This window comes from Alicyclobacillus shizuokensis NBRC 103103 (assembly GCF_001552255.1).
Classification (GTDB): Bacteria; Bacillota; Bacilli; order Alicyclobacillales; family Alicyclobacillaceae; genus Alicyclobacillus_G; species Alicyclobacillus_G shizuokensis.
In genome coordinates this window covers 1-114264 of sequence record NZ_BCQV01000005.1, presented here as the reverse complement: position 1 = coordinate 114264, position 114264 = coordinate 1, and the positions used below count along the sequence as shown (strand labels likewise).

Annotated in this window: 112 protein-coding genes and 1 other RNA gene (1 of these 113 only partly in view); 92 read left to right on the top strand and 21 right to left on the bottom strand. The window is 63.4% G+C overall.

The features are described from left to right. The 3 genes in view from hemG to hemE are tightly spaced (each overlapping or abutting the next) and all read right to left on the bottom strand, a layout consistent with a single transcriptional unit that may run on beyond the window. Nucleotides 1-770, bottom strand: partial view of a protoporphyrinogen oxidase gene (gene hemG, locus ASH01S_RS03020; RefSeq protein WP_067923209.1) — the 5' portion only. It extends 703 nt beyond the left edge of the window; the window shows 770 of its 1473 coding nt (coding positions 1-770); its start codon is at nucleotides 768-770; its stop codon lies off the left edge, out of view. Continuing rightward, nucleotides 767-1699, bottom strand: coding sequence for a ferrochelatase (hemH, locus tag ASH01S_RS03015; RefSeq protein WP_067923206.1), 933 nt, complete (start codon nucleotides 1697-1699; stop codon nucleotides 767-769). The genes hemG and hemH overlap by 4 nt, the downstream gene beginning before the upstream one ends. Continuing rightward, a complete protein-coding gene (gene hemE, locus ASH01S_RS03010) occupies nucleotides 1696-2751 on the bottom strand; it encodes a uroporphyrinogen decarboxylase (RefSeq protein ID WP_067923203.1) in 1056 nt (351 codons plus the stop codon). Before hemE ends, hemH begins: the two co-directional genes overlap by 4 nt. Before the next feature lie 287 nt (nucleotides 2752-3038). Between hemE and ASH01S_RS03005 the strand changes: the two genes are divergently transcribed. The 5 genes from ASH01S_RS03005 to dusB all read left to right on the top strand — a co-directional run bounded on the left by ASH01S_RS03005 (nucleotide 3039) and on the right by dusB (nucleotide 6898). Then, nucleotides 3039-3470: a BrxA/BrxB family bacilliredoxin gene (locus ASH01S_RS03005; RefSeq protein WP_067923200.1), complete on the top strand. Its 432-nt coding sequence runs from the start codon at nucleotides 3039-3041 to the stop codon at nucleotides 3468-3470. A gap of 160 nt (nucleotides 3471-3630) precedes the next feature. After that, a complete protein-coding gene (locus ASH01S_RS03000; protein ID WP_067923196.1) occupies nucleotides 3631-4293 on the top strand; it encodes a metal-dependent transcriptional regulator in 663 nt (220 codons plus the stop codon). Between the two features lie 154 nt (nucleotides 4294-4447). Further along, nucleotides 4448-5308 (top strand): D-alanyl-D-alanine carboxypeptidase family protein, encoded by an 861-nt coding sequence (locus ASH01S_RS02995; protein ID WP_067923193.1) that lies wholly within the window; start codon nucleotides 4448-4450, stop codon nucleotides 5306-5308. A gap of 258 nt (nucleotides 5309-5566) precedes the next feature. After that, nucleotides 5567-5800 (top strand): TM2 domain-containing protein, encoded by a 234-nt coding sequence (locus tag ASH01S_RS02990; RefSeq protein ID WP_067923190.1) that lies wholly within the window; start codon nucleotides 5567-5569, stop codon nucleotides 5798-5800. Between the two features lie 111 nt (nucleotides 5801-5911). After that, the gene (gene dusB, locus ASH01S_RS02985; protein ID WP_067923187.1) at nucleotides 5912-6898 is read left to right on the top strand and encodes a tRNA dihydrouridine synthase DusB; all 987 of its coding nucleotides are present in this window, start codon (nucleotides 5912-5914) and stop codon (nucleotides 6896-6898) included. Between the two features lie 105 nt (nucleotides 6899-7003). Here dusB and ASH01S_RS02980 read toward each other — a convergent pair whose 3' ends face one another. Continuing rightward, the gene (locus ASH01S_RS02980) at nucleotides 7004-8245 is read right to left on the bottom strand and encodes an MFS transporter (RefSeq protein ID WP_067923184.1); all 1242 of its coding nucleotides are present in this window, start codon (nucleotides 8243-8245) and stop codon (nucleotides 7004-7006) included. Nucleotides 8246-8396: 151 nt separating this feature from the next. Here ASH01S_RS02980 and ASH01S_RS02975 point away from each other — a divergent pair, with 151 nt between their 5' ends. The 9 genes from ASH01S_RS02975 (at nucleotide 8397) to paaD (ending at nucleotide 23603) form a co-directional block, all read left to right on the top strand. Continuing rightward, nucleotides 8397-9677, top strand: a complete 1281-nt coding sequence (locus ASH01S_RS02975) for a metallophosphoesterase family protein (RefSeq protein ID WP_067923180.1) — start codon at nucleotides 8397-8399, stop codon at nucleotides 9675-9677. After that, nucleotides 9674-12664, top strand: a complete 2991-nt coding sequence (locus ASH01S_RS02970; protein WP_067923177.1) for an AAA family ATPase — start codon at nucleotides 9674-9676, stop codon at nucleotides 12662-12664. The genes ASH01S_RS02975 and ASH01S_RS02970 overlap by 4 nt, the downstream gene beginning before the upstream one ends. A 106-nt stretch (nucleotides 12665-12770) precedes the next feature. Beyond that, nucleotides 12771-16340, top strand: coding sequence for a PD-(D/E)XK nuclease family protein (locus ASH01S_RS02965; RefSeq protein ID WP_067923174.1), 3570 nt, complete (start codon nucleotides 12771-12773; stop codon nucleotides 16338-16340). Next, nucleotides 16324-20262: a helicase-exonuclease AddAB subunit AddA gene (addA, locus tag ASH01S_RS02960; protein ID WP_067923171.1), complete on the top strand. Its 3939-nt coding sequence runs from the start codon at nucleotides 16324-16326 to the stop codon at nucleotides 20260-20262. The genes ASH01S_RS02965 and addA overlap by 17 nt, the downstream gene beginning before the upstream one ends. A gap of 41 nt (nucleotides 20263-20303) precedes the next feature. Further along, nucleotides 20304-20885 (top strand): TetR/AcrR family transcriptional regulator, encoded by a 582-nt coding sequence (locus ASH01S_RS02955; protein WP_067923168.1) that lies wholly within the window; start codon nucleotides 20304-20306, stop codon nucleotides 20883-20885. Further along, entirely contained in the window at nucleotides 20885-21841 is a 957-nt protein-coding gene (paaA, locus tag ASH01S_RS02950; RefSeq protein WP_067923165.1) for a 1,2-phenylacetyl-CoA epoxidase subunit PaaA, read from the top strand. Before ASH01S_RS02955 ends, paaA begins: the two co-directional genes overlap by 1 nt. Nucleotides 21842-21888: 47 nt before the next feature. After that, nucleotides 21889-22230 (top strand): phenylacetic acid degradation protein, encoded by a 342-nt coding sequence (locus ASH01S_RS02945; protein ID WP_067923162.1) that lies wholly within the window; start codon nucleotides 21889-21891, stop codon nucleotides 22228-22230. Nucleotides 22231-22237: 7 nt separating this feature from the next. Beyond that, a complete protein-coding gene (gene paaC, locus ASH01S_RS02940) occupies nucleotides 22238-23038 on the top strand; it encodes a 1,2-phenylacetyl-CoA epoxidase subunit PaaC (protein ID WP_067923255.1) in 801 nt (266 codons plus the stop codon). Between the two features lie 49 nt (nucleotides 23039-23087). Continuing rightward, complete coding sequence (gene paaD / locus ASH01S_RS02935; protein ID WP_245628908.1) at nucleotides 23088-23603, top strand: 1,2-phenylacetyl-CoA epoxidase subunit PaaD; 516 nt, start codon at nucleotides 23088-23090, stop codon at nucleotides 23601-23603. Nucleotides 23604-23752: 149 nt separating this feature from the next. Here paaD and ASH01S_RS02930 read toward each other — a convergent pair whose 3' ends face one another. The 3 genes from ASH01S_RS02930 to ASH01S_RS02920 all read right to left on the bottom strand — a co-directional run bounded on the left by ASH01S_RS02930 (nucleotide 23753) and on the right by ASH01S_RS02920 (nucleotide 26298). Continuing rightward, nucleotides 23753-24817 (bottom strand): mannose-1-phosphate guanylyltransferase, encoded by a 1065-nt coding sequence (locus ASH01S_RS02930; protein ID WP_067923159.1) that lies wholly within the window; start codon nucleotides 24815-24817, stop codon nucleotides 23753-23755. 49 nt (nucleotides 24818-24866) lie between these two features. Then, nucleotides 24867-25760 carry a UTP--glucose-1-phosphate uridylyltransferase GalU gene (gene galU / locus ASH01S_RS02925; RefSeq protein WP_067923156.1) on the bottom strand — a complete coding sequence of 298 codons (894 nt, stop codon included), beginning with the start codon at nucleotides 25758-25760 and terminating at the stop codon, nucleotides 24867-24869. Nucleotides 25761-25878: 118 nt separating this feature from the next. Further along, nucleotides 25879-26298: a DUF309 domain-containing protein gene (locus ASH01S_RS02920; protein WP_067923153.1), complete on the bottom strand. Its 420-nt coding sequence runs from the start codon at nucleotides 26296-26298 to the stop codon at nucleotides 25879-25881. Between the two features lie 75 nt (nucleotides 26299-26373). Here ASH01S_RS02920 and ASH01S_RS02915 point away from each other — a divergent pair, with 75 nt between their 5' ends. The 7 genes from ASH01S_RS02915 to ASH01S_RS02885 all read left to right on the top strand — a co-directional run bounded on the left by ASH01S_RS02915 (nucleotide 26374) and on the right by ASH01S_RS02885 (nucleotide 32461). Then, nucleotides 26374-27327 (top strand): nucleoside hydrolase, encoded by a 954-nt coding sequence (locus tag ASH01S_RS02915; protein WP_245628907.1) that lies wholly within the window; start codon nucleotides 26374-26376, stop codon nucleotides 27325-27327. A gap of 135 nt (nucleotides 27328-27462) precedes the next feature. Next, nucleotides 27463-27768, top strand: a complete 306-nt coding sequence (locus ASH01S_RS02910) for a hypothetical protein (RefSeq protein WP_067923150.1) — start codon at nucleotides 27463-27465, stop codon at nucleotides 27766-27768. A 122-nt stretch (nucleotides 27769-27890) separates the two neighbouring features. Continuing rightward, nucleotides 27891-28289, top strand: a complete 399-nt coding sequence (locus ASH01S_RS02905; protein WP_067923147.1) for a GntR family transcriptional regulator — start codon at nucleotides 27891-27893, stop codon at nucleotides 28287-28289. Continuing rightward, entirely contained in the window at nucleotides 28286-29239 is a 954-nt protein-coding gene (locus tag ASH01S_RS02900) for an ABC transporter ATP-binding protein (protein ID WP_067923144.1), read from the top strand. Before ASH01S_RS02905 ends, ASH01S_RS02900 begins: the two co-directional genes overlap by 4 nt. Then, nucleotides 29205-30209, top strand: coding sequence for a hypothetical protein (locus ASH01S_RS02895; protein WP_067923141.1), 1005 nt, complete (start codon nucleotides 29205-29207; stop codon nucleotides 30207-30209). The genes ASH01S_RS02900 and ASH01S_RS02895 overlap by 35 nt, the downstream gene beginning before the upstream one ends. 34 nt (nucleotides 30210-30243) lie before the next feature. After that, on the top strand, nucleotides 30244-31200 hold the full coding sequence (locus ASH01S_RS02890; protein ID WP_067923138.1) for an ABC transporter ATP-binding protein: 957 nt from the start codon (nucleotides 30244-30246) through the stop codon (nucleotides 31198-31200). Then, nucleotides 31193-32461 carry a DUF2705 family protein gene (locus ASH01S_RS02885; RefSeq protein ID WP_067923135.1) on the top strand — a complete coding sequence of 423 codons (1269 nt, stop codon included), beginning with the start codon at nucleotides 31193-31195 and terminating at the stop codon, nucleotides 32459-32461. Before ASH01S_RS02890 ends, ASH01S_RS02885 begins: the two co-directional genes overlap by 8 nt. A gap of 132 nt (nucleotides 32462-32593) precedes the next feature. On the opposite strand, the gene ASH01S_RS02880 is transcribed toward ASH01S_RS02885, so the two are convergent. Together ASH01S_RS02880 and ASH01S_RS02875 are read right to left on the bottom strand one after the other, a co-directional pair. After that, nucleotides 32594-33118, bottom strand: coding sequence for a hypothetical protein (locus tag ASH01S_RS02880; RefSeq protein ID WP_157066956.1), 525 nt, complete (start codon nucleotides 33116-33118; stop codon nucleotides 32594-32596). Nucleotides 33119-33373: 255 nt separating this feature from the next. Continuing rightward, nucleotides 33374-33721 carry a hypothetical protein gene (locus tag ASH01S_RS02875; RefSeq protein WP_067923129.1) on the bottom strand — a complete coding sequence of 116 codons (348 nt, stop codon included), beginning with the start codon at nucleotides 33719-33721 and terminating at the stop codon, nucleotides 33374-33376. A gap of 214 nt (nucleotides 33722-33935) precedes the next feature. Here ASH01S_RS02875 and ASH01S_RS02870 point away from each other — a divergent pair, with 214 nt between their 5' ends. The 3 genes from ASH01S_RS02870 (at nucleotide 33936) to ASH01S_RS02860 (ending at nucleotide 37590) form a co-directional block, all read left to right on the top strand. After that, nucleotides 33936-35408 carry a class I SAM-dependent methyltransferase gene (locus ASH01S_RS02870; protein ID WP_169794171.1) on the top strand — a complete coding sequence of 491 codons (1473 nt, stop codon included), beginning with the start codon at nucleotides 33936-33938 and terminating at the stop codon, nucleotides 35406-35408. A 63-nt stretch (nucleotides 35409-35471) separates the two neighbouring features. Next, the gene (locus tag ASH01S_RS02865) at nucleotides 35472-36443 is read left to right on the top strand and encodes an SDR family oxidoreductase (RefSeq protein WP_083516773.1); all 972 of its coding nucleotides are present in this window, start codon (nucleotides 35472-35474) and stop codon (nucleotides 36441-36443) included. Further along, complete coding sequence (locus ASH01S_RS02860; RefSeq protein WP_067923123.1) at nucleotides 36427-37590, top strand: aminotransferase class V-fold PLP-dependent enzyme; 1164 nt, start codon at nucleotides 36427-36429, stop codon at nucleotides 37588-37590. The genes ASH01S_RS02865 and ASH01S_RS02860 overlap by 17 nt, the downstream gene beginning before the upstream one ends. Before the next feature lie 45 nt (nucleotides 37591-37635). On the opposite strand, the gene ASH01S_RS18305 is transcribed toward ASH01S_RS02860, so the two are convergent. The 4 genes from ASH01S_RS18305 to ASH01S_RS02845 form a co-directional block, all read right to left on the bottom strand. Next, nucleotides 37636-37773 carry a hypothetical protein gene (locus tag ASH01S_RS18305; RefSeq protein WP_157066955.1) on the bottom strand — a complete coding sequence of 46 codons (138 nt, stop codon included), beginning with the start codon at nucleotides 37771-37773 and terminating at the stop codon, nucleotides 37636-37638. Nucleotides 37774-37820: 47 nt separating this feature from the next. After that, the gene (locus ASH01S_RS02855; protein WP_067923120.1) at nucleotides 37821-38816 is read right to left on the bottom strand and encodes an SHOCT-like domain-containing protein; all 996 of its coding nucleotides are present in this window, start codon (nucleotides 38814-38816) and stop codon (nucleotides 37821-37823) included. Next, on the bottom strand, nucleotides 38809-39189 hold the full coding sequence (locus ASH01S_RS02850) for a DUF2089 domain-containing protein (RefSeq protein WP_067923117.1): 381 nt from the start codon (nucleotides 39187-39189) through the stop codon (nucleotides 38809-38811). Before ASH01S_RS02850 ends, ASH01S_RS02855 begins: the two co-directional genes overlap by 8 nt. Nucleotides 39190-39269: 80 nt before the next feature. Beyond that, on the bottom strand, nucleotides 39270-40754 hold the full coding sequence (locus ASH01S_RS02845) for an RsmF rRNA methyltransferase first C-terminal domain-containing protein (protein ID WP_067923115.1): 1485 nt from the start codon (nucleotides 40752-40754) through the stop codon (nucleotides 39270-39272). A gap of 175 nt (nucleotides 40755-40929) precedes the next feature. Between ASH01S_RS02845 and queF the strand changes: the two genes are divergently transcribed. From queF to trxA, 6 genes are all read left to right on the top strand, one after another. Beyond that, a complete protein-coding gene (gene queF / locus ASH01S_RS02840) occupies nucleotides 40930-41313 on the top strand; it encodes a preQ(1) synthase (protein ID WP_067923112.1) in 384 nt (127 codons plus the stop codon). 226 nt (nucleotides 41314-41539) lie between these two features. Next, nucleotides 41540-43519 (top strand): DUF8725 domain-containing protein, encoded by a 1980-nt coding sequence (locus ASH01S_RS02835; RefSeq protein WP_067923109.1) that lies wholly within the window; start codon nucleotides 41540-41542, stop codon nucleotides 43517-43519. Then, nucleotides 43516-44448, top strand: a complete 933-nt coding sequence (locus tag ASH01S_RS02830; protein ID WP_067923106.1) for an ABC transporter ATP-binding protein — start codon at nucleotides 43516-43518, stop codon at nucleotides 44446-44448. The genes ASH01S_RS02835 and ASH01S_RS02830 overlap by 4 nt, the downstream gene beginning before the upstream one ends. Continuing rightward, nucleotides 44448-45272 (top strand): ABC transporter permease, encoded by an 825-nt coding sequence (locus ASH01S_RS02825; RefSeq protein WP_067923103.1) that lies wholly within the window; start codon nucleotides 44448-44450, stop codon nucleotides 45270-45272. The genes ASH01S_RS02830 and ASH01S_RS02825 overlap by 1 nt, the downstream gene beginning before the upstream one ends. A gap of 104 nt (nucleotides 45273-45376) precedes the next feature. Next, a complete protein-coding gene (locus ASH01S_RS02820) occupies nucleotides 45377-46468 on the top strand; it encodes a sodium:calcium antiporter (protein WP_067923100.1) in 1092 nt (363 codons plus the stop codon). A gap of 157 nt (nucleotides 46469-46625) precedes the next feature. Continuing rightward, on the top strand, nucleotides 46626-46940 hold the full coding sequence (gene trxA, locus ASH01S_RS02815; RefSeq protein ID WP_067923097.1) for a thioredoxin: 315 nt from the start codon (nucleotides 46626-46628) through the stop codon (nucleotides 46938-46940). A 111-nt stretch (nucleotides 46941-47051) separates the two neighbouring features. Here trxA and ASH01S_RS02810 read toward each other — a convergent pair whose 3' ends face one another. Both ASH01S_RS02810 and ASH01S_RS02805 read right to left on the bottom strand, forming a co-directional pair. After that, nucleotides 47052-48212, bottom strand: coding sequence for a radical SAM protein (locus ASH01S_RS02810; RefSeq protein WP_067923094.1), 1161 nt, complete (start codon nucleotides 48210-48212; stop codon nucleotides 47052-47054). Nucleotides 48213-48438: 226 nt separating this feature from the next. After that, entirely contained in the window at nucleotides 48439-49761 is a 1323-nt protein-coding gene (locus ASH01S_RS02805) for a glutamate-1-semialdehyde 2,1-aminomutase (RefSeq protein WP_067923091.1), read from the bottom strand. Nucleotides 49762-49880: 119 nt separating this feature from the next. On the opposite strand from ASH01S_RS02805, the gene ASH01S_RS18300 reads away from it, so the two are divergent. The 9 genes from ASH01S_RS18300 (at nucleotide 49881) to ASH01S_RS02765 (ending at nucleotide 58021) form a co-directional block, all read left to right on the top strand. Further along, complete coding sequence (locus ASH01S_RS18300) at nucleotides 49881-50054, top strand: hypothetical protein (RefSeq protein WP_157066954.1); 174 nt, start codon at nucleotides 49881-49883, stop codon at nucleotides 50052-50054. 88 nt (nucleotides 50055-50142) lie between these two features. Beyond that, a complete protein-coding gene (gene hisS / locus ASH01S_RS02800; RefSeq protein ID WP_306302852.1) occupies nucleotides 50143-51777 on the top strand; it encodes a histidine--tRNA ligase in 1635 nt (544 codons plus the stop codon). Continuing rightward, nucleotides 51774-53579, top strand: a complete 1806-nt coding sequence (gene aspS, locus ASH01S_RS02795; protein WP_067923088.1) for an aspartate--tRNA ligase — start codon at nucleotides 51774-51776, stop codon at nucleotides 53577-53579. Before hisS ends, aspS begins: the two co-directional genes overlap by 4 nt. An 84-nt stretch (nucleotides 53580-53663) precedes the next feature. Continuing rightward, a non-coding RNA gene (ssrS, locus tag ASH01S_RS02790) (6S RNA) lies at nucleotides 53664-53844 on the top strand. A gap of 39 nt (nucleotides 53845-53883) precedes the next feature. Beyond that, on the top strand, nucleotides 53884-54366 hold the full coding sequence (locus ASH01S_RS18935; protein ID WP_174520712.1) for a DUF5654 family protein: 483 nt from the start codon (nucleotides 53884-53886) through the stop codon (nucleotides 54364-54366). A gap of 206 nt (nucleotides 54367-54572) precedes the next feature. Beyond that, nucleotides 54573-55916, top strand: a complete 1344-nt coding sequence (locus tag ASH01S_RS02780; RefSeq protein ID WP_083516770.1) for a replication-associated recombination protein A — start codon at nucleotides 54573-54575, stop codon at nucleotides 55914-55916. Then, nucleotides 55913-56323, top strand: a complete 411-nt coding sequence (locus ASH01S_RS02775) for an RrF2 family transcriptional regulator (protein WP_067923082.1) — start codon at nucleotides 55913-55915, stop codon at nucleotides 56321-56323. The genes ASH01S_RS02780 and ASH01S_RS02775 overlap by 4 nt, the downstream gene beginning before the upstream one ends. A 109-nt stretch (nucleotides 56324-56432) precedes the next feature. Then, complete coding sequence (locus ASH01S_RS02770) at nucleotides 56433-57569, top strand: cysteine desulfurase family protein (protein ID WP_067923077.1); 1137 nt, start codon at nucleotides 56433-56435, stop codon at nucleotides 57567-57569. A 257-nt stretch (nucleotides 57570-57826) separates the two neighbouring features. Beyond that, a complete protein-coding gene (locus ASH01S_RS02765) occupies nucleotides 57827-58021 on the top strand; it encodes a YrzR-like zinc ribbon domain (RefSeq protein WP_067923074.1) in 195 nt (64 codons plus the stop codon). A 55-nt stretch (nucleotides 58022-58076) separates the two neighbouring features. On the opposite strand, the gene crcB (ASH01S_RS02760) is transcribed toward ASH01S_RS02765, so the two are convergent. Together crcB (ASH01S_RS02760) and crcB (ASH01S_RS02755) are read right to left on the bottom strand one after the other, a co-directional pair. Then, nucleotides 58077-58469, bottom strand: coding sequence for a fluoride efflux transporter CrcB (gene crcB / locus ASH01S_RS02760; RefSeq protein ID WP_067923071.1), 393 nt, complete (start codon nucleotides 58467-58469; stop codon nucleotides 58077-58079). A 2-nt stretch (nucleotides 58470-58471) separates the two neighbouring features. Continuing rightward, nucleotides 58472-58876: a fluoride efflux transporter CrcB gene (gene crcB, locus ASH01S_RS02755; RefSeq protein ID WP_067923068.1), complete on the bottom strand. Its 405-nt coding sequence runs from the start codon at nucleotides 58874-58876 to the stop codon at nucleotides 58472-58474. A 195-nt stretch (nucleotides 58877-59071) separates the two neighbouring features. On the opposite strand from crcB (ASH01S_RS02755), the gene ASH01S_RS02750 reads away from it, so the two are divergent. From ASH01S_RS02750 to ASH01S_RS02675, 16 genes are all read left to right on the top strand, one after another. Further along, entirely contained in the window at nucleotides 59072-60133 is a 1062-nt protein-coding gene (locus ASH01S_RS02750) for an AI-2E family transporter (protein WP_067923065.1), read from the top strand. Nucleotides 60134-60250: 117 nt separating this feature from the next. After that, nucleotides 60251-60556: a hypothetical protein gene (locus ASH01S_RS02745; protein ID WP_067923063.1), complete on the top strand. Its 306-nt coding sequence runs from the start codon at nucleotides 60251-60253 to the stop codon at nucleotides 60554-60556. Nucleotides 60557-60900: 344 nt separating this feature from the next. After that, a complete protein-coding gene (gene alaS, locus ASH01S_RS02740; RefSeq protein WP_067923060.1) occupies nucleotides 60901-63540 on the top strand; it encodes an alanine--tRNA ligase in 2640 nt (879 codons plus the stop codon). 91 nt (nucleotides 63541-63631) lie between these two features. Beyond that, complete coding sequence (locus tag ASH01S_RS02735) at nucleotides 63632-63907, top strand: IreB family regulatory phosphoprotein (RefSeq protein ID WP_067923057.1); 276 nt, start codon at nucleotides 63632-63634, stop codon at nucleotides 63905-63907. After that, nucleotides 63879-64328 carry a Holliday junction resolvase RuvX gene (ruvX, locus tag ASH01S_RS02730; RefSeq protein ID WP_306302851.1) on the top strand — a complete coding sequence of 150 codons (450 nt, stop codon included), beginning with the start codon at nucleotides 63879-63881 and terminating at the stop codon, nucleotides 64326-64328. The genes ASH01S_RS02735 and ruvX overlap by 29 nt, the downstream gene beginning before the upstream one ends. Continuing rightward, nucleotides 64329-65420: an endolytic transglycosylase MltG gene (gene mltG, locus ASH01S_RS02725; RefSeq protein WP_067923052.1), complete on the top strand. Its 1092-nt coding sequence runs from the start codon at nucleotides 64329-64331 to the stop codon at nucleotides 65418-65420. 67 nt (nucleotides 65421-65487) lie between these two features. Beyond that, complete coding sequence (locus ASH01S_RS02720; protein ID WP_067923049.1) at nucleotides 65488-67014, top strand: penicillin-binding transpeptidase domain-containing protein; 1527 nt, start codon at nucleotides 65488-65490, stop codon at nucleotides 67012-67014. A gap of 43 nt (nucleotides 67015-67057) precedes the next feature. Next, nucleotides 67058-67759 carry an RNA polymerase sporulation sigma factor SigK gene (gene sigK, locus ASH01S_RS02715; protein ID WP_067923046.1) on the top strand — a complete coding sequence of 234 codons (702 nt, stop codon included), beginning with the start codon at nucleotides 67058-67060 and terminating at the stop codon, nucleotides 67757-67759. Between the two features lie 69 nt (nucleotides 67760-67828). Next, nucleotides 67829-68368: a YqeG family HAD IIIA-type phosphatase gene (locus tag ASH01S_RS02710; protein WP_067923043.1), complete on the top strand. Its 540-nt coding sequence runs from the start codon at nucleotides 67829-67831 to the stop codon at nucleotides 68366-68368. After that, on the top strand, nucleotides 68365-69540 hold the full coding sequence (locus ASH01S_RS02705; RefSeq protein ID WP_067923040.1) for a GTPase: 1176 nt from the start codon (nucleotides 68365-68367) through the stop codon (nucleotides 69538-69540). The genes ASH01S_RS02710 and ASH01S_RS02705 overlap by 4 nt, the downstream gene beginning before the upstream one ends. 118 nt (nucleotides 69541-69658) lie before the next feature. Beyond that, entirely contained in the window at nucleotides 69659-69871 is a 213-nt protein-coding gene (locus ASH01S_RS02700; RefSeq protein WP_067923037.1) for a hypothetical protein, read from the top strand. A gap of 47 nt (nucleotides 69872-69918) precedes the next feature. Next, nucleotides 69919-70779, top strand: coding sequence for a shikimate dehydrogenase (gene aroE, locus ASH01S_RS02695; protein ID WP_067923034.1), 861 nt, complete (start codon nucleotides 69919-69921; stop codon nucleotides 70777-70779). Nucleotides 70780-70816: 37 nt separating this feature from the next. Then, entirely contained in the window at nucleotides 70817-71398 is a 582-nt protein-coding gene (gene nadD, locus ASH01S_RS02690) for a nicotinate (nicotinamide) nucleotide adenylyltransferase (protein ID WP_083516768.1), read from the top strand. Nucleotides 71399-71456: 58 nt separating this feature from the next. Continuing rightward, on the top strand, nucleotides 71457-72059 hold the full coding sequence (yqeK, locus tag ASH01S_RS02685; protein ID WP_067923027.1) for a bis(5'-nucleosyl)-tetraphosphatase (symmetrical) YqeK: 603 nt from the start codon (nucleotides 71457-71459) through the stop codon (nucleotides 72057-72059). A 16-nt stretch (nucleotides 72060-72075) separates the two neighbouring features. After that, entirely contained in the window at nucleotides 72076-72423 is a 348-nt protein-coding gene (gene rsfS / locus ASH01S_RS02680; RefSeq protein WP_067923024.1) for a ribosome silencing factor, read from the top strand. Continuing rightward, entirely contained in the window at nucleotides 72420-73157 is a 738-nt protein-coding gene (locus ASH01S_RS02675; protein WP_067923021.1) for a class I SAM-dependent DNA methyltransferase, read from the top strand. The genes rsfS and ASH01S_RS02675 overlap by 4 nt, the downstream gene beginning before the upstream one ends. Before the next feature lie 42 nt (nucleotides 73158-73199). On the opposite strand, the gene mntR is transcribed toward ASH01S_RS02675, so the two are convergent. Then, on the bottom strand, nucleotides 73200-73628 hold the full coding sequence (gene mntR / locus ASH01S_RS02670) for a transcriptional regulator MntR (RefSeq protein WP_083516785.1): 429 nt from the start codon (nucleotides 73626-73628) through the stop codon (nucleotides 73200-73202). 199 nt (nucleotides 73629-73827) lie between these two features. On the opposite strand from mntR, the gene ASH01S_RS18995 reads away from it, so the two are divergent. The 6 genes from ASH01S_RS18995 to ASH01S_RS02640 all read left to right on the top strand — a co-directional run bounded on the left by ASH01S_RS18995 (nucleotide 73828) and on the right by ASH01S_RS02640 (nucleotide 80493). After that, nucleotides 73828-74883, top strand: a complete 1056-nt coding sequence (locus tag ASH01S_RS18995; protein WP_067923016.1) for a ComEA family DNA-binding protein — start codon at nucleotides 73828-73830, stop codon at nucleotides 74881-74883. 52 nt (nucleotides 74884-74935) lie between these two features. Beyond that, a complete protein-coding gene (locus tag ASH01S_RS02660; RefSeq protein ID WP_067923013.1) occupies nucleotides 74936-76051 on the top strand; it encodes a transglutaminase domain-containing protein in 1116 nt (371 codons plus the stop codon). Next, nucleotides 76048-77571, top strand: coding sequence for a ComEC/Rec2 family competence protein (locus tag ASH01S_RS02655; RefSeq protein WP_067923011.1), 1524 nt, complete (start codon nucleotides 76048-76050; stop codon nucleotides 77569-77571). Before ASH01S_RS02660 ends, ASH01S_RS02655 begins: the two co-directional genes overlap by 4 nt. A gap of 149 nt (nucleotides 77572-77720) precedes the next feature. After that, a complete protein-coding gene (locus ASH01S_RS02650) occupies nucleotides 77721-78905 on the top strand; it encodes an NAD(P)/FAD-dependent oxidoreductase (RefSeq protein ID WP_067923009.1) in 1185 nt (394 codons plus the stop codon). A gap of 158 nt (nucleotides 78906-79063) precedes the next feature. Next, on the top strand, nucleotides 79064-80092 hold the full coding sequence (holA, locus tag ASH01S_RS02645; RefSeq protein ID WP_067923007.1) for a DNA polymerase III subunit delta: 1029 nt from the start codon (nucleotides 79064-79066) through the stop codon (nucleotides 80090-80092). Nucleotides 80093-80157: 65 nt separating this feature from the next. Next, nucleotides 80158-80493: an alpha/beta-type small acid-soluble spore protein gene (locus ASH01S_RS02640; RefSeq protein ID WP_067923004.1), complete on the top strand. Its 336-nt coding sequence runs from the start codon at nucleotides 80158-80160 to the stop codon at nucleotides 80491-80493. A 122-nt stretch (nucleotides 80494-80615) separates the two neighbouring features. Here ASH01S_RS02640 and rpsT read toward each other — a convergent pair whose 3' ends face one another. Beyond that, complete coding sequence (gene rpsT, locus ASH01S_RS02635) at nucleotides 80616-80897, bottom strand: 30S ribosomal protein S20 (RefSeq protein ID WP_067922999.1); 282 nt, start codon at nucleotides 80895-80897, stop codon at nucleotides 80616-80618. 93 nt (nucleotides 80898-80990) lie between these two features. Between rpsT and gpr the strand changes: the two genes are divergently transcribed. Next, nucleotides 80991-82034, top strand: a complete 1044-nt coding sequence (gene gpr / locus ASH01S_RS02630) for a GPR endopeptidase (protein WP_245628905.1) — start codon at nucleotides 80991-80993, stop codon at nucleotides 82032-82034. Nucleotides 82035-82106: 72 nt separating this feature from the next. Here gpr and ASH01S_RS19455 read toward each other — a convergent pair whose 3' ends face one another. Continuing rightward, nucleotides 82107-83009: a lytic transglycosylase domain-containing protein gene (locus ASH01S_RS19455; RefSeq protein WP_067922996.1), complete on the bottom strand. Its 903-nt coding sequence runs from the start codon at nucleotides 83007-83009 to the stop codon at nucleotides 82107-82109. Between the two features lie 192 nt (nucleotides 83010-83201). Between ASH01S_RS19455 and ASH01S_RS02620 the strand changes: the two genes are divergently transcribed. The 11 genes from ASH01S_RS02620 (at nucleotide 83202) to deoC (ending at nucleotide 96595) form a co-directional block, all read left to right on the top strand. Beyond that, complete coding sequence (locus ASH01S_RS02620) at nucleotides 83202-83786, top strand: hypothetical protein (RefSeq protein WP_067922993.1); 585 nt, start codon at nucleotides 83202-83204, stop codon at nucleotides 83784-83786. A gap of 206 nt (nucleotides 83787-83992) precedes the next feature. Beyond that, nucleotides 83993-85807: a translation elongation factor 4 gene (gene lepA, locus ASH01S_RS02615; protein ID WP_245628904.1), complete on the top strand. Its 1815-nt coding sequence runs from the start codon at nucleotides 83993-83995 to the stop codon at nucleotides 85805-85807. 6 nt (nucleotides 85808-85813) lie between these two features. After that, nucleotides 85814-87007: a radical SAM family heme chaperone HemW gene (hemW, locus tag ASH01S_RS02610; protein WP_067922988.1), complete on the top strand. Its 1194-nt coding sequence runs from the start codon at nucleotides 85814-85816 to the stop codon at nucleotides 87005-87007. A 143-nt stretch (nucleotides 87008-87150) separates the two neighbouring features. After that, on the top strand, nucleotides 87151-88188 hold the full coding sequence (gene hrcA / locus ASH01S_RS02605; RefSeq protein ID WP_444541717.1) for a heat-inducible transcriptional repressor HrcA: 1038 nt from the start codon (nucleotides 87151-87153) through the stop codon (nucleotides 88186-88188). A 27-nt stretch (nucleotides 88189-88215) separates the two neighbouring features. Then, entirely contained in the window at nucleotides 88216-88875 is a 660-nt protein-coding gene (grpE, locus tag ASH01S_RS02600; protein ID WP_083516765.1) for a nucleotide exchange factor GrpE, read from the top strand. A gap of 123 nt (nucleotides 88876-88998) precedes the next feature. Further along, nucleotides 88999-90837, top strand: a complete 1839-nt coding sequence (gene dnaK, locus ASH01S_RS02595; RefSeq protein WP_067922986.1) for a molecular chaperone DnaK — start codon at nucleotides 88999-89001, stop codon at nucleotides 90835-90837. 114 nt (nucleotides 90838-90951) lie between these two features. After that, nucleotides 90952-92064 (top strand): molecular chaperone DnaJ, encoded by a 1113-nt coding sequence (dnaJ, locus tag ASH01S_RS02590; RefSeq protein WP_067922983.1) that lies wholly within the window; start codon nucleotides 90952-90954, stop codon nucleotides 92062-92064. A 39-nt stretch (nucleotides 92065-92103) separates the two neighbouring features. Continuing rightward, nucleotides 92104-93066: a 50S ribosomal protein L11 methyltransferase gene (prmA, locus tag ASH01S_RS02585; protein WP_067922982.1), complete on the top strand. Its 963-nt coding sequence runs from the start codon at nucleotides 92104-92106 to the stop codon at nucleotides 93064-93066. Continuing rightward, complete coding sequence (locus tag ASH01S_RS02580) at nucleotides 93066-93827, top strand: RsmE family RNA methyltransferase (protein WP_067922980.1); 762 nt, start codon at nucleotides 93066-93068, stop codon at nucleotides 93825-93827. The genes prmA and ASH01S_RS02580 overlap by 1 nt, the downstream gene beginning before the upstream one ends. Nucleotides 93828-93835: 8 nt before the next feature. Continuing rightward, nucleotides 93836-95266: a tRNA (N(6)-L-threonylcarbamoyladenosine(37)-C(2))-methylthiotransferase MtaB gene (gene mtaB, locus ASH01S_RS02575; protein ID WP_067922978.1), complete on the top strand. Its 1431-nt coding sequence runs from the start codon at nucleotides 93836-93838 to the stop codon at nucleotides 95264-95266. An 18-nt stretch (nucleotides 95267-95284) separates the two neighbouring features. Beyond that, nucleotides 95285-96595, top strand: coding sequence for a deoxyribose-phosphate aldolase (gene deoC / locus ASH01S_RS02570; RefSeq protein WP_281178179.1), 1311 nt, complete (start codon nucleotides 95285-95287; stop codon nucleotides 96593-96595). Here deoC and ASH01S_RS02565 read toward each other — a convergent pair. After that, nucleotides 96569-97504 carry a Na/Pi cotransporter family protein gene (locus ASH01S_RS02565; RefSeq protein ID WP_067922975.1) on the bottom strand — a complete coding sequence of 312 codons (936 nt, stop codon included), beginning with the start codon at nucleotides 97502-97504 and terminating at the stop codon, nucleotides 96569-96571. The genes deoC and ASH01S_RS02565 overlap by 27 nt on opposite strands. Before the next feature lie 144 nt (nucleotides 97505-97648). Between ASH01S_RS02565 and rpsU the strand changes: the two genes are divergently transcribed. From rpsU to ASH01S_RS02475, 19 genes are all read left to right on the top strand, one after another. Then, nucleotides 97649-97828, top strand: coding sequence for a 30S ribosomal protein S21 (gene rpsU, locus ASH01S_RS02560; protein WP_026960926.1), 180 nt, complete (start codon nucleotides 97649-97651; stop codon nucleotides 97826-97828). 42 nt (nucleotides 97829-97870) lie between these two features. Then, on the top strand, nucleotides 97871-98314 hold the full coding sequence (locus ASH01S_RS02555) for a GatB/YqeY domain-containing protein (protein WP_067922972.1): 444 nt from the start codon (nucleotides 97871-97873) through the stop codon (nucleotides 98312-98314). A 256-nt stretch (nucleotides 98315-98570) separates the two neighbouring features. Beyond that, complete coding sequence (locus ASH01S_RS02550) at nucleotides 98571-98867, top strand: YabP/YqfC family sporulation protein (RefSeq protein WP_067922969.1); 297 nt, start codon at nucleotides 98571-98573, stop codon at nucleotides 98865-98867. Then, complete coding sequence (gene yqfD, locus ASH01S_RS02545) at nucleotides 98864-100075, top strand: sporulation protein YqfD (RefSeq protein ID WP_067922967.1); 1212 nt, start codon at nucleotides 98864-98866, stop codon at nucleotides 100073-100075. Before ASH01S_RS02550 ends, yqfD begins: the two co-directional genes overlap by 4 nt. Before the next feature lie 104 nt (nucleotides 100076-100179). Then, a complete protein-coding gene (locus ASH01S_RS02540) occupies nucleotides 100180-101130 on the top strand; it encodes a PhoH family protein (protein WP_067923230.1) in 951 nt (316 codons plus the stop codon). Nucleotides 101131-101168: 38 nt separating this feature from the next. After that, nucleotides 101169-103289 carry an HD family phosphohydrolase gene (locus ASH01S_RS02535; protein ID WP_067922965.1) on the top strand — a complete coding sequence of 707 codons (2121 nt, stop codon included), beginning with the start codon at nucleotides 101169-101171 and terminating at the stop codon, nucleotides 103287-103289. 41 nt (nucleotides 103290-103330) lie between these two features. Then, nucleotides 103331-103768, top strand: a complete 438-nt coding sequence (ybeY, locus tag ASH01S_RS02530) for an rRNA maturation RNase YbeY (protein WP_067923227.1) — start codon at nucleotides 103331-103333, stop codon at nucleotides 103766-103768. Further along, nucleotides 103755-104279, top strand: coding sequence for a diacylglycerol kinase family protein (locus tag ASH01S_RS02525; protein WP_067922962.1), 525 nt, complete (start codon nucleotides 103755-103757; stop codon nucleotides 104277-104279). Before ybeY ends, ASH01S_RS02525 begins: the two co-directional genes overlap by 14 nt. Next, nucleotides 104269-105177, top strand: coding sequence for a GTPase Era (gene era / locus ASH01S_RS02520; protein WP_067922960.1), 909 nt, complete (start codon nucleotides 104269-104271; stop codon nucleotides 105175-105177). Before ASH01S_RS02525 ends, era begins: the two co-directional genes overlap by 11 nt. A gap of 159 nt (nucleotides 105178-105336) precedes the next feature. Continuing rightward, nucleotides 105337-105492, top strand: a complete 156-nt coding sequence (locus ASH01S_RS18290; RefSeq protein ID WP_157066952.1) for a YqzL family protein — start codon at nucleotides 105337-105339, stop codon at nucleotides 105490-105492. Nucleotides 105493-105523: 31 nt separating this feature from the next. Next, nucleotides 105524-106297: a DNA repair protein RecO gene (recO, locus tag ASH01S_RS02515; RefSeq protein WP_067922955.1), complete on the top strand. Its 774-nt coding sequence runs from the start codon at nucleotides 105524-105526 to the stop codon at nucleotides 106295-106297. 102 nt (nucleotides 106298-106399) lie between these two features. Further along, a complete protein-coding gene (gene ccpN, locus ASH01S_RS02510; protein WP_157066951.1) occupies nucleotides 106400-107062 on the top strand; it encodes a transcriptional regulator CcpN in 663 nt (220 codons plus the stop codon). Nucleotides 107063-107094: 32 nt separating this feature from the next. Then, nucleotides 107095-107919, top strand: a complete 825-nt coding sequence (locus ASH01S_RS02505; RefSeq protein WP_174520714.1) for a pyruvate, water dikinase regulatory protein — start codon at nucleotides 107095-107097, stop codon at nucleotides 107917-107919. 324 nt (nucleotides 107920-108243) lie between these two features. Further along, nucleotides 108244-110061 carry a DNA primase gene (gene dnaG, locus ASH01S_RS02500; RefSeq protein ID WP_067922950.1) on the top strand — a complete coding sequence of 606 codons (1818 nt, stop codon included), beginning with the start codon at nucleotides 108244-108246 and terminating at the stop codon, nucleotides 110059-110061. Between the two features lie 31 nt (nucleotides 110062-110092). Continuing rightward, entirely contained in the window at nucleotides 110093-111268 is a 1176-nt protein-coding gene (gene rpoD / locus ASH01S_RS02495) for an RNA polymerase sigma factor RpoD (RefSeq protein ID WP_067922947.1), read from the top strand. Nucleotides 111269-111416: 148 nt separating this feature from the next. Beyond that, nucleotides 111417-112037 (top strand): YdcF family protein, encoded by a 621-nt coding sequence (locus ASH01S_RS02490; protein WP_245628903.1) that lies wholly within the window; start codon nucleotides 111417-111419, stop codon nucleotides 112035-112037. 29 nt (nucleotides 112038-112066) lie between these two features. Beyond that, a complete protein-coding gene (locus ASH01S_RS02485) occupies nucleotides 112067-112816 on the top strand; it encodes a tRNA (adenine(22)-N(1))-methyltransferase (RefSeq protein ID WP_067922945.1) in 750 nt (249 codons plus the stop codon). Next, nucleotides 112813-113925 carry a Nif3-like dinuclear metal center hexameric protein gene (locus ASH01S_RS02480; protein ID WP_067922943.1) on the top strand — a complete coding sequence of 371 codons (1113 nt, stop codon included), beginning with the start codon at nucleotides 112813-112815 and terminating at the stop codon, nucleotides 113923-113925. The genes ASH01S_RS02485 and ASH01S_RS02480 overlap by 4 nt, the downstream gene beginning before the upstream one ends. A 120-nt stretch (nucleotides 113926-114045) precedes the next feature. Then, nucleotides 114046-114231 carry a heavy-metal-associated domain-containing protein gene (locus ASH01S_RS02475; RefSeq protein WP_067922937.1) on the top strand — a complete coding sequence of 62 codons (186 nt, stop codon included), beginning with the start codon at nucleotides 114046-114048 and terminating at the stop codon, nucleotides 114229-114231. Nucleotides 114232-114264 lie beyond the last annotated feature (33 nt).

Genomic DNA, 114264 nt, shown 5'->3' with positions numbered 1-114264 from the left:
GCTTGAGTGAGCAGCTGGGCCCACGTGTGCAGTTCGTCGTACAGGCGTTCAACCAGTGTCGCAAAGCCACCACGCAGGGCGACAAAGACGCTGCGGCTGTTCTGCGTTGCAGCGGACTCAGCCTGCTGTCTACGCAGCGCGGCCGCCGCCAGGATGAGGCTGCCGTGTTGCTGTTCCATGCAGCGGAAGTGCGGGAACGTGGCGTCCAGGCTGAGCGCATCCGCCTGCCCCGCGTATATACCAGCCAGGAGCGGTTCGCAGAGCCGGTCCACCCACTCATCACCCAGCCGCCGGCGGAGAAAGGCGCCGACCGATACGTCGCCGTGTTCCGCCAGCGGCGGCAGGGTCAAATCACGAAGCGCGCGCCACTTGCCGCGCGCGGAGATGACGTCATTGCCCCACAGGGCTTCCCAACGATGGGGGATGCCCATGTACGTACCTGCTGGCAGCAGCGCCAATCGTCCGTGCGAGACCACGTAGGTGCGCTGCACGGATGATCCGGACGGCACAAGCTCGGATTCAATTCCCAGGGCCCGTACCAGCGCCATACCCGCCGGCTTGCGCGCCAGCATGGAGTCCGGCCCGCCTTCCAAGACAAACCCGTCCTCACGGTACGTGAGCAGCTTTCCGCCCAGACGGCTGTCGGATTCCACTAGGACGCACTCCACTTCAGGTGCGGACCCCGCTTGGCTGGCCTGTTTCAGGTAAAACGCGCTGGCTAAGCCACTGATGCCACCGCCGACAATGACCACGCGTCGACGCCCGTTCATTTCTCAGCCCTCCCCGATTCGGACCCTCGCCTGTACACCAGGTCTGCCAGCACGCGGATGAATGCCGGGTCGTCGTTGAGGGCGGCCGTTCGTACCAGACGGATTCCCAGCTCATCGGCGAGTTGCTGGCATTCGATGTCGATGTCGTACAGAATCTCCAGGTGTTCGGACACAAACCCAGCCGGGCAGATGACCACCTCGCGCGCACCGGCTCGCGCCAACTGGCGGAGCACCTCAAGGATGTCCGGACCCAGCCACTCGTCCTGGGTGCGCCCTGCGCTTTGCCACGCGTATACCGGCTGCTTCAGGTGCAGCCGTTGCGCCACCGCTTCTCCCGTCTGGCGCAGCTGCTCTGGGTATGGGTCGCCCCATTCCAGGATCTTTTTCGGCAGGCTATGGGCGCTGAAGATGACCACGGCGGATTCTGGGTGTACTGTCTTGGCCAACGCCTCGCTCACACGCGCGCTCAAAAGCTGGATGAAGCCCGGATGCAGGTGCCAAGAGCGGATGGCATGGACGGTGAGCGGCGTGTCCGCGGCGGCCTGCTTGACATCTTGCAGATAGGTTTCGATGCTGAGACGGGAGTAGTGGGGAGCCAAGACGATGGCGACGGCATCGCGGATTCCGTCTTCGACCATGCGGCCCGTAACGTTGGCGAGAAAAGGCTGGGTGTGCTTATAGCCGAGGTACACCTGCGCTTCCACCTTGCCGTCGGCATCCAGTTGCCGCTGCAGGGCTTGCGCTTGCGCTTGGGTGATCTCGTTGAGCGGCGAGACGCCGCCGATGGCCTGGTAGCGGCGCAGCAAATCGGCCAACAATTCGGGTGTGGGCTTGCGTCCGTGGCGGATATGCGTATAGTACGCCTCGACTTCGTCCAGGCTGCGCGGCGTGCCGTAGGCCATGAGCAGGACACCGATGCGCGCGTTCATGCTCTCACCCCCACCTCGGCCAGCTTTTGCCGACTGTATTCGTGGACGAAAGCCGCCAGACGCTGCAGCTTGCTGCCATCGGTCAGGCGGTGCACGCCGTGTCCCAGGTTGAAAATGAATCCGGGATGGGACAGTCCGGCATCGAGGATGGACCGGGCGCGCGCTTCGATGACCTCCCAGGGAGCGAAGAGCAGGGTTGGATCGAGATTGCCCTGTAAGGCAATTCCATCCCCCACCCGGCGCGCCGCGTCCGCCATGTCCACGCGCCAATCGACGCCGATGACGGTGGCCCCGGTCTCGCGCCAGATGGGCAGCAGTTCTCCCGTCGTCACGCCGAAGTAGATCAAGGGCACCGCCAACGGCCGCAGGTCTTCCATGATGCGCCGCATCGTCGGCAGCACAAAGCTCCGGTAATCCTCCGGCGCCAAACTCCCGACCCAAGAATCGAACACCTGGACTGCGTCGGCTCCGGCCTCAATCTGCGCCCTCAGATAGCGAACGGTGACGTCCGCCAAGGTGTCCATCAGGTCCTGCCACAGATCAGGCTGGGCCCACATCATCTGCTTGGTCAGGCGGTAGTCCCGCGATGGACCGCCTTCAATGAGGTAACTCGCCAGGGTGAATGGCGCCCCCGCAAAGCCGATGAGCGGAACGGTCAGCGTTCGCTTCAATTCTCGGATGGTCTCGAACACATATGGCAGTGCCTCCTCGGGTTCAAACCGATGCAGGGACTCCACATCGTGGCGGTCCCGCAGCGGTTGGGCCAGCACCGGGCCGATGTGTTCCTGAATCTCGAACTGCCTTCCCATCGCCCCGATGGGCAGCGAGATGTCAGAAAAGAGGATAGCCGCATCCACACCCAGCTGCTCCACCGGAAGGCGTGTGACCCGGGCGCACAATTCCGGCTCCTGGCAGATCTGCAGCAGCGAATACCGTTCCCGCAGTTGCCGGTATTCCGGCTGGTAGCGCCCCGCTTGACGCATGAACCAGACGGGCGCGGCGTCCACCGGTTCGCGCCAACAGGCCCTTAGAAATCGACTTGACCTCGACATGAGCACCCTCTTTTCTTCTGTGCAAGCCCACTAACAAGCCCACCGCCAACGCGTCCACGGCCGCTTGAGATGGTTGCAAAAGGCGCGGCGGTGCGCGCAGCTTGGTATCCGTTCCATCCCAGTTATACTCATTCCCCGGACAGGCTTGCAACCAATACCAGGCGCACATAGGACGCCCGCGTGCAACTGTCGCTTAACGGTCACAACCATGATGAGCTATAATAAGGAAGACGACCCTTTCGGTCTCCTCATTGCATTTGGGAACAATTTCCCAAGGAGGTATGGAGATGGCGATGGAACTGGATTTCTATGCGATGATGGTCCAGCCGATGCGCGACGAGTTGACGCAAATTGGCTTTCGTGAACTGCGTACACCCGAAGAGGTGGACGAAGCTCTGCAGAAACAGGAGGGCACCACGCTGGTGTTTGTCAACTCGGTGTGCGGTTGTGCCGGCGGCATTGCCCGTCCCGCCGCGGGACAGGCGCTGCAGCACGACAAACGACCGGACAACTTGGTGACGGTGTTCGCCGGTCAGGACAAAGAGGCGACGGCGCGGGCCCGCGAATATTTCGAGGGACTGCCGCCTTCCTCGCCGTCGATGTTCCTGTTCAAGGACGGCAAGTTGGTCGGGGCCCTGCACCGGCACGACATCGAGGGTTCCGATGCCGAGACCGTGGCGGGCAAGTTGAAATCCCTGTTTGACGAATTCTGTGCCTGACCGGCTGTACGGGACGGCTGGGCTCGCGGTCGGTCCGCGTCCGGGGTGCCGACCACCCGACTCTCGGGTGGTCGGTTTCCTTCTTACTTACTTAAAATAGAATCGGGCCGCGAGTCCCACTCACGCTCGTGGAGCGGATGTCGCACCTGAGGAGGCGTCTATGGCTCGAAAACACGGAATGGAAGAGTATTTAGAAGCCATCTATGTCCTGGAAGGAGAAGGGGAAACGGTCATCCCCTCCCGGTTGGCCGACTACCTGGGCGTGGCTCGGCCAACCGTGACGCAGACCGTCCAGCGTCTGACCCAGTCTGGCTACGTGCACACGGGCGAGGGTAAGGAAATTCAATTGACCGAGACCGGACGCCAGCGGGCCGAACAGGTGGTGCGGCGGCATCGCCTCCTGGAGCGTTGGTTGACGGACGAACTCGGACTCGATTGGGCTGACGCCCACGTGGAGGCCGGGCGGCTTGAACACAGCATCTCTCCCCTGGTGGAGCGCCAGTTGTTTGAGCGGCTGGGGCACCCGACCACCTGCCCGCACGGCAACGTCATTCCCGGGTCCGGCGCTTCGCAGCCGGCGGGGCAGCCGTTGTCCGAGGTCGCGGCGCCCGCGGACGTGAAGGTCATCCGCATTGTGGAGATCGCGGAGGAAGATCTCGACCTGCTGCGCTTCTTGCACAAGGCCGGCATCATCCCCGGCAACCGGCTGCATTTGGCGCGCGGGATCAATCCGTACGAGGCCGGCATTGAAGTGGTGGTCGGCGGGACCACCTACGCCTTGGACGAGACTGTGGCCCGCCGTGTGTTGGTGCAGCCCGCCTAACCTGGGCATAACCAGCAAACCTTTCGTCCACCTTAACGAGGGTATCCGATTCTGGAGCCTATGCGCGTGGCAGGGCGCGAGCAGAGAGCTGGCTCTGTTCCCCGGAGCAAGCTGCACCGGCACTGCGACCTGCAAGGTGGAGGAGTGTTTGCCCGTGAGTTTTGCTGGGAAACGTACATTCTGGGGCTGGTTGCGCTGCCTGACGGCGTGTTTGACGACTGTGGCGTGGACGGCAAGCGTGGCCTTGGCGCGAGAGGAGGCTACGCAGCGTGTCTTCATCAACGCCCGCGCCGCCGTCGTTCTTGATGCCGAGAGTGGGCGGGTTCTGTACGCCAAAAACGCCGACGAGCCCCGTTACCCGGCCAGCACCACCAAATTGATGACGGCGATTTTGCTGGTGGAGTATTTGCATCTGAACGATCCCGTGTACATCAGCGAGGCGGCTGCCCACCAGCCGCGGGTACGGCTCGGATTGCGTCCCGACACGTACATCACAGCCGAACAGGCGCTCCACGCCCTCATCATGAAGAGCGCCAATGACGTCGCCTACGCTGTTGCCGAGACTGTGGGCGGATCGCAGTTGGGGTTTGCCCGCATGATGAACGTGAAGGCACGGCTGTTGGGCTGCACGCACACCAACTTTGTCACCCCCAACGGTCTGCACGAGGATGAACACCAGGCTTCGGCCCGCGATATCGCGCTGATTCTTCGCGAGGCGGTCCGCCATCCCGAGATTGTCCAAGCCATGCAGACGCAGCAGTACACCATAGGCGACAAGACCATTCGCAACGGCAACCGCCTGATCTATCTGCGCGATACCCCGTTTGGCGAGGTGGTGGGCGGCAAGACCGGTTACACCACCAAAGCCATGTACTGTTTGGCGTTTGCCGTGCGCCAACATGGACGCCTGCGGATTTCGGTCGTGCTCGGGGCGCCGCGCAAGAGCGCGATGTACCGGGAGACGCAGCGTTTGCTGGGCTTTGCGGCGGATAACCGAGCTGTCCAACTTGTGTAGGGACCCGCGCATCGGGTCGAACGGCTGATGCACAAGCAGGCAGCCAGGGTCAACACCCCCGGTCTGCGGCCACCGTTTCATACGCTCGCCTCTCCCACCCCCTTGCTCATTCACCGTCTGCCAACCGATTGCGGTGTGTGCCACATCGAAACAAGCCGTCCCCGAATATGTTGGGGTGACGACGCTGCGCGGGGGCGGAGGACGGATTTCGCGCCTTGCGAAAGGAAGCTGCTTGAGCGGAGCGATGGGGGTGACACCATGCGGCGGTCGGTTGCCTTGGCGTATGTGCTGTGGTTTTTCTTGGGGTACCTCGGGATCCACCGGATGTACTGCGGGCGGGTGGTGAGCGGCGTGGCCATGTTGACCCTGACCATCCTCGGCGGCGTCACGTTCCCTATCCTGATTGGCCACCTGCTGATGTTCATTGTCGGCGTGTGGTGGTTGGTGGATCTGTTCTTGACGGCTGGGATGGCGCAGGAGTCTCGGCGCTGACGATGGTGCGGCCGTCACCTTGCTCGTCCCGGTGCCGGTCTGCTATGCTTTGGGGATAGATGTATGACCGCGCATATTGGAACGATGATGCAGCCATGGGGGGATGCGTGTATGCGCGAGCTGACGATTGGTGGCGTGCGCATCGAGGACCCGGTCATTTTGTCGCCCATGGCCGGGGTGTGCAATCCGCCCTTCCGCCGTCTGGCCAAGGAGCTTGGGGCCGGCATGGTCTGTGCCGAGATGGTCAGCGACAAGGCGCTGGTACACGGAAACAAAAAGTCGCACAAGATGCTGACCATCCTGCCGGACGAGCACCCGGTCAGTCTGCAATTGGTGGGGTATGATCGGGAGTCGATGATTCGCGCCGCCGAGATGGTTGGCGAAACCAATGCGGACCTGATTGACATCAATATGGGCTGTCCTGTGTTGAAGATTTACAAGAACGGATCGGGCGCGGCGTTGGCGCGCAATCCCGACTACGCCGCCTCGATTGTGCGGGCTGTGGTCGACCGCGTGGACAAGCCGGTCACTGTCAAATTCCGCAAGGGGTGGGACGACGACCACGTGAATGCGGTGGAGGTGGCGCAGGCGGTGGAGGCGGCCGGGGCCAGCGCAGTCGCCGTGCACGGTCGCACCGCCAAGCAGATGTATAGCGGCCGCGCCGACTGGTCCATCATCCGGGCAGTCAAAGAGGCGGTGCGCATCCCGGTCATCGGCAACGGGGACGTCGCCAGTCCCGAGGACGCCGAGCGCATGTTCGACGAGACAGGCTGCGATGCAGTGATGATTGGGCGTGCTGCGCTGGGCTATCCTTGGATTTTCCGCGAGGTCGTCCACTACTTGCGCACGGGTGAAAAACTGGCGCCTCCCAGTGTAGAGGAGCGCATCCAGACTGCCATCCGTCACCTGGAGCTGCTGGTCGAATACAAGGGCGAAGACATCGGGGTCAAGGAGATGCGCAAGCACGCGGCCTGGTACCTCAAGGGACTTCCCGGATGCGCGGAGATGCGCGGCGTCATCAACCAGCAGACCACCCTGGTGGGTATGCGGGGCTGTCTTGAGTCGTTTTTGGACGACATGCTCTCGAAGGCGTCTTGACGCGCTGGGCGGCAGGCCATAGGCCCGCCGCTGGTGTGGCCGGTGAAGCACCAGCGCTGGTCGGACCGGCAAGCATCAGCGGTCTGAACCCTCCACGCGTGCGGTTCACTCTCCGCCTTGCACCGCGTCCAGGGACCGTCCCAGCGTTTCCCGGCCGAAGATGAGCACCACCAAGAAACCCACAATGACCGCGGCGAAGAAGATCGTGAATACGGCCGTGATGCTGACGCCGCTGCCCAACAGCGCACCGACCAAGAACGGGGCGATGATGCCGCCGATGCGGCCAAAACCGGCGGCCCAGCCGATCCCGGAGGCGCGAGCGAAGGTGGGAAATTGCTCTACTGTAAATATATAGGTACTTGCGAACGCGGCCAGCATGAAGTAGTTGAGACACAGGCCAAACAGGATCAGCCAGAATGTATTCGGCGCGTACCCAAATCCAAGGGCGGACAGGGCTGTGAGCAGCATGGCCTGCACCAGGATGCGCTTGCGGCCCCACTTCTCCACCAACCAGGCGGCCGTTAGATAGCCGGGGATCTGGGCGATGGTCATGATGAGCACGTAGCCGATGCTGTGCACCAGGTTGTAGCCTTTCATCGTCATCACCGACGGCAGCCACACCGACATGCCGTAATACGCGAAGTTCATCACCAGCCACAGCACCCACGTGACCAGCGTCCCGCGCAGAATCCCGGGGCGCCACAGGGTCGCGATGGAGTGGGCCATCGACCTGCGCTGCAGAGCTTGAAACTTGGGTGTCTCCGGCAGCGATTGTCTCAGGACGAGCGTGAACAAGGCGGGAATCGCGCCGATTAAGAACACGACGCGCCAACTGGTCCAGGGGACGACAAAGAACGAAATCAGCGCCGCTAACAGCGATCCGCCCGCCCAAAACGATTCTAAGAGCACAACCCTGCGGCCGCGGACCGGCTCGGGCGAGGATTCCAGAACGTAGGTGGTCGCCACCGGCAGTTCACCGCCCAGGCCGAGTCCGACGAGAAAGCGCAGGACGATGAACACGGCCAGGCCGCCAGCAAACGCCGTTAACCCCGTGGCCAGGCTGTAGATGAGGATGGTCCACATAAATACAGTGCGACGCCCAAAGCGGTCGGCCAGGGACCCAGCAAATGCCGATCCAATCGCCATACCGATGAAGCTGACACTCCCGAGTACGCCCATGACGCTGGGGCCCAGGTGCCACAGGGCGGCAATGGACGTGAGCACGAACGACAGCAGGGCGTTGTCCATCGAATCGAACAACAGGCCGATTCCGGATACGGACAGAAGGCGCGCTGCCGAAGGCTGCCGCTCACCGGCCACAGGGGACGACACGGTGACGTCGTTCATCGCGGTCACTCCTTTCTCATCAAGTTTTTTGGCGCCCGCCCAAGGGGCGAGATTGGTACCGACATATGCCGCTATGGGCACGGTTGTGCATCCGACGGATGGGGCGGTGGCCCAGACCCGGTGCCGCAGGAAACGGGGGGGGGGGACAAGCGTGCGTTCATTTCGCATTCTGCACACGGCCGACGTGCACCTGGGTTCACCCATGGCCGGCTGGACGCAGCAACTGCCTGAGGCTTGGCGCCAGCGCATCCGCAAAGCCGCAGACGGTGTCTGGCAGCGGATTGTTGATCTGGCGCTGGCCGAGCAGGTCGACGTGGTGACCATCGCAGGTGATCTGTTCGACCGTTCGGACGCACCGATGGCCGTCCATTTCGAGTGGCTGCGCGGTTTCGAGCGGCTGGCCGCGGCCAACATCCCGGTCGTGCTCTGCCACGGCAATCACGATCCGCTCGTCTCACCGCCCCCTGTCCCCTGGCCGGATCTGGTGCACGTATTGCCGGCCGCCCCCGTTCTTCCCGACGCATCGTACGTGGCTCCCTCGGTGTATCTGTCGCTGGCGCCCGACACGAGGATCCAGGTGAGTGGTTTTTCCTATCCCGCCCGCGCCCTGACACCGTCTCTGGCCTATGCCTTCGTGCGCGACCCGGACGCGGATTTTGCCGTGGCGTTGTACCACGGCGCGGTCGGTTCGGCGCACGGGCACGCGGCTTACTGCGCGACCAGCGAGGCGGAACTGGCGCAGCGTGGGTTCGACGTCTGGGCGCTCGGCCACATCCATCAGCCCCAGGTGCTGCGCGGGCAGCGACCGCTCATCGTCTACCCAGGCAATCCCCAGGGGCGCGGCCTGCAGGAGACCGGGCCGCGCGGCTGCATCTTGCTGGACGTGTCTGCGCAGGGGGCGGTACAAACCCGCTTCTGTCCAACTGCCGACCTGGTCTGGATGGAGTGCGAGGTCAGGATAGAAGAAGACTCGCTGGCCAGCCTGCGCCGGTCTGTCCTGGAGCAGCTGGGCGCATTGTGCAAACGCTGCCCAGGTCACTGGCTGCTGGTGCGGGTGCGGCTGGTTGGAGAGGGCCGGGTGGCCGCGGCGCTCGCTGATCCGGCCGAGGTGTTGGAGGCGTTGCGTCAGGAGGTCGCGGCGCGTGCATGGCCGCTGTGGGTGGTCGCGCTGGAATCTCAGGTCGCTCCCCCATTGGACCTGGAGACGCTCGCCCACAGCCCGGAGCTGTTGGGGGAATTGGTCCGGGTATACCGCCGCTATCGGGAGCAGCCGGAAGCGGCGAGAGATTTGCTGCGGCAAGAGTTGGCGGACGTGTTTCACCACGGCAACGAGCTGTCTGTGGACAGTCTGTCTGACGCCGAGGTCGCGGAACTGCTGGCGGCGGCCTTCCGTTTGCTGGCGACATGGGCTGTGCAGGAGGGTGCGGGATGAAGCTGCGGCGTCTGGAACTGTATCAGGTCGGGCCGCACAACGGGTTGGTGCTGGAGAACGTAGGCGATGGCTTGACGGTGGTGTGCGGACCGAATGAAGCAGGCAAGAGCAGCTTGCTGGCCGGGCTGCGTGGGGTCTTGTTCGGCCTCGTGGTCAGCGCCGAGCCGAAGCCCGCCTGGCGGCAGGGGGCGCACGGGGTGGCCGTGGTGGTTCGCGATGGCGAGATTTGGCGCATCGAGCGCAGTCTGGACCGCCGGCGGCGGCCACTCGTCCAGGGCCCGGACGGCCGCAGGCTGAGCGGCGAGGACGCCCTGCGTCGGGCCCTGCCCGAGCTGGGATTGGTGGAAGATGTAGCCTACCAATCGGTGTTCACCTTCCAATTGGCAGACTTGGTGGCGCTGGCCCCGGATCAGGGCCAGATTCGCGATCAACTGTTCACGGTCGGCCGGCTTGGCCTGCGCTCCGCGGCGGCCGTGGAGGACGAACTGGCTCGGCGGACAAAGGCGCTGTTCAATCCGGATCCACGTGCGCGCCGGCCCCGGTTGACTCAGTGCTTGCAGGAGTGGCGGGAGCTTATGGAGGCCAGGAGCCGGGCGGACGACTCCGCGTCGGCGTACCAGGCCGTGCAGGCCGAATTGGAGCGGCGGCGGGCCGCGCTGGCGGAAGTGGCGGAAAAACGGGCGGTGGAGACCGAGCGCTGCCAGCGCCAACGGTGGCTGCTCGGACTCTATCCTCTGTTCCTGGCCAACGTTCGCGCCGCGGCTCGACTGCAGGCCGTGTTGAGCGGCATCCAGCCGAGGCCCGAAGGGCTGGGGAGCCCGGCGGATGGGACTCAGACTGGCGGACACCCGACGTCCGCCAACGGAGTCGCCGCTCCGGACGGCGCTGACCTGGGGACGGTTGCCCAAGCCGCCCTGGAGCGGTTGCGCGCGTGGGCCGCCGCTGCCGCCGAGTGGTCTTGGCGCCTGCAACAGCTCGAAGATCTGCTCGCCCGCGTGTCGGAGGAGACGGCGGCAGCGGCCGCCACGGCCACCACCTTCACCTGGTTTCAGGAGCCCGCCTTGGCCGGACTGCCCGTTCCCACACACGACCTGGTCGCGCTGGAGGCGCTGGTGCAGGAGGAGGACCGCTTGCTGCAGCAGCTGGAGGCGAACCAGCGGGCGTGGCAAGAAGCGCAGGTTGTCCAGGCGGATCGGCGCAAACAGCTGTTGGAGCGGGGATTCGTCGAGGCGGACGCGGTCCAGGAGCTGGCGCGGCGCCAGGCGGAGGCGCAGCGCCGCCTGGCCGAGTTGACGGCTGACGCCGAGCGTGTGCAGGTGATGTTGGCGAAGGTGCGCGAGCGGACGGCGCTGGAGCGCGAACGGGCTGCGTTGGCGCAAGCGCCGCGGCGGAGAAGGCCGGTGGCCAGGCGGGGGGTGCTGTGGTTGGCCGGCGGTTTAGCCTTGGCGGCCGCCGTGGCGGTTGGGCTGCGACAGGAGTGGACACCGGCCGGCAGCGCCCTCTTGGCCGCCCTGTTGGCGCTGTGGGTAGCGGCCCGGGCTGGTGCCGGACGGGCGCCCGCCGACCGGGAACAAGCCGAGCCGGGCGCGCGGCTGGCTGAGCTGGACGAACGCCTGGCTCGCGTGGAGGCCGACCTGGAGCCATTGGCGGCCAGGCTCGTGCATGTGGATGTGGAGCGGCTGGAGGAACCACTGCTGCTCGATGCGGGCGCAGCGGTTGCGGCAAAGCTGCGGCAACAGGAACAGGTGATGCAGCAGGCGGCGAGCAATGAACAGTTGGTGCGGGCCTGGCAGGCGGCCTGCGCGCAAGTGCAGCGGATGGACGAGGCGCGCCGGGCGGCCCGGGCCGCGCTTGTCGCCCATAGGCGGGCCTTGGCAGATTGGTGCCGGGAGCACGGCGGGGCTGGGGACCCGCCGCCGCAGCGCGCGCGCCAGGTGTTGGAGGAGTTCCGGCGCTGGGCAGAACTGTGGGAGCGCCGCCAGGCGTCCGCCCGAAACCTGGACGAAGCGCGGAAAACGCTGGCAGAGCTGGCGGCGTGGTGGTCGGCGCGCGGCCTGGCGGACCCACCACCGGTCCACGCGGAAGACGCGTCTTCGCTGCGGTCGCATGTAAACCGGGCCCAGGCGCGGCTTAACGCCTGGCGCCGCCAACAGGAAGACAAGCTGCGCGAACTGGAGGAGGCGCTCCTCAACTGGCGGCGCGCGCACGCGGAAGCGGTGGGACGCGCCGGGGGTGAGGAGGATTGGGTGGCCGCCAGCGCGCAGCTTCGCGGGGAGACAGAGGAGTCCATCCGAGCCCGCTTGGACGACGCCCTGGAGACCGTGGGCAGGTTGACGGAGCGGCACGACGACTTGGTCAAACAGATGGGCGAGCTGGAGGCGCGTCTGCGCGACTGGCCGAGCGGCACCGATTTGGAGTGGCAGGTTGCGGCTCTGTCTGAGCAAAAAGACCTGCTGGCCAAACAGTGGGCGGTGTACAGGCTGGCGCAGGCGCTGTTCAAGGAGGCGGCAGCCCGTCACGAGGCTCTCCGGCAGCCGCGTGCCCTGCGCTGGGCTGGGGAGATTCTCGCGCGCGCCACCGACGGGCGATACCCGCAGCTGCGGGTGGAGGAATCCGCTGACGGCCAACGTCGTCTGTTCGTGGTGGACGCACAGGGACAGAGGTGGGATCCGGTGGCCCTGTCGCGGGGCACGCGGGAACTGACCGCGTTCGCCATTCGGCTGGCGCTGATTGCCGACTATCGAGAGCGCGGCGTTCACCTGCCTGTCGTCTGGGACGATCCGTTGGTCAATCTGGATCCTCTGCGCCGCTCGCGTCTGCTCCGCCTGATCCTGGAGGTTTCCGAACAGCAACAGATTCTCTATTTGACATGCCATCCTTCGGTCGTAGAGTGGGCTCGCCAGCAGGGTGTGGACGTGCGGATGATGTCGTCCCTTCCGTTGCCGGCGGCCCCTAGACCGGCTGTGGCTGCGGGCCCGGACCGGTGACGACTCGGCGAGGGTGCGGCAAGATGGGGTGTGCCGTTGTGGGCAGGACGAAAGCATAAAGTCCCATCGCAGAACGGGATGTGTGCCATGGAAAGGAGCTGGGCAAATGGCGAGTTTGGAGATTTGGGCGGGACCGGCTGGCAGCGGCAAGAGCTGGCGTGTGGCCGACGCCATCCGGAGTCGGATTGAGCAGGACCCGTTGGGACCACGCCTGTTTTGGTTAGTGCCGGAAGCCGGCTCCTATGCCGCCGAGCGCGCCTTGCTCGGCGCCGTGCCGGCGTCGCTGCGGGCCGAGGTGTTGAGTCTGCGGCGCCTGGCCAAACGGCTGCTCGAAGACGTGGATCCGGAAATGGTGCCGATCAACCGCACAGGCAAGCGGTTGTTGTTGGCTGCTGTCTATCAACAGTCGGTGCAGGAGCTGCAGGTGCTGCACCGGGTGGAGCCGTCGGTGCCGTTTCTGGATGCGATTCTCGACACGTTTCGAGAGCTGACCGAACACCTCGCCTCTCCTGGCGAGATTGCCGCCCGTCTGGAGGAGGCGGCAGGCCGTGCCGGCGTCCTGGATCATCCTACGCACCCTGCGCCGCCGACGGACGAGTTGGCCGCCAGCCGCTCGCTGTTCGGCAAACTGCGCGACCTTTGCTTATTGTACGTGCGCTACCGTCAGGAGCTGGACGTGCGGGGACTGGCGGACGACGATGAACTGTTGCTGCGGGCGGCCGCGGCATTGCCGCAGTGGACGCACCTTGCTGGCGCGGAAGTCTTCGTCGACGGGTTTACCGACCTGACGCCGGCGGAGCGGGAATTCGTCCTGGCGTTGGCGGAGCGCTCGCAGCGGGCCGTGCTCACGCTGCCGCTAGACGGGGAAAATCCGCAGCGGGCCATCTGTGCGTCCGCCGAACGGGTGCTGCAGGAGCTGTGCGAACGAGCGCGGGAGCTGGGGCTGCCGCTCTGCGTCCGCTCCATGCCGGTCCCCAGCCGCCGCTACCAGCGCCGTCCGGACCTGGCGATGGTGGAGCGCTACGCGCTGGCGGATGACCACCCGGAGACCAAGCTGGCGGCCACCCACATTGAGGTCGCCGCTGCGCAGAGTCGGCGCGTGGAGGCCGACGGTATCGCCGCCGAGATAGCGCGCCTGGTGCACCAGGAAGGATATCCATACGGCGACATTGCGGTGATTGTGCCCCGCCTGGACGAGTACGCGGCCCTGTTGGAAGAGCGCTTCACCGAGCACCAGATTCCCTCTGACAGCGACGTCTATCCGCCCTTGGCTAGCCATCCGCTACCCCGCTTCATCCAGGCCGTCCTGGCGGCCGTTGAGGAGTCCTGCTCCCTGGAGTCGATGCAGCGTTTGTTACGCACCTCCTTTTGCCCCTTGTCCATGGCGGAGGCGGATTGGCTGGAAGTGTACTTGTTGCGCCACGAGATCGAGGGCGTGCAGGTGTGGGCGCAGGCGGAGGCGTGGCGGTTTTCCCAGCAGTCGGAAGCCGGTTTTCGCCCGCCGGAGTCGTTGGCGAATGAGGACGCCCAGGCGGACGAGCTGCGGCGCCGCATCGGCGGCTTCTTGTTGCCGTTCCTGACGGCCCTGGCGCCGTCCCGTGTCAGCCCAGACACGGTGGCCCGCCAGCTCTGGGAGCTGTTGGAACGGGTGCACGCCCGCGCACAGATGGCCAGGTGGCTTGTCGCCGGCCGGGTGGCGGAGGAAAACCCGGTGGCGGCCGGGGTGCACGAGCAGGCGTGGCAAAAGGTTCTCAGCCTGCTCGATGATTTCACCGCCACCTTGCCGGGGTGGATGCTGCCGCGCAGCTTCCTGTTTCGCCTCATCCGCGCCTCGTTGGAGGGGGAGACACTGGCCACCATTCCCACCGGGCTCAACCGGGTGTTCATCAGCGATCACGCCCACGCTGCGGGATGGGAGCGCAAGGTGGTGTTTGTCGCCGGCGCGTACGACGGTGCGCTGCCGCTGCGCGTGCATGAGACGGGACTGCTGCGGCAGGAGGAGCGGGAGCAGTTTCAACAATGGTTTGGTCGACGGCTGGGCGGGACGCTGGCCGACCGGCGGGGAGAGGCGCGCACCGCGACGTATTTTGCTCTCACCCGCGCCTCTGAGCGTCTCTATCTCAGCTATCCGCAGAGCGACGCCGACGGCCGGGAGCTGCGGCCCGCCCGCCTGCTTGAGCGGTTGTTGTCTATGTTTCAGGAGGGAAGTGTGCGCGTGCGAGTGGAGCGCCCGCAAGGGGACGACGCGCCGGCCCGTCGGCCGGGAGCGGAGTACCTGACCGCAGACGCACATTCCCTCCCCCCCATTCCTCCGACGCCCGCGAGCGCGCTGGCGGACACCATCGGCCGGATACGCCGGGGCGCAGCGGACGCAATCGATTGCGCTGTGCTGCAATGGCACCTGCAGCGGCCCCGCTGGGCCGAGGACGTGGTCAAGGTGTTCGGGGGCCTGACGCAACGAGCCAGTGCCGCCCCGTTGTCTCCCGCCCTGGCGCGGGAACTGTACGGGCAGCCGCTGACCGTCAACGTCTACCAGTTGGAGACATTCGCCGCCTGCCCTTACCGGCACTTTGCCGAGTACGGACTGCGCTTGCGCGAGCAGGAGCTTCAGGACCCCACCCCCGCCCTGCGCGGTTCCCTCATCCATGACACCTTATATGCGCTGGTGCAAAGACTGCAGGGGGACATCGCGGCCTGGCGGCGGATGACCGATGAAGCGGCGCGGGCGGCAGCGCGCGAGACGTTCGCCGAAGTGCTGGGGCGCGCCCAGGCGCAACTGTGGCGGCGCAGGGCCATCAAGCGGCAGCAGGCGGCGGAGGCGCTGGCCGTCATCGAGGACGCCGCCGTCGTGTTGACGCGGCACATGCGCCACGGCCGCTTTCAGCCGGCGTTCATGGAACTGTCCTTTGGGGATCACGAGGATGACGTTTTGCCGTTGTTTGAGGTCAGCGGCAAGAACGGACTCTGCGTGCGGTTGCGCGGCCGGATCGACCGTGTGGACGTGGTCAGCGACGGGCAGGCGCAAGGGTTTCGGGTGGTGGATTACAAGTCGAGCGTGCACACCTTGGACCTGACGGAGGTCGCGCACGGGTTGCGCCTTCAGTTGCCCATCTACACGGCGGTGGTGGCCCGGCACAGCCAGGCGCTGTTTGGCCAGCCACTGACGGCGGCGGGGCTGCTCTACTTGCCCATCCGGCGCACGCTGCCTGCGGATATGGTGCCGGTGGCGGAAACGGAGGCGAATGAGCGGGCCTATCAAGAGATGCGCAGCCGCGGCTGGCTGCTCGCCCACGACGACCTGGTGCTGGCGATGGATGAGCGCCTGCGCCAGGGGGGCACCGAGCTGTTCCCGGTCCTGTACAACAAGGACGGAAGCTGGCGCAAGACAGCGCCGGTGCTGACCGAGGACGAATGGCGGGCGCTGATTGGCCGGGCGGTGGGCCATGCGGCAGAGTTGGGGGAGCGCATCGCGGCCGGCGAGATCTCCGTCTCCCCCTACGAGACGGGGCGCAAGAACGCCTGTGAGCACTGTCCGTACGCGGCACTGTGCCACCTGGACGTGCGCTGGGATACGCGGCCGCTGCGCCGGCTGGAGCCGTTTTCCCGCGAACGGCTACGGGAGTGGTCGGCATACGCGGATTGGGAAGGGGAAGCAAGCGATGGAGGTTCGCAATGAACGCTGGTCAGGCCCGCAGCTGCGGGCGATAGAAGGGCGCGGTCACAACCTGTTGGTCTCGGCGGGGGCCGGATCAGGCAAGACGTCGGTGTTGGTCGAGCGCGTGGTGCGCCGGGTGGCCGGGGAGAATCCGGTAGACATCGACCGGCTGCTGATAGTCACCTTCACCGAGGCAGCGGCGGCCGAAATGCGCAATCGCATCGCGACGCGGCTGGAGCAGCTGTTGGAGGAGGCGCGCAGTGGCCGGGAGCAGGGAGCGGTGCGGCGCCTGTCCCGGCAACTGTTGTTGCTCGACCAGGCGCAGGTCTCCACCTTGCACAGCTTTTGCTTGGAGATTGTCCGGCGCAACTTTCTCACGTTGGGCATGGAGCCGTCCTTTCGCATGCTGGACGAGGACGAGGCGGCGATTTTGCGCCGGGAGCAGTTTGAACAGCTGTTGGAGCAGCGTCTGCAGGGCGACGAGCAGGGCCGGTTCTCCGAGATGCTGGTCCGCTTTCGGGCGGCCGATCCGCTGCGCCTGATGGAGCTTGTGTTTCGCTTGGACGAGTTTGCGCGCAGCCAGCCGGATCCGTCCGGGTGGCTGGAGGGCGTGAGCCGGATGTACGCACAGGCCCGCAATCAATCGTTCTCGCAATTGCCCTGGTCGCCGGTGTTTCTCAAGTGGCTCGACGACGAGTTGGCGTACGCTGCGAGCCTCTGCACGCACGCCCTGAACCTGGCTGCAAAGGCGGACGAACTGGCGCGTTACGCGGACAACCTGGCGGCGGTGCGGGATGCAGTGGACCAGTGGCGCCGGGCCCTGGCCGAGCAAGGGCTGGATGCGTCTCTGCCGCATGCCGCCGCCCTGTCCGGTCTGCTGGCAGCGACCGTGCGCGGCAAGGACCACCCGCACAAAGAGGAGGTGCGGCGGCTGCGCGACACGGCCAAGAAGTCGCTGCTGAAGGTGATGGCCATCGCGGGCCGCGGTGAGGCGGCGCTGCGCCAAGACATCGTGGAGCTGGCGCCCAGCGTGGAGCGACTGCTGCAGTTTGTCAAGGACCTGCAGGTGCGCTGCGACGAAGCGAAGCGGCGTCGGCAGGCGCTGGATTTCAGCGATCTGGAGCACCTGGCGCTGCGGGTGTTAAGCGACCCGGAGAGTGGCGAGCGGGAGCGGCTGCGGCGGCGGTTTGTGGAGGTGTTCGTTGATGAGTATCAGGACACCAGTCCCATCCAGGATGCGCTGTTGACCGCTGTCAGCCGCCCGGAGGGCAACCTGTTTGCGGTCGGAGATGTCAAGCAGAGCATCTACCGGTTTCGCATGGCGGAGCCCCGGCTGTTCCTGCACCGCTACCACACCATGGGGCGCAGCGAGCCGGGCGAGGTCGTGGAGTTGACCGCCAACTACCGCAGCCGCGGCGAGGTGGTCGACGCGGTCAACTACCTGTTCATGCAGCTGTTCGTCCCCGATTTGGGCGGCATCGATTACAGCGAAAACACGTGGATGAAAGCCGGCGCCGAGTATCCTCCGCCGACGGGGCAGCCCGTCCTGGCCGGTCCGATAGAGGTGCATCTGATTGAGCGCGCGAACACGGACCGTCCCCGTGAGGACGAGCCGGAGGCGGAGACCGCAACCGGGCGTGATCCGGCACACGGGGAGGCGGATGCGGGCGGGGCCGAGGCGGACGCCCCTTCGCTTGAGGACCTGAGCGCGCTGGAGCGCGAAGGCGCCGTGATAGCCCGTCGCATTCAGGAGCTGATGGGATTGGTGGAGGGGCATGCCCGTCGCTCTGTCTGGGATGCGGCCGCCGGTCAATATCGTCCGCTCCGCTACCGGGACATCGTGATTTTGCTCCGATCCGCCCGCGGCCGCACCAATGTGCTCCTGGACGTGTTGGCTCGCCACGGGATTCCGGCCCATGGGGCGACGTCCACCGGGTTTTACGGGGCCCTGGAGGTGCGTTGGTTGACCAGCGCCCTGTTGGCGGTCGACAATCCGCGTCGCGAGGTGGCACTGGCGGCGCTGCTGCGTTCGCCGCTCGGCGGTTTTTCGGATCACGAGTTGGCTCAGATCCGTCTGTGTGCGCGGGGCAATTACTACGAGGCGCTGCGCCGGGCGGTGGCGGCGGCACGGCACCGTGGCGACGGAGAGGCTGCCCGCGTGCTGGCTCCTGACTTGGCGGCGCGCCTCACCGATTTCTGGAGCCTGTTTCAGTCCTGGCGCCAGTTGGCGCGCCAAGATTCAGCGGAGGCGGTGCTGCGGAGAATATTGGCCGATACTCGTCTGATGCCGTTTTTGTTAGCGATGCCGGGTGGGGAGACGCGCAAGGCGAACGTGGAGCAGCTCCTGGACCAGGCGCGCGCCTTTGACCACACCTCGAGTGACGGTCTGTTCGGCTTCGTGCGCAGGCTTGGCGACCTGCAAAGACACCAACTGGATGCTGGTGGAGCTCAGGCCATCGCGGCGGGCGAAGACGTGGTGCGGGTGATGACCATCCACCAGAGCAAGGGGCTCGAGTTTCCGGTCGTGTTTGTGGCCGATTTGGGCAAGTCGTTCTACCAAGACTCGCAGGAGAAATCATATCCGCTGCACCCGGATTTAGGATTGGGACCGCAGTTCGTCGACGCCGGTGGGCGTCGGCGCTGGCTGACCATGGCTTCGGTGGCTCTGGCGGAGGTCAACCGACGCGAGTTTCTCGCCGAGGAGGCGCGGGTGCTGTATGTCGCCCTGACACGGGCGCGCGAGCGGTTGATCCTGGTGGCCTCGGCGACCGACCTGCGGCGCCGCATCCGGTGGGCGCGGCAAGGCGTACCCGAGGCCGGGCGGACGCTGCCGGGCTTCTGGCTGCTGCGGGCGGCGGGGTATCTCGACTGGATACTGCCGGCGCTTCTCCGCCATCGCGACGGGGCGACGCTCCGGCAATCGACAACCGAGGCCGACGAGGGGGACCTGCGGCCACTGGCGGGTGTCTATGACCACCCGGCCCACTTTCAGGTGCGGCTGTGGAACGCGGCGCCGGACGCATCAGACCGTGTGCCGGCGGACGCTTGGCAGGTCGACAACGGGGAGGCAGCGCCGCCCTGGCCGGACTTGGCCGCATTCTCCGACTGGATCTACACGCACACGACGCCGTCGGCGCAAGCGGCGGTGGCGGCGGCGCTCGCGGGGGCGAACGCCAGGCGGGGGCTCACAGAAGTACCCGGGAAGGTTTCGGCGACCGACTTGCGTCGTTTGTGGGTGGCGCAGACCCGTGGCCACGGGAAGGCGCCCGGGCTGTCCCAGAGCGCGGCGGAAGGCCTGCTGGAGACGCCGCGCTTTACCGGGGCGCCGGCCTCTGGGCGGGCCAGTGGCAGCGCCTACCACGCGGTGATGCAGCACCTGGACCTGCGCATCCCCGCCACCCCCGAAGCGGTGGCCGCCGCGGTCGACGAGCTGTGGGCCAGCGGGCGCATCACAGCGGAGGAGCGGGCCGCCGTGAAGGTCGAGGACATTGTGGCCTTCCTGCAGTCCGAACTGGGGCAGCGGGCTCGGCGGGCGCTGCGCCTGTGGCGGGAACAGCCGTTTTTCGCCCGCCTCGAGGTGGCCGATGCACCGACCGGCGGAACGCCGGGAGAAACGCCGTTTGTCGTCGTCCAAGGGGTCATCGACCTGATGTTTGAGGATGTGGACGGATTGGTGCTGGTCGACTACAAGACGGACAAGGTGGATCGGCAGGCGGTGGAGCGGCAAGCGGCCGAGTACGCGGCCCAGGTGGCTGCCTACCTGCGCGTGGTGCGAAGCGCGGCCGGAGGCCGACCGGTCAGCGCTTGGCTGTACTTTGTCCAGGCGCGGGCCGCCGTGCCGATGGCGGATGTGGACCTGTCGGCCGTGTTCCAAGCGCCGGCAGGGGAGGACGGCAGCGTCCTGTCCGCGTTTGACAAGTCTACGGATGTCCGTATAGAATGACACTGAACAAGCGCTTGTTTGTTGGGACGAGAGGTGGTCCGATGGCGGGACGAGGCCGCCGCCAACAGATTCTCGAGGCGGCGAGTGTACTGTTCAGCACCAAAGGGTATCACGGCACGACCATCCGGGATATCGCGGATGAGAGCGGTCTGCTGTCGGGCAGCCTGTACGCGCACATCCGAACGAAAGAGGATTTACTATTCGAGATCACGGATGCGGTGGCGGACGCGTTCCTGGAACGGCTGGCGCCGATTGTAGAAAGCCAAGCCGCGCCCGAGGAGAAATTCCGATCCGCCCTGGCTGCGCACGTGGCGGTGGTCAGCGACAACCTGCCGGCGGGCGCGGTCTTCTGCCACGAATGGCGAGCGCTCGGCGACGAGCGGCGGCAGGTGATTCAGGCCAAGCGGGACGCTTACGAACGCCTGTGGGACCAGATCATCCGGGAGGGTGTGGCAAGAGGCGACTTCGCCCCGGAACTGGCGCGTTTTTCGCGCATCGTCACGCTGTCGGTGGCGAACTGGTTATACCAGTGGTACCATCCGGACGGAGATCTGAACCCAGACCAGGTGTCTGAAGCGTTGGCTGACGTCATCCTGAACGGATTGTCGAGGAGGGAAGGCTGATGACCGAGGCGGTCAAGCCAGAGGACGAGGCGAAACTCGAAGAATTCATGGCCCGTATCGAACGCGGCGAGAAGATTGAGGCCACCGACTGGATGCCGGACGAGTATCGGCGGATCTTGCTGAAGTTTATTCAGATGCACGGCGTCAGCGAGATCATGGGGGCGTATCCCGAAAAGGAGTGGGTGCCCAAGGCGCCGACTCTGCGCCGCAAACTGGGGCTGATGTCGAAGGTGCAGGATGAGGTCGGCCACGGCCAGCTGTTGCTGCGGGTGGCCGAGGAGCTGGGAGCGCCGCTCGGGGTGACGCGCGAGTCCCTGATCACGGACATCTTCCACGGGCGCACCAAGTTTCACAACGTGTTCCACATGGAATCCCCGACCTGGGCGGATGCCGGCGTGATCGGCTGGCTGGTGGACGGGGCCGCCATCATCGCCCAGACCGCCCTGCTCGACACCTCCTACGCGCCGTATGGACGGGTGCTCAAACGCATCTGCGCCGAGGAAAGCTTCCACATGCAGCACGGCGAGTCCATCATCCTGGCGCTGGCCGAGGGTACGAAAGAGCAGCGGCAAATGCTTCAGGACGCGGTCAACCGTTGGTGGGAATCGCTGTACTTCTTCTTCGGACCGCCGACTATCTCGCGTTCGGCTGAACTGATGATGAAGTACCGCATCCGTGAGAAGACCAACGAGCAGCTGCGCCAGAAGTTCCTGTCGCGTTATGTGCCCCGCGTGCGTTCGTTGGGCTTGACCCTGCCCGACGAGAATCTGCGTTACGACGAGGCGACCCAGACTTGGTCCTACACAGAACCGGACTGGGAGCGCTGGGGGCGCATGGTCAGGGACAATTCCGGTCCCAAGTCAAAGGAGCGCATCGCGCTGCGCCGGCAGGCGCATGAAGGCCAGCGCTGGGTGCGCGAAGCCATGGTGGAGTCGCCGCAAAGGGCGGCCGTTTGATAAGGCGTTGGATGAGGCGGCGGGAAGCGAGCCGGGAGGTGAACCGGATGCGTTTGCAAGAGGCTGAGGGCCTGTACCATCCGTATGAAGTGTTTGTTCAGTACGAGCACCTGCAGCACCACCAGCACGTCGGGAGCGTCTTGGCGCCATCCCCGGAGGTTGCTTTGCTGATGGCTAGGGAAAACCTCCTGCGGCGTGAGCGGGCTGTGAACGTGTGGGTTGTGAGAAAGGACCAGATTCACGCCACGGCCTATGGGGACAGCGACTTCTTCGCTCAGGAGTTTGACCGCTCGTATCGCCGCGTCGATGGGTATTCGGCAGATAACGCGCGCAAGTGGAAACAGTTCAAGCAGCGGGCGCTGGAACTGGAAGACATGTTGGGGGACTGATGTGGGGATGGCACCTGTTGTGAGCAAGCCGGCCGAGGTTGCTCTGCACCCAGGTTATCGGGAAGTGGTGGTGCAATTTCTGACCGAGCTGGCGGACGACGAGTTGACGTTAGGCCACCGCGACTCCGAGTGGCTGGGATTGGCGCCGGACATCGAAGGGGATATCGCGTTCAGTTCAATAGCTCAGGATGAGGTCGGCCATGCGGCCTTCTGCTTTGACCGGATTGCTGAACTGACCGGGCAGGAGGCGGATGTGTTGGCCTTTGCGCGGTCGGCGGCGGAGCGCCGCAACGCTCGCCTGCTGGAGCGTGAGAACGGCGATTGGGCCGAGACGATTGTACGTCACTACCTCTACGACACGTTCGATCGACTGCGCCTGCAGGCGCTGGTCGAGAGCAGTTATCGGCCGCTCGCCGAAGGCGCTGTGAAGATGCTCCGTGAGGAGTACTACCATCGCTTGCACATGCAAACCGTGTTGGCACGGCTGGGGCGCGGCGGTGAAGCGCGGGAGCGGGTGGAACGGGCGCTGTACGCGCTGGCGGACGAGGTGGGCAGCCTGTTCGCCGGAAGCCTGCAGGACGCCCGCTTGACGGACCTGAGGATTCTCAGAGCCTCCGGGAATGACATCGCTTCCGCTTGGTGTGAACAGGTGGCTGCAGAGCTGGAAGACTGGGGCCTGCCGGTGCCCGCCGGTCTGCGCACCGTGCGGCCGGCGGCGGATGGTCGGACAGTCCACGGGGCGGCATTGCAGCAGCTGTTGTCGGAGATGGCGGAGGTGTACCACACCGACCCACAGGCCACTTGGTAGTGTGCCGGCGCGGTCCATCTCGCCAGAGCGCAAGGGGGAGGGACATGGATTGAGCAGAACGGAGACGGAACCCAACCTCGGGCCGGACGGACAGGACCTTCGCAGCCGTGTGGAGCAAGCTTTGTTGGATGTTCAGGATCCGGAGATCCCTGCACTCAGCATCGTCGACCTGGGGATGGTCAACAGCATGCGCTGTGAGAACGGGCGCGTGACGGTGAGTTTGACGCCCACCTTCCTCGGTTGTCCCGCGCTGGCCATCATCCAGCATCAAGTTGAGAGGCGTTTGCGCCAGGTGGAGGGGATACACTCGGTGGAGGTGGAGTTTGTCTTCACTCCACCCTGGACGACGGAGCGCATATCCCCCGTGGGGCGTGAGAAATTGCGGGAGTTTGGCATCGCTCCGCCGCCGTGCGTGCTGGCCTCGGCTCAACTCGCAAAGCCAGCGTGCCCCTATTGCGGATCCGAGGAAACTCGGTTGGAGAACCTATTTGGTCCGACCGCTTGCCGCTCTCTCTACTACTGCGAACACTGCCGGCAGCCGTTTGAGGCCATGAAGCCGGTGTGAGGAGTTTTCTGTGAGAATCTCACGAAACGAGACGCCGCACGTACAGGCGGGCTTTGTACAGGCCGCGTGTACGTGCGGCGTATTTTGGCTATAGAGGGCGATGGGCCCCGGAAAAGGAGTGGAGCGAGATGGGTCTCGCCAGAAGCACGTCAGGAGGGTGATCCGTTGGTCAACTCGGGCAGCCACTGCTTCATATTGCTGCTGGCAGCCTTGTTGGTGACCAATACCTGTTGTTCGTGGCAGACCACCAGCAGGTCGGACACATCGTACAGGAACACCTCGTGCTTGGGCGCAAACACGATGGAGTTGTTGGCTTTGAGGGATTTGACGCGGCCGAACAGATAATTGCCGTTTTCGTCCCGATTGAGCACGCGTTCAAGCGCCGTCCAGGAGCCCAGGTCGTTCCAGGCGAAGAACGCCGGCACCACGGCCAGGGAGGCGTGTTCGCGTTCGAGCAGGCCGTAATCGATAGACAACTTGGGCAAGGACAAAAATGCCTCGCTGCGAGCCTGCCGGTCGCCAAGTTCGAACAGGGCCGCGTGCTGCGGCAAGTGGCGGCGAATGGCGGCAATGCCGGTATCGCTGGGAATCGCGAAGATGCCGCAGTTCCACAAGTAGCGGCCGGATCGGACCATGCGCAGGGCGGTCTCGCGGTCTGGCTTTTCGTGGAAGCGTACGACCGGGCAGACCGGGCGATCGTCGCGCTCGTATTCAATGTACCCGTATCCGGTCTCTGGGTAGTTTGGGACAATGCCAAAGAGGGTGATACGGCGTTCGCTCTCCGCAGTATGCAGCGCTATGGACAGCGCGTCGTCCCACTCCGGGCTGTCGACGATGTGATGGTCGGCTGGCGAGAACAAGATGACGTCGTAGTCGCGACCGAGTTCGGCTAGGCACAAGGCGATGGCGGCAGCTGTGTCGCGCCGCGCCGGTTCCACAAGGATGTGGCTGCCCGTGACCGCCGGCAATTGCTCCAATACGGTATCGACAAACGCGTCCTGTGTGACGATGAAGATGTCGTCGGCTGGGAATCGTTTACGCAGGCGCTGATAGGTCTCCTGCAGCATCGAACGATTGCTGACCAAGGGGAGAAACTGCTTGGGAAGTTCTGCCTTGGAATAAGGAAACAGGCGTTCGCCCGCGCCTCCGGCCAGAATGACCGCGGCTTGCGCGTGCGTACGGGTTCCTCTGGAAACCATCAGAGTCCGCTCCATTCGCTCTCGACCTCCTCTTTCACTTTGCCAGCGCCTTGGCGACGGCCGCTCACAGCGCGCTGCGACGAGCGCCGCTGTCGTGTTCGGCAATTTGCTTGCGCACCGACTCGGCGAGGGTTGGATTGTCCATGGCAAAGGAAATGTTCGCGCGCAGCCATCCCTCGAGGTTGCCGATATCGTGGCGCATGCCTTCAAACTTGTACGCGTACACCTTACCGTCCTGGGCCAGGCGCTGAATCGCGTCCGTCAACTGCAGCTCGCCCCCGTGTCCGAGCGGGGTTTGCTCCAACACCTCAAAAATGGTGCTGGGCAGAATGTACCGTCCGAGCACGGCCAGATTGGACGGCGCGTCGGCCTCCGTCGGCTTCTCTATCACGTTGTGGATGCGGATGCGGCTTCCGCTGGACGTGCTGCCCTTGCCGGGGTCAACGATGCCGTACTTGGACACGTGGTGCTCCGGCACCGGCTGGACACCGACTACGGCCGTCTGGGTGTCGTCGTACACGTTCATCAACTGCTCTGTGACCGGGGTGCTGGACTGAATGATATCATCTCCGAGAAGGACCGCAAACGGCTCGTCACCGACGAACGATTTCGCGCACAAGACAGCGTGCCCCAGCCCAAGCGGCGTCTTCTGGCGGACGTAATGGATGTCAACCAGGTCCGATATCGCCTTGACCTCGGTCAGCATGGTCGACTTGCGGCTTTGTTCCAGATGCAGTTCCAGCTCAGGCGAGCGGTCGAAGTGGTCTTCAATCGCCTTTTTCGTCCGGCCGGTAATGATTAGAATTTCTTCGATGCCGGCGTACACCGCCTCCTCAACGATGTACTGAATGCAGGGCTTGTTGAGAATGGGCAGCATTTCTTTCGGTACGGCTTTGGTCGCTGGAAGCATCCTTGTGCCGAAACCGGCGGCCGGTATGACGGCCTTGCGGACCTTCATCGAAGTCACCTCTTTGGACACTCAATCGACACTGCGTGGGATGACATGCGCGGGCATGGATCTCATCATATCCTGCCAAACTAACTTTCATTATACTATCACATTCCCGGGTGCGGGTTCACTCTCCTGCCTGCTTGCGCCGATTCACGTACGCCTCGAGTTCTGGGTCCAGAATACGCAGGCGGACAGGCGGGAGGTGGAGCGTCTGCACCTGTGACGGGGGCAGGGTCTTCGTGCGCCACTTCTCCGGTACCTGCGCGAAGGTGCGACACACATCGCGCGCGAGCCGCTCAATGTCCAACCCGCAGGCCGTCGGCCCCGCCGCTTCCAGTCGTGGCCTCCCGCGCGACCACATACGGATCGCCCCGCGCACGTTGCCCGACTCCAGATGGTACAAGCAGACAGCCGCTTGAATCAATCCCTTCAACACCTCCGGGCGGCCGCTGTCCAACCAGAGGGATTCCAGGTGTTCGTGGCAGGCGAAGTAGTCCCTGCGTTCGTTGAAGTCGTACACAAAATCGCCGAGTCGCTGGTCCATGGGGCCCCCTCAACGCGATTGGAGATTGGCGCGGTTTTCGCTATGATCCATCATAGCATGGGACGGAGGGATTATATGATGACGAACTTAACCAAACACAAGGTCATCCTCGATGTGGATACGGGAGTGGACGACGCGCTGGCGATTCTGTACGCCCTTGCCGATCCAGACATAGAGCTGTTGGGCATAACGACGTGTTTTGGCAATGTCGATGTCGACACGGCGACCGACAACACCCTTGCCGTCCTTCACTTGGCCGGCGCCAGGGTGCCGGTTTACCGCGGATCGGCCGCCCCGCTGCTGCGCGAATGGGAGGGGCCTGTGCCCTGGATACACGGGGACAACGGCATCGGCGGCGCGCCCCGGCCTGCCCACGGACGGAGCGCCGAGGCGATGGACGCGATGTCGTTCATCCGCGAGGCCATTCGCCGATACCCTCGAGAGGTCACCTTGGTGCCTGTGGCACGGATGACCAATCTGGCCAAAGCGTTCACCTTTGATCCAGAGCTGCCGCGCCTGGTCCGGCGCGTCGTGATGATGGGCGGCGCCGCCGCTTGCCCGGGCAACGTCACGCCGGTGGCGGAGGCGAACATCTGGGGGGACCCGGAGGCGGCGCAACTGGTGTTCGCGTCCGGGGTTCCCATCACAATGGTCGGGCTGGATGTCACCATGCAGGCGCGCCTGACCCACGCCCATCTGGACACCTTGACCGATTCCACGCCCTATGCGCCTTTGTTGCGTGAGGCGGTCGGGTTTTACATGAACGCGTACCAGCGTGCACAGCAGTCGGAGCAGGCCTGGTGCGCCTTGCACGATCCGCTCGCGGTCGCGATGGTGTCCGACCCGACATTGTGCCGCACTGAGCGTCGGCATGTGGCGGTGGAGACGGAAGGCCGCTTGACCGCTGGCATGACGGTCGTGGACTGGCGTCCCGCCGCGCCCGCCGCGGCGAACGCGGATGTCTGCGTCGACCTGGACGTGGCCCGGTTCTTGGCCAGGTTCTGCGAACGTCTGGGCATGCGAGCGTAGCTGACCCGGGTCAGCCCAGGTACTGGCGGAAGAATCGGACCAGCCGCTACGCCCGTGTTTCCCTTCCTGCATGGGCAGGTTCAGGTCACTCTTAAGGTTGGGGTTTCAGGTCGTCCACAGGGGGGAGGTGAGCATATGGGAGAGTGGACCTGGCTGCATACACTCTTTCCCCTGGCCGACATCGAGTTGATGCAGCCGCCCATCGACGCCCGGACTGCCAATGTGCTGGTGCGCACGGTACGGCATTTGCCACGGCCGCCCATGGGCGCGGGGGATGCGGAAAACTGGTACGAGGTGCGGGTCGCGCCCCACAGTGTGGCCCCGTTTCGCGGCGGGCCGTGGCTGCACCGGTTTCGTCAACAGGATCTGGAACAACCAGGCGAGGAACTGGCCGCCTTCCGAGCGGCACTAGCGCAAGCGATTCGCGATTGCCAAAGGTAGCAAAATGCTACGGGAGCCGTTGACGCCTGAGAGAGAGCTCCCGTATACTGAAGGTGTACCATATGTACCGGTACACACGGACAATCCAGTGCGACAACCTTGTATGATAGGGGTTCATTCCCATGTGGTTGCGTGTGGACGCGCGCTCATCTGTGCCCATGTACCAACAGATTGTGGACGAAGTCAAGGCTCGGGTGGCGCAAGGGCTGCTGAAGCCGGGGGACCGGCTGCCGTCGGTGCGTGAACTGGCTGGGATGCTGACCATCAACCACAACACCATCGCCAAGGCGTACCAGGAGTTGGAACGGCAGCGCGTCATTGAGGTGGTACGCGGACGCGGCACCTTCATCAGCGAGACCGGTCAAGCCTCGGATGTCCAGGCGCGCAAGCAGACCATGGTCGACACCATGCGCAAACTGGTCGTCGAAGCGCATCATCTGGGTATGAACGAGACCGATCTTTTGCGGCTGTTCCAACGTGTGTTGGCACAGTGGCGCGAGCAGCGGGAGGGGGAGAAGTGAAGGGGACCGAAACTTTGCCGACGCTGGCCATCCAAGCGGTCGGCGTCAGCAAACGATTGGCTGGGCGCCTGGTGGTGAGTGGGGTCGACTTGAGGGTGCCGCAAGGCAGCGTATTCGGCTTGGTCGGTGCCAACGGCGCCGGCAAGACCACGCTGCTGCGGCTGTTGATGGGGTGGTACCGGCCGGACGCCGGCCAGTTGACGGTGGCGGGCCAGCCCATGCTCGGCGAGACGGCGGACGTGCGCCAGCGGATGGTGTACGTGGGCGAGGATGGGAACGCGTTTTCTCGCTTCACCGTCGCCGAGATGTTTGCTTACGCCAGCCGACTGTACGAAAGATGGGATGGAGAGCGGTGCCGGCGTTTGGCGCGCGCTTTGGAGCTGCCGGCGCACCAGAGACTGACCCGCCTGTCGGCCGGGATGCGGATGCAGGTGAAGCTCGCCGTGGCCTTGTCCGCGCGTCCATCGATTCTCCTCCTGGACGAACCGACCAACGGGCTCGATCCGGTCCTGCACCATCAGTTCCTGCAGCTGCTGGCGCAGGAAGCGGCGGACGGGGCGACGCTGGTCATGGCGACGCACAACCTGACCGACGTCGAGCGCATGGTGGACCATATCGCCTTCATGTTCCAAGGCCGCATCGTGTATGCCGGTGGACTGGACGACTTGCGGCAGCGCGTTCGCCAAGTGCGGGCGGTGTTGAGCGCCCCGTTGCCCATTCCCCTGCCTCCGGATTTGGCCGCCTGCGTTTGGGATCTGGAGCAATCGGGACGCTGGTGCACGCTCACGGTGGAAGGGCCGACGGAACCGGTGACCGCCTACCTGCGCGACCAGGGGGCGGAGGCGCTGGAAGTGGTCCGCCTCGATTTGGACGAGTTGTTTCAGCATGTCATGCAACGGGAGGGGTATGCGCGGGATGGACTCGTACTTACCCAGAGCACTCATCTATAGAGAGTGGAAGGAGCAGCGCTCCTGGCTGATCGGCGGCACAGTGCTCATCCTAGGCGAACTGTGGCTGCGCCTGCTCGTCGTGGCCCTGCAGTTGGCGTCGGACAGCGGTTTGCCGCCACGGGTAGCCTGGGCCGGGCTTTGGTCCTACGTCTCCAGCAGCGTAGAGCAACTGTCAAGCGAGGGAACGACGGGGGCGGTCGCTGTGCTGACGATGATGGCGGTGGCCACCCGTCAAGTGGCGCGGGAGCGGGCGCAGGGCGACCTGTTGGGAATCCTCATGGGGCCGGTCAAGCGCGCAGACCTCCTGCGCGTCAAGTTTGTCGTCGGCTGCGGCTGGATTTTGTGCACGCTCAGCCTTTTGGTCTTCCTGCTCACCATCCTGAATCTCACGGCGCCAAAGCCAGTCTCTGCAGGCCAAATGGCCGCCTTTGCCTGCGACAAGTTTTCGCTGTGGATGGCTTTTTACGGCCTGGCTTTCATGGTCTCCTGCGTCGTGTCCGGTGCTGTCCCGGCCTTCTTGCTCACCGCCCTGTTGGCGGACGTGCCCGTCTGGCTGCCGGGATTGGTGGCGCTCGTCATCCCACCTGAGATGAAGTCTGCCACCTGGCCCGACGTGATGGCGCCGCTGTCCCCTTGGACCTGGCTGTCGGCGGCGGTGCCCATCCCGTGGTTGATTGTGCTGTGGCTCTTGTTTCTCGCTTGGTTGGGATATTTCGTCGGTCAGCGTGCATTCGCCCGCATGCTTGCCGAAGACTTTGACGCCCTGCTGGGATTGCCCGCTCTGTGGCGGTTGGTGATTCCCAGCGTGAGCGTCCTTCTGGGATTGGTGGTGGCCACAGCCACCAGCGCGCGTACCGGCCGATGGGGGCTCGTTCCCGTTGTGTTTGTGGTGTGCGTGGCGCTGTTGTGGGCGGGCCTTGACGTCGCGCAGCGGACCTTGCAGCGCGGTACCTGGCAGCATCGCCGATAGTGCCCTGCCATCAGAGGAGAGGAGGAAGAATCGTTTGTCCGTTCTTACGCTTGAGGGTGTGTCGAAACGAATCGGGAAGCGCTGGATTGTCGAAGACCTGAACATGACCGTCGAAGACGGTGAAGTCTATGGCTTCCTCGGTCCCAACGGAGCCGGCAAGACGACCACCATCCGCATGATTGTCGGCCTCGCCCGGCCAACCCGCGGCCAGATCCGGCTGCTCGGCCAGGACGTCTGGCGGGATCGGCGGCAGGCCATGTCGGCGTTGGGCACGATAGTCGAAAACCCGGAGGTCTACAGCTACCTGACCGGGCGCCAGAACCTTTTGCACTACGCCCGCTTGGCGGGGTTGGGGGACGCGCCCAAGCGCATTGACGAAGTGGCGGAGATGGTGCGCCTCAAAGACCGCCTGGACGAAAAAGTGAGGCGCTACTCGTTGGGCATGCGGCAACGGCTGGGGGTGGCCCAGGCGCTGTTGGCGCGTCCGCGGCTGCTGGTGTTGGACGAACCGACCAACGGGCTGGATCCGGCCGGCATGCGCGAGTTCCGCGAGTTGATGCGGGCACTGGCGAAGCAGGGGACGAGTGTGTTTGTCTCCAGCCACCTGCTCAGCGAAATCCAAATGATGTGCGACCGTGTCGCCATCCTCAAGGGCGGCCGGGTGGTCGGGGAGCACACGGTGGCCGACTTGACTCAGGCGGCGACCGGCCGGGTGCGGCTGCAGGTGGGGGATGTGGTCGCAGCGACTGGCGTATTGGCGGCGGCCGGCTGGTCCGACGTAAAGACGGAGGGGCAGACGCTCATCGTCGAGGCCGAGCAGTCGGACGTGCCTCGCTTGGTCCGGGCGTTGGTGGCCGGCGGCGTGGACCTGTATGCGGTGGAACCGCAGCGGGAGTCGCTGGAGCAGGCGTTCTTGGAACTGACGGAGGCGCAAGGCGTAGAGAGCATGGCCGACAATCGGTCGGTTCGAGGGGGCGAGCAGGGTGCGTGAACTGGTGCGGGTGTGCCTGAACGAGTGGATGAAGTTGGTCCGGCGGCGGCGCCTGTGGGTTGCCAGCCTGCTCGGGGTGGCTATGGTCGGGCTGTTTGCCTACGCCACCTATCACAACTATCAGATGCAGCAAAAGTACAACTCGTTAGCCGCCTGGCGGCAGCAGTTGGTGGTGGACAAGCAGCGGCTGGCCGATTTGCGGCGCCAGCAGCAACACCCGGCGAAAAGCCACGCAGAGCCCGGTGCCCCAGACGTGGCCCAGCAGATGCAAGAGGTGCAGGACTCCATCCGCCAACTGCAGAAGCAGATTGCCGAAGCCACAAAGAGCGACGCCCAGTGGCGCCAGGAGCAGGCGAAATCGGTGCGTGCGGAGCAGAAGAGCCTGGCGCAACTTCAGGCGCAGACCGCGCCGGCCAGCGGCCTGCCCGCGGCCCAACACCAGTCCGACACCGCGCAGACGCGCCTCGCCCTGTTGAGCGATACATACCGGCTGACGCACAACGTGCGGCCGCTGCCGAGTGGGTCGCAGGACCCGTACACCATGGTGATGGAGTTCACGCAGTTTTCCGCCAGCGTGTTTCTTCCGCTGCTGGCCGTCATTCTCACCGCCGATTTCGTCTCCGGCGAGTCGACCAGCGGCACCATCAAACTCCTGTTGGTCCGGCCTGTCCCGCGTTGGAAGGTGCTGTTGGGCAAGTGGTTGGTTGCGTGCCTTGCCACAGCCTTGTTGACGGCGGGGCTGTTGGCGGTGGTCTGGTTGATAGGCTGTCTGCAGTACGGGATGCACGGCGCGCGGCAGCCACAGGTGGTCGGCTTGACCTACCAGTTTAAACACTTCATCGCCAGCGACGGCAGTTCCACGGATGTCGTCATTCCCCTCTTGACGCATGCGCACGTGCTGCCGATGTGGGTGTATCTGTTGGCCTCGGCCGGGCTGGAGGTCGTCGCCATGATGGTCGTGGCGACCATCGCCTTTCTCTGCAGCACGCTGTTCAAGTCGGCCATGGCCAGCACAGCGGCTGCGCTGGGGGCGGTGGTGATAGGCTTTGTCGTGACCCAATTTCTTCAGGGATCGCGTGTGGTGCCCGTGTTGTTTCCGACCCACATGAACCTGGCAGCCAATTGGACCGGCCAAACCGCGCAGAACCTGGGGTTGACCGTCTCCCTCGGTACCGGATTGTGCACATTGGCGGTTTGGGGAGTATTGTCGTTGGTGGGCGCGTTTGTGTACTTCATGCGTAAAGACGTGTTAAACGCGTGACGGCGCGCGGCCGTCGGACCGCCGGGCGGTAGGGGGTGGACGGCTCATCGCCCACACCCTGACCGCCGCCATGGTGAATGCCAGACGGCATGGTCTTGAGCGCTTTCTTTCACGCACTAGATGTTCAGATGTTCAATGGAAGTAGCCCATGCGGCGGTAGGTGAAGTCGTCGTATTTGTGGAATCCCAGTTCCCGCCACAGCTTTTCCTCTCCTTCAGCCGGCTCGCACGCTACCCAGCCGTGCCAGCCCAGTTCGATGCTGCGGTCAATGGCGGCCGTCAGCAGCGCCTGGCGGACGCGCGGAGCCAGCGGCGGATGGGGGCGCGCGGCGACGGCCAAGTGGCTGACGAAGAAGCAGCGCCATCCGCCGTGGCTGTATCCCGACAGGACGCCGCAGGTCCGTCCGTTCACTCGCGCCACAGCGACCTCTGGGTGTGGCGCCAAGCCGCACTCAGCTTCCCACACTTCCCAGCGGACCAGAGCGAGCGTGTCGAGCGCCGTCGTGTCGGCCTCGTCCTGCCACTCTCGGGCCAGGCGGCGCAGGCGTGACTTCATGTTCGGAAACGGCACCCAATCGATTGCCAGGTCCAGGCCTTGTGCCCACACTTCGCTTGCCAACGAGGAGGAGCGTGATTCGTCGGGGATTTGTGCTTCCATGTCCATTCGTCACTCCGGTGAGGCTGCAGGAGCCGTATTTGTTCCCAGTGTGGCCAGGACGGCCGCCCCATAGACATGGGGGATGGCAGGGTGATGGGTGGACGCAATCCTTCGGCATCCCGGCCCCTCCGTATTCATCATTGTACCGGAGCCGACCGGGATGACAAGGCTGCAACCTGCTCCAAAGGACTCGTGACTTTGCCGGACTGAATGTGCTAATCTTAAGTGACACGATGTCGGAAACCAGATCTCGGTTCACTTTTCCCGATCCCGATGTTCGCTCGAGAGTGGGATGTCTTCGGAGAAGTACGCGGGCAGGGACGGGTCGACCCGGCGCCACGTGTTCAATTCGTTGATGCGGCTGGCATAATCGGAGATCTGCTGAAAGTGCGCGGCGATGATGTCCCAATCCTCTTCGTGGTGCACCTTTTCGAGCACCTGTTCAATGCGGTGTTCCAGTTCAATGATGCGTTCAGGGATATGGGCGCGGATTCTTTCCCACGTTACCAGTACTTCTTCTTGGACGTCGGGCGGCAGAGAGGGAAACGGCGCCGGAAAATGGGGAAGTTCAATCTGCAGGCGGTCGTCGTAGCGAAAGTACATGGCGACACCTCCCGGGCGTTTGTATAGTGTATGGCGCGGACAAAGGGTGTATGTGGCAGGAACCGGCGCTCGCAACGACCGTTTCGGCGGGTGCAGAAGGAGATGCGGGTCTGGTCTTATTCCTGGGCCGGCGCTGACAAGAAAACTACGAAGTAGCTCATAGATTATGATTCATATTATAAATGAACATCAGGAGCTTTGCGAGGGGATGCGGGTGGAGCGCGAGGAATGGGTTTTCAGCATCAAGAACATGATGGAGGCGGGAATTCTGATTGACCCGCTGTTGGTCAACACCTACTCGCAGGCGGCCTTTGGCCGCGTCTACGAGCAGGCCTCCGCTATGACCGACAGCCTGTTTCAACGTTTCACGCACTACGAACGAATGTCGCAACTGGAGGATATTCCGTTTTCCATCAATCTGGCCCGCCGTGGTTTGTTGGAGACGCTCCTGTCGACCGCGATGTCCATCATGCACGAGCAGACGGGCAATGTCATCCCCACGCCGGCGGTGCTCGTGGAAGCCCACCGCCGGGTCTCCGCGTTCCTCTCGCAGCACGGGATGGAGGAGCTCTATCGTCTGTACCATTGGGTCATCGTCCACGACATCCTGCAGCCCCTGTATTACCACCGCGAACTAGCCGAAGCGGACTTCCTCCAGGCGCGTCGTCACCACCCGTACCGGCCCGAGAGCTTGGATATGGTGTTGATTCTGGGGCTAGCCGGAGGCCTGTTTCGGGTGCGCCAGGGGGAGGGGGAACGGGTGGTCGGCATCACGCGACGCGGTTTGAAAATGTACGAGTTTATCCACCAGGTGTTCGTCGATTCGGGGTACATCGGCAAGCGGGTGATGATGTCCTACATCTATCAATTTGACCAGGCCGAAAATTTCGACGATCTATTCAACGCGGTCTTTCCGGAGACGCCACAGCAGCGGCGCGACTACATCGCCTGGTTGGGCGATTTGCGCGGCGCCCATGTGCTCGAGGTGGCGTGTGGCACAGGAGCGTTGACGTTCGACAGTGGACTGTATGAGCAGGTCGGAAGTTTGGGTATGCTGACCGCCACCGACGTGTCGCAGGGGATGCTGGAGCAAGCGGCACGCAAGTGGCGGCAGTTGGGCAGTCCGCCGCAGGTGGTGCTGCAGCAGGCGTCGGTGGAAAATTTGCCGTTTGCCGATGAGGTGTTCGATGTGTGCTGCGGCAGCTACTTCATCCACTTTGTCGACCCATCCCGGGCGCTGGCCGAGATGCGGCGCGTTGTGCGGCCGGGTGGCTGCGTTTCGATTTACCAGGGACTGCAGGTGGACCTCAATCGCCCCTTCTTCCGCGAGTGGTTTGCGCCGATGTTCGAGCTGGCCCGCCGACGCAACGCGGACCGGCCCGCCAACTACATGCCCACGGTGGATCAACTGCGCCAATGGTTTGCGGGAGCCGGGCTGCACAGTGTGGAAGTAGAGTACGTGAAGACCCCGCTTCGCTTTGAGGACCCGGAGCGGGTGGTGCAGTTTCTGGTGCGCGGCGTCAGTTACTTTCAGACCGAATTGATGGAGCTGCCGTGGGACGACCGCCGGGCGGTGATCTCTGAACTGGTGGACCGCGGCAAGGACGTTTGCCGCAAGTACCCGGTTTCGGAACGCATCATCGAATTTCCTGGCGTGTGGCTTCGAGCCATCCGACCTCAACGGTAAGACGCGCTGTGGTACCCTGCATCTCCCGCGTTCATGGTATCATGGTGCCAAAGGAGGACGGGTATGCAGCGGCGAGTGGCTTTTGTCAGCGCTGGCGCCAGCGGAGTGGGATTTGCGATTGTGCGGACGATGTTGGAGGCCGGTTATGATGTCGGCTTCACGTACCGCCACAGTCGGGCGGAGGCGGATGGCTTGCTGCGCCTGGCCGAATCGTTGGGCGTGCGCGCGGCGGCGGTGCAGGCCGACTTGCTCGATCAAGGGCAGGTGGAACATGCGGTCCGTCGTTGCCTGAGTGTTTTTGGCCGCATCGACGCGTTGGTACATAACTTTGGTCCGTTTGTGTTTGAACGGGTTCCGTTGGCCGACTATTCAGATGAGATGTGGCGTCGGATGCTCGACGGCAACCTGAGCGCCCTCCTGTGGATGTACAGGCTGGTCATAGACGGCATGCGCAAGCGGGCGTTTGGCCGTATCATCACGATAGGGTTTGACGGTGCCGGCCGAGCCGCGGGCTGGCGGTACCGGGCGGCGTACGCGGCCGCCAAGGCCGGCTTGGCATCGCTCACCCGGAGCATTGCCCGCGAGGAGCGGCAGAGCGGAATCACCGCCAACATGGTCTGTCCAGGGGATGTGCGGGGCCCGTGGAAGACCCGGTTGGTCCACGAGGCTTGGGACCCGCACAATCCACTGGTGCGCGCGCCGGTTGGTGGTGACATCGCCCGTGTCGTATTGTTCCTGTGCCAGGAGGAGAGCCAGTACGTGAGCGGTACGGTCACCGAGGTCACCGGCGGTTACGACATTCTCGCCTATGACGATGGACAGGACGTCGTGGAGGAGAAGCGTCGGTTCTCGGTCGGTGAAGAAGTCTGGGTCTACCCATGGAAGACCCTGGCGGTGGTGGAGTCCGTGCACAAAGTGCAAAACCGCTACGCGGTATACACCGTGCGCACGGGAGAGCGGCAAGGGAACTTCACCGCTTTTCAACTCGGCGGCCGCGAGGAAATGGAGGACGGCATGCATGGCACACGTGGATAATTTGCGCCGACACTTTCCCGTGCTCAGGCGCGTGGTGTACCTGAACACAGGCAGAGCCGGCGCCCTGCCGGACGAAACGGTGCAGGCGATAAGCGAGGCCTTGGCGGCGCAACTGCACGAAGGCCGGCGCGGCGATAGCTATTGGCAGACGCTGACACAGATGCGCGAACTGGTACGCGATGAACTGGCCCATCTGTTTCACGTGCCAGAGACAGCGTTTGTGTTGACCAACAGCACCACCGAGGGCATTCACCTGGCGCTCTGGGGCATCCCGCTGGAACCAGGCGATGAAATTCTCACCACGAACGTCGAGCACCCCGAAGTGGGTCTTCCGGTGGCGACGCAGAGGCAGCGGCGTGGCGTTCGAATCCGGGTGCTTGACGGCGCTCTGCCGAAGGATGAGCTGTGCCGTCAGTTGGAACAACGGCTGACTCCACGGACCCGCGTGTTGGTGTGCTCGCATGTCTCCTACGCGACCGGGCACCGCTTGCCGCTGGAGGCGCTGGTTGAGGTGGCACACCGCTACGGATTGTGGGTGGTCGTGGACGGTTCGCAGGGCGCGGGAGCCGAGCCGTTGGACCTGGGCAGCCTTGGCGTCGATCTGTACGCCTTTCCCGGTCACAGGTGGCTGTGCGGCCCGCAGGGCACAGGAGCGCTGTATGTGCGGGCGGATCGGCTGGAGGAGCTGGAGGCCACCCTGCTCGGACCGGCGGCCGTGCGCGAGCCGGCGGCTTGGACGCCGGATGGACACTATCTCCCCGCCGCCTCGGCCCGCCGCTTTGAGCACACGGAAGGGGAGGTCTCGGCCTGGCTCGGCTGGTGGCACAGCTTGCGCTTCCTGCGCGTGACGGCCGGCTGGGAATACGTGTTCAGCCGCACGCATGGGCTGTCCGGAATGCTGATGGATAAGCTGTTGGACCTACCTGGTGTCACCCTGGCCACCCCGCGCGACCAGCGCGCAGGCCTGGTGCACTTCGCCCTGGAAGGGGTGGGTCCGGATGTCATCCTGCGCGAGGCGCGATTGCGCGATATCGACATCCAGACCATCCCGGAGCGGGGGCTGGTGCGCGTGTCGACCGCGTTTTACAACACGGAGGACGACATCCTCCGATTGGTGCAGGCACTCTCCGACCTGCGCCGCGGTTGACTCTGGGGGCACAGTTCCCCCGAGCTCTGTGCGGCGGCTGCCGCCTCACTCCTCCCGCGGCGGCTTGGGGGTTGGACGCTCCCGGGCAGAATCCAGCGCCTTGCGCAGGCCGCGCGAGAGCGTCCACATCAACAACAGAGCCAAGACCAGGCATCCGGTGTCGTACCAAACAGGGTGCGTCATGGCGGTGCTTCCTCCTCAGACAACGGACCGACCTGCCGCCGTTTCGCTTAGGCGTGAATACGGACCGATCCGCTCCGGCTTTCGCAATACACGCGCGCCCCGTCGCTGGCCGATTCGCCGATTTCGAAGCGGGTTTCGGCCTGCCGCGCCGGTTCAGCCGCGTCCAGGCCCGCCACCTGGGCGCGCGCGCCGGTCACTTCCACTTTGCCGAGGCCGCTGCGGGCGATGCCGGAGGCGTGCGTGTCGGCCGGGATGCCGTCTACCACAATGGTGCCGTTGTCGGTGCGCGCGTATACACTGCGGGTTGTCGGCCTGAGGCTGTCGTGCACGTCGAGACTGCCGTTGTGCGCCTCTACGCGCAGCCGCTGCACTTGGCAGTGAAGGACGCGTACGCCCCCGTTCTCGGTCCGCATCTGCAACTCCTCGGCGCTCACGCCGTCTGCGTGCAAGGGACCGTTTTTCGATGTTAGGCTGAGCTTGCGCATGCCGGCCGGCACCGAGATCTCGATGTGCGCGCCAATCACTCCCTCCTTGCTGTCGTTCACCACCGTCAACAGGTACGAGTCCTCGTTTTTCTGCGCTTGCAGTGCCTGTTCCAGCGCCTGCCGGGCTTCGCCGAGGTCACTGGCCCGAACCTGGCCGCGTACGTGAATGCGGATGACAGACTGTTCCCAACTGACCACCTGAATTTCACCGTACTTGGTCTCGATGTACAGGTCTTGAATCGCTGCCGGCAGTTCCACGTCGGTACTGACGGCCAAGGTCGGCCCTTGTCCAAAGTTGAAGCTGAAGCTGCGGTTGAGGTGGCGCATCTCCTGCTCCAGGTTGCGGCGAGCCTCGGCCAGCGACTGACCTAACAGCGAGGAAAGCTGGTTGCCCCATTGGTTGCGCAGCTGTCTCCACTCGCTGAGCGACCTTAGGTCAATGGAGCGTCCGCGGGGTGACGCGAGTTTTTCGTCGAGCGCCGCCAGCAGCTGCTCCCCCTGTTCGGCGGTCAACTTGCCCTCTTGAACCAACTCTAAAATCTTGCGGCGTTCATTCACGCGTATTCTCCTCCCGAATCCAATCCATCGCTTGTTCAAATGTGAGTTCACCCTTGTCCAACGCATTGAGCACCTGCTCCATCCGCTCATCCTCGGGTCCCTGGGTGACCGGGTAGCCCAGCGTGCGGATAACCTGGTTCAGTCGTGAGCGGACGGTGGGATACGAGATCTTGAGGTCCCGCTCCACTTCCTTGATATTGCCGCGGCAGCGCAGGAACGTCTCGACAAACTGCATCTGTTCTGCGCTCAGCCGCAACAGGGCGGGAGCGGGGAAGTGCCCCTGAACCCGCGTGTCACAAGCGGGACACGTGAGTTCGCTGATCTCCATCACTTCGCTGCAGGACGGACACTGCACTGGCAGCGTGCGGCTCATGGGAGAACACCGCCTTTTATAATGTTAAAGTATTATATCCATATTATTAAACAATGACTTATACATATGCAATACCCGATTTACGTTTTTTCGCCACGGAGCGGTAGCAGGTCGGTGCGCCTGAGCCCCTTAGGATAAAGGTTGTTGGTGCGCCCGCTGATCCCATTCCCCCACCCAAGCGGCCAGCCGGCGAGGTGTACCAGCGTCCGCCCGCGCTGGCCCAGGTCGGGCAGCGGGGCACCCGAGAGATACTGCACGGCCAATTCTTCGTCCAGGGGCGCTGTCTGTTTGGCCAGGTGTGGGGGAATGGCCATCGCCAGCGCGTGCTGGGGCTCCAACCGTCCGCGTTCTTGACTGGCCAGCCACAACCCCGGGCGGTGGATGCGGATACGGGCCTGCTCAAGCCGAACCAGCAGCTCTGTGTCGGGTGCTGCGTACGCGTGCGGACCGCGCCACAGGGGCTCGTGCCAGGGCGCCGGAACCTGGCCCGCATCAATCCATTCGGCAAAAGCCCGCCGCCACTCGGCCAGGTTTGCGGACGGCGAGGAGTGTCGCCGTGCGGCTCGCCACTCGCTGCGTCGTACAGGCCTGTCTCCCGCCCCATCGGGGAGCTCTTGCAGCAACCGAAAACGTGCCACAAAGTGACCTTCACCGACGCCTTTATGGGGCCAAAGACGGCGCGTGTGGGCGATATCGGCGGCGAAGCGGCGCGTCAGGTCAGGGTCTCCCACCCATGCAGGTCGTCCCGGCTCCCAGCCGGGCCAAAGCGGGATGGCTTCCAGGATAACCGGAAAGGAATCCAGCGCCCAGGCTACGATTTGTTCGTTCTCCAATGGATTGAATGTGCAGGTGGAATAGACCAACCTGCCGCCTGGGCGCAGCATGGACAACGCGCAGGCGAGGATCTCCCGCTGCCGCCGCGCGCACGATGCGGGCGAACTCGCCTGCCACTGCCTTCGGGCCTCTGGGTCTTTGCGGAACATCCCTTCTCCTGAACAGGGGGCGTCCACCAGGATGGCGTCAAACCGGACGCCAACAGCCGCGGCCAGCTGGTGAGGGAGTGCCTGGGTGACGATCGCCGGGGCGCCTGCGCGTTCCAGGTTCTCGACCAAGGTGCGCACGCGGATGGGGTGTGGTTCGTTGGCCACCAAGACTCCTTGCCCGCCCAGCCGTCGGGCGATGTCGGTCGCTTTGCCGCCCGGGGCGGCGCACAGGTCAAGCACGTGCTCCCCCGGCCTGGGATCAAGCGCTGGTACAACCGCCATGGCGGACGGCTCCTGAATGTAACAGGCACCACTCATCACCCAGGGGCTGGATCCCAGCCTGGAGCCGGGGGGCAAGAGGAAGGCGTCATCCCGCCATGGCACTGGTATCGCGTGGGTGGGCTGAGGGACCGTTTCAGGGTTGGATCCCCGGGGTGGAGCCAGGCCGGCGGCCTGTCCGGCATGGTGCGCTGCGCGCACTGCCCGCACGGGGGGCTGCCGGAGGGCTGCGCAAAAATCCAGCCATTCCTGTCCCAACAACGGCTTCATGAGATGTTCAAAATCTGTGGGTAACCAATCCACATCTGTTCATCCTTCGCTCGTGATGTGTTCCCTTTCCGGCATCAAACGTAGCATGATCCCAACTTATCACGCACGCCAATGTCCGCGCACGCGCATCGGCGGCCGCAGTGTTTGCCACACCCCCTTTGCCCGGGGTATAGTGGTGCGGAACAGACAAGAAACGGAGGTGAGCGCGATGGCCACCCGCCCTTCGCGTGAATTGATTGTTGTACCCAATCCACATCCGGATCGCGTATACGACGTGACCATGGAGACGGCTGAGTTCACCACGTTGTGTCCAATGACGGGACAGCCGGATTTTGCCACCATTCGCATCCACTATCAGCCGGGCCCACACCTGGTCGAGTTGAAGTCTCTCAAGCTGTACCTGTGGAGTTTCCGAAACGAAGGGCATTATCACGAAGATGTGACCAACATCATCCTGAACGACTTTGTGGCGGCGGCGAAACCGCGCTTCGCCGAGGTGACAGCCGACTTCACCATCCGCGGCGGCATTCACACCGTGGTGCATGTCAAGTGGCATCCCGAGGAGGCTTCGGCTGGCGGGCAAACGACTTGATCCGGGATGGTCTTCTCCGAATCCAATCGATACGCGATGACGGGACGGGTGCCGACCCGGGGGGCATCGCGCCCTTGTCTTCCTCTTTTGCCCTCGCTTACACAGCTCCAAGCCCTGTAGACGGGCGGCCACTCTCTCACTGGCAGGCAGGAACTTGCGTCCTTGCCAGCGAATATGAGAAGGTTGGAGCAGCAGACATGCCATCATTCTGGAGAGGACGGTTGACGTGCGTGCGTTCAGATGGCTCTGCCGATGGACAGTCGCGGGCTTATTGAGCGCAGTGGCGGCTTTCGCCGTGGCTGTGTGCGTCCCGGTCAGAGTGGAGGCGGCCACGCTGCAAATGAGTGCGGTGGTGGGGCTGAACGGCTATTATTCCAAGGACTGGCCTGTGCCGGTTGTGCTCCACATTGTCAATCGCGGGAACTCGTCCACGGCCCACCTGCGTGTCGTTGTGCACCAGTCGTTGGCGAGCGACCGCGTCATGGACGGTCAGTTGGTCTGGAGCGTGCATCTGCCGGCGCACCAATCGGTGGACAAGCGGATCGTGGTTCCCGGGCAGGCTATCGCGGACGGGGCCCAGGTTGTGTGCGAGGCGGGCGGCAGCAGTGTGTCCACCTCGCTCGGGGGCAACCCATTGGGCCGCGTCTCTTTGGTGGCGGTGGTCTCGGGTCGGGCGCAGGCAGCTCAGTTTTTGACCGGCAGTTCGAATGGACGCAATGGACAGCCGGTGCTCCCGGTGCGTGTGACGCCGCGAGCTTTGCCGGATTTTCCGTATCTGCTGGAGGACCTGACGGCCGTTTCACTGAGTCCGAGTACCTTGTCTGAGTTGACCCGCCAGCAGCGCTCGGCCCTGTCGATGTGGGTGAAACTCGGTGGCCTCCTGTTGGTCACTGGGGTGGGCAAGGTGGACGCCACCTGGCAGGAGCAACTACCGTTGCGCCCTTCATCCAGCCATCGGGTCTCTTTGGCATCGCTGGCGTCGGTCATTCAAGGCAGTGTTCCTCCGCCATCGGGCAAGGTCGACGCCGAGGGCCGGATTGCCGGAGATGATGTTCAGGTGTGGGCGGGCACGCGGGAGCAGCCGCTCATCGCCGCGCGTACCGTCGGACGCGGCGTAGTCGTCCAGACCGCCTTTTCTCCGCTGCAGCCCTCCGTCATCGGATGGTCGTCGGGCAACGCGGCGCTGTGGACCTGGGTCCTTAAGAACGGCAGCGCCCAGAGCCAACAGGCCTTGCCTCCGCTGACCGGATCGGGCGGGGCGCTGAACCTGGCGACGGCCAGCGATGCGCTGCCGCCGCTGCGGGTCCCATCCCTGCGCATCTGGGGCTCCCTGTTCGCGGTCTATGCGCTGGTGATAGGCCCGATTCTGTTCTTCGTGCTGCGCCGGCGCAAACGCGAGAGTTGGGCGTGGGTGGTGTTGCCGTTGCTCAGTGTGGTGACAACGGTCGGGATCTACGGCTTTGGCATCGCCCAACGCCCAAACGGCGTGCTGACGGAAGGGGTTGGCGTATTGGAGTTGGTCGGCAACGGCAGCGCCGAGGCGTACGGGATGCGCGGTTTTATGTCGCCGTTGGTGACCAGCGCCAGGGTGACGACGGAGAACGCGTTCTATGGGCTGCCGTTGGCAGAGACCAACGTGCGCGCGCTGGGCGAGGCGTACGTGGCCGAGGACGGAGGCGTGAGCGCCCGGTTTGACTCGGTCGGCCGATGGGGCGTGCGTTATGTGTACACCATCGGGGCGGTTCATGGACAGGGGCAGCTAAACGCCAGTTTGGACGCGTCCCTGGGCACGATAAGCGGGATGGTAAGTAACGAGACCCCCTACACTCTCGAGGATGTGGCGGTCATCTGGAACCATCATCTCTACGAGTTGGGGACTTTGCGCCAGGGGCAATCGGTCGTGTTGGACGACCGGACAAAGGAATTGTCCCTTGACGGCAACTGGGTGACCACGTACGGTCGCTACAACGCGGATATCACGCACGGCGTGGGCCGCTCCTTGGCGCAGGTATTGGCCGCCAACGGCAGGGCGGACCCGAGTTCGTCCGGGCAGGCGATGCTGGTGGCCACCTGCACCTCGGATACAACGGCGATTCCCGAGTTGCACACGCTGCAAAACGTCGCGTCGGAACAACGGCTGACCGTGGTACGCCAGTTCCAGCCTGTCACGCCTGTGTTCACATCCGACAGGATGATGCGGTCATGATTCAGACTCAGAATTTGGTCAAGCGTTACGGCCGCGAGGTTGCCGTGAATCAACTCAACCTGACCGTGCGCCAAGGCACTGTGTTCGGCATCGTGGGTGAGAACGGTGCCGGCAAGACAACCACCCTGTCGATGCTGGCCACGCTCACCGTGCCCACCTCCGGCCAGGCGTTCATCGCCGGTTACGAGGTGACCCATCAGCCGCACGAGGTGCGGCGGGCCATCGGCTACATGCCAGACTCGTTCGGGGTCTATGACGAGCTCACCGTGATGGAGTATCTGCGTTTTTACGCGGACTGTTACGGCGTTGATCGGAGGACGGCGGAGAGAAGAGCCAAGGAGCTGTTGGACTGGGTGGACCTTGGCGCCAAGCGGCACAGCTACGTCAATGCTCTCTCCCGCGGGATGCAGCAGCGGCTGGAGATTGCCCGCTGCCTCATGCACAACCCGGAGGTGCTCATCCTTGACGAACCCTCTTCGGGGTTGGATCCCAGGTCCCGGCTGGAGATGCGGGCGGTGCTGCAGCGGCTGCGGTCGCTGGGCAAAACCATCCTCGTCAGTTCGCACATCCTGCACGAACTCGGATCGGTGGCCGACGAGATTGGCATCATGCGCGGCGGAGAGCTATCGGCCATCGCTTCGGTCAACGTCATGCTGGCCCACTCGGACGCGTTCCGCACCCTCTGGATCAGCGGGGAGGGGCCACGTGAAGCCTGGGAGGCAGCCTTCGCGGACGATCCGCACGTGCTCAACGTCGTGGACAAGAGTCCGGCGGTCGAGGTCCTGTACGCTGGCACGGTCGAACAGCAGGCGCAGTTGATGAAGTCGTTGATGGACAGAGGGGTGGTCCTGTATCAATTTGCGGAGCGGCCCACCGACATTGAGGAGCTTTTCCTGCGCCTGACCGACCAAGGGGGGGAGGCGGACTGATGCGAGCTAATCCGTTGTTGTACAAGGAGTTTCGGCAGCGGATGCGGGCGCGCCGGACACCCCTGGTGGTGGCCGGGTACTTTGTCTCCATGGCGGCGCTGACCTTTTTTCTGCTGTACGAAAACGTGCAGGGCCAGTTGGTACTGGTGCTGCCAGCGCGCAGCGAACAGGTATTCCTGTTGATGAGCCTGTTGCAGATGACGGTGGTGGCGTTTCTCACGCCCGCCTTCGCCGCCGGCGCCATCAGCGGTGAGCGTGAGCGACGGACGCTGGTCGTGCTCTTGACGACGCCGTTGTCGCCGTTTGGCATTCTCGTGGGTAAGGTGCTCTCCTCCAGCGCCCTGCTGGCCCTGCTACTAGTGGTCTCGTTGCCCCTGTACAGCCTTGTCTTTCTGTTCGGCGGCGCGGTTCCGCAAGAGGTGCTGGCGGTGTTTGGGTTTCAGGTGCTCAACATCGTCCTGATTGCGGCGCTCAGTGTGCTGTGGTCCACCATTGCGCTCAGGTCCGGCTGGAGCACCGTGCTCAGTTATGCCACGGTCGGCTTCATGGTCATTTTCAGCGGCGTCGTCGGCTATGGCCTGCGTCTGTTGGCGCAAAGCCCGATGGAGTTTTTTGCACTGCGCTGGTCCAACGACCTGTTGGCGCTCAATCCGCTGTGGATGGAGGCGTCGCTGGCCGGCGTGGTCAACGTAAGCCGGCACGCTTGGGTGCTGTTTCTCGGCTTTTACGCCGCCCTGGTGGCGGTGCTCGCGGTACCGGCGGTGTTTCGTTTACGGCCGCAGCTGTGGCGGTTGCTTCCAGGGGATGAACGTAACTACCAGTGAACGGGCGCGAGGCGTCCAGCCCAGCCGTTTCGTGCCCCTTGTCATATCCCGTCTGCCCCGGGCGTACAGTTTAGAGACGGACATGCCTGGCAGGGGGGATGGGCGTGCGTGTGGGTGTGAGCATCATGCTGTCCCTGGCGATGATCTTGTTCGGGGCCGAGCTGTTCACAAACGCCGTCGAGTGGCTGGGACGTCGGCTCGGGCTCGGCCAGGGGGCGGTGGGCAGCGTCCTGGCTGCCTTGGGCACGGCGCTGCCAGAGACCGCCGTGCCCATCACAGCCATCACCTTTGGCGGTGGGACCCGTGAAGCGCAGGATGTCGGTATCGGCGGTATCCTTGGCGCGCCGTTTCTTTTGGCCACGCTTGGTTCCTTTATCATGGCGGTGGCCGTGCTTTTCGTGCGTCGCCGCAGCCTCCCCAGTTTGCAGGTGGAACCGGCCTCGTTTCAGCGCGATATGACCTTTTTTTTGATCGCATATTCCCTCGCCATTCTGTTCGGATGCGTTCATACGGAGTATCTCAAACGAGTGGTGCCCTGGGTGCTCATCGCCATGTATGCGTCCTTTCTCTGGCTGACGCTGCGCGACCGCAACCAGGATGCAGGGGCCGGTCCGATTCACCCTCTGTATTTCCAGGGCAAGCCGGATGCGCCCAGGTTGTCGGCTGTCTTCCTGCAGTTGATGCTCTCGCTGGCCCTGATTGTGGGCGGCGCCCACCTGCTCAGCGGTGGCGTGGAGCAGATTGCCAAATGGTTGAATATTCCTGCCTTCGTCCTCTCCGCCCTCCTGATACCGCTCGCCACTGAACTGCCGGAGACGCTCAACAGCGTGGTATGGATACATCAAGGGAAGGACGCGCTGGCGGCTGGAAATATTACTGGTGCCATGGTATTTCAGAGCACGCTGGTGCCGGCCATCGGCATCCTGTTGACGCCCTGGCGCCTGAACATGGAGGCGCTGTTGACCGGGGGGCTGACGCTGGCTGCGGCCTCGTTCGTGTTCGGGATGTTTCTCCTGCGCCAGACGCTGTCGCCGAGCGTCCTTTTGTGCGCCTCGTTGCTGTACTGGGTGCTGCCCCTGCAGGCGCTGGCGCTGCGCTATGATGCGCACGTCGTCTACTGGGCGGGGGGCGCCTTGGCCGGGGTGATGATGCTGTTGGCGTTGGCCATGAGTGCGCGTTACCGCAGTCAGCCCTAGCCCGGGCCTATGCGCGTGCCGGCTCTTCAAGCGGGGGACCACAGTGTGGTACAATAATTTGCGCGTGAACACGCGCATGCTAAACATCGAGCGGGCGCCCTGACCCAGCGGCGGATGCGGCGGGTTAGGGCGCAGCGGTTGAGTGGAGGGTGAGAACATGCCGGAAGTTGTGACGGATGCGACCTTCGCTTCCTTCATTCAGTCGGATCAACCGGTGCTGGTCGATTTCTGGGCAACTTGGTGCGGCCCGTGCAAGATGCTCGCACCGGTGATAGAGGATGTTGCCAACGAGTACGCCGACAAACTCAAGGTCGGCAAACTGGATGTCGATGAGAACCCTGAGACCACACAGAAGTTCGGCATCATGAGCGTGCCCACCGTGCTCGTCTTCAAGAATGGCCAAGTGGTCAAGCAGTTGATTGGCTATCGGCCGAAGAGTGACATGGTGGCGCAGCTGGCGGACGTCCTCTGAGTCCAGAGCGCATGCAGCAGCGAGGCGGCGGGCCCACATGCCCGCCGCGCGTCTGTACAAAGGCCATATCCGTCGCGGCGGCTCGTCGCGTGTGACCGGCTGCCTGTCCGGTTAGGCGTACAAGTGCTCCCGAATGGAATACAGCGTAACCTTCGCCGGCAACGAGGCGAGCGCCCGTCTCCAGCGCGCCAGCTCCTCTTCCATCTGTTCGTCCAAGAATGCGCTCAGCGCGTGGGCGCGCGCCTGCTCGTCGTAGTCCGTGTCATGCGGATCGACGAATGGGGACAGGTACACCAGGTCCCCCGGCGTAAAATGGATGCCGTTCAGCGCTTGCCGGGTCGCCGCCAGGTGCTCACGGGCAAATTTCGGCCCGCCGACTCCGACCATCAAGATGACGCCAATCCGGTAACCCGCCTCTTTCAACCGGTTTATCGCAGCCACGGCTTCTTCCGCTGTCCCCGGTTTGCGAAGAAAGGCGCGCAATCTGTTTGATCCCGTTTCCAAACCGGTGTAGACAGTCCGCAGTCCCTGTTCATATATCCGACGCAGGTCCTCCGGCGTCTTGTGCTCCAGCGTGAACGTGTCCATGAACGTGTAGAAATCTTCACTGACCGATGACCCCAACTGTTCGCGCACCAGTTCCATCATGGACAGCAGTTTGTCCGTAGGCACCACGAACGCGTTTCCGTCCCCAAGGAACACGCCGCTGCGGTCGGCGATGCGCGGACCCATGAAGCGCTGGAGGCGGTCGAGGTGGATCTGCAACTCATCCTTGGACTTGATGTGAAACCGTCGGTCCCGGTAAAAATCGCAGAACAGACACCGGTTGTACGAGCAGCCATGCGTGATTTGGACGACGAGCGCATGGTATTGGTCCGGAGGCAGGATGTTGATAGGCAGGTATACCTGTCGAAACGCGTGTGCGTCGGCAGCCAGCGCCTCGGGTGTCCACCGTTCAAGCAGCGGTTTCCACTCGGCAGCCTGCTCGGCAGGAAGGGAGCCCAACGACGCACGGGCCAACGCGTATGCCCTGCGGTAGAAGGCGGCCTTTTCCACCGGATCCAGGGTGCGGTATGTACGACCGATGATGCCTCCCTCGGCCGGCAAGCGCACCTGTATAACGCGGTCGTCCAAACCACGGCGCACTGTCTCGTGCGCGCGTACACCGAACAGAAACCTCCCGGTGCGGTCAAAATGGTATCGCCAATCTCCCGCCTGAATGACCATCCGATGCGCGCGCACGTTCGCCGTCGTTGTGACAGAGTGCTTCACCGCGTCACACCCCCGTTTCCTTCTTGCCCGACTTGATCATACACTGGCACGCACGCTTTCACACCCGGCGAAGACTATCGGGGTCCAATGGTACCGATGGGGGTCCTATATGGCCTGTGCGAAAATTGTACAAATTCACCTTTTCGCGCGCATGTGGCCGATTTATGCTGAAACCGCGGCAGATGGGCGGGAGATGTTGAGCCTTCAACCGCCCATGCTGGCGTCGTCAAACCTCTGGACTTGGTCCGGTCATCTCCGCAAAAGCCTCAGCGACAGCCTGCAGGGTCTCGTCGACATCCGCATCCGAGTGCGGCTCGGAGACGAACCAGGCTTCGTATTTCGACGGCGCAATGAACACGCCGCGCTTCAGCACGGCGTGGAAGAAACGGGCAAACTGCCAGCTGTCGGTGGCCTGCGCCTGTGCGTAGTTGGTGACGGTGTGCCGCCCGAAGAAGACGGTGAAGGCCCCTTGCACACGATTGATGGTGATATCGATCCCGGTGGTGCGGGCGGCCGCCAGAATGCCTTGCTCCAGGCGCTCACCGAGGCGCGAGAGGTGGTCATAGAATCCCGGCCGCGCCAGCACCTCGAGACACGCCAGGCCGGCGCGCATGGACGCGGGATTGCCCGCCATCGTTCCCGCCTGGTAGGCGGGCCCCAACGGAGCCACCAGTTCCATCACCTCGCGCCTTCCCCCGTAGGCCCCTATCGGCAGTCCACCGCCGATGATCTTGCCGAGCGCGTAGAGGTCCGGGTGGACACCGTACAGTTGCGCCGCGGTTCCATAATGAAAACGAAAAGCGGTGATGACTTCGTCGAAGATGACCAGCGCCCCGTGCTGGTGTGCCTGCTCAATGACCGCTTTCAGGTACCCTTCCTTGGGCGGCACGATGCCGAAGTTGCCGACAATCGGCTCCACCAGGACGGCCGCCACGTCCTCTCCGTGCGCCGCGAGCGCGGCGGACAGCGCCTCCAGGTCGTTGTACGGCACCGTGACAACCTCGCCGGCGGTCCCGGCGGTCACACCTGCACTGTCGGGAACACCGATGGACGATGGCCCTGATCCAGCCGCAACCAGCATCAGGTCGGAGTGCCCGTGGTAGCACCCGGCGAATTTGATCACCTTGCTGCGCTGGGTTGCGGCCCGCGCCACGCGAATCGTGGTCATCACCGCCTCAGTGCCGGAATTGACGAAGCGAATCCGTTCCAAATCGGGGACGGCGGCGCGCAGACGCTCGGCGAACTCGACCTCCCAACGCGTCGGCGTCCCGTACAAGATGCCGTCGTACGTCGCTTGGCGCAAGGCCTCCATGACGTGCGGATGGGCGTGCCCGAGGATGCCTGGCCCGTAGGCTCCCAGGTAATCAATGTAGCGGTTGCCGTCCACGTCAAAGAAGTACGCGCCTTCGCCCCGTTCCATGACAATCGGGACGCCGCCGCCGACCGACTTGAAAGATCGGGACGGGCTGTTCACGCCGCCGATGATGACGTTCTGGGCGCGGTCAAACCAGGCGCGCGATTGTGTGATGTCGAGACCGCGAGTGTTCATGCCATGCTCTCCTTTGGTTCAAGGATGGTGAAGCCGTCCTTGATGGTAACACACTTTTGCATGCTGGAAAGGGGCTTCGCGCACGCTAAGGGGCAGCCGCTGCGGCTGGAGGTGGGGATGTGCGCAGGTCTGAGGTGCGAATCAACCAGAGCGCGCTGCTGTTGACCGAGGTATGCGATGCGACGGGGGCGCAGAGACAGGCGGAGGCCGAAAGTTTTCACGCGCGGCCGACGGAACCGCTCTGGCATCCCGGAGAGCGGCCGGGGCGCTCGGGTCTGGTGCGAAGAAATTGACACTCCCGCAGCGTCTGCGTATAATTTGCAATTAATTGTCTCCGACCGGAGCACAACCATCTTCACACAGGCATATCGATCCGATTTGATGACGAGGACGAGTACCCCCGTATCTGTACCCAGAGAGACCTGTCCTGGCTGCGAGCAGGTTTACGGAGCGGGTGGGAACGACACCTCCGAGAACCTGTCTCAAAGACCCGTTCGAAGCGGTCCCAAGGACAGGCGGCAGGCGCCCGTTACGCGCAGCAAGGGGAGTCGCGCCGCGCCTGGATTGGGTCTTGATGGGCAGACGTCAGGCCAGCAGGCGGGGCGGCTCAAGCAGGGTGGCACCGCGGAAGGCGAACGCTTTTCGTCCCTGCCGGTTGACGGCGGCGGACGGAAGGCGTTTTTTGTTGCCGCCATGGTTCGGCCGCCTCGCGGCCAGGACGAGTTCAGGAAAGAAGGTGAGGACATGCTGGTGCAACGGCCAAGAGGCACCTCGGATATTTTGCCGGCCACGGTCGGCCTCTGGCGGCAGATCGAGGACGTGGTGCGCAGGACGTTTGCCGAGTATCACTACGCCGAGATTCGGACACCAATGTTTGAACACACGGAGCTGTTCGCACGCGGGGTCGGGGAGACCACGGACATAGTCGAGAAGGAGATGTACACCTTCGAGGACCGCGGCGGCCGCAGCCTGACGCTGCGGCCGGAAGGCACCGCCGGCGTCATCCGCGCCTACGTGGAGAACAAGTTGTACGGACAGCCCGGCGTCGCCAAGTTGTTCTATCTCGGGCCCATGTTTCGCTACGAAAAGCCTCAGAAGGGGCGCGAGCGCCAGTTCCACCAGTACGGCTGCGAGGTGCTCGGGTCCGATTCACCTGCGTTGGATGCGGAAGTGGTCGCTTTGCACGTCTACCAGTTGCAGGAGCTGGGCGTCCAGGGGGCCACGGCGGTGCTGAACAGTGTCGGTTGCCCGGTTTGCCGGCCCCGGCACCGAGAGCAGATGCTGGCTCGACTGCTCCCGGTCAAGGACCAGCTCTGCAGCGATTGCCAGAACCGTCTCGAGCGCAACCCGCTGCGCATCTTCGACTGCAAGAACGAGCGCTGCCAACGGCTGCTGGTGGAGGTGGGGGCGCCGACGATTCTGGAATCGCTGTGCGCAGACTGCGAAGCCCACTTCGCCAGCGTGCGCCGCTATTTGGAGGCGCTCGGCGTGCCCTACCGGATCGACGCGCACCTGGTCCGAGGCCTGGACTACTACACGCGCACCGCGTGGGAAATCAAGGTGGAGGGCTTTGGTACCCTTGGCGGCGGCGGCCGCTACAACGCCCTGGTCCGTGAACTGGGCGGTCCCGAGACCCCGGGTGTCGGCTTCGGCACCGGCATGGAGCGTATTTTGCTCATCCTGTCGGAACAAGGCGGCGCAAGCCCGGCGTCGCGCCGAGACCTGGACGTGTACGTGGCCGTGGCCGACGAACAGGCGGACGTATACGCGATGCGGGTGCTCAAGACCCTGCGAGAGGCGGGGGTGCGGGCGGATCGCGATTACCAGGGCCGGTCCGTCAAGGCCCAGTTCAAGGCGGCCGACCGTGAGGGCGCCCGCCTGGCGGTGGTGGTGGGTTCCAGTGAGCAAGCGGAGCAACAGGTAACGGTAAAGGACCTGGCGAGTGGGGAGCAGTCGACCATCCCGCTGTCGGAGCTGGTGGCGGCTGTACAGAAGGTCGAGGAGGCATCGGTATGAGCGCGCAGACACTGATTCGCACGCACATGGTGCGGGAGACGCTGGAGGTTACGCCCGGGAGTGTGGTCACCCTGAGCGGTTGGGTGAGCCGGCGGCGGGATCTCGGCAGCATCGTGTTCATTGACCTGCGTGACCGCAGTGGCGTCGTTCAACTTGTCTTCGACGCCGAAAAGGGCACTCCGCAGACGGCCATGGAGCTGGCCGGGCAGCTGCGCAGCGAGTATGTGATTGCTGTGCGCGGGACCGTGGTGGTGCGCGATGAGCAGTCGGTCAACCCGAAAATCGAAACCGGGCGCATCGAGGTGGCGGTGGAGGCGCTGGAGGTCATCAACGAGTCCAAGACGCCGCCGTTCTATATCCAGGACGGCCTGGACGTGGACGAAGCTGTGCGCTTGCGCTACCGCTACCTGGACCTGCGCCGGCCCGAGATGCTGCGGATGTTGCAGCTGCGCCACCAGGTGGCGCGAGCGATGCGCCGGTACCTGGATGACCACGGGTTTCTCGAAATCGAGACGCCGATGCTCACGCGCAGCACGCCGGAGGGCGCCCGCGACTACCTCGTGCCCAGCCGCCTGCAGCCGGGAGAGTTCTATGCTCTGCCGCAATCGCCGCAGCTGTTCAAGCAGCTTTTGATGGTCGCCGGTGTGGAGCGTTACTATCAGATGGCGCGCTGCTTCCGCGACGAGGACCTGCGCGCGGACCGGCAACCGGAGTTCACCCAGTTTGACATCGAGCAGTCGTTCATCCCGCAGGAGACCTTCCAGTCGATGATGGAAGAGATGATGGTGGAGGTGTTTCGCAGCGTCCTCGGCGTCGAACTGCCGACCCCGTTCCCGCGCATGACCTACCAGGAGGCCATGGAGCGCTACGGATCGGACAAACCCGACCTGCGCTTTGGCCTGGAGCTGGTGGACCTGTCCGATTTGGTGGCCGACAGCGAATTCCGCGTCTTCCGCAACGCGCTGGCCGCGGGCGGCGTGGTCAAGGCCGTGCGCGCCCCCAAGTGCGCGGGCTTCACCCGCAAGCAGACAGATGAGTGGAACCAGTTTGCCGCAGCCCATGGCTTACCGGGGCTGGCGACCATCGCCCTGACGGAGAGCGGTATCAAGTCGTCCATCGGCAAGTTCTTCAGCGCCGAGGCGCTGGGCAACATGGCCGCCCGGGCGGGAGCGGAGCCTGGTGATCTGGTGTTCATCGCCGCCGGTCCGCGGGCGGTGGTGCTGCCGGCGCTGGGCGCCGTGCGGAGCCGCCTCGGCACGGAATTGGAACTGCTGGAGCCAGGATTTCGCTTCCTCTGGGTGGTGGACTTCCCGCTGTTGGAGTACGATCCGGAGGAGAGGCGCTACGTTGCCATGCACCACCCGTTTACCATGCCGAAGTGGGAGGACCTTGATTTGCTGCGGACAGATCCGCTCGCCGTCCGCGCCCAAGCCTACGACCTGGTGCTCAACGGGTTCGAGGTGGCGGGCGGGAGCATGCGCATCTACCGCCGGGAGATCCAAAACCAGATGTTTGAACGGATCGGCTTCAGCCCCGAGAAAGCGTACGAGAAGTTTGGCTTTTTGCTGGATGCGTTCGAATACGGGACGCCGCCGCACGGAGGCATCGCCTTCGGGTTTGACCGGCTGGTGATGATCATGGGCGGGCGCAAGTCGCTGCGCGACTGCATCGCGTTCCCCAAGACCTCCAGCGGCACGGACCTGCTCACCGGCGCGCCCAGTGGGGTCAGTCCCGAGCAGTTGGCGGTACTGGGATTGCGCACGACGGCAGGCCCGCGCACGGTCGGGGCTGGGCCCGGGTAAAAGCGGGAACGAATCCAGAATGTGTGGCGTCTGACCGTACTTGCGGAGGCGGGCCCGAGGTGATACGATAGTCACACAACCGATGACGCCCTGCGCTGTTGGTGCAAGCCTCTTCGTTTTGAGCCAACACCCAATTGAGAGGGAGTTCGGAGTCTCTTTCGTGAACACCTGCCTCGGAACGAGGACTTGTCTCACGACGGAGCAGGACACCCACCTGCGAGAGCAGGTTCAAAACTCCAGGTTTCACGGCAGGAGCGGGGCGCGTCGCGATACATAGCAAAGGCGGCAACGTGGACATGACGCGTTGCCTTTTCAATTGCCAAGCAAGTCCATCGATTTGAGCGCGGATGCGCGCGGGCACGAGCATAGGCCATACTGTACGATGCTGGACCAGCAGATTGATATGGAGGTGGTCATGATTCACCGTGAACTGATGGACAAAATGGTCAGCCTTGCGACCTCCGCCTTTGGCTTGGTCGCGGCATTGGCCTGGAATACTTTGATTCAGAACCTAATCACGGATTATATCGCCAAGTATTTTCCGAAATCCAGCGTGCTGTGGTCGCTGTTGTACGCGGTGCTGGTCACCGGGCTGGCGGTTTGGGTGACCGTCGCGCTCAGCCGCCTGGCGGCTCGCATCGTGCGTCGCGAAGAGACGCGCGAACCATCCCAGGCTGAAGTGCTGGAGGAGGCCATTGTGAAGGCGTTGCGCCGCGTGCGCATGGAGCAAGAAGCGGCGAAGTTGGGCCACGCGGACGCCGATGCGCTCGAGACCGATGCCCCGTAGTCGGGCGGACAGTGGCTGGAATGGCGAGGCTATGTTGTACACCAGTCTATGCAGTCGATGGCCCGAAGTTCGGTGTGTGCGTACATAGGTTGCCTGCCATGGGCTGGGCTGATTATAATAGGTTAAAGTTGAGTGGCTTACTTGGAAATTGAGATTGGGCTGCGGCCGCATCATGCAGGTCGACGCATACGGGCAGGTCGATAGCATTGGATTTGTTCACGTGGCAGGCACAACAGGAAGAACAGGAGAACGCGCCCCTGGCGCACCGCATGAGGCCGCGCCGGTTTGACGAGGTGGTCGGGCAGCCGCACCTGGTCGGGCCCGGCAGCACGCTGCGGCGTGCGATTGAATCCGGCCGGCTGGTGTCCGTTCTGTTGTACGGCCCGCCTGGCACGGGCAAGACCACGCTGGCTCAGGTTATCGCCAACGAGACCAAGGCGCGTTTTGAGAGCCTGAACGCGGTCTCCGCCGGGGTGGCGGAAATTCGCCAGGTGGTGCAGGCCGCCAAGGACGAGCAGGCCATGTACCACCGTCGGACACTGTTGTTCATCGACGAAATTCACCGTTTCAACAAGGCCCAGCAGGACGCGCTTTTGCCGCACGTGGAGGCGGGGCTTCTGACGCTGATTGGCGCCACAACGGAGAACCCGCACATTCATGTCAACCCGGCGTTGGTGAGCCGATCGCACGTCTTCCGCCTGCGTCCGTTGTCGGCGTCCGACCTGCAGGAGTTAATTGAGCGCGCCCTCGCGGATCAGGAACGCGGGCTCGGCCGCTACCAGGCCGCGCTGGCGGAGGACGCGCGCGCCGCGCTCATCCGCTACGCCGGCGGCGACGCGCGGCGAGCACTCAACACGCTGGAGATGGCGGTCATGTCGTCGACACTGGCCCCTGACGGGCGGACGCAGGTGACCTTGGCCGACGTGCAGGCGGTGATTCAGCAGCGGCACGTCCTTTACGACCGCGATGGAGACGAGCACTACGACACCATCTCCGCCTTCATCAAGTCGGTGCGCGGATCGGACGCGAATGCGGCCTTGCTCTGGTTGGCGAAAATGATTGAGGGCGGGGAGGACCCGCGGTTTATCGCCAGGCGGCTTATCATCCTGGCTTCCGAGGACATCGGCAATGCCGATCCGCATGCCCTGCCGCTGGCGGTCGCGGCCCTGCACGCCGTGGAGGCGATTGGCATGCCCGAGGGGCGCATCCCGCTCGCCCAAGTGACCACATACTTGGCGACGGCGCCCAAATCAAACCACGCCTATCGTGGCATCAACCAAGCCCTGGCGGATGTGCGGAGCGGGATTCCCTTGACCGTGCCCGCCCACTTGCGCGGAACCGGCTACAAGGGTGCAGCGCGCTTGGGCAGCGGCGTCGGTTACAAGTACCCGCATGATTACCCAGAGCGGTATGTGGAGCAGAATTATTGGCCGGAGGGGGTCGAGCCGCGGGTGTATTACGAAGCCGAGGCGGTTTGTCCGCCGGCCCCTGAGCAGCCGGGGAACGGACGAGCCAGTCAACCAACAGACCGGCGGGGGGTGACGAGATGAAGATATCGACAAAAGGACGCTACGGTCTCATGTTGATGGTCGACCTGGCCGCGAGCGAAGGGAACAATCCGGTTTCCGTCAAATCGATTGCGGAGCGCCAGTCGCTCTCCGAGCATTACCTGGAACAGCTGATTGCTCCCCTGCGCAACGCCGGTTTGGTGCGCAGCATCCGCGGCGCCTACGGCGGATACGTGTTGGCCAAAGGCAAGAATGAGATCACCGTGAAGGATGTCATTTTAACCTTGGAAGGGCCGCTGGAGCTGGTGGACGACGACATCGAAGACGGCTTTGATGAGTTGTGGGAACGCCTGCGGCAGGCGATTCTGTCCGTGTTGGAAGGGTTGACGCTGGAAGACTTGGTCAACATGAAGGATAAATACAACGGGACCTTCATGTACTACATCTGACTCGTCCGTCCGGTCGCCCGTCGGTCGTATGCGCGAGCCGCACCCCGGTTCCAGAACGTGACCCCCGGGGCTGCGGCTTTCTCGTCTGTGCAAGACAGGGGGTGAGTTTGTGATTTATCTCGACAATGCGGCCACAACCAAGCCCTATCCGGAGGTGGTGGAGACGGTACAGCAGTGGCTGACCGCCCCCCCTGGTAATCCGTCCAGCCTGCACCAGGGCGGGCGGCGCATGCGCGAGGCGGTTGACCAGGCGCGCTCCGAACTGGCTAAGTTGCTGGGCTGTGAGGCCAGGGAGTTGGTGTTCACCAGCGGTGGCACCGAATCAGTGCAGGCTGCCCTGGTGGGAGCGTTCTTGGCGGCGGGAGGCCGCGGCAGCGTGGTGGTGTCGGCCGTGGAACACCATGCGGTTCTGCACACGTGTGAGTGGTTAGAGGGCTTGGGAGCCCGCGTGGTGAAGGTCGGCGTGGACCGCACCGGCCGCGTGCAGGTGGATGAACTGCTGTCCGCGCTGGAACCGGATACGCGCGTGGTTTCGCTGATGGCCGTCAACAACGAGCTTGGCACGCTGCAGCCGGTGCGTGAGGTGGCGCGCCTGGTGCGTGCCCGGATGCCGCAGGTGGTGGTTCACTCGGACATGGTGCAGGCGCTGGGGGTCGTGGACCTGGGACCGGACCTGTTGGGCGTGGATTTGGCCAGCTTTTCCGCACACAAGGTGCACGGGCCACAGGGAGTCGGGCTGCTGTACATTCGTCAGGGGGCGCGGTGGACGCCCGTGCTGCGCGGCGGGGCCCAGGAGCGGGATCGGCGGGCGGGCACGGAAAACGTGGCCGGCATCGCCGGTTTCGGAGCGGCTGCCAAACGCCTGGATGGGGCGCGGGAGCAGCGCCTCCGTCTCCTCGCGCGTCTGCGTCAGCAGTTCCTGGGCGCGCTGGAAGGCATACCTGGGGTGTGGGTGAACAGTCCGCCCGACGCCTCGCCGGCCATCGTCAACGTGAGTTTTTCCGGTGTTCGCAATGACACCCTGTTGATGCGCCTGGATCTTGAAGGGGTCGCCGCGTCCGCTGGAGCGGCTTGCTCTGCGGGCAGTCTGGAGCCCAGTCACGTCCTTCGGGCGTGCGGGCTGCCGCAGGAGCGGGTGGCATCAGCCGTGCGCTTCAGTTTTTCGGAGGACACCAGGGAAGAGGATGTGCGAAGGGCGGCGCAGATCGTGGCTCGAGTGGTCTCGGAGCTTCGAGAAACCGTCTGATTGTATTTCTCAGAGAAGGGTGTTTTCCCTTGCCACGCTTGGAGGTTGCCGTGACTGTACCAATTCCTGCATTGCAACAGTGGGGGAGATGGTTTACCATATCAATAGATTTTCCTATGCATATGTTTCTGCATACGAAATATTCATCTGTATAAGTTTTCTGAAAGAGAATGCTCTCTTTCTGACTCCTCGTCCGTTTGCCGGCTGGTGCAAGTGGATAAGATAATATTAGGATTCTCGGTAAAGGGGACGGAACCATGAGGTGTCCACATTGTAACTGTCGGGATGTCGGAAGGATTGGTGCCAATCAGTATTACTGCTGGGGTTGTTTCATGGAGTTCAACGTCGCCGGTGAAGAAGTGAGGGTTTACGAGGTGGCGGAAGATGGGTCGTTGGTGGCCGTGGACCAGCTGGAAGGGCCTTCGCTGGGCTTGGGTTCAGAGGCCGTGTAGGTGCCATCGGACACCCATTGACAAGGGCGTACGGGAATCCCTCGTGCGCCCTTTTTCAATGGGTGGATTCGCTGCCCGCCGGCAGCCCGTACAGTCCTATGGCTGAAGCGGCCAGGCCGATCACCAGGGATGTCAGGATATAGACGGCGGCCGTCTGCAGGCGCCGTTCGCGCAGCAGGATGACCGATTCGTAGCAGAACGTGGAGAAGGTCGTGTACGCCCCGCACAGTCCAGTTCCGAGCAACAGCATGGCAGTGGGCGCAAGCCCACTGGGCAGCCAGACTCCCAGCCAGCGTGTCAGCCACCCCAATAAAAACGAACCACTAACGTTGATGACGAGCGTTGCCAACGGAAAGGACACCACCAGTCGTTCCGACACCCAGCGCGACAGTTGGTAGCGCAGCAGGGCACCGACGACGCCGCCGATACCCACCCAGAGAAATGGCATCCTTACGCCTCCTCGCTCACATCATCCGTCAGGTTGAGTCGGTTTTGCCAATGGGCTAGGAAAAAACCTAGCGCCGCAAGCGCGAGCCCGCCGACAAAGGACAGGAGCACGTACAGTAGCGCCCATAGATAGGCGTGCGCGGCCAGGAGCGACCACACCTCGCTGGTGAACGTGGAGAAGGTCGTGAACGCCCCGACCAGCCCGGTGCCAATGCCCAGCCGCAGGTGCGGATGGATGGCGACGCGTTCCAGTGTGATGGTGTAAAACCACGCCAGAAAAAAACTGCCTGCCAGATTGATGCCCAAGGTCGCCGCCGGGAAGCCGTGCACCGTACCGACCCATTCGCTGATCAGGTAGCGCAGACAGGCGCCGATGCCCCCTCCCAGAGCGACCGCCAAGTACGGCATGAACAGCCCCCTTTCCGTCCAGGCCTACGCCCGGAGCGTAGCTTGAGTATACGAAATTAGAGCGGTTGTGAACAAGCCGACCGGGCCTGGCGCACCCGCCGTGGGAATCGTCCACAGTCTCGGAATGGAAGGTGGAGCAGCATGCATATACTGGGAGAGAGAGCTTGTTCGCTGGGCTGGCAGGGGGGATGAGGCTTGAACGTCAGCGATCGCTACCTGCGCTTCGTGACCGCCGTCTTTGTCACCTTGCTCTGCCTGTATTTGATTGGCCAGTTGCGCGCCTTCTTTGGGGATATTTGGGACGTCATCAAGGTGGTCCTGATTCCGTTTCTGGCCGCACTCATCATTTCCTACATCCTGCAGCCGATTGTCGAACTCCTGGCCCGGCGGAGAGTGCCGCGAGCCGCCGCGATTGCCCTGATTTACATCTCTTTCATCCTCCTCCTGGCGGTGATTGTGGTCAACTGCATTCCGCTAGTGTCGCAGCAACTCAATCAACTGATTGTGCATCTCCCCACCCTGGCCCAGCGCGTCGACAGCTGGCTCGACAACGTGTCTGCGCACACGCGCTACCTGCCGGACGCGCTGCGCAAATCGGTGGAAGCGGCGACCGGCCGCCTGGAGGAGCGGGTCAGCAGCTGGGCCAGCCGGCTGATCTCCGGGCTGAGTGGTACGCTGAACGCCGTGTTCGTGGCGTTCACCGTCCCGTTTTTGGTGTTTTACATGCTCAAGGACGCTCGGGCCATTGGGCGCGCCATGGTGCGGCTGTGCCCAGCCCGGCACCGTGACGAGGTGCGACACATTCTCGCCGGCATCGACACCACCCTAGGGCGCTATGTGCGCGGCCAACTGTTGGTGATGCTGGTGGTCGGGGTTCTGACCTACGCGGGGCTTTTGATTGTCCACATGCCGTATGCTTTGCTGTTGGCCCTGCTGATGGCCCTGATGGACCTGGTGCCGTACATCGGCCCCTTCTTGGGCGCGACCCCCGCCGTACTGTTGGCATTTGCCATCAGTCCTCAGATGGCCTTGAAGGTGATGATTGTCAACGCGGTGGTGCAGCAGTTGGAGGGCAACCTGATTTCCCCCCAAATCATGGGGCGCACCTTGGATCTGCACCCGATGCTGATTGTGGCGGCCATTCTCATCGGCGGTGAGGTGGGCGGCATGCTCGGCCTGATTGCGGCGGTGCCGCTGGTGGCCGTGATCAAGGTCGCCTGGCAGCAGATCCGTGCCTACCGCCACCGCGCCGAATAGGACGTTTCCTGGACACGCGGTGCCCGCCCGTGGCAAAATGGGCGTGACTCTGCAGGGCTGCGATAGGTCGGGCAGCGCGGCGCGCCTGTCGCTGGGATGGACAGGTGAGGCCGGAGCATGAGCGCGGGAAAGTGGGGCGAGTCGATGCACAGGGCAATTACGCTGGTTGCGTTGGCGGACGGTATGCTGTTTGTGGCCATGGCCATCTGGCGGGCCCTTCACGCCATGCCCGGCGGGTGGATGCCGGTCTACGAGGCGTTGGCGGCGCTCGGCCTGGTTCTCGGCGTGTACGGATTTGTCCTGCTCATCCGCTTTCCACAGCAGCATCTGCGCACCGCCACCCTGTGCGTCCTGTTTGCTCTGGCGCCCGGCTGCCAGGCGCTGGTCAGCCTGCTCAGCTGGCTCGGCGGCCAGCCGGTGTGAGGCGGATGGCCGTCTGTTTGACAAGTTCTTTTCCCAGTGTGTAAAATAGGGCAGAAATTACCGTGATCACGGATACGTCTATCGGCACAAGCGATGAAGGACCCAAGTAGGCCGGGTTGCGGGCAGCGCAGAGAGGGCGCTCATGGCTGCGAGGCACCCCACCCGTCCGGCCCAAGCCAGTCTGGAGTGTCAACCACCGGGATCCGCCCGTTACCGCGGGATATGAGTGACGCGCACCGAGGAGCCGGTTGCGCGTAATCAGGGTGGTACCGCGAGCAACTCCTCTCGTCCCTGCCGGGATGTGGGGAGTTTTTTGGTGAACAGGCGAATGGAGGATTCGGTATATGAAACGGTTGAGTGGACAAGACATTCGGAGGCTCTACAAGCAGTTTTTTGCGGAGCGCGGGCACCTGGTGTTCCCCAGCGCCAGCCTGGTTCCCCACGACGACCCCACGCTGCTGTGGATCAACGCCGGCATGGCGCCGCTCAAGCCTTACTTTGACGGCCGCGAGATTCCCGAGCGGCCGCGCATCGTCAGCTCGCAAAAGTGCATTCGCACCAATGACATTGAAAACGTCGGCTATACGGCCCGTCACCAGACCTTCTTCGAGATGCTCGGCAATTTTTCCTTCGGCGATTACTTCAAGCGCGAGGCCATCACCTGGGCGTGGGAGTTCCTTACCCAGTATCTGGAACTGGATCCCGAGCGGCTGTCGGTGACGGTGCATGTCAGCGACGACGAGGCCTATCAGATCTGGCACCAGGAGGTGGGATTGCCCGACGAGCGGATTGTCCGCGGAGAAGAGGACAACTTCTGGGAGATCGGCGAAGGTCCCTGCGGGCCCTGCTCGGAGATCTTTTATGACCGCGGCGAGTCGTTTGGCTGCGGCAAGGCGGACTGCGGTCCGGGCTGCGACTGTGACCGCTTCCTGGAGATCTGGAACCTCGTCTTCACCCAGTACAACAAGGACAAGGCCGGTGAATACACCCCGCTGCCGAAGCGAAACATCGACACCGGCATGGGCTTGGAGCGGATGGCGTCGGTGCTGCAGGAGGTCGACAGCAACTTCGAGACTGACCTGTTCCGGCCTCTTCTTGACCAGACGGCCGCCATCAGCGGTCTGCCGTTCGGCAAGGACCCGGGGCGGGATGTGCACTTTAAAATTATCGCCGATCACATCCGCACGGCCGCGTTTGCGGTCGGGGACGGGGTGCTGCCGGGCAACGAGGGGCGCCACTACATTATCCGCCGCCTGCTCCGGCGGGCCGTGCGCAGCGGCCGCAAGCTCGGGCTCGAAAAGCCGTTCTTGCATCAGCTTGTGCCGGTGGTCGCCGACATCATGGGCGCGGACTACCCGGAGCTGCGGGAGAAGCTAGACCTCATCCGGCGTGTCGTGCGCACGGAGGAGGAGCGGTTCCAGGCGACGTTGGCGGAGGGCGAGGCGCTGCTTTTGCAGCTGGTCGAGGACATTCGCAAGCGCGGTGGGGACCGCTTGTCGGGAACAGAGGCGTTTCGACTGTACGACACGTTCGGGTTCCCCGTCGACCTGACGGAGGAGATCGCAAAGGAACACGGGGTGGCTGTCGACCGCGCGGGTTTCGAGGCCGAGTTGGAAGCCCAACGGGAGCGGGCGCGCGCTGCGCGGCAGTCGGTTGAAGGCATGAACGCGACGCGCGGGGCGCTGGAGACCATCACGGCGCCAAGCCGCTTTGTCGGATACGAGCGCCTGGAGTGCGACGCGACCGTGCTGGCCATTGTCCGGGACGGCAAGCGGGTGGATACGGCCGAGGACGGGGCCGAGGTGCAGGTTATCCTCGATGAGACGCCGTTTTACGCGGAGAGTGGCGGGCAAATCGCCGATTCCGGTCGGCTCCTGGGCGAGCATGTGCAGATGACCGTGCTCGACGTGCAAAAAGCGCCGCACGGGCAGAACGTGCACACGGTACGGGTGGACTCCGGATCGTTAGCGACGGGCGATCACGTGCACGCGGTGGTGGATGCGGCCGCGCGTCGGGACATCACCAAAAACCACACGGCCACCCACTTGCTGCACAAAGCGTTGCGCGAGGTGTTGGGGAGTCACGTGGCCCAGGCGGGGTCCCTGGTCGAGCCTGACCGGCTGCGCTTTGACTTCTCCCACTTTGGCGCGCTCAGCAAAGAAGAGTGGGCGCGCGTGGAGGAACTCGTCAATGAAGCGATTTGGCGCGATGACAAGGTGGAGATCTTCGAAGCCGACCTGGATGAGGCCAAGGCCATGGGGGCCATGGCCCTGTTCGGGGAAAAGTACGGGAAGCGGGTGCGCGTGGTAAAGGCGGGCGATTGGAGCATCGAGCTGTGCGGCGGCTGCCACGTCGAACGCACCGGCCTGATTGGCCAGTTTCGCATCGTCTCCGAATCGGGCATCGGCTCCGGCGTGCGCCGCATCGAAGCGGTCACCGGCCGCGGAGCCTACCGCCACGCCCTCAGCCGCGAGCGGTTGCTGGAGGAGACGGCGCAGCGGCTGAAAACAACGCCGGCCGACTTGGTCGGGCGGGTGGAGCGCGTGTTGGCCGATGCGGCCGAGAGAGACCGCGAGTTGGCGTCGCTGCGCAGCCGGTTGAGCCAGGCGCGGACGCAGGAGCTGGCCCAGCAGGTGGTCACTGTGGCCGGCGTGCCGGTTGTCGCGGCGGTGGTTGCCGATACCGACATGGAGGGCCTGCGGCAGTTGGCGGACGGGCTGCGTGAACGCCTGGCGAGCGCTGTGATTGTTCTCGGCAGCCAGAGCGGCGGCAAGGTGCAGCTCGTGGCGGCGGTGTCTCCGGACCTGCAGCCGCGCGGTCTGCACGCCGGGCAGATTATCCGCCACGTCGCGGCGGTGACCGGCGGCGGCGGGGGCGGCCGCGCCGATATGGCGCAGGCAGGTGGTCGCGATGCGGCGAAACTGCCACTGGCCATCGAGCGGGTGCCAGAGATCGTCGCGGACGCGGTCAAGGTCAGCGGCTGACAAGCCGCAAAGGCGATGGGGAAGGGGTCCCCGTCTTGCACGAAAATACAGTACAATGTATGGGGAACGGTAGACGGGGGGTAGGTGTTCTATGGTGTTTCGATCCGACGAGACGATGCGGTTTCAGTCGCGGTTGGAAAACACGGAGGCGCGGCGGGCGTTTCAGCTGGCGTACCGGGCATTGTCAGAGAAAGGGTACAACCCGGTGTACCAGATAGCGGGTTATCTCATTTCGGGGGACCCGGCATACATCACCAGTCACCTGGATGCGCGCAATACCATTCGCCGCATCGAGCGGGACGAGCTGATAGAGGAACTGGTGCGGTGTTATGCCGAGCATGTACAGGATGAGGGTCCTCGGCATTGACTACGGTCGGGCCCGCATCGGCGTGGCGGTCAGTGATCCGACCGGTCTGTTGGCGCAAGGTCTCACGGTCATCCCCAGGCGGACAGATGAGGCAGCGGCCGCGGAGATTGCGCGCATCGCCCGCGAGCAGGCGGCCGAGTTGATTGTCGTCGGCCTGCCGCGGAGGATGGACGGATCGCTCGGCGAGCGGGCGGCTCAGTGTCAGGCGTTTGCTGAGCGCGTCGCCAGTGCCGCCGGATTGCCGGTGGACCTGTACGACGAACGGCTGACCACGGTGAGCGCCGAGCGCACGCTGATTGACGCGGACGTTGGGCGAGCAAGACGCCGGCAGGTGGTGGACAAGCTGGCCGCGGCGTTGATGCTGCAAGGATGGCTGGACAGCCGGCGGAAACGGGCAACGGATGATGGGAGCGGGTCATGATTGTCACTTTTTCCGAGGAGACGTTCGGACAGCCAAGTCGATGAGGCGAAGCGGCACCGTTGGTGGTGGCTTGTGCCGGCGGCGGCCGTCGTTGTCGCCGGGATCGCATTTGCCGGATGGGTCGGCCTGAATCTCCGCCCTCCCGCGAGCGACGAAGGCAACGTATTGGTGATGGTGCAGCCAGGTGAATCCGTAGCCGAGGTCGCGGACCAACTCCAGAACAAGGGGCTGATTCGCAGCGCCACCCTGTTTCGCTGGTACGTGAGCTACGTGCACAAGGGGCAAGAGGTCAAGGCGGGTGCATACCGCCTAACCTACGGACAGACACTGCCGCAATTGGTGACGGCGCTGACGGAAGGCACGGAGGCGGCCACGATTCGGGTGACCATCCCGGAGGGGTTCACCGTGACCCAGATTGCCGACCGGCTGGCTGTGGCAGGGGTGGTCAAGCGAAAGGCGTTTTTGCAGGAGGTGCAATCCGGGCACTTCCAGGAGCCGTTTTTGGCCGAAATCGGCCACAGACCACAGGTTCGGTGGCGGTTGGAGGGATACCTGTTCCCGGATACATATGAGTTTACCAAGGGCGAGTCAGCGCACGCGGTCGTCGGCGACATGCTGGAGGATTTCCAGCGGCGTGTGGCGAGTGTCTATGGGACGACGATGCACAGGCAGGGGCAGTCCTTGAGCCAAGTCGTTACGGAGGCGTCCTTGATTGAGAAGGAGGCCAAGGTGGACGCCGAACGGCCCCTGATTGCCAGCGTGATCAATAATCGGCTGCACCACCGGCCGCCCATGAAATTGCAGATTGACGCGACGATCGAATACATACTGGGGCATCGTGACGTGGTGACGGTTGAGGACACGCACGTCGACAATCCGTACAATACGTACTTGCACTCCGGGTTGCCCCCAGGGCCCATCGCCAGTCCGGGACTGGCGTCTATCCGGGCCGTACTCCATCCAGCTCACACCGACTACCTGTACTACGTGGCGAAAAACGACGGCTCCGGGGAGCACTACTTCGCGGCGACGTACGCCCAGCAGTTGCGCAACGAGGCCCGCAGTCAGCACAACCTTCACGCGCAGTCCTGACAGGCGCTTGACGTGTCTGGGAATGTATGGGTTCCCGGCCGGGCATCCTGTCTCGTACAGGAGGTTGATGACGGGAGCCGTGAACGGCAGGCGCTGGTTGTGGATGGTGACGCTCTGGTGGGTTGCTGTGGCCGCCCTGTTGGGGCGGCTGTTTGTCGTCGCGGTGCGCCCCGAGACGGCGAGTCCAGGCATCGGCGACGAGCGTGAGGCGCGTTGGCGGATGGACTCCGAGCACTTCCACCCGTTGCTGGTGGACGATGGGCGGGGACAGATTCGGTTTCGCAGCGGCCAGCCCTGGTCGGGGGCGAAGCGGTGGATTCAGTTCACTTCCCCGAACGGAGCGAGATTGAGTTGGCGGGTGCATACGGAAGCGCACTCGGGTCTTGTCGATCCGGTGGTCGGCCGCATCGGCCTGCCCGATCATTGGCCGGATGCGGGCCGTTTGGTATTGGAGCAGGGGCGCTCCGGGCTCGAGTACACGTTTGACCGCTGGCTGGCCTCGGGGAGGCCGGGATTTGTCGGCTGGTTGGAGGATGCCCGCGGGCGGACGCGCGGCGGCTGGTATACGCGCCCGGGGACCCCCGGCATCGACGTGCGTACAACGGTCGACGCGGCGTGGCAGGGCGAGGCTGAGGCCATCCTGGCCGAATCGGGAGCAACCCAGGCGGCCTTAGTCGTGTTGGATGTGGACAGCGGAGATGTACTGGCGATGGCCAGCCGCGATGTGCATGATCCCTGGCGCAACCACGCCGTGCAGCCGGAAACGCCCGGATCCGTATTCAAACTGGTCACGATGGCGGCAGCCCTGGAATCCTATCGTTTTCAACCAGACGCGCGCTTTTTTTGCGCCGGCGTCGTCCCGTTGGTCGGGGTGCGTATGCACTGTTGGCGCGCGCACGGTCGAGAGACGCTGGCACAGGCGTTGGCCGGCTCCTGCGACGTGGCGTTTGCGCTGGTGGGAGCGGCAGTCGGACCTGTCGGGTTGCAGGTGATGGCCGAACGATTGGGTCTCTACGAGACCGGGCTGCAGACGCACAGCGGGCTGCGCGTGCTGGCCGAGGCTGCACCCGGCCGGGTGTTCGTGGCTCCGCGGCGGGACGTGGGCCTGCTTGCCAACACGGCCATCGGGCAGCAGGACGTCCGCATGTCCCCGCTGCAGGCGGCGAATCTGGCCGCCACCATCGCCCGCGGCGGGGTGTACCGAGACGCACGTCTGGTCATCGACCTGGAGTCGCCGGGGGCGGGCCGGCGAGAGCTGACCTCCGGGCCCGGCCGGCGCGCCCTGTCGCCGGGAGTGGCCCACGCCATCGGCCAGGCGATGCGCGCAGCCGTGCGAGAGCCGCAGGGGACGGCGCATGCGCTCGTCAGCGCCCCGGTGCCGGTGGCGGTAAAGACGGGGACGGCAGAGCTGCCGCGGGCCGGGCGTGTTCACGCCTGGTTGGTCGGCTATTTTCCCGCCTCTCGGCCCCGCATCGCCTTTTCCGTGGCGGTATTCAATGCCTCCGAGGCACCCGCGCACCACCAGGTGTTCACGGCGGTCCGCAGGCTGACGTCGTGGTACAGGCAGTTTCACAGTCCCACCGACATACCTTAGGGATAGCGCGTGGGGCATCGCGCAGCCAACGGGGGTGCGGACTGTGACGGGATTGTTCACGCTTTTGCTGCTGGTGCTAAAAGATGTCTCGCTGTTTGTCTCATATGTCCGCAACAACGCCTTTCCGCAACCGTTGTCCGGCGAAGAAGAACGGATGTACGCTGAGCGTATGCTGGCGGGGGACACGGCGGCCAGAAACAAGCTGATTGAACACAACCTGCGGTTGGTGGCTCATCTGGTGAAGAAGTATGAGGGCACGGGAGAGGACCCGGAGGACCTGATTTCCATCGGCACCATCGGCCTGATCAAGGCGGTGGAGAGCTACCATCCCAAGTACGGCACGAAGCTGGCCACGTTTGCCGCTCGCTGCATCGACAACGAAATCCTCATGTACCTGCGCAGCACTCGCAAGCATCGGCGCGACACCTCCCTGGAAGAACCGATTGGACAGGACAAGGAAGGCAACGAACTGACGCTGTCCGACCTGTTGGGGACGGACGCGGATGCCGTGGTGCAGGCGGTCGATTTATCCTGGGAAAAGCAGAAGATGTTTGAACACCTGCCCAACCTGCCGGAGCGGGAGCGGGAGGTGTTGTGCAAGCGGTTCGGGCTGCCCGACGGGGAGGAGAAAACGCAACGCGAGATTGCCCAGGAGCTGGGGATCTCCAGGTCCTACGTGTCGCGCATTGAGCGCAAGGCTCTCAACCGTCTCTATGAACAGATGCGGGCGGGCCGGGCTCATTGAAGCACGGGTCCTCTTGGTCGCGGCTGCCAGATGTGCTAGAGTGAAATCGAGCTCTCGACGGGGGATGTCATGCGCAACCTGTGGATGAAACTGATGCCGGACGAATATGTGTCCAGCGTCTATGCGATAGATTTGGACAAGCTGCGCGACGGCGGGCGCCGCTTGCTGTTGTCGGACCTGGATAACACGCTGGTGCCGTGGAACGATGAGGTTGTGCCCGCGGCCTTGGCTGCCTGGTACAGGCGCGTGGTCGAGGCCGGGATGGATTTGTGCATCGTGTCCAACAACCGCGGCCCGCGTGTCTCAGAGTTCGCACGCCAACTGGGTGCGCGCGCCATCCCGGCGGCCAAGAAGCCAAGACCCCAGGCCTTTCTGGCAGCCATGGCTAGTTTTGACGTTGCGCCCGAGCAGACGGTGATGGTGGGAGATCAGCTCTTCACTGACATTCGCGGCGCCCGCCGGCTCGGGATTTACACAATTTTGGTGCTGCCTGTGTCGCATCGGGAATGGTGGGGGACGCGCTTGACGCGCTTAGCCGAGCGGGCGGCTTTCAAGGTGTTGGAACGCCACGGATTGGTGCGGCCGATTCAGGAGGGAGGGCGTGAATGAGCGAACAGCTGGTATGCAGCGGCTGCGGGGTGGCCTTGCAGAGTGAACGAGAGGACGAGCCCGGGTTCGTGCCGTTGTCGGCTTTGACCCGCCTGCAACCGGTCTGTCGGCGCTGCTATCGGATCACGCATTATGGTGAATTCTCGCCGGTGGTGGTGCCGGCCGCCGAGTATGAACGGCAGGTGGCTGAGGTCGGCAAGCGCCCGGATTTGGTCCTGTACGTGCTGGATGTGTTCGACCTGGAGGGCAGCTTGGTGCCGAATTTGGCCCGACACATCGGCAAGAGCCCGGTAGTGGTTATTGTCAACAAGGTGGACCTGTTGCCCAAGGAGGTGCGCGTCGAGACCCTGGCCGACTGGGTAGCGGAACGTGTGCGCTCGACCGGCGTGCAGCCGGCGGGGGTTTGTTTCGTCAGCGCTCGCAAAGGGCAAGGGTTGGACGCAGTGGACGGGTGGATTCAAGCGGAGGCGAAATCCCGCGCGTACGTGGTGGGGATGGCGAATGTCGGCAAGTCCACGCTGGTCAACCGATTGTTGGCCGGGACCTATCCGGAAGCTGCCGGTTTCACCGTGTCCCGCGTGCCGGGCACGACGGTGGGACTGGTCGGAGCCGACTATGCGACCAAGGGCGGCCACGAGGTTCAATTGATCGACACCCCAGGCCTGATTCAGGGGCGGCGCGCGATTGACCAGTTGTGCTCTGATTGTTTGGCCACCGCGGTACCGGAGACACGGCTGCGCCCGCGCGTGTATCAGCTGGATCCCGGGCAGTCGCTGTGGATTGGCAACTTTGCCCGCTTTGACTTGGTGGAAGGCGTCCATCAGCCGGTCGTCTGCTACGTCAGCAACAGCCTGACGGTGCACCGTACCAAGCTGGAACGGTCGGATACCTTCGGCCGGGAGCACGCCGACGACATCCTGCGCGTGCCCTGTCCGGCGTGCCGCCAGCGGTTGGGTCCGCTGCAGCGTCTTGAGGTTACCGCTCCGGCGCGGCAGAAGTCACAGGTGACGGCTGGCGGCATTCGGTTTGGCCGCCAGGGCGCCGATCTCACGCTGGCCGGCATCGGCTGGCTCGCTCTGTTCGGCCGGCCGCTGTGCGGGAATCTCTGGTTGCCCAGGCCGCTGGCCGTCACGGTGCGGCCGCGGCTACTGGGTCAACTCAGCCGCCGCTGACGCCGGCACCTAGGCGGCATAACGGTTCCCGCCTGCGAATACACCTACGGTAGTTGCCTGTGTGGACACGGGCGAAGCCCATCCGTGGGCGAGTACGCAGGGGGGAGCGTGAACCGACATGGGGTGCCGGGAGGTTGTGGTGACCGTCATGCGGGATCATCCGTTGCCTGTGGACCAGCTTCTCTACCAGATTCGCAAGTGCGTGCAAACGGTGCGCCGGGAGCACCCGGAACTGGCGGAAAGCCGCCTGCACGACGTGAGGCTGCGGGTGTGCGGAGGAGCTCTGCAAGCGGTGCTGCAGTTTCACGCATGGGAGGATGCCGGAGGTTGAGCATGCCGACGGCACGCAGATTGCGCGGCCAGGGTGGGAGGATACGTATGAAGAGAGTGTATGGATTGCTGGGGTGGCCGGTGGCTCATTCAGCGTCGCCGGCGATGATGAACGCGGCGTTCGCGGAGCTTGGCATCGACGCGGTGTACCTGGCGTTTGCTGTGCCGCCAGCGAACCTGCAGGCCGCCCTGGACGGCTTGTTGGCGCTCGGAGCGGGTGGGGTCAACATCACGATTCCGCACAAATTGGGCGCTTATCAGTGGGCCCCCCGGCACTCGGACGAGGCGCGCTTGGCCGGGGCGGTCAACACCTTGCGCCTGCACCCCTACTCTGATGGGGAAGACCCGGAAGCGGCCGACGTGATGGGCCACAACACCGATGTCGCCGGGTGGTGGACAAGCCTGCGGACGGCGTTGCCGCGAATGCCAAAGCGTGTGGTCATCCTTGGCGCTGGCGGGGCTGCGCGCGCGGCTCTGGCCGGGCTGGCCCTGTACGCGCCGACGGCCGAAGTGGGGCTGGCGGCGCGGAACCTGGAGAAGGCGGCAGAGACGGCTGCTTCGTTTCAGGAATACATATCTGTAAACCTGGTGTCGTGGCGGGAGCGGGAACAAGCGGTGGCGGCCGCCGACGTGGTCGTCAACGCGACGCCGATGGGCATGTGGCCGCAGGATGACACGTCGCCGATTGACGACGAAACTTGCCTGCACCCGGGCCAGGTTGTGCAGGACATGGTCTATCGTCCGCTAGAGACGCGTCTGTTGCAGCAGGCCGCCCGCCGCGGTGCCGAGCGGGTGGATGGACTGGATATGTTGGTGCGCCAAGGAGTGGAGGCGCTCGAATTCTGGCTCGGCGTCAGCGCCCCGGTGGAAGTGATGCGCCAGGCTGCGCGCGCGTCGCTGGGGCTCTGAGCCAGGCGTAGGAAAGAGGGGATAGAGGACGGAGGTCATCGTCTTTGGTGGCACGTTCGATCCGCCCCACATCGGCCATCTGGTGATGGCGGAGTTGGCGCGGGAGCAGACCGGAGCCGACCAAGTTTGGTTCATGCCGGCGGCCGTGCCGCCGCACAAAGGAAGGCCGTATCAGGACTTCGCGTGGCGTACGGAGATGGTCGCCGCGCTGATCGACGGCCGGGACGGGCTCTTGGTTTGTGCGATTGAGCAGGAACTGCCGCCGCCATCCTATACCGTGGACACGGTGGCGGAGCTGCGGCGGCGTCACCCCGAACACAGCTTTTGGTTTCTCATCGGCGCCGACAGCCTGCAAACCTTGCCGACGTGGCATGGCGCAGAGCGATTGGCGGGGGACATCCCGTTTCTTGTCGCGCCCCGCGCCGGCTACCCGACTGAGGAGTTGTTCCAGCGGGTGTCCCGTCAGCTGCCCGGTCTGCGCCTGCGGGCCATCGACATGCCTATCGTCGATGTCTCCTCCACGTGGCTCAGGCAGCGACTGCTGGCGGGAAAGTCGGCCTGCGGATTGATCCCAGAACGGGTCGTTCGCGTCTGGCAGCGGGCGGATGCGCCCGTGTAGCCGCGGCATGCCCCACACGGGGATAACGAGGATGTCTTGAACAGGGAGGGGTGTCCAGATGAAGGAGTCGGATATTGCGGCCAAGGTCCAGCGCGCGCTGTCGCCCGCCCGCTTTGCGCACGTGCAGGGGGTGGTGTCGACGGCAGCAGAGCTGGCTGTGCACCACGGCGTGAATGTGGAGCAGGCACGTCTGGCCGCCTGGCTTCACGATTACGCCCGGGAGTGGCCGCCAGAGCGGTTGTTGGCGGTGGTCGAGACGATGGGGCTGCCGGAGGAGATGATGGCCATCCCCGAGCTGTGGCACGGCCCGGTGGCGGCGCGCCTGGCGGTGAGTGAATTTGGCATCACCGACGAAGACATCCGCAACGCCGTGTTCTATCACACCACCGGGCGGATCGGCATGTCGCGCTTGGAGTGCGTGTTGTGTCTGGCCGACGCCGTGGAACCTACACGCCGCTATCCGCGAGTCGAACACCTGCGGGAGCTGGCGCGCCGTGATCTGATGCGAGCCTTGGCTGAGTCGTTTGACGCGACTATCCAGTATTTGATTGTGCGGCATGCAGCCATCTACCCGGGTACGGTCGCAGCCCGCAACGAACTGTGGCGCCAGGTCCAGGCCACCGAGAACACACCGCCGCAGGCAGGCGCCAATCATGTGTGAATAGGGAGGAACGTGCATGCCAACATCCATCCTGGAACTGGCGAAAGCCGCAGCCGACGCGGCTGCCGACAAGAAGGCGCAAGACATCGTGGCGCTCGATATTCATGAGCTGACGCCAATCGCGGATTGCTTTGTGATCTGCTCGGCTCGTTCAGGCACTCAGGTCGAAGCGGTGACGCGGGCGGTCCGCGATAAACTGGCCGAGATGGGTGTTGACTGCAAAGGCACCGAGGGGCTGGACGAGGCGCGTTGGGTCCTTATCGACTTCGGCGACCTTGTCGTCCACGTGTTTCGGCCGGAGGAGCGCGAGTTTTATCACCTGGAGCGGCTGTGGGGCGATGCCAAGGAGATTCCGCTGGCATGAACCCAGCCTACACAGAGCTGGCGTCCGTATACGACCGATTCATGGCGGATGCCCCGGATGACTGCTGGCTGGATTGGCTGGATGACCAGATTCCGGATCTCAAGGACAAGACGGCGGCCGATCTGGGCTGCGGGACCGGCCGCTTCACAGTGCGCTTGGCTCCGCGGGTCAAACGCCTCGTCGGCGTCGATGCGTCGGTGGCGATGCTGGCGGTGGCCTACGAGCGGGCCCGAGAGCTGCGCGTGCCGGTGCAATGGTTGCTCCAAGACCTGCGTAACCTGCGCCTGCCGGAGCCGGTGCACCTGCTGGTGTCCACCTGTGACAGTTTCAATTATCTCATCGATGCGGACGACTTTCGCCGCGCTCTGCTGGCTGCTCGGCACAATCTACTCCCGTCCGGGTGGCTGTGTTTCGATCTGATAGGCCCGAGCCGCGTCGCGTCTCTGGCGGACGGCTTGTCCTATGACTTGGACGAGGAGGCGGCCGTCATCTTCACCAGCGCCGTCGCGGCAAACGGGCTCGTCCAATATGAAGTGCACGCCTTTTTGCGGCAGGAGGACGGCGACTATCGGCGCATCGTGGAGGAACATCAGCAGCGCTTCTATCGGCAGGAGGAGGTTCGCGCCTTGCTCCAGGAGTGTGGCTTTACGCAGGTCCAGGTGCTGGGGGATTTTGGCCACACACCGGTGAGTCAGGCCGAGCGTTGGCTTGTGCGGGCAGTCCGTGAGCCGTAGGTTCGTGTGGCTCCCATGAGTTCTTCTCCTATGAGTCCTTCATTAGACGTCGCAGGCGTCGGCGCCAGCCTGGCGGCGTCTTTCGCGGAACGCCTGAAAGCCTTTGAGGCACTCCGGGTGTTCGTCGAAGAACAGCACCAGAGACTGCAGTGAGTCCAGAGTGCAGGGGCTGACGTGGTGCTCGATACCTTCCACGTCCTTCTGGATGATGTCTTCTTCGATGCCCAGCATGCGCAGGAAGGCGGCCAGGCGGTGATGACGCTGCTTCATCAGCTTGCCCAGTCGCTGCCCGCGGGAGGTCAGGACGATGCCGCGGTACTTCTCGTACGTCACGTAGTCGTTTTCATCCAACTTTTGCAACATTTTTGTTACCGAGGAAGGCTGCACATCCAGCGACGAAGCGATGTCGGAAACCCGTGCATAGCCTTTTTCGTTCATCAACTCGTATATCTTTTCTAGGTAATCCTCCATGCTTGGAGTCAACAAGTTTATAACCCCCACTGGGCCCTGTCCATCGACCGGGCATATGCCCCTTTATCTTACACATACGAGCGCTCATCGGCAATCTATGCATCGACTTCTGCAAAGGGATATGCTTTTTGCCGACGGGAAAACAGGAGTCCACGCTGGCTGGACCGAATTTCTGGACAAAAAAGCTGGAGGGTCTCGGATGGGAGAGCGACAGGACGAACCAGTCCTATCAATCTGGCAGGCCATGCAGCGGGAATGGGAGGTCGCACAAGCGGATGGCCGCAAGGACCAGTCGGGCGGCCGACAGCCAGCCCATGACAACTTTGGGGCCGCGGCTTCGGATGTCAGTGCGGAAGCCGACATACGGATGTTCAATGTTCCTTGGATCACACAGGAGGATTGGGAGGAGGCCCCGTCTGATCCAGGCAGTGTGAATCCTGATGGGGATTTCAGCCCAGAGGAGCGCAGTCACGGGGGGCAGCGAGGACAGGGCGGCTTACAGGAGCTTGCTGGCCGCCGTTTGCAGCGGCTGGCCGGGTGGCTGGCTCTCGCACTGGTGTTGGTGGCCGGCGGCTACGTTGCGGGAGCGTTGGGCTCCGGCTTGTCGATGACTCCCGACAACGATGTCTCCGGTCACGCGGTGGGCGGAGTGAAAAAAACTGGTAGCCATGCTTTCAACGCCGATTCGCAAAATCAAATTATAATTGACGTACATGGGGATGTGAAGCGGCCTGGGGTGTACACGCTGCCGTCCGGCTCCCGCGTCGGCGACGCGGTGCGGGCGGCGGGCGGCTACCGACACGCGGCAGACCAGGCGGTGGTCAACGCGGCCGAGTTGCTGGACGACGGCGAGGAGGTCGTCATTCCCGACGCATCCAAGGCAGGCGCACACACCATCCAGAGGTCCTCCGGGATCGCGGGGTCGTCCACACAGGCGAGCAACAGCTCGGGCGCAGTCGCGGGTGGCGCAGCATCGACAGAGGGAGGACTGTCGGCCGGGGCCTCGAACGGAACTCCTGCGGCTGCCGGGGGCGGTAGTGCCGATGTGGCCAAGGTGGATCTGAACACCGCGGACGTGGCCACACTGGAAACCCTGCCCGGTGTGGGACCCACCCGCGCTGCGGACATCGTCCAGTACAGGCAGGAGCATGGACCGTTCGCTTCCGTGGACGATTTGGACAACGTACCCGGCATCGGGCCGGCCACGTTGGCGCGCCTGAAGCCGTACCTATACGTGTCGGCATACCAAGGCTAGGATGAGAACGGGATGTACGCGCAGACATCGGAGATAGACTAGGAGGGATGGCGTGGATATCAACTGGGTGACCGCGGGCTTGGCAGCGGTTGTCATGTTCTCAACATGGGCTGGGGTCCGCCGTGGGCTGGCGTATGAGAGTGGCCACGTGGTGGCGCTGGCGGTTTCGCTTGTCGTCGGGACGGCGGCATTGAGTCTCGCCTGGTGGGGCAGCAACCGGCTGAACGGGTTGGCTATGGAGGCCCATCCCGACGCAGTGCCGGATTTTCTGGCGCGGCTTGTGCAGTTCTGGCAGCAGGCGCCGGGGACGGCTCAATGGCTGGCGTTCGCGCTGATCTTTTTGCTGTCCGCCAGCCTAATTCGTGGGTGGTTGGACGTCCTGCCGCGAGGGGCTGCACGCATCGTTCCGAGACCATTGCGGCAAAACCGCATTCTCGGCGGCCTGATGGGCGCTGCGGTCGGCGCTGTACGGTGTGTGGCGCTGGGCGGACTGCTGTTTTTGGGCCTGCAGTATCTGAGCATGCCCACCGCACAGGCTTGGGCGCAAGCGTCGCCCCCGTATCGATGGCTGCAGAAAACTGTTTACCAACCTTGGCTGAAGCCGCTGATGAGCCGCGAGATTCCGGTGCTCAGCCAGGACGCCCTGCGGCCATTGACAGAAAACATAAACTTGGTCGCTGTGCCGGTGGGCGGCGACGAGAGTCGGGGCGTATTGGTGGTGCAAAAGCCGGTCGCTCAAGTGGCGGAACGGGTTACGCACGGGGACCGGACGGACAGAGAGAAGGCGTACGACCTGTACGAGTGGGAGATTCACCACGTGCACTACGATTGGAAGAAGTACGACGACTACGTCTACCACGGACACTGGGCCGAGCAGAGCCCTTTGACGACGTTGACCACCGGCAAGGGGGTATGCGCCGACTACGCGCTGTTGTATGCGGATATGGCTCACGCGGTGGGTCTGACCGTGAAGATTGACGAGGGAATCGGCGGCACCGCGCAGCAGCACGGCCCCCATGCCTGGAACGAGGTTTGGGACGCCCAGCAGCGCCGCTGGCTGGCGCTGGACACGACTTGGGGTGCTGAACAGGACATCTGGTTTGCCCCGCCCGATTTTTGGTCTACGCACATGCTTACCCATTCTATCGAAATCCAGGGGGCGCATTGATTCGAACCGGGCGTTGGCGCGGGCTCCTGTGCCTGGTCATTGTCGCCATCCTTTGTGGATTTTTCGTCGAGGGAAGGTCGGCCTGGACGCCGCTGCCCGTAGCCGCCGCGGCCTTGGGCATGACGGCGTGTCTGGGCGTTGGACTGTGGGGACGCAAGCGGCGTCATGCCGTATGGCTCTGCGTCTGCATGGCCGGGGCTGCCTTTTCCTTCGCTTGCGGTGCCTGGCGGGAAGCACAACGTCCGGTCTGGATAAACGCGTGGCTCGGACAGCCTGTGTTGGCCGAGGGAGTCCTTGAGCAGGTCAGTGCCGGCCGCGGTGGCACTCTCTGCACCTTGGAGGTGACCCGGTTGCGCCCGGTGGCAGATGCCAGTCTGTGGGAGCAGTGCCAAGTCACGACCCTATGGCTGGCAGATGACTCAGGCGATCCGCCCCAGCCCGGGGCCAGGGTGGCCCTGGCGGGGGTGTTGACCGCACCCAGCCGCTCTCTCCTACCCTGGCAGCCGCCGGAGTATGGTTTTCGCGGGCGCCTTCGGCACTGGAGCGTGCCGTCTCCGTCGCTGGAGGAGTGGCTGCACAGTAGAATGGATGAACATCTGGCGGTACTCGCCCCGGCCGGGGAGGCCGGCAATGTACCGCTGCTCGACAGCCTGGTGTTCGGCAGCGGGCAGGTAGAGCCCAACCTGCACCAGGAATTCCTCCGCGCGGGTCTGCTCCACGTGTTGGCGGCCAGCGGCGCCAATGTGGTGCTGCTGCTGTCGGCGTTGTCGCTTCTGCTGCGCCCCCTGCGTTGGCTGTATCCGCGCCGACTCCCGTTTTGCGTAGCGAAGCTTGCGTTCCTGTGCGAGTTCACCCGACTGTGCGGCGGGCAGCCTTCGATTGTACGGGCGGCTCTGATGGCGGCCTATCGGGAACTGGGCCTGGCATGGGCCAGGGCGCCGAAGACCATCGATGGTATGCTGGTGGCCGCGTGTGCCATGGCCATCTGGCGTCCCGCCACGCTCCTGGGCCTCAGCGCCTGGTTGTCCTTTGCCGCGACCGCCGCCATTCAGCATGCCCTCTCCCATGCTCCCCGGGTCACTGGCGGCAATCTGCGCCAGCGCCTTTGGGCCAAAGGGCTGGAGACGCTCTGGGTCTGCCTGATGGTCGAAGCGTGGTTGACCCCGTTCACTCTCCTCGTGTTCCATCAATTAACACCCTACGCTCTGCTCGCCAATCTGCTGGGTGAGCCGTTGCTCACTCTACTCCTGCCGCTGGCGACCGCGACAGACGCCCTGGCCCTGTTACCGCAGGTGGGGCCCGTTGTCCTCTTGACTCGGGGGGTGCTGCTGGCAACGTTGGCAGTGTTGCACGTGTTCTTGCAGTGGACAGGGTGGGTGGCACATCTGCCGGGGGCTTTGGTGCAGGCGCAGGTGGGCAATCCGTTGCTCATCGCCGCCTGGTACATGCTCTTGCTGCTCGCCCCTCGGGTGCGAAATTTTACAGCGCAGGTGTGGACGTCTATCGACAAGAATCGATAATAGTTCTTACCTAATCCTGAAACTGTGCTATACTCGTACTTTGGAACGGTCGTACATAGCGCGCCACGAAGTGGCACACTGGTATGGCATGCGCGGCCAAATGGCGGCGCATGGTAACTGGTATAGAGACCACGGAGAGGGAGAGGACAATGGCAAAGACGTTCGTTCTGGGCGCTGGCTACGCAGGGGCCATGGCGGCGGTGCAGCTGGACAAGATTGCTGAACCGTTCACATTGATCAACAAAACACCCTATCACACGCTCGTCACGTTGTTGCACGAGGCGGCCGGGGGACGGGGTACCCCGACCAACTACACGGTCAATCTGAGCGACCTTGTGCGGCGCGAGACGTCCAACATCGTCATTGACGAAGTCACTGGGATTGACCGGGAGAAGCGGGTGCTCAAAACCCGTTCCGGTCAGGAGCACGAGTACGAGTGGCTGGTCATCGCCCTCGGTTGGGTATCGGAGTACTTCGGAATTCCCGGTCTCAAGGAACACAGCCTGGTCCTCAACGACCTGGACACGGCGATTCAAATCCGGGAGCACATCGAACAACAGTTTGCCGCCTACAAGGACGATCCGAACCCAGAACGGCTTCGCATCGTGGTTGGCGGGGCCGGTCTGACCGGCGTGGAGCTGGCCGGTGAACTGCTGGATTGGCTGCCATCGCTGAGCGCGAAGTACGGCATCGACCGGAGCTTGGTGGAACTGCAGAACATTGAGGCGATGAGCACGATTCTCCCCATGATCTCTGAGTCGCTGCGCAGCGAAGCGGCCCGCATGCTGACCGAGAAGGGCGCGATTTTGCGCACCAACACCAAAATCGTCGAGGTGACGGAGAACGAGGTGCACCTGGAAGGCGGGGAGAGCGTCAAGGCTCGCACCATCATCTGGACCGGCGGTGTGCGTGCCAACCCGCTGTTGACCGAGGCGGGCTTCACCGTGGATCGCCGTGGGCGCGCGAAGGTGAACGAGTATCTGCAGTCTGTGGATGATCCCCGCATCTTCATCGGTGGAGACAGCGCCTGGGTCGAGGATGAGAATGGGCGCCCGCTGCCGCCCACGGCGCAGTACGCCACCCAAATGGGGTACGTGCTGGCCGCCAACGTCAGCTCGGCCATCCACCGTCAGCCTCTGCGCGCCTTCCATGCTCACAACATGGGCACGCTCGCCTCGGTGGGACCCGAGGTGGGTGTCGGCAACATGTTCGGGATTCCAGTCAAAGGACTGGCAGCAGGCTTGGCCAAGGAGGCCAGCAAGCTGAAGTATTTGTATCAGATTGGGGGTCTGCGGTTGACCGCGCAGAAGACCCCGGAAATCGCCCACTTTTGATGGCGTGCCGGCTGCGCCGCCGTCGTAGGGAGAGCCAAGGTGCGGCGGTGCGGAATGGCCGCTTCACCCGGCCCTGCGCGACGGGTGAAGCCGCATTCCCTGTCCCGCGGCGCCCGGCGTGGTCAGCTTCTAGCTGCCGCAGAAATGGGGATTGAGAAATGGATTGGTTGCAAGCGGTCGGCGCACTGAAGCGGGAACCTGTGCGGCCAGTGTATGCGCTGGTTGGCCCAGAACCGTTTTTGGTGCGCCGCTTTTTGCATCTTTTGGCGGAAAGGATGGGAGAGTCTGGGGCACCTCCGTTTGTGGAGCGCCACCGGTTTGACGAGGAGGGGTGCGCGGGCGCCATCGCCGCCTGCCAGACTCCCTCTTTATTTTCAGAAGCGAGCATTATTGTACTGGAGCAGGTTCACGCTCTGACCAGCGCGCGGGGGAATGGCAAGGTTGACCTCACCCCGTTGGAGGCGTACTTGGACCATCCGGTCCCCGACCGAGTCTTGGTGCTCACGGTGGAGGCGGATAAGCTGGACGAGCGCAAACGCGCGTCCAAGCTACTCAAGAAACACCGGATCGTGGATTGTCATCCCCCCAAGGACGCAGACGCGCAACGTCTCTTGCGCGAACTGGCGAATGAGCTCGGTCTGTCCATTGAGGACTCGGCGCTGAAAGAGCTGTGGCGGCGTTGCCGCATGCTGACCATGTGCCGGCAGGAATTGGACAAACTCGCGGCGTACGCGGCCGGTGACCGCATCGACGCGGCGGTGGTCGAGGAATTGGTAGCGGAGCCGGTGGAAGACAATGTCTTTCACTGGGTAGAAGGTGTCCTTCAAGGCAAGGCACAGACAAGTGTGCGCATCATGAATGAAATGCGCATGCGCGGGACGGACGCACTCTCCCTCCTGGCATTGATCGCCCATCGTCTGCGTCTGATAGGTTTTGTCCGGATCTTTCAACAACAGGGGATACCAGAGACCACAATGGCTGCACGCTTGCGCGCGCATCCGTTCGCCGTCAAGCAGGCGGCGCGCATGGCGGCCATGGTGTCCATTACGCAGGTTGAGCAATTGCTGCTCATTGTCGCCGACGCCGAGCATGACATCAAGTCTGGGCGAGCGGATGCAGACTTGGCGCTGGAGTGGGTGGTCATGGCTTGCCTGGCGAGTAGCAGCAGGCCAGCTTGGGCAAGGTAATCCTGAGGCCAAGTGGCGGGGATGTCAAGGATAACGCCACAGAAGCCAGTAAGGAGGGTGTTGCGATGGCCAGACGGCGCAACCGCCTGCTGGTGCCCGAAGCCAGACAGGCCATGGACCAGTTGAAGCAACAGGTGAGCGACGATGTTCAGGGATCCGCACCCGACACGCAACCAGCGCCGCCCATTGCCGCCGCCATACCGGGGACACCAGCGGCCGCACCTGTACAGGGGCAGCGCCCACGGGCTCAGGTGCAGCAGATTCGACGCATCGATGGTGGTCAGCTGACGACGCGGGAGGCCGGCGAGTTGGGTGGAGAAATTGGCGGCAACATGGTCAAGCGGCTGATTGAGATCGCGGAGCAGGAACTGGCGCAGAAGGAGAAGCCGCCGCTGCTGTGAGACTCAGCGCGCCTCCTGAGCCCGGGAACGGGGGAGCAGCGGGCCCGGGGCATAAAAAACGACCCATCACGGGCCGTTTTGCGTATGGAAATCGTTGCGCCTACAACCGAGGGCGACCCCGCCTATTCGGCGGCGTGCGCCTTCGCATACGCGTTGAACTGCCGAGCCATGCGCGACTTGCGGCGGTTTGCGTTGTTGCGGTGAATGATACCCTTCGTGACAGCCTTGTCCAAGGCGCGCGTCGCCGCACGCAGAACCAGACGGGCTTGTTCCACATCATCCTGCGTCAGCGCAGCATCAAACTTTTTTAACGTCGTGCGCAACGACGACTTCAGCGCTTTGTTGCGAAGCGTCCGGCGAGCGGTGATGTGCACACGTTTTTCTGCGGACTTGATGTTTGGCACGCATTTCACCTCCCCGGGCCAAAAGGCTCAAATGACGGAGCATAGTTTATCACATCGGCGTTGCGACCTGCAACAGGACGTGAGGTGAAGTCATTGTCTCGCTACAGGCAGTTGCTTGCCCGCCAACGGGAGCGGGCGCAGGCCGTTCGTCTCCAACCGTCGGACGACTGGCCCAGTTTGGATCTGGCCCTGGAAGCCCACGAGCTTGCTCGCGGCGGGGATGACCCAATCTCCGGCGTAGACCTGGTGGAAGAAGAGCCTTACGAGGACATCCACGTCTCCCGTGTGCACGTGCGCACCAAGCAGGGGGAGCGGCGGATAGGCAAGCGAAAGGGCAGGTACGTCACCCTGGAAGCTCCTGGCCTGCGTCGCCGTGATCCGGATCTGCAAAACCGGGTGGTTGAGGTATTGCGGGACGAGTTTCACGCTCTGCTCAAGATCGACGACAAAGCCAGCGTCTTGGTGATCGGCCTCGGCAACGCCAACGTCACGCCTGACGCGTTTGGGCCACTGGTGGTCGAGCGCCTGTTCGTCACCCGCCACCTGTTTCAGCTGATGCCGGAATTGCGGGACGAGGGATACCGCACCGTGGCAGCGATGGCGCCTGGGGTGCTGGGGGTGACTGGCATTGAAACCCTGGAAGTGGTGCGCGGGGTTGTTGAACATGTACAGCCGGACTTGGTGATCGCCCTGGACGCGCTGGCTTCCCGCTCTCTGTCCCGCGTGCATTCGACGATTCAGATTGCCGACAGCGGCATCCACCCGGGGTCGGGTGTGGGCAATCACCGTCGTGAATTGACGATGGAGACGCTCGGGGTGCCTGTATACGCCATCGGCGTCCCCACCGTCGTTCAGGCGTCCACCATCGCCGGCGACTGTTTGGAACGGTTGCTCAACCGGTTGCGGCAGTCGGTTCCTGGGAACGGGGCCAACCAGATTTTTGATCGGTTTTCAGCGCTGGAGAAGCGGCAGATGGTGGACGAGGTATTGGCGCCGATGGGCGACAACCTGATGGTCACGCCGAAAGAAGTGGATGAGTTCATCGAAGACATCTCGCAACTGGTCGCCAAGGCATTAAATCTGGCCCTGCATCCGGAGATGACGATGGATGAAGCGGACGTGCTGACGCACGGATAGGTAGGATGGTGAAATGGTGGGACTGCGGCGGGGCAGTCAGGGCCCACCCCGCGGATAGGATGGGCCCTTGGCTCAGACACCGCTGGCTCCTGACTGCTGATAGTGAGCGGCCAGGTCGAGGACACGGGCAACATACTGCTGCGTTTCGGCATAGGGCGGGACACCCTGGTACGCTTCCACGGCGCCCGGGCCGGCGTTGTACGCGGCCAGAGCTAACCGCACGTTGCCGTTAAACTGGTTAAGCAGCTGGGCTAGATAACGGGTTCCGCCCATGATGTTCTGCACCGGGTTGAACACATCGGTCACCCCGAGGGCACGAGCCGTCGCCGGCATCAACTGCATCAACCCGGCGGCACCGGTGCGGCTCACCGCATCGCTGCGTCCGCCGGATTCCTGCTGGATGACGGCGCGAATAAGCGACGAAGGCACATGGTAGCGGGCCGCGGCCGCATCCACAATCTGATTTAGGTCGGCTCCGAGGGTGGGCCCACCCGTTCCGTCGCCGCTCGCTGAACCGGTCTGGTTGGTCCCCTCCGCTGCCTCCATGGCCAGGGTCGAGGCGCCGTCCGCCGCGCCGAGGTTCGGGTTGGACGGAACCGCCGCGCCCATCAGCGCGGCCAACTCCATCCCCCAAGTGGAGGCATTGGCTGTCCATGGGCTCGCCAGGTCTGAGTCCAACAGGCTGGCGGGCGAGACTTCCCCATCCTGCCCGATAAGGGTGTCCGCGTCCAGGGTCGAGGGCTGTGCGCTCTCCAGCATCGCCTGCAGGAGCATCTGCACGGCGGTGGACACGGCGCTCGATCCGGATGTCGGCAAGGCTTGGTCGAGACTGTCCTCCGCCCCCAGCGGCAGACTCGGCAGCGCGCTGAGCGATTGCGCCAACAGGGTGGCGAACGCCTCTCCGTCGCCGCTGGTCTGGGTGTTGACGAGCGGCTGTGACGCCGCACCGGCCTGCACAGCATTGACACCGTTCACGTTAACCCTCCTCTCGTTGTTTCAGCCCGGCAGCGAACGGCTGCGGGCAAACCTCTTCTTTATTCGACATTCTTGATTCGACATCCTTCGCGGGGAACCCTGCCAGCCTCTCCGTTTACCTATCATCATGCTTCATAAAGCCGCTAGAATCATAAACTTGCGATCAGCGCGTATACATGGTGGCAAGAAGCCATGTTCATCGGCTGGGACAAGCCGGCGGCACTGTCCTCGCGGGTGGGCCTGAAGCGGGGGATGAAGATGAACGACGAACTGGAGTCCCTGTGGCGGACCGGCAAACGCCTGTTGGCCGCAGTCGTATTTGTCTGTCTGTTGGTGGGAGCGGGATCGGCCGTGGTCACCGCCTTGGCGGCTGGTATAAATTCTCTCTCTCAGTTCTCGGCAAACCGGGGTGCGGCCACGTCGCCATCGGCGCCCGTCAGCGCACAGCCAGAGGGGTATGCCAACAGAACAGCAACCGGGAGTAACGCGGCCACAGGCGGGAACGACGGCGCCGATTTAGGACTGGCATCGGCCGGTGATGGGGTATCGGGTGTCGGGGGTGCGCCTGCCGACTCGGCGTCTGAGGCCGGGGCCGCCGGCACGGGCTCGGTTTCATCGAGCCAGGGAGGGCAATTTTACAGCCCGGTCGGCGAGGCGATTGATCAAGGAGGGGTTGTGTTGGGGGACAAAGTGCAGCAAGGGTTCGGGCAACTGTTGGGCAGCTTGCTGCGGGCGCTGTTCTTCGAGCGGCCGGCCCGTGGACTGACTGGGAACTGACCGGACCCGACAGCGTCAAGCGGGCGCGTTGGCTCTCCCAGGCGATTGCCTGGGAGACGGCGAGTCTCCTGTGCGTGGGACGCCGACACGGCCACGGGCATGGCCGCGGTGTGGTATAATCTCCTTCGTACTTTGTGCGGGCGTCCGGCGAGGGTGTGTACCCTTGATGGACGCCCTAGGCGGAGATGGAGGAGGGTGCACGGTCCGTGCCCGACAACCAGTCCCATGTGCAAGAACGCATCCGCAACTTCTCAATCATCGCCCATATCGACCATGGGAAGTCCACGCTGGCGGATCGCATCCTGGAACTGACACACACCGTCAGCGAGCGAGAGATGCAGGACCAGCTGCTCGACCAGATGGACCTCGAGCGGGAACGAGGCATTACCATCAAGCTGCAGCCGGTGCGGCTTATCTATACAGCGCAGGATGGGAAGGAGTACATCCTGAATCTGATTGACACCCCTGGCCACGTCGACTTTACGTACGAAGTCTCGCGCAGCCTGGCCGCCTGCGAGGGCGCGCTGCTGGTCGTCGACGCGGCGCAGGGGATTGAGGCGCAGACGCTGGCCAACGTCTACTTGGCGCTGGACAACAACCTGGAGATCTTGCCGGTCATCAACAAGATCGACTTGCCGAGCGCAGACCCGGAGCGGGTCAAACGGGAAATCGAAGACGTCATCGGCCTGGATGCCAGCGACGCGGTCTTGACTTCGGCCAAGACTGGGGTTGGCGTGGCCGACGTGCTCGAGCAGATTGTCGCCAAGGTACCGCCGCCGACGGGGGATGCGGACGCTCCGCTAGAGGCGCTCATCTTCGATTCCCATTACGATCCGTACCGCGGCGTAATAGTCTACGTGCGCGTCGTCAACGGGGTGCTGAGGCCAGGCATGCGGGTGCGCATGATGGCCACCGGGGCGGAGGTGGAGCTGACCGAGGTGGGCGTGTTTCGACCGGCCCTGACGCAGGCGGACCAGCTCGGACCGGGCGAGGTCGGGTATTTGGCTGGAGCCATCAAGGACGTGCGCCTGACGCGGGTCGGAGACACGGTGACGTCGGCCGAGCGTCCGGCGGCAGCCCCCCTGCCCGGGTACCGGCGCATCAACCCGATGGTGTTTTGCGGCTTATACCCGGTGGACAGCAACGATTTCCAGGATCTGCGGGAAGCCTTGGAGAAACTGGGTCTCAACGATGCGGCGCTCAGCTTTGAGCCGGAGACCTCGAGCGCTCTCGGGTTTGGCTTCCGCTGCGGCTTTCTGGGGCTGTTGCATATGGAAGTGGTGCAGGAAAGATTGGAGCGCGAGTATGGGCTGACGCTCATCACAACCGCTCCCAGCGTCGTGTACCACGTCTACCTGACTGACGGTAGCCGCAGGGAGATTGACAACCCGAGCGACATGCCGCCGGCCGACCGCGTGGACCGGGTCGAGGAGCCGTATGTGAAGGCTTCGGTGATTGTCCCGAACGACTTCGTGGGCCCGGTCATGGAGCTGTGCCAGGAGAAGCGGGGCGAGTTTCAGGACATGCAGTACCTGGACACCACCCGGGTGACGCTGGTCTACGAGCTGCCGTTGGCCGAGATCGTCTATGACTTCTTCGACCGGCTCAAATCGTCCACTCGCGGGTACGCCTCTTTTGATTACGAACTGATTGGTTACAAACCGTCGAATCTGGTGAAGATGGACATCCTGCTCAACGGCGAGGTCGTCGACGCCCTTTCCTTCATCGTGCACCGTGATAAGGCGTACACACGCGGGCGGGCGCTGTGTGAGAAATTGAAGGAACTGATTCCGCGGCAGATGTTCGAGGTGCCGATTCAGGCGGCCATCGGAAACCGGGTGGTCGCCCGCGAGACGATTCGCGCCATGCGCAAGAATGTCTTGGCCAAGTGTTACGGCGGAGATATCACACGCAAGCGCAAGCTGTTGGAAAAACAAAAGGAAGGCAAGAAGCGGATGAAGCAGGTGGGCCGCGTGGAGGTTCCGCAAGAAGCCTTCATGGCCGTCCTGAAGATGGAGTGATGCAAGGTGACCGACACCCGGTCCGGGGTTGGACCCCATCGGCAGCCTCCGGCGGCGTCGCTGTACGTCCACATTCCGTTTTGTGCGAGCCGCTGCTTCTACTGCGACTTCACCACCTATGTGGCGCCGGCGTCAGCGCGGCAATCGTATTTGGAAGCCCTGTCCAAAGAGTTGGCGTTGTTGGCCGCGGAGGTGCGCACGCCGCTGGAGACCGTGTTTTTCGGCGGCGGCACGCCGACGTTGCTCGACAGCCGGCAGTGGGACCAACTGCTGACCGGTCTGCGCCGGGTGCTGCCCATCGCTGACAACGCGGAAATCACCGTCGAGGCCAATCCGGAAACGGTAGACGTGGAGAAGCTGCGGGTGTTGGCCGGGCACGGGGTCAACCGCCTCAGCTTCGGCGCCCAGACCCTGAACGACAGGCTGCTGCTCGCCATCGGCCGCCTGCACGATGCGGACACCGTATTGCGCAGCATCGACCAAGCGCAGCGGGCTGGTTTTTCCCGCATCAATGTAGATTTGATGTTCGGCCTGCCGGATCAATCCATGGCGGACGTGGAGGCTTCGCTGCGGACCATGGCCGATCTCGGCGTCGAACACCTGTCCGCCTACTGGCTCAAAGTGGAAGCCGGAACCCCGTTCGCCGATTGGCTCGACCAAGGACGGCTCAATCTGCCCGGGGAAGACCTGGAGGCCCAGATGTACGAAAGGGTGCGCGAATACCTGACCGCGCAGGGGTACGTGCATTACGAGATCAGCAACTTCGCGAAACCGGGGGGCGAGGCCAGGCACAACCTGGTCTATTGGCGCAACTATCCCTACTTGGCCGCCGGTGTCGGAGCGCACGGCTATGTCGGCGGCGTCCGCTACGAGAACGTGAGGAACTTGGCCGCATATAATCAGATGCTGGCAGAGGGGCGCCGGCCGATTCAGGAGTCGCAGGCGGTGTCTGCCCAGGAAGCGGCGGAGGACACGATGATGCTGGGACTGCGCTTGGCGGAAGGTGTGGCCGACGCGCGCTTCCGGCGCCAGCACGGATGCGGCATTCGCGACGCATTTGGCCCGGTGGTGCAGCGGCTCGTCGATCTCGAGTTGGTGGAGTGGCAGGGCGGGAGCCTGCGCCTGACTCACCAAGCCTGGCCGGTGGCCAACCTCGCATTCGCGCCCTTCGTCGGCACGCTGACCGCCGCATCTGTCTGAGCTGCGCAGACCGTCTGTGGTTCCGCGGGAATTGACAATGGTCGAGGCATTTTGCTATTGTCAAGATACGGTTTAGCACTCGATCGATGTGAGTGCTAATGTGAGGTGCTCGTCGGGTCGCAGTGAATCCTCGGGAGGAGGCGATGGCGGTGCTGACTGACAGGCAGAAGCTCATCCTGGGCGCCGTTGTCGAAGATTATGTGTTCTCTGCCGAACCCGTGGGGTCTCGAACGTTGTCCAAGCATGAACGGATCCGTTACAGTGCGGCGACCATCCGCAATGAGATGGCTGATTTGGAAGAAATGGGGTACCTTGCACAGCCCCACACGTCTGCTGGGCGAGTTCCGTCCCAACGCGGGTATCGGTTTTACGTAGACCATTTAATGATGCAGACCGAGATTGATGCCCAAACCGTCCAGCGTCTGCGCGAGGTTTTCCAGCAGCGCATCGACGCGGTCGAGCGGATGATACAGCAGACGGCGGTCGTGGTCTCGCAGTTGACTTCATACACATCGATTGTGTCGGGCCCGAGGCGGAACTCGGAACGAATCCGCCAGGTGCAGATCATCGCGCTGTCGCCAGGGTGCGCGGTTGCCATTGTGGTGACCAACACGGGGACGGTGTACGACCGGCCCATCCGTTTGCCGGACGACATGTCGGCGCAGGAATTGGAGCGGCTGGTCAATTTGCTCAACAGCAAATTGGCCGGAAGCCCGCTGGCCTACATGAAATCGACGCTGCACCAGGAAATCGCCAGGGATATGGCCGGCGTCCTGGAGCACTACGAAGGCGCTCTGGGCGTCCTCGATGAACTGTTACGGGTTGCCGAAGAGAAAAGGGAGCCTGTGTTTGTCGGCGGGGCCATCAATGTGTTGGCGCAGCCCGAGTTTCACGATGTTGAGAAGGCGCGGCCGCTGCTGGCCCTGTTGGAGCAGGTGGACGCGCTATACAGTGTGCTGCCGGACGAAGAAGGCGGCATTTCGGTGCGCATCGGCGAAGAAAACGCCGTCCCGGCGCTGCAGGATTGCACCGTGATTGCGGCCACCTATTCCGTCGGCGGGCAACCGGTCGGTCGTATTGGAGTGCTCGGTCCCACTCGCATGAATTACGCGCGTGTGATGCAGATACTCGATTACACCGCCGGAGCTTTGACAGACACTTTGCAGCGCCGATTGGGCTGACACGGGCGATGCTCGAGGGGGATGGACATGACAGCCAACGAAGCACAGAACGAGGAACAGGGGACCCAGGAGACGACGCCGGAAACGCTGGAGTCGCGGGTTGACCTTGGGCACGGCGAGGGCGCCGACGCCGCAGTCGGGGGGCAGGCGGAGGAAGCCGCCGCACCGGTGGCGGAAGCTCCGGCGGATGCCGGGGACCAGGCCGGGCCGGCGTGCGAATCGGATGCCGAGGCGCCGGCGGCTGCTATTGAGGAAGTGCAGGAACTGCGCGAGCAGGTGCAGGAGCTGCATGATCAACTCCTGCGTGCCCGCGCTGATTTTGAAAACTACCGCCGTCGCACGCGGCAGGAGATGGAGGACCTGCGCAACTTTGCCACCCGCCAGCTGCTGTCCGACCTGCTGCCGGTGGTAGACAACTTCGACCGGGCGCTCAGCGCCATCGCAGGCCAAGCCGAGGTGCGGGAAGGCATCGAGATGGTACACAGACAGCTGTTGGCCCTGCTCGCCAAGCACGGCGTAGAGGCAATGGAGACGGTTGGTCAAGCGTTCGATCCGAAGGTGCACGAAGCTGTCATGCAGGAACCGGCGGGCGACCGCGAGGTGGGCATCGTCGCGGAAGAACTGCAAAAGGGTTACTTGCTGCATGGTCGCGTGTTGCGGCCCGCGATGGTAAAGGTGACCGTGTGAACTACAGGCTTGTTGAACCTGGGCGCAGAACGTCTGCCCCAGGGGTGTTTGTGCGCATGTGTGCCGTACGGCGGGGGCCCGTCCGGGCCGTCAAGTTGTCGAGGACAGAGGAGGACGCGTGACATGGCAAAGGTCATTGGAATCGATTTGGGTACCACGAACTCGTGTGTCGCAGTGATGGAGGGCGGAGAAACGGTTGTCATCCCGAACGCGGAGGGAAATCGCACCACTCCGTCGGTGGTGGCGTTCTCGAAGGACGGTGAGAGGTTGGTCGGCGATGTCGCGAAGCGTCAGGCCATCACCAACCCAGACCGGACCATCATTTCCATCAAGCGCCACATGGGCAGCGACTACAAGGTGCGAGTGGACGACAAATCGTACACGCCGCAGGAAATTTCGGCGATGATTCTACAGAAGCTGAAGGCCGACGCCGAAGCATACTTGGGAGAACCGGTGACGCAGGCGGTTATCACGGTGCCCGCCTATTTCAGCGACAGTCAGCGGCAGGCGACCAAAGACGCCGGCAAAATTGCCGGTCTGGAGGTGCTGCGCATCGTCAACGAGCCTACCGCCGCAGCGCTCGCCTACGGGTTGGATAAGGAAGACGACCAGACGATTCTGGTGTATGACCTCGGCGGTGGCACGTTCGACGTGTCGATTCTGGAGTTGGGCGAGGGCGTGTTCGAGGTCAAGGCGACCAGCGGCAACAACCACTTGGGCGGCGACGACTTTGACCAACGCATTATGGATTACCTGGCAGATACGTTCAAGCGCGACACCGGCATCGACCTGCGCCAGGATCGGATGGCGATGCAGCGTTTGAAGGACGCCGCCGAAAAGGCGAAGAAGGAGCTTTCCTCGACGTTGACGACGACCATCTCGCTGCCGTTCATCTCGGCCGACGCCAGCGGCCCGAAGCACCTGGAGGTCAATCTCACGCGCGCCAAGTTCGAAGAGTTGACCGCCGATCTGGTGGAGAAGACGCTGGGACCGACGCGCCAGGCGCTGGAGGACGCCGGCTTGACCGCGGCACAGATTGACAAGGTCGTGCTGGTAGGTGGATCTACGCGCATTCCGGCGGTCCAGGAGGCTATCAAACGGCTGATTGGCAAAGAGCCGTCCAAAGGCGTCAATCCGGACGAGGTGGTCGCCATCGGCGCGGCGATTCAGGCGGCCGTGCTGACGGGCGAGGTCAAGGACGTGGTCTTGCTCGACGTGACGCCGCTGTCCTTGGGCATCGAGACGCTAGGCGGGGTGTTCACGAAGCTGATAGAGCGCAACACCACGATTCCGACTTCGAAGAGCCAGATCTTCTCGACCGCTGCGGACAACCAGACGTCGGTGGAAATCCACGTCCTTCAGGGCGAGCGCGAGCTGGCGCGCGACAACAAGACACTCGGCCGCTTTACCCTCAGCGATATCCCGCCGGCGCCGCGAGGTGTGCCGCAGATTGAAGTCACGTTTGACATCGACGCCAACGGCATCGTCAACGTTTCCGCCAAGGACCTGGGCACGGGCAAGAGTCAGCGGATTACCATCACTTCGTCCAGTGGCCTGAGCAAAGATGAGATCGACCGTATGGTCAAAGAGGCGGAGTTGCACGCGGAAGAGGATCAGAAGCGGCGCGAGCAGGTGGAAATCCGCAACCAGGCTGACCAACTGCTGTATCAAACCGAGAAGAGCCTGAAAGAGCTTGGGGACAAGGCGGACGCCGATTTACGCAAAGAGGCGGAGGAGAAGCAGCAAAAGCTACGCGACGCTCTGAACGGCAGCGATACGGAGGCCATCCGGCAGGCTTCCGACGCGTTGACGCAGGTGCTGCACAGGCTCTCTACCAAGCTCTACGAGCAGGCAGCTCAGACAAGCGCGTCCGGAGCCACCGGCGCGTCGACCGGCGCCAAGAGTGGGTCGTCGGATAATGTGGTGGACGCGGACTATAAAGTTGTGGATGAAGACAAGTAACCTTCGGGCTTGGCGCGTGCAAACACCGACAGCTTCGAAAAGGGCATGGCAGCGACTGGCGGCCGTTTGCCCTTTTCGACTGTCGGGAGAGACTGGGGAAGCGGAGGATAAGGCGTGAGCAAGCGAGACTACTACGAGGTGTTGGGTGTCGACCGCAACGCCTCCGCAGACGAGATCAAAAAAGCGTATCGCCGGCTCGCTCGCAAGTACCATCCAGACGTGAACAAGGACGACGCTGACGCCGCCGAAAAGTTCAAGGAGGTCTCCGAGGCCTACGAGGTGTTGTCGGATCCGCAAAAGCGCGCTCGTTACGACCAATTCGGCCACGAGGATCCGGCTCAGGGGATGGGTGGCGCAGGCTTTAGCGGCGCCGACTTCGGGGGCTTCGGCGACATTTTCGACATGTTTTTTGGCGGCGGCCGCAGCCGCGGTCCGCACCGGGGCGACGACTTGGAATACGAGCTGCAAATTGACTTTGAGCAGGCGGCGTTCGGGGTCGAGGAGGAGATTTCGGTCCCGCGTACCGAGACCTGCCCGACGTGCCATGGGTCCGGGGCGCGTCCCGGAACCCGGGTCGACAAGTGTCCGGTATGTAACGGTACCGGGGAGCAGCAGAGCGTGGTGGACACCCCGTTTGGCCGAATGGTCAACCGTCGCGTCTGTACCGCTTGCCGCGGCCGCGGCGTCCGGATTCAAAGTCCGTGCCCGGATTGCCAGGGGCAGGGACGGAAGCGGATTCGCCGCAAGGTCAAGGTCAAGGTCCCGGCAGGCGTCGACAGCGGCAACCGGCTACGCATTCCCGGCGCGGGCGAAAGCAGCCCCGACGGCGGGCCGCCGGGAGATCTGTACATCGTCATCCGGGTGCGCCCGCACAAACTGTTTGAGCGCGACGGTACCAACGTTTACGTGGACGTCCCGCTCACCTTCGTGCAGGCGGCGCTGGGGGATGAAATTGAGGTGCCGACGCTCGACGGTCCGGTCAAACTGCGGATCCCGGAGGGGACGCAGACGGGGACGTCGTTCCGCCTGCGCGGGCGCGGGATCGTGCGCCTGAACAGCCATCACCGCGGGGATCAGCATGTGCGGGTGCATGTCATCACCCCGACCAACCTGACGGATCGCCAGCGGGAATTGCTGCGGGAACTGGGCAAAGAACTGGGAGAGACGCCGCACGAGCAGTCGCGAACGCTGATTGAGCGGATGAAGAGCGCCCTGTTTGACAATTGACGTAGACGATGACCGGCAGGGCCGAACAGGGCAGGAAGGATGAAGAAGGTGCGCTGGTGGCAGTTGAACGTACGGGTCCCGAGCGAGTCTGCAGAGGCGCTTGCGGCACTGTTGCAGGAGTGGCCGGAGGTCGGCGGCGTGGCGATGGAAGGCGATGTGGCCACCGCGCCGGGCCATCCTGAGTGGGGAGAATGGTTTGACGACTCGCTGCTGACCAAGGCCCGGTTCACTCACATCCAGGTGTACGTGCCCGAGTTGACGAGGGAGCAGGAGATTCGCCGGCGGGCCGAGGAGGCGCTGACGAAGGTCGAGCAGGGCGGCCTGGACATTGCGGGCGCCCGCGCCAGCGTCGGCCTGCGGCTGGTCGACGAGAGTGAATGGGACAACGTCTGGAAGCAGGATTTCGAGCCGCTGTCCGTCGGCCGGCGGCTGCGCATTGTGCCGCGCTGGCAGGCGGACGCGGACACGCAGGAGCATCTGGGGCGCATCGCGCTGCGCTTGGAACCAGGAATGGCTTTTGGCACCGGCATGCATGAAACGACTCAGCTCTGTCTGGAGGCGTTGGAGGACTTCGTGCGTGCAGACAGCCGAGTGCTGGATATCGGCTGCGGCACCGCCATCCTGGCCATAGCCGCCGCGAAGCTGGGGGCTCGGGAAGCCACCGCCATCGACATCGATCCGGTCGCTGTCGACGTTGCCCGGGAAAACGTGCGCGACAACCGCGTGGACGACCGGGTGCAGGTACGCCAGGGCGACCTGCTCACGGCGGTCGCGGAATCGGGCTTTGACCTGGCGGTGGCCAACATCCTGCGCGACATCATCGTGCGACTCGCCCCGCAGGCGGCCGCCAAGCTTCGGCCCGGCGGCGTCTTCATCAGTTCCGGCTTTGTCCACGAACAGACGCCGCCGATTGAGGACGCTTTGACTAGGGCAGGGATGCGCATCGTCGAGCGGCGCAGCCGCGGCGACTGGCTGGCCCTGGTGGCGGTGAACGAGCGGTGATGCCGCGCGTCTTCCTCGCCCATCCACCAGAGTTGGGGCAGACGATTTGGGTGGATGGAGACGAGGGACATCACTTTGTCCGCGTCCTGCGCGCCCGCATCGGCGAACAGGTGGCCGTGGTGGGCAGCGGAGTGGCGTGTCTGGCGCGCATCGTCGAGATGGACAAGCAAGCTGGGGCGTTTGCGTTGCTGCCGGAGCGCGTGTTGCCCAGCCATGAGTCGCGAGTGCCGGTGTACCTGATTCAGGGGCTCGCCAAAGGTGATAAAATAGATTCCATCATACAGCAGGCCACGGAAATCGGCGTGGCTGGCTTTTTATTGCTAGAGACCGAACGCTCGGTGGCCCGCGTGGAGCCGCGCCGCGCCGAGGCGAAGCTGACCCGCTGGCGGCGGGTGGCGCGTGAGGCGGCGGCCCAGGCGCAAAGGGATGTCATTCCGTCGGTCGACTTGGCGGTGACAATGGTCGACGCGGCGCGCTGGCTGCAGTCGCGGAGCGTCGGGTCGCCGTTCCTGCTCGATGAGGCGGAGACGAGCCACGGGCTGCGCGCGGCTGTGGCGGCGGTCCGCAAGCGCGAGGATAAGGCGGCGATGGCGGTTGTGGTGGGCCCGGAGGGCGGCTGGAGTGACGCGGAGCGACGGGAATGGGCGCGCGCCTGCGACGCGGTGCCGGTGACCCTGGGGCCGCGCATTCTGCGCACCGAGACGGCCGGCCCAGCGGCTGTGGCGGCGATTCTGTACGAATTGGATGAGTTGGGGGGATAATCCGCGCCATGCCGACGGTGGCGTTTCACACATTAGGGTGCAAGGTCAACTTTTATGATACCGAGGGCATCTGGCAGCGCTTCAAGGCGGCGGGGTACCAGCAGGTGCCGTTTGAGGAAGTGGCAGATGTGTATGTCATCAACACCTGCACGGTCACCAACACGGGCGACCGCAAGTCGCGGCAGATGATTCGCCGCGCCGTGCGCACCAATTCGGAGGCAACGGTGGTGGTCACCGGCTGTTATGCGCAGGTGGCGGCGGACGAGGTGGCGGCGATAGAGGGCGTTGACTTGGTGGTGGGCAACGACCGAAAGTCGCAGATCGTGGACCTGGTGGATAGCATCCGCCGCGAGCAGAACCCGTTTCCAGCCGTCCGCAAATCGGTTGGCAACATCCTCAAAACGCGGGCCTTCGACGAACTGGATGTACCCTATTTTGAGGAGCGTACGCGCGCCAACCTGAAGATTCAGGACGGGTGCAACAACTTTTGCACTTTCTGTCTGATTCCATGGGCGCGCGGCTTGATTCGCAGCCGCCAACCGGAGAAGGTGTTGGCCCAGGCGCGCAAGCTGGCTAAGGCGGGCTATCGCGAGATCATCCTGACCGGGATACACACCGGCGGCTACGGGGCAGACTTGAACGGGTATCGGCTGGCCCACCTGCTGGAGGACCTGGAGACCATTGACGAACTGTATCGGGTGCGCATCAGTTCCATTGAAGCCAGTGAGATTGACGACCACCTGATTGAGGTCCTGGACAGGTCGCGCAAGGTCTGCCGACACCTGCACATCCCGTTGCAGGCCGGGCACAATCAGGTGCTCAAGCGCATGAACCGCCACTACACGGTGGAGGAGTACGCCGACAAGCTGCGCCGTCTGCGGCAAGCACTGCCCGGGGTGGCCATCACCAGCGATGTGATAGTCGGTTTTCCGGGCGAGACAGACGCGTTCTTCGCCGAGGGCGAAGCGTTCATCCGCGAACAGCAGTTTGCCCAATTGCATGTCTTTCCGTACTCCCCTCGTCGAGGCACACCGGCCGCCAAGTTTCCGGACCAGGTGGCGGACGAGGTGAAGGAGGAGCGTTCTCAGCGGCTGCTGCAGTTGTCGCGCGAATCGACCCTGCGCTACGCACAAAGCCAGCGCTCTCGTCTGCTGGAGGTGATTCCGGAGGAGCCCTGCGGGGACGGCGGCAAGCCAGGCGCAGGTCCCAACGGGGAGGCCGGGTTCTGGTTGGTGGGGCGGACGGACAACTACTTGAAGGTCGCCTTCCCCGTGCCGGCGGGTACGCGGGCTGAGGACTTGACCGGTGAGGTGTGCCGTGTGCGCTTGGTGCGCTGCTCCGATGATGTCCAGTGTGCCGAATTCGTGGAGCAGGTGACGAGCAGCGAGGACGGCTGGCCGCAGCCGAAGACCGGTTGGACAGCAGCGATGGAAGCCTAAGCCTCGGGAGGAATGAAGATGACAACGGGCATGGCGATAGAGCGTGCGGCAGGCGGATTGGTGGTCCGCCAGGGAGCGAGCGGCCGCGAGGTGCTGATGATTGACGACGCCTACGGGCACATTTCGTTTCCCAAGGGCCATGTGGAGCTGGGGGAAACCTGGGAGGAGGCGGCGGTTCGCGAAATTTCTGAAGAGACCGGCATTCGAGCGCGGATTCTCGCGCCTCTGGGGCGGGTTGAGTACCCCATTTCCCGCGACGGCCAACAGGTGCGCAAACAGGTGCGCCTGTTTCTGCTGCAACCGGATGATGCGTCCGCTCATCCGCTTCCCCAGGAAGAAGAGGTGCGGGGCGCCCGCTACCTCGCGTGGGAGGCGGCGGTGCACGAGCATGCCGAGCGCGGGTACGCGAATTGGAACTGGGTGTTTGCCAAGGCGGCGGTGATCTGGGCGTGGCTGACGGAGGGCCACGAACAAACCTGGCGAGAGCTGTCGGCCTCCGTCGACGAACGGCGGTTGGCCGAGCTGTGGGCGCAGGTTCAGGGTTGGGTGGACCAGCTATTGACAGTCAGCCGCAAAGAACTGGAGGCCACCGTGGAGTGGGCGGGTGAGTTGCCGGATCCCGTTTTCCTGCAGCTGCCTCTGCCCGGATTCGGCCCCGAGGCCGGCGAACGTATCCGCGCCGCACTGGAGCATACCTTGCTGCGCCCGGAGGCGGGGGTACTGGATATCGAGCGGGTGGTCGACGAAGCCCGCCGGCTGGCATGCCGCACCGTGTGCGTTCACCCGCAGCACGTGGCGCTGGCGGCCAGACGTGTCGCCGGCACCGGCATAAAAGTATGCACTGTGGTCGGTTTCCCGCTCGGCGCGGAGGACGCGGGAGCATTGGCGGACGAGGCGCACCGGGTGGCCGCGGCCGGCGCGGACGAGATCGACATGGTGATTCCGATTGGGTCCATGTGCGAGGACGACGTGTGGACGGTTTACGAGCATGTGCGGGCGGTGGTAGAGGCCGCCCGCGAACACGCGGGAGTGCGGGTCAAGACCATCCTAGAGACCCATTACCTGACGATTGACCAGATGGTGAAGGCCGGGTACGCTGCGCTGGCGGCCGGATCGGACTTTCTCAAGACGTCCACCGGGTTTGCGCCCCGGGGTGCGCAGCTGGCCGATGTGGCGCTGCTGGCCCGAATGACCGGCCTGGAAGCCGCGGGCGGCCACGGCGTCAAGGCGGCCGGCGGCATCCGTACGCCCCAGCAGGCTCAGGCGTTTCTGCGCATGGGCGCCAGCCGCCTGGGGGCCAGTTCAGGTCCGGCTTTGCTCGGGGAGTAGCCGCTCCACCAGCCGCGCGAACGATCCAATGGCCGGCCACACGGCCAACGTACAGATGATGTTGAAGATGGAGTGGGCGTCGGCGATTTGCTGCTTGGGATGCGGGCTCAGCCACGTCATCCACTCGCTGTACGGGGCGATGAACGGGAGGAACAGGAGCACGCCGGCGGCGTTCAGCAGGACGTGCGCCAAGGCGACCTGCCCGGCCGCCCGTGGTTGGCCAATGGCGGCGATGACCGAGGTGAAGCAGGTGCCGACATTGGCGCCGAGCACCATGGCGATGCCGCTAACCAGCGGGACAGCGCCGTTTTCCACGAGGGCCATGGTGACCACGGTGGTGGCGGTGCTGGACTGCACGACGGCGCTGGCCAGGCATCCTACCGCCATCGCCCAGATAGGGTTGCGGCCGGCCGCGGCCAGGTTGTCGGCAAACCACTGGGTTGTCGTGAGTGGATGCAAAGCCCGCGTCAAGGACTGCAGGGCGATGAAGATGCAGGCAAAACCCAACAAAGCCATGCCGGGTGGATGCAGCCGCGGACGCCGGAGAGCCAGCAGCACCAGACCGACAACCAAGCAGGGCACGGCCAACCGCCACAGGTCCAGCGTCAGGATGAGCGGCGTGATGGTGGACCCGACATTGGCGCCGAGCACGATGCCGAGGGCGTCGCGGAAGCTGAGGCTGGCGGCGGCCACCAATCCGACGGTGACGGCGGTGACGGCCGCGCTGCTCTGGACCAGGGCGGTGACCACGGCCCCGGTGAGAATGCCGCGCGTTGGTGTGCGCGCGAGTTTGTGCAAGAGAGCGGGGAGACGGCCTTCGGCCATCGCCTCCAGGCCGCTGCGCATCAGGCGCAGGCCTCCGAGAAAGACGACCAGCGACGCGACGGCCGCCAGCGCCGCAATCCACATGGACAACACCCCCCGTCTACTTGTATGGGGACAGGCGGATTTTCATGACGCGCCTCTGCGAACGGGCGGTTTGACACTGGTTTTTTCGCTGTACTATAATTAGCGCTGATTCTCGATTTGAAAGTGTCGGAGGGAGGGATAGAGATGTCGGAAATCAAACTCCGCAAAAACGAGTCCATCGACAGTGCACTCCGGCGCTTCAAAAAGGCGACAGCCAGGGACGGTGTGCTCGCCGAGATCCGCAAGCGGAAACACTATGAAAAGCCCAGCGTAGCGCGCAAGAAGAAGTCGGAAGCCGCCCGTAAGAAGCGGCGTTCCTACTGATCCTGAGTGGACAGACACGGCCATGGATAGGGAGGCTCTGCGATGAGCTTGGCGGAACGGTTGTCAGACGACCTCAAGCAAGCGATGAAGAGTCACGACAAACTGCGGACATCGGTGATTCGCATGGTTCGCTCGGCTCTCAAGAACCGGGAGATTGAGAGCGGCAAGGCGCCGACGGACGAGGATGTCGTGGCGGTGCTGCAAAAAGAGCTCAAGCAGCGCAAGGATTCGTTGGCGTCGTTCGTCTCGGCGGGGCGGGCGGATCTGGCGGAGCAAGCCGAAGCGGAAATCGCGATTTTGTCCGAGTATCTGCCCCAGCCGCTCGACGACGCGCAGTTGCGGGAGCTGGCAGCCAACGTGATTGCGGAGGTCGGGGCTACCAGCCGAGCGGACATGGGCAAGGTGATGAGCCAGCTGATGCCGCAGATCCGTGGCCGCGCCGACGGTCAAGTGGCGCAACGGATTGTGCAAGAGTTGCTTGGGTGACCAGCCGCCTGGTCCGCTTGCTCGGATTGCGGGGATGGACGAATCCCTCCCTTTCATCATAAATAATTGCACGGTAAAACTGTGTTGGACAAGTTGAGGGCTCGCCATGATGGCGGGTCTTTTTTTGTGTCGAGCGGCGGAGACAGCTTGACTGGCATAGCTTGACCCAGCCGTTCATACGGATTAGAGAGTGTGGAACGTTTGGACCCGTTGCGGCGGCCGCGTTCAGTCCCATCCACGGACGAGGGGGATGCGCATGCGAAAGTTGCGGAAAGCGTGGAAGCGTAGGGCCTCAGAATGGTTGTCTCTGCCCCCCGCCACGGTGGCTGGCGTTGCACGGGTCCTGATTGTGGCGGATGAACAGGTGGTGATGGAGAACATCGTCGGCCTGGAGCGGGTGGACGAGTCGGAGATCGTCGTGGACATCGGGAGGGCTCATGTGCGGCTGGCCGGCGAGGGATTTGAGGTGACGCTCGCCGTCTCCGGTGAAATCCACGTGCGGGGACGCGTCCACCACATCGAGTTTATCCGCCGCCGGGGGAATGAGCGATGAACCTGACACACTTGGAGCAGTGGTGGTTTGGGTCCCTGTACATGGAGCTGCGGGGCGCGGCGGTGCCGGACGTGATTGTCGAACTGCAGCGCCGAGGTATACCCATGCGGCACGTGCGTCTCGGCCAGGGGCGGGCGACCCTGCTGGCCGGCGTGCGCGACTTCCCCGCAGTCTATCGGGTGTGCCGTGCCAGACGGGTAAAGATCCGCTTTATCGAACGTTCCGGATTACCGTTCACGTTGCGCCGGGTACGCCGCCGCAAGGCGTTTGTCGCCGGGATGTTGCTGTTCTTGCTGTTGGTATACGCGCAGAGCCAGTTGATCTGGCGCGTGAATATAGACGGGGTATCGGAAGAGAGCGAGGCGTCCCTGCGCCAGGCCGCCGCCGAAGCGGGGCTCTACGTCGGGGCGTGGAAGGGCCAAGTCCGCGACCTGGATCGGCTGCAGGCGGATATTCAGAAGCGCGCGCCCAATCTGACCTGGGTGGGGGTCAACATTCAGGGGACGGTGGCGCGCGTCGAAGCTGTCGAAAAGGTGCCCGATGTGCCGGAAAAACCCCAGCAGCCTCACAACATCGTCGCCGCGAAACCGGCGACCATCCGCCGTGTGTTTGCCACCCGGGGCAAGTCCGTGGTGCGCCCCGGGCAGGTCGTGCAGCCGGGACAATTGCTCATCTCCGGACTGCTCGGAGACGGCAAGGAGGTGCCGGCCGACGGCGAGGTCTGGGCAGAGGTATGGTACACTTCCCAGGTGTCGCTGCCGCTCCAGGTGAGACAGAGCGGGTTGACTGGACAGGAGGTCCAGCGGCAGTACTTACTCTTGGGTCCATGGGCCATCCGTGTCTGGGGTTGGCAGGAGCCAAGGTACAAGGCCTCCATCGAACGTGATCACGACACGGATTGGCGGTTGGGGAAGTGGCGGCTGCCGCTGCAACTGCGCACGGCGACCGTGTACGAAGCGCAGCCGTACGCTGTCCGCCATTCTGTGACCGCGGCGGAGAAGCGGGCGTTGACGCTGGCTGCGGCGGACGTAAAGCGGCAGATGGGCGGCGACGGCGTCATCCTTGAGCAAAAGGTTTTACAGCGCAAAGTGTCGCGTGGTAAGCTATACGAAAAAGTTTTTACTCGGGTGGAGGAGGACATCGCTGTGGCTGCACCGGCTCCCCCCTCTCCCGAGAAGAAGGCGGCGCCGCACGCGGGATCCGCGTGAGCGACGGGTGTGATACGCCGCCGGCTCATTATAAAGGAGCTGGTAGTTGGTTGACCGGGGAACAGACCTGTCGGAAATGGGTTTTTGCAAACAACGAAGAAGCCATGCACACCTTGGGTCCGGGCGACCTGCTGCTCAGCTTGCTTGACGAGGCGTATGCGGCGAAGGTCGTCATCCGTGGCACCGAGGTTTCTTTTATGGGCCAAGAGGCCGAAGTCGACCAGATGATTGAAATTGTGCGGACCATTTCCTATTTGACGCAACTGGGTGCGCAGTTGTCCGAGAGCGATTATCGCTACGCCATCGAGCTGGCGCAGAACGGGGAACTCAAGGAACTGGTGACCCTGTTCACTTCGGAGGTGGCGACCACCCACCGCGGCAAAGTGGTGCGCGCCCGGACCTTGGGCCAGCGCCGCTACGTGGAGGCGATTCAAAGCCATGACATCGTGTTCGGTATCGGTCCCGCGGGCACGGGCAAGACTTATCTGGCAGTGGCCATGGGGGTGATGGCGCTCAAGCGCGGCGATGTCAAGCGAATCGTGCTCACCCGGCCGGCGGTGGAAGCGGGCGAGCGGCTCGGGTTTTTGCCCGGGGACCTGCAGGAGAAGGTAGATCCCTATCTGCGCCCATTGTACGACGGGCTGTACGATGTGTATGGCTCCGAGCAGGTGGCCCGCGCCATGGAGCGCGGCACCATCGAGGTGGCTCCGCTGGCCTATATGCGTGGGCGCACTTTGGATGATTCATTCGTCATTCTGGACGAAGCGCAAAACACTACCTCGGAGCAGATGAAGATGTTCTTGACACGCTTGGGTTTCGGCTCGAAGATGGTAATCACGGGGGACGTGACCCAGGTGGACCTGCCGCCCGGCCGGCTGTCCGGCTTGATAGAGGCATCTCGCATTCTCAAGTCCATCCCGGAGATTGCGTTCCATTATTTCTCGACGCATGATGTGGTTCGGCACCATGTGGTGCAAAAGATTATCGACGCTTACGACCAGATGGCGCCGTTGCAAGCCGACGAGGTCCAGGCGCACAGAGGGCTGTTGGCATAGCCTTTTTAGGGTACGAGAAGGGTTGAGGGGTTGCGCGGATGATGTTTCGGAGATGGTGGCAGGCCGTACGCCGGTACTTGGAGGACGATGCGTTTCGCGCCAACCGGCGCGTCCGCATCGCCATTTACGTGCTGCTGGGCGTGGCCATGTATCTTATATTGCTCGAAAGCATTCTACCAGTGCGGTATCAGTTCTCTGTGGGTGATATCAGCCCCGCGACGATTCGCGCGCCCATTACCGCGGTCGATACGCAGGCCACCGAAGCCGCACGCAAGGCGGCGATGGCGAAGGTCCCCAAGCAGTACGAGATGTCCTCGCAGGTGGAGACTGAGGCCCTGAAAAGCGTGGACAAGTTGTTGACCACCGCCGCCCAGACGGTGGCGAACAAGTCGCTGTCGGGTGAGGAGAAGTTGCAGGCGGTGCAGCAGGTGGCACCGGCCAAGGTTTCGGCAGACACCATCAAGTCGCTGATGGGTATGACACCGCGGCAGATACATGACATCCAGACGGTTTCGGACAGCATCGTCAAAGACCTGTTGGGTGCCCCCTTCAATCAGCAATCGGCCCAGCAGGGCCGGTTGTTGGTGGACAGCAAGCTGCTCAACTATGACTTGGACCGCAATGCGCGCGCCGTCGTCCAGGACGTGGTCGTCAGCGTTCTGCGGCCCAATATGGTCTATCAGCGGGCGAAAACCGAGGAAGCGCGCCAGGCGGCAGCCAATTCGGTTTCGGACATCCTCATACATCAAGGGGACGTCATCGTTTCCAAGAACGGCGTGGTGACCGCCAGTGTTCTCAGCAAGCTGCGCGACGTGGGTCTGTACAGCACGCGGCCCAACTATGGGATGTCGTTTGGTTTTGCCTTGATGGTTGCCGTGTCCGTGGGCCTGTTGGCCGTCTACGTGGAGCGCCGCTCCCCCCGCCGGCGTCTGGACAACCTGATGCTGATGGTGACCAGCCTGGTGCTGGTGCTGATGGCCATTCTGGTTGCCGTGACCAAAGCCATCATTAACGCTGGCGGTCCCGCTTCCACGGCTTATCTGACGCCAGTCTCGCTGGGCGCCATGCTGTTGGCCGTGCTCGTCGACTCTTCGCTGGCCGTGGTGGGCAGCTTCTATGTCTCGCTGTTTTTCGGTGCGGCGCTCGGGTTTGACTATTGGTACACCTTTATCGGCATCGTCTGTTCTCTGGTCGGCGCCTATGGAGTAGCCAAGGTGACGTCGCGCGGCACCTTCATGCGGGCCGGTTTTTTCGTCGCGGGTATTGGCGTGCTCGCGGTCAGCACCCGGCACCTGTTGCAGACGGATCACTCTCTGAGTTGGCAGACGTTTCTGCTGCACGTCGGGTTGATCGCCTTAAACGGGGTGGTCAGCGCCGTGTTGACCATGGGCGTATTGCCGTTTTTCGAGAGCGCCTTCGGGTTGTTGACCGCCATTCACCTGTTGGAATTGTCCAATCCCAACAACCCGTTGCTCAAGAAGGTGCTGATGGAAGCGCCCGGCACGTATCATCACAGCCTGATTGTCGGCAACCTGGCCGAGGCGGCGGCGGAAATCGTCGGGGCCGATCCGCTCATTTGCCGTGTGGGGGCTTACTATCATGATGTCGGCAAAACCCGTCGGCCCTTGTTTTTTGTGGAAAACCAAATGACGGGGGAGAATCCGCACGACAAAATCGCGCCCAGCCTCAGTCACCTCATTATCACCTCCCACGTCAGCGACGGTCTGGCGATGTTGGAAGAGGCCGGGCTGCCCAAGCCGATTCGCGACATCTGCGCTACCCATCACGGGACGACCATTCTCTGGTACTTCTACAACAAGGCGCGGGAACAGGATAAGAACGGAACGGTGCAGGTGGACGACTTTCGTTATCCTGGTCCGAAGCCGAAAACCCGCGAGTGCGCGATTGTGATGATTTGTGATGCCGTCGAAGCCGCCGTGCGCAGCATGGCCAAACCCACCCCCAATCGGGTGGAGGGCGTGATCCGCAAGATCATTCGCGACCGGCTGCAAGACGGGCAATTGGACGAATGCGATTTGACCTTGCAAGATCTGGATGCTATGGTGGGGGCGTTTATGAAGACTTTGAAAGGCATTTACCACTCCCGAATTGAATACCCAGACCCGGATAAAATCCGCAAGGAGGTCGCGAAGGGGTGAGCCAGCAAGGACTCGTTGTGGACCTTGATGTGCGGGTGGACATGGCCGGCATCGAAGGTGTAGATGAGGGCTTTGTCAATCGCGTTCTGCAGGCGGCGTCCCAGCGCGTTGGCGTGTCCGGCGAGGTTTCCGTCTCCCTGGTGGGCGAGGACGAGATTCACCAGCTGAATCGGGATTACCGGGGAGTGGACAGGCCGACCGATGTCCTGTCATTCGCCCTCGGGGAAGGAGAAGACATGCCCGTACCGCCCGGAGAGCCTGTGCCGCTTGGGGACATTGTGGTGAGTGTGCCGGCGGCCGTACGCCAGGCGGCCGAGTACGGGCACAGCCTGCATCGGGAGATGGCGTTTCTGCTGGTTCACGGATTTTTGCATCTGAGCGGCTATGACCACCACGACGAGGCCAGTGAGCGGGAGATGTTCGGCTTGCAGGAAGCGGTGTTGGCAGGGTTGGGGTTGACCCGGGATGAAACGCGCTGAGCCTGCGGAGACTGGCAAGAGGGGTGCCCATCACCGAAATATTCCCCTGGCCCATTCGTTCGCGTATGCGATTGCCGGCATCCTGGCGGGGATTCGCAGCGAGCGCAACATGCGGCTGCACGTCTTGGCAGCGACCCTGGTGCTGGTTGGGGAGTTGATTGTGCGCCCGTCGTTGGGTCAGGCCGCCCTGCTTCTGCTGTGCATCTTTCTGGTCATGGCGGCGGAACTCCTCAACACAGCCGTGGAATGCGTGTGCGACCTGGTCTCCGGGGGCAGGTTTAATGCGTTGGCCCGGATGGCCAAGGATTGCGCGGCGGGAGCGGTGCTCCTGTTGGCGGTGGCCGCGGTGGGGGTGGCGGTGTGCGTCGGTATCAGCCTGTATCCATGGCATTGGCGCCTGTTCAGCCATCACGGCTGGGCGGCGGCGGTTCTCAACGCCACGGTGCTGGCGGCCCTCTGGACAACCGCTGCGGTGGCGCTTGCTGGAAGGAGGAGTGACGATGGGGGATAACCAGCGCCCGTTCAAATCCGGTTTTGCCGCGTTGATAGGGCGGCCCAATGTGGGGAAGTCCACCCTGATGAACGCCATGGTGGGACAAAAGGTGGCCATCATGTCCAACCGGCCGCAGACCACGCGCAATCGCATCCGCGGCATTTTGACCACCGACGACGCGCAGGTGATTTTCATCGATACCCCAGGTATTCACCAACCCCGTCATCGCCTCGGCGAGTTCATGGTGGAGGCGGCGGTGGGAACCTTGCGCGAGGTGGACCTGATTCTGTTGGTCTGTGATGCCACGGCGCCGAGTCATCCGGGGGACGGGCATGTGGTGGAACGGCTGCAGGGGATTCAAACGCCGGTTTTTTTGGTCATCAACAAAGTGGACGCCGTGCCCAAACCCGACGTTTTGGAGATGATGGCCGCATACAAGGACCGGTTTGCGTTTGCGGAGATTGTCCCGGTTTCGGCCCGCGACGGGACGCAGGTGGACACATTGACGAGCCTGGTGACAGCTCGGTTGCCGGAGGGCCCCAAGTACTACCCAGACGACATGGTCACGGATAACCCGGAGCAGTTCATCATGGCGGAACTGATTCGGGAGAAAGTGCTGCGCCTGACGCGGGAAGAGGTGCCGCACTCGGTGATGGTGGATGTTGAACACCTTGAGCGCCGCGAGGGGAGCGGGGTGTTGTACATCTATGCGGTCATTTATTGCGAGCGAGACAGTCAGAAAGGCATTCTCATCGGCCGACGTGGACAGATGCTGCGCGAGGTTGGCGCGTTGGCCCGTCAAGAGATGGAATCGTTGTTTGGCACCCGTGTGTTCTTGGAAATGCGGGTGAAGGTGCGCAGAGATTGGCGAAACGAGCCGAGCCTGCTGCGCCGATGGGGATTCGAGCAGCAGTAGCTATCGATGAGCAATAGCGAGGAAGGCGCATGACCAATCCGGCAAACCCTTGTCCCGCCTGTATTCATGGCAAATTCATCCCGTATACCGACGGGTACCGGCGGAAAGCTACAATTGGCAGGCACAGTGCCACGCAGCACGTCACAGGGGGATGATTGCGTGCGGGACTTTTCTTGGCGCTACTTCATGATGACCGGGGACATAGAAGCTTACCTGCTGTTCAAAGAACAGCAGGCGTTGCAGGCGGAAGACGATGCGGCAGACGGACGCGCGACAGTCGCCGATGCGGCCGACGTCTACGTGACCCAGTCATAGCCGATGCGGCCGGAGAATCGAGGTCTTCAGGTTGGTCTTCAACACCGATGCCATTGTGATTCGCACAACCGCATACGGAGAGAATCATGTGATTGTTACGCTCCTGACGCCCTCGGGTAAGCTGGCCGTCATGGCTCGGGGCGGCAAGCGGCCCCAAAGTCGCTTTGTCAGCGCCATCCAACTGGGGGTGGAAGGCGTCTATTCGATTCGCCGCGGCAAGGGAATGGGAACACTGCTGCAAGCCGAGGTGACTCATTCCCGCCGCAGGCTGCGGGAGCACCTGGAACTGGCGGCATATGCCGCCTATTTTTCGGAGCAGTGCACACGCATCGCAGAAGACGCACCGGATGGCAGCGAGGCCTTGTATCGACTCTTGCAGGGGGCGCTGGAGCGGCTGGTTCAGCACCCTGACGAGGCTTCGCTGACCTCCTTGGCATGGGAGGCCAAGGTCGTGCGCTGGTTGGGGGTCGGCCCGCCGTGGATCGCGTGTGTGTTGTGCGGCCAGAGCCTCATCGGCGGCGAGACCCCGGCTCCCCGTGAGATTGCCTACAGTGGCGCCCACGGCGGTCTGCTATGCTCTACCTGCGCGCAAGCACAGGCAGAGCACCTTCAGCTGTTGTTTCTTCCCTCCTCGCTGGCGCGCGTTTTGGAGCAGTTTGCCACAGTACCGTGGCCGCGCATGGGGCGGATCAAGCTCTCCGCGGCTTCACAGAAGTCTTTGCGCACGCTATTGCGCCACCAACTCAGCGAGTATGCCGGATTGTCTGTCAAGTCTGCCCGTTTTCTCGACAGTCTCGATTTATAGACCATGTCTCCAGATGGGTGGGGAATGGTATGATATTGAGTACCATCCTAATGCTCCCGGTGGTCTGCGACGGACAGAGGAGGATGGGCACGCGGTTGCGGGGTGAGGACCATCGAGCTGACCAAGCGGCAACAGACGATTCTCGATATTGTCAAGCGGCATGGCCCGATAACCGGCGAACGGATCGCCGAAATGCTGTCGCTCACCAGGGCCACGCTCCGTCCGGACCTATCGATTCTGACCATGGCCGGATATCTGGACGCGCGCCCGCGCGTGGGCTATTTCTTCAGCGGGAAGAAAAACGCAGACCTGTTCGGCGACACTCTCCGGAAATTGAAGGTCAAGGATTACAAATCAGTGCCCACCGTGATTGATGAGACAGAATCGGTCTACAACGCCATTGTCACGATGTTCATGGAAGACGTGGGCACCCTCATCGTGGTACGGGATCGACAGCCTGTTGGCGTCATCTCGCGCAAGGATCTCTTGAAAGTGGCCGTCGGCGGCAGCAATATCAACGACATCCCGGTCAATCTCGCGATGACCCGCTGGGCACACGTCGTCACGGCCCATCCGGAAGACTCTCTCTACGATGCGGCGTTGCGCATGATTCAAAACGAGGTCGATTCACTGCCCGTGGTCCGGCCGCTGCCGCGCGCAGAGGGGCAGACGGACACCGGCGCGGAGGTGGAGTTGGTCGGGCGTGTCTCCAAGACTACGGTTACACGTGCCTTTGTCGAGTTGGGCGCCTATCGCGATGTTTGATGTGGGAATGGGGGGGCGACGCTTTGAGTCCGATGCAGCTGCCAATTATCTACATAGTTTCCGATTCGGTCGGAGAGACCGCCGAGTTCGTGGCCCGGGCGGCAGCCAGCCAGTTTGACGGTGGCAGCTTTGAATTGCGCCGGGTATCGCATGTCGACAGCGTGGACGTGATCGACGACACGGTGAAGAGCGCACAGGAGGAACAGGCTATCATCGCCTTCACCTTGGTCCTGCCGGAGCTACGCGAGCGTCTGTTACATCGGGCCGCAGAGCTGGGCGTACACGCCGTGGACATCATGGGACCGATGATAGATGCCTTTGAACAGGTGATGGGCACACCACCGCGGCGCAAGCCAGGATTGGTTCATCAACTGGATGAAGAGTATTTTCGCCGCGTGGAGGCCGTGGAGTTTGCGGTCAAGTACGATGATGGACGGGACCCGCGCGGCCTGGAGCGGGCGGACATTGTCTTAATCGGCGTATCGCGCACATCGAAGACGCCGCTGAGCATGTACCTGGCCCATCGCCGGATGCGCGTGGCCAACGTTCCTCTGGTTCCAGAGGTCCATCCGCCCGAGGAACTGTTTCAAATCCGCGACAAGGGCAAAGTGGTCGGGTTGACCATTCGCGCCGACAAACTGAATGCGATACGGCGAGAACGGCTGCGTTCCCTGGGCTTGACGCCGACGGCCAACTACGCGAGCCACGAGCGGATTGCCATGGAACTGGAATACGCGGAAGGGATTATGCGCCGCCTCGGTTGTTACGTCATTGATGTCAGCGACAAGGCGGTGGAGGAAACCGCGAGCCTCATCTTGGACTACGTCCACAGGCGGGAACAATACTCGCGCACATAAGCCGACGCCGCCGGCCATATGTTGAAATGGACGGGATGAGCCGCCACGCCCGTGGCAGAAGGATAAATTGTCCAGGGTCCGTCGATAATAGACAATGTTTGTGAAAAAACTCCGAAACGCCGCTTTTCGCCGCTCCCATCGAGCGTCAGCACGCAGAGGATTGGGATTCGACAAGCTGCGTCCCGTTTCGTAAACGAATTTTTATTGCAGGGAGGAAAAATCGCGGTTCCTGTAGAATACTTGTTTTGTAAGCCTGACACGAAACGGATGACGCTTCATGGTTTCCGCGTGCCTGGGGATGTTGAGCGGCGGGAAGGTGATGTGATGTCGCGTATTCCAGACTCGTTCGTCGAGGAAGTCAGGCGACGGGTGGATATTGTGGACGTCATCTCTGAACACGTTCAACTGCGGCGTTCGGGTCGGTCCTTCGTCGGGCTGTGTCCTTTTCATAACGAGCGGACGCCGTCGTTTTCCGTGTCCCCAGATCGGCAGTTGTATCACTGTTTTGGCTGCGGTGCCGGCGGAACCGTCATCCGCTTTGTGATGGATTTGGAGGGTCTGGATTTCCAGGAAGCCGTCGTCGCTTTAGCGCGCCGTGCGAATCTTCCGCTGCCCTTCGAACCCGATTCGTCCACAACGGTTTCATCTCACCGACGAAACCGACGGGAGGCGATGCAACAAGCCCACGAGTTGGCGGCGAAGCTTTACAACTACATTTTAATGAATACGTCGGCCGGTGTGCAAGCCCTCGCCTATCTGGAAGGCCGGAAAATTTCGCGCAAGACGGCGATGGAATTCCGTCTCGGCTTTGCTCCGGCGGATGGCAGCACTCTGTACGCTTTTTTGCGCCGGCGAGGGTTCGCGGACGACGTGTTGATCGACGCGGGTCTGGTTGTCCCTTTGGGGGGGCGCATCGTGGATCGGTTTCGCGGGCGCCTGATGATTCCGATTGAGGACGCGCAGGGGCGGGTCGTCGCCTTCGGCGGGCGGATTCTGGCGCCGGACGGCAAACCCAAGTATCTCAATTCGCCCGAGACGGAGATCTTCCACAAAGGGCGCCTGTTGTTCCGCTTGTATGCCGCCCGCAAGGCCATCCGCGAGGCGAATCAGGCGGTGCTGATGGAGGGCAATCTGGACGTGGTCTCGGCCTGGCAGGCGGGAGTTGAAAATGCGGTGGCCAGTCTGGGTACCTCGTTCACTCCGGAACAGGCGGCCCGTCTGAAGCGCATGACCAACCGCCTTGTGATCGCCTATGACGGCGACGAGGCTGGGCAGGCGGCGGCGGCGCGGGCCTTGGACATCGCGCAGGAGGCGGGGTTGGATGTGCGCATCGCCGTGTTCCCGAACGGGGCCGATCCGGACGAATACATCCGTGAGGCGGGAGCGTCGGCGTTCCGTCAGTTGCTGGAGCACGATGCCCTGTCGGCCACCGAGTTCCTGATTTCGCGTCTTCGTTCGGAAGCGGATTTGAGTCAGTTGGCGGGACGCACCGAATTCTTGCAAAAGGTCCTGCGGGTGCTGTGGGAGCGGGCGTCGCCGATTGAACGGGACAGTCAGCTGCGCATCCTGGCTCAGGAATTTCAGGTGTCGCGCGAAGCGCTCGCGGAGGAATTGGCAGCCATCGGCAGGAAAGTTCGCCGGACTCGGCGTGCTCTGCAGCGAGAGCCCAGACAGGTGGAGACGCCGCATCAGCCCTTGGAGCCCGGTCACGTGCTGGCGGGCCGTCGACTCCTGCAGGCGGCGTTGACGGACGAGCGGGCGCGCCAACAGCTGGCGGAGGAAGGCCTTGACGAATTGGCCACACCCGAGCAAACGGCCTTATTGGCATTCATTTATGCTTTTTTTGCCACACACAGCTCGGCCGATGTCCGTTCATTCCTGGATAACTTGCCGGACTCGGAGCTTGTTCGGTTCGCCAGTTCGCTGTTGGTCGAAGAGATTCCCGAGTACGATCCGTCCGAAATTGCCGGTTATGTGCATACGGTGCGGCTCAAAGCGTTGGAGACCGCTTGGCGGCAGGCCCTGACGGACAGTGGTCGCGCTCAGGTGCGCGGGGATGCGGATGCGGCTCAGACGTTGCGGCATCGGGCCGAGACGCTGCAGAAGGAGATTCAACGATTGAAACGGCCCCTTCTCGGTTGATGCGAGTGAGGGGGAAGGAGGCGGGGAGTCGATGAAGAAAGAGATACAGAGAGAAGCTGGCGATGAAAGCCGCGAAGACACCCTTCAGAATGCCAAGAATCAATTGATGGAGCTGGGTAAGGCCAAAGGATTCCTGACCTATGGCGAGATTACCAAGCGCCTGGCCGGACTCGAGCAGCAGGATCCAGACCAGCTGGACGAGTTGTTTGACCAGCTGTCCGAACTCGGGATTGAAGTCCGGGGCGACCACGACGAAGACGAAGAGGAAGAAGAGAATGACGGCTTCGATCTGGGGGCCCACGAAGACTCCGATGCAGATGCGGACGCGGAGGACGGAGAGCAGATTGACCTGGGCGACCTGACCATGCCACCCGGTGTCAAAATCAGCGATCCGGTGCGCATGTACCTGAAAGAGATTGGCCGTGTCCCCCTCCTGTCGGCGCAAGAGGAAATCGAATTGGCGAAGCGCATCGAGGAAGGCGACGAGGAGGCGAAACAGCGTCTGACTGAAGCCAACCTGCGGTTGGTGGTCAGCATTGCCAAGCGCTATGTGGGCCGCGGCATGCTGTTCCTCGACCTGATTCAGGAGGGGAATCTGGGTCTCATCAAGGCGGTCGAGAAGTTCGATTACCGCAAGGGATACAAGTTCAGCACATACGCCACCTGGTGGATCCGACAGGCCATCACACGGGCGATTGCAGATCAAGCGCGCACCATTCGCATCCCGGTGCATATGGTGGAGACCATCAATAAGCTGATCCGGGTTTCGCGCCAACTGCTCCAAGAACTCGGGCGGGAGCCGACCGCTGAGGAAATCGCCGCGGAGATGGACATGAGCCCGGAGAAGGTGCGGGAAATCCAAAAGATTGCCCAGGAGCCGGTCTCCCTGGAGACGCCCATCGGGGAGGAGGACGACTCCCATCTGGGCGACTTTATTCCCGACGACGAGGCGTTGGCTCCGGCGGACGCAGCGGCCTACGAACTGCTAAAGGAGCAGTTGGAGGACGTCTTGGATACGTTGACGGAGCGCGAAGAAAACGTGCTGCGCCTGCGGTTTGGACTGGATGATGGGCGGACGCGCACCCTCGAAGAGGTGGGAAAGGTGTTCGGCGTCACGCGCGAGCGGATTCGCCAGATTGAGGCGAAGGCCCTGCGCAAGCTGCGGCACCCAAGCCGCAGCAAACGTCTGAAGGATTTTTTGGAGTAACAGAGATAGAGAGCAAGGCTCTTGCGAGGTTGCGCTCCGGAGATTCGGGGCGCCTTTTATTTTCTGTGCAGGCGTGTAGTCTATTTGTGAGCGCGACGCCGTACATTGGTCTTGACAGGCCGTCCAGCTTGGAGGTGGCCGAGCGCATGTGGGGGGAGCGGTGGCCGTGCACTGGGCTGTCGTCATGGGAGCACTTTGCCTCGTCGCGGCCAGTGCGCTGGTGGCAGTGGGCGTCGTGGTCGCGGCAGACATTATTCGCCAGCGGGGGCGCGGGTTTCGGCCTCAGCCCGCCGCTGTCGCCATCGTGTTGGGCGCCTATACGCACGGCTACCGCCCCAGCCCCACGCTTCGGGCCCGCCTGCGGGCGGGACTGCACCTGTACCGGTGTGGCTATGTGCGGCGATTCATTGTCAGCGGCGGTCGCGGGCAGGATGAATCGGTGTCCGAGGCCAGTTCCATGAAGTGGTTCTTGGTGCTGAACGGCGTCCCGCCGGAGGCCATCATCGAGGAGCGACTGTCCACCGATACGTGGGAAAATCTGCGCAACAGCCGCCTGGTCATGGAGCGGCTGCGGCTACCGACGGCCGTGATTGTGACCAGCGACTATCACCTGCCGCGGGCGCTGGCCGTGGCCCGCCGTTTGAATATGGATGTGTCCGGCTATGCTGCTTGGTCGCCGCGGCGCGAACTGCGCTACGCGGTACGGGAGGTGTTTGCCTGGATAAAGTATTGGCGAGATGGCCAAGTCTCCCTGCTGCGGGTATCCTAAGAATAGCGTCGAGAAGAGGGGGGCGGCCAGTGCCGATTCGGTTATCCACGCGTTTGCAGCAGGTGGCCGATTGGGTCCCGGATCAAGCGCGGCTGGCGGACGTCGGAACCGACCACGCCCTATTGCCCATCTACTTGGCACAGACGGATCGCATATCGAGGGCGATTGCCACGGATGTCCGACCGGGTCCCGTCGCACGCGCCCGCCGCAACGTCGCGCTGCACGGTCTTTGCGGGCGCATTCAGGTGCGCCTGGGCTACGGCCTTGCGACCGTGGCCGCGGGCGAGATCGACACCGTCACACTGACCGGACTTGGTGGCATCTTGGCCGCAGAGATCCTGGAAAACGCGGCTGAAGTTCTCGCCAAGGTGCAGACCCTCATCGTTCAGCCGATGGGTGGGGCGGCCGCTCTGCGTCGGTACGCTTACCAAAATCACTGGTGGATAGGCAGGGAGACGGTGGTCCGCGACGGCGAGTATACATACATGGTGATACAGTTTTTTCCGGGTACTGGGATGGACGCAGCCTACGCTCCCTTTGCCGAGAGCGAGGCGGCGCTCGCGACCGCCTTCGAGTTTGGGCCGTACTTGCTGCGCCGGCCCACCCCAGCCTGGCAGGACCACGTGCAGGACAAGGTCAACCGCTGGCAGCGCGCCGCCGCGGGCATGGAGACGAGCGAGCGCGCGGAAGTGGGCCTGCGCCGCTTGCGGCTCTTGGAGCAGTGGCGATGGCTGGAGGATTGGCTGCAGGAGACGGAGAAAGGAGCCGGTGTGGAATGAGTGTCCGTTGTACAGCTGCCGACGTGGTGCGCGTGATGGAGTCTTGGGCCCCGCCCCGCCTCGCCCTGCAGGGCGATCCGGTCGGGCTCCAGCTTGGTCGTCTGGACAAGCCGGTCCGTACTGTCTGGTTGGCCCTGGATGCGTCGCTGCCCGTGATTCGGGAAGTGGCCGCCCAGGGTGCGGATATGCTGATCACCCATCATGAACTGTTTTACCGCCCGCTGCCGAGGCTGGATACCACCACCGTCAAAGGCAGGACGATAGCCGAAGCGTTGGCGCATGATATCACCATCTATGCCGCCCACACCAATTTGGACATCGCCGAGGGCGGCGTCAACGACGTGTTGGCGGACAAGCTCGGTCTTACCGACGTGGAAGTTTTGGATCGCCTGCACGAAGACAAATTGAAGAAGCTGGTGGTCTTCGTCCCCGCCAGCCACCATGAACAGGTCTTGCAAGCGGTCTGCGCGGCGGGGGCCGGGCACATCGGCAAGTACAGCCACTGCACCTTCAACACCCCGGGAGAAGGGACATTCTTGCCCTTGCCAGGCACTCATCCCTATCTCGGCCAGGTGGGGCAACTGGAACGAGCGGCCGAGGTTAGATTGGAAACGGTGGTTCCCGAATCGCGCGTCGAATCGGTGGTGCGGGCGATGCTGGACGCCCACCCCTACGAAGAGGTGGCGTACGATGTGTACCCGCTCGAGATCACGAACAAGGCCTACGGCATTGGCCGCATAGGCAACCTGGAGCAACCCGTGCCCCTGCGCACCTTCGCCGATTGCGTCCGGGAGGAGCTGGGCCTGGAGCACATCCGGTTTGGAGGCGATGGGGACAAGCTGGTGCAGCGGATCGCGGTGTTAGGCGGCTCCGGCGGAAGGTGGGCCGCCTCGGCCTTGGCCAAAGGGGCGGACGTTCTGGTGACCTCTGACTGCGATCACCACACAGTGGCCGACGCTGGGTTGGACGGGTTGGCCATCATCGACGCCACCCACGCAGCTCTCGAGCGCCCGGTGCTGGAGGCGGTGAGGAGGCAAATCCTAACTCACCTGCCCGAGCTGTCGGTCACGATTTCAGCGGTGCAGGAGGACCCCTTCACCTGGATTTAGATTGGGGGATTTGCGCGCCGGCCGCGTGGCGGCTTTCTTCGCGGCTTTATGGAATCTTCCCGGCCTGGGCATGCTACAAGCGCGAACTGCTTGTACAAACCTTCTAGGCCAGGTGATGACATGGATACGGTGACGATTCCCGTGCACGGCATGCGCATGCAGGCGATCACCCGTGCGTTGAAGCAGATCCGCGGTGTGCACGGCGTCGACATCGATTTGTCGGAAAACCTCGCTGTGGTCACCTACGACGAGGAATTGACCGATGCCGCCACGCTGCGGCAGGCCGTCCAGGAAACCGGCGGGTGACATATGCAAGCGGATCAGGAAAAACTGACCGCC

Coding starts and splice junctions, on each gene's coding strand:
- mtaB (WP_067922978.1), top strand. CDS start 93,836: ATGCCGACGGTGGCGTTTCACACATTAGGGTGCAAGGTCAACTTTTAT.
- hemE (WP_067923203.1), bottom strand. CDS start 2,751: ATGTCGAGGTCAAGTCGATTTCTAAGGGCCTGTTGGCGCGAACCGGTG.
- ASH01S_RS02525 (WP_067922962.1), top strand. CDS start 103,755: ATGAAACGCGCTGAGCCTGCGGAGACTGGCAAGAGGGGTGCCCATCAC.
- addA (WP_067923171.1), top strand. CDS start 16,324: ATGGAGGTTCGCAATGAACGCTGGTCAGGCCCGCAGCTGCGGGCGATA.
- ASH01S_RS02930 (WP_067923159.1), bottom strand. CDS start 24,817: ATGGAGCGGACTCTGATGGTTTCCAGAGGAACCCGTACGCACGCGCAA.
- dnaG (WP_067922950.1), top strand. CDS start 108,244: ATGTCGCGTATTCCAGACTCGTTCGTCGAGGAAGTCAGGCGACGGGTG.
- ASH01S_RS02765 (WP_067923074.1), top strand. CDS start 57,827: ATGAGGTGTCCACATTGTAACTGTCGGGATGTCGGAAGGATTGGTGCC.
- ASH01S_RS02480 (WP_067922943.1), top strand. CDS start 112,813: ATGAGTGTCCGTTGTACAGCTGCCGACGTGGTGCGCGTGATGGAGTCT.
- era (WP_067922960.1), top strand. CDS start 104,269: ATGGGGGATAACCAGCGCCCGTTCAAATCCGGTTTTGCCGCGTTGATA.
- crcB (WP_067923071.1), bottom strand. CDS start 58,469: ATGCCATTTCTCTGGGTGGGTATCGGCGGCGTCGTCGGTGCCCTGCTG.
- ASH01S_RS02565 (WP_067922975.1), bottom strand. CDS start 97,504: ATGTGGATTGCGGCGCTGGCGGCCGTCGCGTCGCTGGTCGTCTTTCTC.
- ASH01S_RS02895 (WP_067923141.1), top strand. CDS start 29,205: ATGGACTCGTACTTACCCAGAGCACTCATCTATAGAGAGTGGAAGGAG.
- ASH01S_RS02850 (WP_067923117.1), bottom strand. CDS start 39,189: ATGAGCCGCACGCTGCCAGTGCAGTGTCCGTCCTGCAGCGAAGTGATG.
- ASH01S_RS02675 (WP_067923021.1), top strand. CDS start 72,420: ATGAACCCAGCCTACACAGAGCTGGCGTCCGTATACGACCGATTCATG.
- grpE (WP_083516765.1), top strand. CDS start 88,216: ATGACAGCCAACGAAGCACAGAACGAGGAACAGGGGACCCAGGAGACG.
- ASH01S_RS18305 (WP_157066955.1), bottom strand. CDS start 37,773: ATGACGCACCCTGTTTGGTACGACACCGGATGCCTGGTCTTGGCTCTG.
- ruvX (WP_306302851.1), top strand. CDS start 63,879: ATGTACAGGATGAGGGTCCTCGGCATTGACTACGGTCGGGCCCGCATC.
- ASH01S_RS02650 (WP_067923009.1), top strand. CDS start 77,721: ATGGCAAAGACGTTCGTTCTGGGCGCTGGCTACGCAGGGGCCATGGCG.
- paaC (WP_067923255.1), top strand. CDS start 22,238: ATGGCACCTGTTGTGAGCAAGCCGGCCGAGGTTGCTCTGCACCCAGGT.
- ASH01S_RS18995 (WP_067923016.1), top strand. CDS start 73,828: ATGGGAGAGCGACAGGACGAACCAGTCCTATCAATCTGGCAGGCCATG.
- ASH01S_RS02915 (WP_245628907.1), top strand. CDS start 26,374: ATGATGACGAACTTAACCAAACACAAGGTCATCCTCGATGTGGATACG.
- ASH01S_RS02580 (WP_067922980.1), top strand. CDS start 93,066: ATGCCGCGCGTCTTCCTCGCCCATCCACCAGAGTTGGGGCAGACGATT.
- ybeY (WP_067923227.1), top strand. CDS start 103,331: ATGGCCGGCATCGAAGGTGTAGATGAGGGCTTTGTCAATCGCGTTCTG.
- ASH01S_RS02475 (WP_067922937.1), top strand. CDS start 114,046: ATGGATACGGTGACGATTCCCGTGCACGGCATGCGCATGCAGGCGATC.
- ASH01S_RS02905 (WP_067923147.1), top strand. CDS start 27,891: ATGTGGTTGCGTGTGGACGCGCGCTCATCTGTGCCCATGTACCAACAG.
- ASH01S_RS02710 (WP_067923043.1), top strand. CDS start 67,829: ATGCGCAACCTGTGGATGAAACTGATGCCGGACGAATATGTGTCCAGC.
- holA (WP_067923007.1), top strand. CDS start 79,064: ATGGATTGGTTGCAAGCGGTCGGCGCACTGAAGCGGGAACCTGTGCGG.
- ASH01S_RS02965 (WP_067923174.1), top strand. CDS start 12,771: ATGGCGAGTTTGGAGATTTGGGCGGGACCGGCTGGCAGCGGCAAGAGC.
- ASH01S_RS02945 (WP_067923162.1), top strand. CDS start 21,889: ATGCGTTTGCAAGAGGCTGAGGGCCTGTACCATCCGTATGAAGTGTTT.
- aspS (WP_067923088.1), top strand. CDS start 51,774: ATGAGCGCGCAGACACTGATTCGCACGCACATGGTGCGGGAGACGCTG.
- ASH01S_RS02540 (WP_067923230.1), top strand. CDS start 100,180: ATGCACACCTTGGGTCCGGGCGACCTGCTGCTCAGCTTGCTTGACGAG.
- hisS (WP_306302852.1), top strand. CDS start 50,143: ATGACGAGGACGAGTACCCCCGTATCTGTACCCAGAGAGACCTGTCCT.
- rpsU (WP_026960926.1), top strand. CDS start 97,649: ATGTCGGAAATCAAACTCCGCAAAAACGAGTCCATCGACAGTGCACTC.
- yqfD (WP_067922967.1), top strand. CDS start 98,864: ATGAACCTGACACACTTGGAGCAGTGGTGGTTTGGGTCCCTGTACATG.
- ASH01S_RS02805 (WP_067923091.1), bottom strand. CDS start 49,761: ATGAACACTCGCGGTCTCGACATCACACAATCGCGCGCCTGGTTTGAC.
- dnaK (WP_067922986.1), top strand. CDS start 88,999: ATGGCAAAGGTCATTGGAATCGATTTGGGTACCACGAACTCGTGTGTC.
- ASH01S_RS03000 (WP_067923196.1), top strand. CDS start 3,631: ATGGCTCGAAAACACGGAATGGAAGAGTATTTAGAAGCCATCTATGTC.
- ASH01S_RS02775 (WP_067923082.1), top strand. CDS start 55,913: ATGAAGATATCGACAAAAGGACGCTACGGTCTCATGTTGATGGTCGAC.
- ASH01S_RS02980 (WP_067923184.1), bottom strand. CDS start 8,245: ATGAACGACGTCACCGTGTCGTCCCCTGTGGCCGGTGAGCGGCAGCCT.
- ASH01S_RS02705 (WP_067923040.1), top strand. CDS start 68,365: ATGAGCGAACAGCTGGTATGCAGCGGCTGCGGGGTGGCCTTGCAGAGT.
- ASH01S_RS02990 (WP_067923190.1), top strand. CDS start 5,567: ATGCGGCGGTCGGTTGCCTTGGCGTATGTGCTGTGGTTTTTCTTGGGG.
- hemH (WP_067923206.1), bottom strand. CDS start 1,699: ATGAACGCGCGCATCGGTGTCCTGCTCATGGCCTACGGCACGCCGCGC.
- ASH01S_RS02700 (WP_067923037.1), top strand. CDS start 69,659: ATGGGGTGCCGGGAGGTTGTGGTGACCGTCATGCGGGATCATCCGTTG.
- ASH01S_RS02955 (WP_067923168.1), top strand. CDS start 20,304: ATGGCGGGACGAGGCCGCCGCCAACAGATTCTCGAGGCGGCGAGTGTA.
- mntR (WP_083516785.1), bottom strand. CDS start 73,628: ATGGAGGATTACCTAGAAAAGATATACGAGTTGATGAACGAAAAAGGC.
- rpoD (WP_067922947.1), top strand. CDS start 110,093: ATGAAGAAAGAGATACAGAGAGAAGCTGGCGATGAAAGCCGCGAAGAC.
- alaS (WP_067923060.1), top strand. CDS start 60,901: ATGAAACGGTTGAGTGGACAAGACATTCGGAGGCTCTACAAGCAGTTT.
- ASH01S_RS02555 (WP_067922972.1), top strand. CDS start 97,871: ATGAGCTTGGCGGAACGGTTGTCAGACGACCTCAAGCAAGCGATGAAG.
- ASH01S_RS02825 (WP_067923103.1), top strand. CDS start 44,448: ATGCGAGCTAATCCGTTGTTGTACAAGGAGTTTCGGCAGCGGATGCGG.
- ASH01S_RS03005 (WP_067923200.1), top strand. CDS start 3,039: ATGGCGATGGAACTGGATTTCTATGCGATGATGGTCCAGCCGATGCGC.
- ASH01S_RS02535 (WP_067922965.1), top strand. CDS start 101,169: ATGATGTTTCGGAGATGGTGGCAGGCCGTACGCCGGTACTTGGAGGAC.
- ASH01S_RS02620 (WP_067922993.1), top strand. CDS start 83,202: ATGTTCATCGGCTGGGACAAGCCGGCGGCACTGTCCTCGCGGGTGGGC.
- dusB (WP_067923187.1), top strand. CDS start 5,912: ATGCGCGAGCTGACGATTGGTGGCGTGCGCATCGAGGACCCGGTCATT.
- aroE (WP_067923034.1), top strand. CDS start 69,919: ATGAAGAGAGTGTATGGATTGCTGGGGTGGCCGGTGGCTCATTCAGCG.
- deoC (WP_281178179.1), top strand. CDS start 95,285: ATGACAACGGGCATGGCGATAGAGCGTGCGGCAGGCGGATTGGTGGTC.
- yqeK (WP_067923027.1), top strand. CDS start 71,457: ATGAAGGAGTCGGATATTGCGGCCAAGGTCCAGCGCGCGCTGTCGCCC.
- ASH01S_RS02860 (WP_067923123.1), top strand. CDS start 36,427: ATGGCACACGTGGATAATTTGCGCCGACACTTTCCCGTGCTCAGGCGC.
- ASH01S_RS02505 (WP_174520714.1), top strand. CDS start 107,095: ATGCAGCTGCCAATTATCTACATAGTTTCCGATTCGGTCGGAGAGACC.
- galU (WP_067923156.1), bottom strand. CDS start 25,760: ATGAAGGTCCGCAAGGCCGTCATACCGGCCGCCGGTTTCGGCACAAGG.
- ASH01S_RS02920 (WP_067923153.1), bottom strand. CDS start 26,298: ATGGACCAGCGACTCGGCGATTTTGTGTACGACTTCAACGAACGCAGG.
- trxA (WP_067923097.1), top strand. CDS start 46,626: ATGCCGGAAGTTGTGACGGATGCGACCTTCGCTTCCTTCATTCAGTCG.
- ASH01S_RS02910 (WP_067923150.1), top strand. CDS start 27,463: ATGGGAGAGTGGACCTGGCTGCATACACTCTTTCCCCTGGCCGACATC.
- ASH01S_RS02875 (WP_067923129.1), bottom strand. CDS start 33,721: ATGTACTTTCGCTACGACGACCGCCTGCAGATTGAACTTCCCCATTTT.
- hrcA (WP_444541717.1), top strand. CDS start 87,151: ATGGCGGTGCTGACTGACAGGCAGAAGCTCATCCTGGGCGCCGTTGTC.
- ASH01S_RS02880 (WP_157066956.1), bottom strand. CDS start 33,118: ATGGAAGCACAAATCCCCGACGAATCACGCTCCTCCTCGTTGGCAAGC.
- ASH01S_RS02735 (WP_067923057.1), top strand. CDS start 63,632: ATGGTGTTTCGATCCGACGAGACGATGCGGTTTCAGTCGCGGTTGGAA.
- prmA (WP_067922982.1), top strand. CDS start 92,104: ATGAAGAAGGTGCGCTGGTGGCAGTTGAACGTACGGGTCCCGAGCGAG.
- ASH01S_RS02720 (WP_067923049.1), top strand. CDS start 65,488: ATGACGGGAGCCGTGAACGGCAGGCGCTGGTTGTGGATGGTGACGCTC.
- ASH01S_RS02970 (WP_067923177.1), top strand. CDS start 9,674: ATGAAGCTGCGGCGTCTGGAACTGTATCAGGTCGGGCCGCACAACGGG.
- paaA (WP_067923165.1), top strand. CDS start 20,885: ATGACCGAGGCGGTCAAGCCAGAGGACGAGGCGAAACTCGAAGAATTC.
- ASH01S_RS02640 (WP_067923004.1), top strand. CDS start 80,158: ATGGCCAGACGGCGCAACCGCCTGCTGGTGCCCGAAGCCAGACAGGCC.
- rsfS (WP_067923024.1), top strand. CDS start 72,076: ATGCCAACATCCATCCTGGAACTGGCGAAAGCCGCAGCCGACGCGGCT.
- ASH01S_RS02550 (WP_067922969.1), top strand. CDS start 98,571: ATGCGAAAGTTGCGGAAAGCGTGGAAGCGTAGGGCCTCAGAATGGTTG.
- ASH01S_RS02865 (WP_083516773.1), top strand. CDS start 35,472: ATGCAGCGGCGAGTGGCTTTTGTCAGCGCTGGCGCCAGCGGAGTGGGA.
- ASH01S_RS02745 (WP_067923063.1), top strand. CDS start 60,251: ATGAGCGCGGGAAAGTGGGGCGAGTCGATGCACAGGGCAATTACGCTG.
- queF (WP_067923112.1), top strand. CDS start 40,930: ATGGCCACCCGCCCTTCGCGTGAATTGATTGTTGTACCCAATCCACAT.
- ASH01S_RS02830 (WP_067923106.1), top strand. CDS start 43,516: ATGATTCAGACTCAGAATTTGGTCAAGCGTTACGGCCGCGAGGTTGCC.
- crcB (WP_067923068.1), bottom strand. CDS start 58,876: ATGCCGTACTTGGCGGTCGCTCTGGGAGGGGGCATCGGCGCCTGTCTG.